This is a genomic window from Xylanibacter rarus (assembly GCF_001275135.1).
GTDB lineage: Bacteria > Bacteroidota > Bacteroidia > Bacteroidales > Bacteroidaceae > Prevotella > Prevotella rara.
Genome location: NZ_LFQU01000003.1, coordinates 1 through 115,343, shown reverse-complemented (window position 1 = coordinate 115,343; position 115,343 = coordinate 1). Strand labels below are relative to the sequence as shown.

General features: G+C 44.7%; 104 protein-coding genes and 1 pseudogene (1 of these 105 running past the window's edge). 42 read left to right on the top strand and 63 right to left on the bottom strand.

Annotation, left to right across the window (positions count from 1 at the left end; translation table 11 throughout):
• The 6 genes from ACU52_RS03175 to ACU52_RS03150 all read right to left on the bottom strand — a co-directional run.
• A protein-coding gene (locus ACU52_RS03175; protein WP_004338330.1) for an AAA family ATPase crosses the window boundary here: on the bottom strand, nucleotides 1-604 show its 5' portion. 494 nt of this gene lie to the left of the window's left edge; 604 of the gene's 1,098 nt are visible here — the first part of the coding sequence; its start codon is at nucleotides 602-604; the stop codon falls past the left edge of the window.
• A gap of 5 nt (nucleotides 605-609) precedes the next feature.
• A complete protein-coding gene (locus tag ACU52_RS03170; RefSeq protein ID WP_004338328.1) occupies nucleotides 610-984 on the bottom strand; it encodes an excisionase family DNA-binding protein in 375 nt (124 codons plus the stop codon).
• A 199-nt stretch (nucleotides 985-1,183) separates the two neighbouring features.
• Nucleotides 1,184-2,041: a transposon Tn4555 protein TnpC gene (tnpC, locus tag ACU52_RS03165; RefSeq protein WP_004339687.1), complete on the bottom strand. Its 858-nt coding sequence runs from the start codon at nucleotides 2,039-2,041 to the stop codon at nucleotides 1,184-1,186.
• Nucleotides 2,042-2,288: 247 nt separating this feature from the next.
• Nucleotides 2,289-3,407: a tyrosine-type recombinase/integrase gene (locus ACU52_RS03160; RefSeq protein ID WP_004338318.1), complete on the bottom strand. Its 1,119-nt coding sequence runs from the start codon at nucleotides 3,405-3,407 to the stop codon at nucleotides 2,289-2,291.
• A gap of 141 nt (nucleotides 3,408-3,548) precedes the next feature.
• Nucleotides 3,549-4,484: a transposon Tn4555 protein TnpA gene (gene tnpA, locus ACU52_RS03155; protein WP_004292844.1), complete on the bottom strand. Its 936-nt coding sequence runs from the start codon at nucleotides 4,482-4,484 to the stop codon at nucleotides 3,549-3,551.
• Nucleotides 4,485-4,781: 297 nt separating this feature from the next.
• Nucleotides 4,782-5,786, bottom strand: coding sequence for a leucine-rich repeat domain-containing protein (locus tag ACU52_RS03150; protein WP_053397736.1), 1,005 nt, complete (start codon nucleotides 5,784-5,786; stop codon nucleotides 4,782-4,784).
• Between the two features lie 557 nt (nucleotides 5,787-6,343).
• On the opposite strand from ACU52_RS03150, the gene ACU52_RS03145 reads away from it, so the two are divergent.
• Nucleotides 6,344-6,736, top strand: a complete 393-nt coding sequence (locus ACU52_RS03145; RefSeq protein ID WP_021855548.1) for a VOC family protein — start codon at nucleotides 6,344-6,346, stop codon at nucleotides 6,734-6,736.
• Nucleotides 6,737-6,936: 200 nt separating this feature from the next.
• Here ACU52_RS03145 and thrS read toward each other — a convergent pair whose 3' ends face one another.
• On the bottom strand, nucleotides 6,937-8,889 hold the full coding sequence (gene thrS / locus ACU52_RS03140; RefSeq protein ID WP_053397735.1) for a threonine--tRNA ligase: 1,953 nt from the start codon (nucleotides 8,887-8,889) through the stop codon (nucleotides 6,937-6,939).
• 414 nt (nucleotides 8,890-9,303) lie between these two features.
• Here thrS and ACU52_RS03135 point away from each other — a divergent pair, with 414 nt between their 5' ends.
• The 4 genes from ACU52_RS03135 to ACU52_RS03120 all read left to right on the top strand — a co-directional run bounded on the left by ACU52_RS03135 (nucleotide 9,304) and on the right by ACU52_RS03120 (nucleotide 12,300).
• A complete protein-coding gene (locus tag ACU52_RS03135) occupies nucleotides 9,304-9,870 on the top strand; it encodes a hypothetical protein (RefSeq protein WP_053397734.1) in 567 nt (188 codons plus the stop codon).
• A 332-nt stretch (nucleotides 9,871-10,202) separates the two neighbouring features.
• Nucleotides 10,203-11,330, top strand: a complete 1,128-nt coding sequence (locus tag ACU52_RS03130) for a helix-turn-helix domain-containing protein (RefSeq protein ID WP_053397733.1) — start codon at nucleotides 10,203-10,205, stop codon at nucleotides 11,328-11,330.
• 300 nt (nucleotides 11,331-11,630) lie between these two features.
• The gene (locus tag ACU52_RS03125; protein ID WP_053397732.1) at nucleotides 11,631-11,945 is read left to right on the top strand and encodes a type II toxin-antitoxin system RelE/ParE family toxin; all 315 of its coding nucleotides are present in this window, start codon (nucleotides 11,631-11,633) and stop codon (nucleotides 11,943-11,945) included.
• A gap of 10 nt (nucleotides 11,946-11,955) precedes the next feature.
• On the top strand, nucleotides 11,956-12,300 hold the full coding sequence (locus tag ACU52_RS03120; RefSeq protein ID WP_053397731.1) for a HigA family addiction module antitoxin: 345 nt from the start codon (nucleotides 11,956-11,958) through the stop codon (nucleotides 12,298-12,300).
• A 603-nt stretch (nucleotides 12,301-12,903) separates the two neighbouring features.
• On the opposite strand, the gene ACU52_RS03115 is transcribed toward ACU52_RS03120, so the two are convergent.
• The 5 genes from ACU52_RS03115 to ACU52_RS03095 all read right to left on the bottom strand — a co-directional run bounded on the left by ACU52_RS03115 (nucleotide 12,904) and on the right by ACU52_RS03095 (nucleotide 17,551).
• Nucleotides 12,904-13,839 carry an alpha/beta hydrolase gene (locus ACU52_RS03115; RefSeq protein WP_082335141.1) on the bottom strand — a complete coding sequence of 312 codons (936 nt, stop codon included), beginning with the start codon at nucleotides 13,837-13,839 and terminating at the stop codon, nucleotides 12,904-12,906.
• Nucleotides 13,840-14,037: 198 nt separating this feature from the next.
• Nucleotides 14,038-16,008, bottom strand: coding sequence for a tetratricopeptide repeat protein (locus ACU52_RS03110; protein WP_053397729.1), 1,971 nt, complete (start codon nucleotides 16,006-16,008; stop codon nucleotides 14,038-14,040).
• Between the two features lie 66 nt (nucleotides 16,009-16,074).
• Complete coding sequence (def, locus tag ACU52_RS03105; RefSeq protein WP_053397728.1) at nucleotides 16,075-16,635, bottom strand: peptide deformylase; 561 nt, start codon at nucleotides 16,633-16,635, stop codon at nucleotides 16,075-16,077.
• Complete coding sequence (gene ruvX / locus ACU52_RS03100; RefSeq protein WP_021853347.1) at nucleotides 16,635-17,054, bottom strand: Holliday junction resolvase RuvX; 420 nt, start codon at nucleotides 17,052-17,054, stop codon at nucleotides 16,635-16,637. Before ruvX ends, def begins: the two co-directional genes overlap by 1 nt.
• Before the next feature lie 2 nt (nucleotides 17,055-17,056).
• On the bottom strand, nucleotides 17,057-17,551 hold the full coding sequence (locus ACU52_RS03095; RefSeq protein ID WP_021853348.1) for an SPOR domain-containing protein: 495 nt from the start codon (nucleotides 17,549-17,551) through the stop codon (nucleotides 17,057-17,059).
• A gap of 293 nt (nucleotides 17,552-17,844) precedes the next feature.
• Between ACU52_RS03095 and ACU52_RS03090 the strand changes: the two genes are divergently transcribed.
• From ACU52_RS03090 to ACU52_RS03080, 3 genes are read left to right on the top strand one after another with little or no spacing between them, the layout of a single operon-like run.
• On the top strand, nucleotides 17,845-18,063 hold the full coding sequence (locus tag ACU52_RS03090; RefSeq protein WP_021853349.1) for a YtxH domain-containing protein: 219 nt from the start codon (nucleotides 17,845-17,847) through the stop codon (nucleotides 18,061-18,063).
• Nucleotides 18,064-18,077: 14 nt separating this feature from the next.
• Nucleotides 18,078-18,425 carry a phage holin family protein gene (locus ACU52_RS03085; protein ID WP_021853350.1) on the top strand — a complete coding sequence of 116 codons (348 nt, stop codon included), beginning with the start codon at nucleotides 18,078-18,080 and terminating at the stop codon, nucleotides 18,423-18,425.
• 4 nt (nucleotides 18,426-18,429) lie between these two features.
• The gene (locus ACU52_RS03080) at nucleotides 18,430-18,675 is read left to right on the top strand and encodes a hypothetical protein (RefSeq protein WP_053397727.1); all 246 of its coding nucleotides are present in this window, start codon (nucleotides 18,430-18,432) and stop codon (nucleotides 18,673-18,675) included.
• A 731-nt stretch (nucleotides 18,676-19,406) separates the two neighbouring features.
• Here ACU52_RS03080 and ACU52_RS03075 read toward each other — a convergent pair.
• The 3 genes from ACU52_RS03075 to ACU52_RS03065 are packed head-to-tail and all read right to left on the bottom strand — an operon-like array spanning nucleotide 19,407 to nucleotide 22,089.
• Nucleotides 19,407-20,168 carry an MBL fold metallo-hydrolase gene (locus ACU52_RS03075; protein WP_053397726.1) on the bottom strand — a complete coding sequence of 254 codons (762 nt, stop codon included), beginning with the start codon at nucleotides 20,166-20,168 and terminating at the stop codon, nucleotides 19,407-19,409.
• 2 nt (nucleotides 20,169-20,170) lie between these two features.
• Nucleotides 20,171-21,184, bottom strand: a complete 1,014-nt coding sequence (gene murB, locus ACU52_RS03070) for a UDP-N-acetylmuramate dehydrogenase (protein ID WP_053397725.1) — start codon at nucleotides 21,182-21,184, stop codon at nucleotides 20,171-20,173.
• A 56-nt stretch (nucleotides 21,185-21,240) separates the two neighbouring features.
• The gene (locus ACU52_RS03065) at nucleotides 21,241-22,089 is read right to left on the bottom strand and encodes a DUF4348 domain-containing protein (RefSeq protein ID WP_021853354.1); all 849 of its coding nucleotides are present in this window, start codon (nucleotides 22,087-22,089) and stop codon (nucleotides 21,241-21,243) included.
• Between the two features lie 141 nt (nucleotides 22,090-22,230).
• Here ACU52_RS03065 and pheS point away from each other — a divergent pair, with 141 nt between their 5' ends.
• Nucleotides 22,231-23,268: a phenylalanine--tRNA ligase subunit alpha gene (gene pheS / locus ACU52_RS03060; protein ID WP_053397724.1), complete on the top strand. Its 1,038-nt coding sequence runs from the start codon at nucleotides 22,231-22,233 to the stop codon at nucleotides 23,266-23,268.
• Between the two features lie 115 nt (nucleotides 23,269-23,383).
• Nucleotides 23,384-24,619, top strand: coding sequence for an MFS transporter (locus ACU52_RS03055; RefSeq protein ID WP_053397723.1), 1,236 nt, complete (start codon nucleotides 23,384-23,386; stop codon nucleotides 24,617-24,619).
• A 230-nt stretch (nucleotides 24,620-24,849) separates the two neighbouring features.
• On the opposite strand, the gene ACU52_RS03050 is transcribed toward ACU52_RS03055, so the two are convergent.
• Together ACU52_RS03050 and ligA are read right to left on the bottom strand one after the other, a co-directional pair.
• Entirely contained in the window at nucleotides 24,850-25,515 is a 666-nt protein-coding gene (locus ACU52_RS03050; RefSeq protein WP_053397722.1) for a B3/B4 domain-containing protein, read from the bottom strand.
• A 172-nt stretch (nucleotides 25,516-25,687) separates the two neighbouring features.
• Nucleotides 25,688-27,688, bottom strand: a complete 2,001-nt coding sequence (gene ligA / locus ACU52_RS03045; RefSeq protein WP_053397721.1) for an NAD-dependent DNA ligase LigA — start codon at nucleotides 27,686-27,688, stop codon at nucleotides 25,688-25,690.
• 550 nt (nucleotides 27,689-28,238) lie between these two features.
• Between ligA and ACU52_RS03040 the strand changes: the two genes are divergently transcribed.
• On the top strand, nucleotides 28,239-29,528 hold the full coding sequence (locus tag ACU52_RS03040) for an MATE family efflux transporter (protein ID WP_053397768.1): 1,290 nt from the start codon (nucleotides 28,239-28,241) through the stop codon (nucleotides 29,526-29,528).
• A 12-nt stretch (nucleotides 29,529-29,540) separates the two neighbouring features.
• Complete coding sequence (locus ACU52_RS03035) at nucleotides 29,541-30,191, top strand: CatB-related O-acetyltransferase (RefSeq protein ID WP_053397720.1); 651 nt, start codon at nucleotides 29,541-29,543, stop codon at nucleotides 30,189-30,191.
• 133 nt (nucleotides 30,192-30,324) lie between these two features.
• On the opposite strand, the gene ACU52_RS03030 is transcribed toward ACU52_RS03035, so the two are convergent.
• Nucleotides 30,325-30,525 carry a hypothetical protein gene (locus ACU52_RS03030; RefSeq protein ID WP_147630750.1) on the bottom strand — a complete coding sequence of 67 codons (201 nt, stop codon included), beginning with the start codon at nucleotides 30,523-30,525 and terminating at the stop codon, nucleotides 30,325-30,327.
• A gap of 211 nt (nucleotides 30,526-30,736) precedes the next feature.
• On the opposite strand from ACU52_RS03030, the gene ACU52_RS03025 reads away from it, so the two are divergent.
• A complete protein-coding gene (locus ACU52_RS03025; RefSeq protein ID WP_021853361.1) occupies nucleotides 30,737-31,162 on the top strand; it encodes an HIT family protein in 426 nt (141 codons plus the stop codon).
• A 177-nt stretch (nucleotides 31,163-31,339) separates the two neighbouring features.
• Here ACU52_RS03025 and ACU52_RS03020 read toward each other — a convergent pair whose 3' ends face one another.
• On the bottom strand, nucleotides 31,340-31,651 hold the full coding sequence (locus ACU52_RS03020; RefSeq protein WP_147630749.1) for a hypothetical protein: 312 nt from the start codon (nucleotides 31,649-31,651) through the stop codon (nucleotides 31,340-31,342).
• Nucleotides 31,652-31,950: 299 nt separating this feature from the next.
• On the opposite strand from ACU52_RS03020, the gene trmD reads away from it, so the two are divergent.
• Both trmD and ACU52_RS03010 read left to right on the top strand, forming a co-directional pair.
• Nucleotides 31,951-32,628 (top strand): tRNA (guanosine(37)-N1)-methyltransferase TrmD, encoded by a 678-nt coding sequence (trmD, locus tag ACU52_RS03015; protein WP_053397717.1) that lies wholly within the window; start codon nucleotides 31,951-31,953, stop codon nucleotides 32,626-32,628.
• Nucleotides 32,629-32,778: 150 nt separating this feature from the next.
• Nucleotides 32,779-33,312, top strand: a complete 534-nt coding sequence (locus tag ACU52_RS03010) for a DUF805 domain-containing protein (RefSeq protein ID WP_082335140.1) — start codon at nucleotides 32,779-32,781, stop codon at nucleotides 33,310-33,312.
• A 439-nt stretch (nucleotides 33,313-33,751) separates the two neighbouring features.
• On the opposite strand, the gene ACU52_RS03005 is transcribed toward ACU52_RS03010, so the two are convergent.
• Nucleotides 33,752-34,600 (bottom strand): patatin-like phospholipase family protein, encoded by an 849-nt coding sequence (locus ACU52_RS03005; protein WP_021853366.1) that lies wholly within the window; start codon nucleotides 34,598-34,600, stop codon nucleotides 33,752-33,754.
• Between the two features lie 362 nt (nucleotides 34,601-34,962).
• Here ACU52_RS03005 and ACU52_RS03000 point away from each other — a divergent pair, with 362 nt between their 5' ends.
• The 4 genes from ACU52_RS03000 to ACU52_RS02985 all read left to right on the top strand — a co-directional run bounded on the left by ACU52_RS03000 (nucleotide 34,963) and on the right by ACU52_RS02985 (nucleotide 41,611).
• On the top strand, nucleotides 34,963-36,360 hold the full coding sequence (locus ACU52_RS03000; RefSeq protein WP_053397715.1) for an aminopeptidase P family protein: 1,398 nt from the start codon (nucleotides 34,963-34,965) through the stop codon (nucleotides 36,358-36,360).
• A gap of 25 nt (nucleotides 36,361-36,385) precedes the next feature.
• A complete protein-coding gene (locus ACU52_RS02995; RefSeq protein WP_021853368.1) occupies nucleotides 36,386-37,591 on the top strand; it encodes a C1 family peptidase in 1,206 nt (401 codons plus the stop codon).
• 294 nt (nucleotides 37,592-37,885) lie between these two features.
• The gene (recJ, locus tag ACU52_RS02990) at nucleotides 37,886-39,622 is read left to right on the top strand and encodes a single-stranded-DNA-specific exonuclease RecJ (protein ID WP_021853369.1); all 1,737 of its coding nucleotides are present in this window, start codon (nucleotides 37,886-37,888) and stop codon (nucleotides 39,620-39,622) included.
• A 72-nt stretch (nucleotides 39,623-39,694) separates the two neighbouring features.
• On the top strand, nucleotides 39,695-41,611 hold the full coding sequence (locus ACU52_RS02985) for a RecQ family ATP-dependent DNA helicase (protein WP_053397767.1): 1,917 nt from the start codon (nucleotides 39,695-39,697) through the stop codon (nucleotides 41,609-41,611).
• A gap of 141 nt (nucleotides 41,612-41,752) precedes the next feature.
• On the opposite strand, the gene ilvC is transcribed toward ACU52_RS02985, so the two are convergent.
• The 6 genes from ilvC to ACU52_RS02955 form a co-directional block, all read right to left on the bottom strand.
• Nucleotides 41,753-42,796, bottom strand: a complete 1,044-nt coding sequence (gene ilvC, locus ACU52_RS02980; protein WP_053397714.1) for a ketol-acid reductoisomerase — start codon at nucleotides 42,794-42,796, stop codon at nucleotides 41,753-41,755.
• Nucleotides 42,797-42,920: 124 nt separating this feature from the next.
• Nucleotides 42,921-43,691, bottom strand: coding sequence for an acyl-[acyl-carrier-protein] thioesterase (locus ACU52_RS02975; RefSeq protein ID WP_053397713.1), 771 nt, complete (start codon nucleotides 43,689-43,691; stop codon nucleotides 42,921-42,923).
• Nucleotides 43,685-44,242 carry an acetolactate synthase small subunit gene (gene ilvN / locus ACU52_RS02970; protein ID WP_053397766.1) on the bottom strand — a complete coding sequence of 186 codons (558 nt, stop codon included), beginning with the start codon at nucleotides 44,240-44,242 and terminating at the stop codon, nucleotides 43,685-43,687. The genes ACU52_RS02975 and ilvN overlap by 7 nt, the downstream gene beginning before the upstream one ends.
• 8 nt (nucleotides 44,243-44,250) lie before the next feature.
• On the bottom strand, nucleotides 44,251-45,966 hold the full coding sequence (gene ilvB / locus ACU52_RS02965) for a biosynthetic-type acetolactate synthase large subunit (protein WP_053397712.1): 1,716 nt from the start codon (nucleotides 45,964-45,966) through the stop codon (nucleotides 44,251-44,253).
• A gap of 169 nt (nucleotides 45,967-46,135) precedes the next feature.
• Nucleotides 46,136-47,938, bottom strand: coding sequence for a dihydroxy-acid dehydratase (gene ilvD / locus ACU52_RS02960; RefSeq protein ID WP_053397711.1), 1,803 nt, complete (start codon nucleotides 47,936-47,938; stop codon nucleotides 46,136-46,138).
• A gap of 840 nt (nucleotides 47,939-48,778) precedes the next feature.
• Nucleotides 48,779-49,921, bottom strand: a complete 1,143-nt coding sequence (locus tag ACU52_RS02955) for an OmpA family protein (RefSeq protein WP_021853376.1) — start codon at nucleotides 49,919-49,921, stop codon at nucleotides 48,779-48,781.
• A 573-nt stretch (nucleotides 49,922-50,494) separates the two neighbouring features.
• Here ACU52_RS02955 and cobU point away from each other — a divergent pair.
• Genes cobU through cobC form a run of 4 tightly spaced genes read left to right on the top strand, consistent with a single transcriptional unit; the run spans nucleotide 50,495 to nucleotide 53,426 of the window.
• Complete coding sequence (gene cobU / locus ACU52_RS02950; RefSeq protein ID WP_053397710.1) at nucleotides 50,495-51,022, top strand: bifunctional adenosylcobinamide kinase/adenosylcobinamide-phosphate guanylyltransferase; 528 nt, start codon at nucleotides 50,495-50,497, stop codon at nucleotides 51,020-51,022.
• A gap of 46 nt (nucleotides 51,023-51,068) precedes the next feature.
• Nucleotides 51,069-52,121, top strand: coding sequence for a nicotinate-nucleotide--dimethylbenzimidazole phosphoribosyltransferase (gene cobT / locus ACU52_RS02945; RefSeq protein ID WP_082335147.1), 1,053 nt, complete (start codon nucleotides 51,069-51,071; stop codon nucleotides 52,119-52,121).
• A complete protein-coding gene (locus ACU52_RS02940; protein WP_053397708.1) occupies nucleotides 52,096-52,917 on the top strand; it encodes an adenosylcobinamide-GDP ribazoletransferase in 822 nt (273 codons plus the stop codon). The genes cobT and ACU52_RS02940 overlap by 26 nt, the downstream gene beginning before the upstream one ends.
• Nucleotides 52,899-53,426, top strand: coding sequence for an alpha-ribazole phosphatase (cobC, locus tag ACU52_RS02935; protein ID WP_053397707.1), 528 nt, complete (start codon nucleotides 52,899-52,901; stop codon nucleotides 53,424-53,426). The genes ACU52_RS02940 and cobC overlap by 19 nt, the downstream gene beginning before the upstream one ends.
• Nucleotides 53,427-53,822: 396 nt before the next feature.
• Here cobC and ACU52_RS02930 read toward each other — a convergent pair whose 3' ends face one another.
• The 7 genes from ACU52_RS02930 to ffh form a co-directional block, all read right to left on the bottom strand.
• Nucleotides 53,823-54,359 carry a 2-oxoacid:ferredoxin oxidoreductase subunit gamma family protein gene (locus ACU52_RS02930; protein ID WP_021853315.1) on the bottom strand — a complete coding sequence of 179 codons (537 nt, stop codon included), beginning with the start codon at nucleotides 54,357-54,359 and terminating at the stop codon, nucleotides 53,823-53,825.
• Between the two features lie 12 nt (nucleotides 54,360-54,371).
• Nucleotides 54,372-55,145, bottom strand: a complete 774-nt coding sequence (locus tag ACU52_RS02925; RefSeq protein ID WP_021853316.1) for a thiamine pyrophosphate-dependent enzyme — start codon at nucleotides 55,143-55,145, stop codon at nucleotides 54,372-54,374.
• A gap of 3 nt (nucleotides 55,146-55,148) precedes the next feature.
• Complete coding sequence (locus ACU52_RS02920; RefSeq protein WP_053397706.1) at nucleotides 55,149-56,234, bottom strand: 3-methyl-2-oxobutanoate dehydrogenase subunit VorB; 1,086 nt, start codon at nucleotides 56,232-56,234, stop codon at nucleotides 55,149-55,151.
• Nucleotides 56,235-56,237: 3 nt separating this feature from the next.
• Nucleotides 56,238-56,471 (bottom strand): 4Fe-4S binding protein, encoded by a 234-nt coding sequence (locus tag ACU52_RS14660; RefSeq protein ID WP_021853318.1) that lies wholly within the window; start codon nucleotides 56,469-56,471, stop codon nucleotides 56,238-56,240.
• 206 nt (nucleotides 56,472-56,677) lie between these two features.
• On the bottom strand, nucleotides 56,678-56,857 hold the full coding sequence (locus ACU52_RS02915) for a tetratricopeptide repeat protein (RefSeq protein ID WP_021853319.1): 180 nt from the start codon (nucleotides 56,855-56,857) through the stop codon (nucleotides 56,678-56,680).
• Complete coding sequence (folD, locus tag ACU52_RS02910) at nucleotides 56,857-57,735, bottom strand: bifunctional methylenetetrahydrofolate dehydrogenase/methenyltetrahydrofolate cyclohydrolase FolD (RefSeq protein WP_053397765.1); 879 nt, start codon at nucleotides 57,733-57,735, stop codon at nucleotides 56,857-56,859. The genes ACU52_RS02915 and folD overlap by 1 nt, the downstream gene beginning before the upstream one ends.
• A 106-nt stretch (nucleotides 57,736-57,841) precedes the next feature.
• Nucleotides 57,842-59,188, bottom strand: coding sequence for a signal recognition particle protein (gene ffh / locus ACU52_RS02905; RefSeq protein WP_053397705.1), 1,347 nt, complete (start codon nucleotides 59,186-59,188; stop codon nucleotides 57,842-57,844).
• A 484-nt stretch (nucleotides 59,189-59,672) separates the two neighbouring features.
• Here ffh and ACU52_RS02900 point away from each other — a divergent pair, with 484 nt between their 5' ends.
• Together ACU52_RS02900 and ACU52_RS02895 are read left to right on the top strand one after the other, a co-directional pair.
• Complete coding sequence (locus ACU52_RS02900) at nucleotides 59,673-60,242, top strand: AraC family transcriptional regulator (protein WP_053397704.1); 570 nt, start codon at nucleotides 59,673-59,675, stop codon at nucleotides 60,240-60,242.
• 218 nt (nucleotides 60,243-60,460) lie between these two features.
• Nucleotides 60,461-62,365, top strand: a complete 1,905-nt coding sequence (locus ACU52_RS02895) for a heavy metal translocating P-type ATPase (protein WP_053397703.1) — start codon at nucleotides 60,461-60,463, stop codon at nucleotides 62,363-62,365.
• A 302-nt stretch (nucleotides 62,366-62,667) separates the two neighbouring features.
• Here the strand turns inward: ACU52_RS02895 and ACU52_RS02890 are convergent, their stop codons facing one another.
• Together ACU52_RS02890 and ACU52_RS02885 are read right to left on the bottom strand one after the other, a co-directional pair.
• Nucleotides 62,668-63,837: a PD-(D/E)XK nuclease family protein gene (locus tag ACU52_RS02890; protein WP_053397702.1), complete on the bottom strand. Its 1,170-nt coding sequence runs from the start codon at nucleotides 63,835-63,837 to the stop codon at nucleotides 62,668-62,670.
• A 126-nt stretch (nucleotides 63,838-63,963) separates the two neighbouring features.
• On the bottom strand, nucleotides 63,964-64,650 hold the full coding sequence (locus ACU52_RS02885; protein ID WP_053397701.1) for a hypothetical protein: 687 nt from the start codon (nucleotides 64,648-64,650) through the stop codon (nucleotides 63,964-63,966).
• A gap of 346 nt (nucleotides 64,651-64,996) precedes the next feature.
• On the opposite strand from ACU52_RS02885, the gene ACU52_RS02880 reads away from it, so the two are divergent.
• From ACU52_RS02880 to ACU52_RS02845, 8 genes are all read left to right on the top strand, one after another.
• Nucleotides 64,997-65,866: a tetratricopeptide repeat protein gene (locus tag ACU52_RS02880; protein ID WP_053397700.1), complete on the top strand. Its 870-nt coding sequence runs from the start codon at nucleotides 64,997-64,999 to the stop codon at nucleotides 65,864-65,866.
• A gap of 315 nt (nucleotides 65,867-66,181) precedes the next feature.
• Nucleotides 66,182-67,030, top strand: coding sequence for a prephenate dehydratase (locus ACU52_RS02875; RefSeq protein ID WP_053397699.1), 849 nt, complete (start codon nucleotides 66,182-66,184; stop codon nucleotides 67,028-67,030).
• Nucleotides 67,005-68,195 (top strand): pyridoxal phosphate-dependent aminotransferase, encoded by a 1,191-nt coding sequence (locus ACU52_RS02870; protein WP_053397698.1) that lies wholly within the window; start codon nucleotides 67,005-67,007, stop codon nucleotides 68,193-68,195. The genes ACU52_RS02875 and ACU52_RS02870 overlap by 26 nt, the downstream gene beginning before the upstream one ends.
• Nucleotides 68,196-68,238: 43 nt before the next feature.
• The gene (locus tag ACU52_RS02865; protein ID WP_021853328.1) at nucleotides 68,239-69,303 is read left to right on the top strand and encodes a bifunctional 3-deoxy-7-phosphoheptulonate synthase/chorismate mutase type II; all 1,065 of its coding nucleotides are present in this window, start codon (nucleotides 68,239-68,241) and stop codon (nucleotides 69,301-69,303) included.
• 84 nt (nucleotides 69,304-69,387) lie between these two features.
• Complete coding sequence (locus tag ACU52_RS02860; protein WP_053397697.1) at nucleotides 69,388-70,179, top strand: prephenate dehydrogenase; 792 nt, start codon at nucleotides 69,388-69,390, stop codon at nucleotides 70,177-70,179.
• Nucleotides 70,180-70,264: 85 nt separating this feature from the next.
• Nucleotides 70,265-71,221, top strand: a complete 957-nt coding sequence (locus ACU52_RS02855) for an endonuclease/exonuclease/phosphatase family protein (protein ID WP_053397696.1) — start codon at nucleotides 70,265-70,267, stop codon at nucleotides 71,219-71,221.
• Nucleotides 71,222-71,394: 173 nt separating this feature from the next.
• On the top strand, nucleotides 71,395-71,760 hold the full coding sequence (locus ACU52_RS02850; protein ID WP_239684857.1) for a rhodanese-like domain-containing protein: 366 nt from the start codon (nucleotides 71,395-71,397) through the stop codon (nucleotides 71,758-71,760).
• Between the two features lie 40 nt (nucleotides 71,761-71,800).
• Nucleotides 71,801-73,333 carry an HNH endonuclease signature motif containing protein gene (locus ACU52_RS02845; protein ID WP_082335139.1) on the top strand — a complete coding sequence of 511 codons (1,533 nt, stop codon included), beginning with the start codon at nucleotides 71,801-71,803 and terminating at the stop codon, nucleotides 73,331-73,333.
• 258 nt (nucleotides 73,334-73,591) lie between these two features.
• Here the strand turns inward: ACU52_RS02845 and ACU52_RS02840 are convergent, their stop codons facing one another.
• The 7 genes from ACU52_RS02840 to ACU52_RS02810 form a co-directional block, all read right to left on the bottom strand.
• A complete protein-coding gene (locus tag ACU52_RS02840; protein WP_053397694.1) occupies nucleotides 73,592-74,374 on the bottom strand; it encodes an SDR family NAD(P)-dependent oxidoreductase in 783 nt (260 codons plus the stop codon).
• Nucleotides 74,375-74,378: 4 nt separating this feature from the next.
• The gene (locus tag ACU52_RS02835; RefSeq protein WP_053397764.1) at nucleotides 74,379-75,467 is read right to left on the bottom strand and encodes a UDP-N-acetyl glucosamine 2-epimerase; all 1,089 of its coding nucleotides are present in this window, start codon (nucleotides 75,465-75,467) and stop codon (nucleotides 74,379-74,381) included.
• 218 nt (nucleotides 75,468-75,685) lie between these two features.
• A complete protein-coding gene (locus ACU52_RS02830; protein ID WP_021853335.1) occupies nucleotides 75,686-76,639 on the bottom strand; it encodes an SPFH domain-containing protein in 954 nt (317 codons plus the stop codon).
• A 27-nt stretch (nucleotides 76,640-76,666) separates the two neighbouring features.
• Nucleotides 76,667-77,116: an NfeD family protein gene (locus ACU52_RS02825; RefSeq protein ID WP_021853336.1), complete on the bottom strand. Its 450-nt coding sequence runs from the start codon at nucleotides 77,114-77,116 to the stop codon at nucleotides 76,667-76,669.
• Nucleotides 77,117-77,362: 246 nt separating this feature from the next.
• Nucleotides 77,363-77,740, bottom strand: a complete 378-nt coding sequence (locus ACU52_RS02820; protein ID WP_053397693.1) for a DUF2023 family protein — start codon at nucleotides 77,738-77,740, stop codon at nucleotides 77,363-77,365.
• A gap of 22 nt (nucleotides 77,741-77,762) precedes the next feature.
• Nucleotides 77,763-78,266: a flavodoxin FldA gene (fldA, locus tag ACU52_RS02815; protein WP_053397692.1), complete on the bottom strand. Its 504-nt coding sequence runs from the start codon at nucleotides 78,264-78,266 to the stop codon at nucleotides 77,763-77,765.
• 741 nt (nucleotides 78,267-79,007) lie between these two features.
• The gene (locus ACU52_RS02810) at nucleotides 79,008-79,370 is read right to left on the bottom strand and encodes a hypothetical protein (RefSeq protein WP_021853339.1); all 363 of its coding nucleotides are present in this window, start codon (nucleotides 79,368-79,370) and stop codon (nucleotides 79,008-79,010) included.
• 454 nt (nucleotides 79,371-79,824) lie between these two features.
• On the opposite strand from ACU52_RS02810, the gene ACU52_RS02805 reads away from it, so the two are divergent.
• The 4 genes from ACU52_RS02805 (at nucleotide 79,825) to ACU52_RS15725 (ending at nucleotide 82,957) form a co-directional block, all read left to right on the top strand.
• Entirely contained in the window at nucleotides 79,825-80,490 is a 666-nt protein-coding gene (locus ACU52_RS02805; RefSeq protein ID WP_021853340.1) for an FKBP-type peptidyl-prolyl cis-trans isomerase, read from the top strand.
• Between the two features lie 150 nt (nucleotides 80,491-80,640).
• The gene (aroC, locus tag ACU52_RS02800) at nucleotides 80,641-81,717 is read left to right on the top strand and encodes a chorismate synthase (RefSeq protein ID WP_053397691.1); all 1,077 of its coding nucleotides are present in this window, start codon (nucleotides 80,641-80,643) and stop codon (nucleotides 81,715-81,717) included.
• 332 nt (nucleotides 81,718-82,049) lie between these two features.
• Nucleotides 82,050-82,682 (top strand): TraB/GumN family protein, encoded by a 633-nt coding sequence (locus ACU52_RS02795; RefSeq protein ID WP_262503036.1) that lies wholly within the window; start codon nucleotides 82,050-82,052, stop codon nucleotides 82,680-82,682.
• Nucleotides 82,679-82,957 (top strand): TraB/GumN family protein, encoded by a 279-nt coding sequence (locus tag ACU52_RS15725; protein ID WP_262503035.1) that lies wholly within the window; start codon nucleotides 82,679-82,681, stop codon nucleotides 82,955-82,957. The genes ACU52_RS02795 and ACU52_RS15725 overlap by 4 nt, the downstream gene beginning before the upstream one ends.
• A gap of 979 nt (nucleotides 82,958-83,936) precedes the next feature.
• Here the strand turns inward: ACU52_RS15725 and ACU52_RS02790 are convergent.
• The 4 genes from ACU52_RS02790 to holA form a co-directional block, all read right to left on the bottom strand.
• On the bottom strand, nucleotides 83,937-84,851 hold the full coding sequence (locus ACU52_RS02790) for a dihydroorotate dehydrogenase (RefSeq protein WP_053397690.1): 915 nt from the start codon (nucleotides 84,849-84,851) through the stop codon (nucleotides 83,937-83,939).
• The gene (locus ACU52_RS02785) at nucleotides 84,839-85,615 is read right to left on the bottom strand and encodes a dihydroorotate dehydrogenase electron transfer subunit (RefSeq protein ID WP_053397689.1); all 777 of its coding nucleotides are present in this window, start codon (nucleotides 85,613-85,615) and stop codon (nucleotides 84,839-84,841) included. The genes ACU52_RS02790 and ACU52_RS02785 overlap by 13 nt, the downstream gene beginning before the upstream one ends.
• A gap of 311 nt (nucleotides 85,616-85,926) precedes the next feature.
• Complete coding sequence (locus ACU52_RS02780; RefSeq protein WP_053397763.1) at nucleotides 85,927-86,394, bottom strand: helix-turn-helix domain-containing protein; 468 nt, start codon at nucleotides 86,392-86,394, stop codon at nucleotides 85,927-85,929.
• A gap of 775 nt (nucleotides 86,395-87,169) precedes the next feature.
• Entirely contained in the window at nucleotides 87,170-88,198 is a 1,029-nt protein-coding gene (gene holA, locus ACU52_RS02775) for a DNA polymerase III subunit delta (RefSeq protein ID WP_021853450.1), read from the bottom strand.
• A gap of 194 nt (nucleotides 88,199-88,392) precedes the next feature.
• On the opposite strand from holA, the gene ACU52_RS02770 reads away from it, so the two are divergent.
• Nucleotides 88,393-88,842 carry a type I restriction enzyme HsdR N-terminal domain-containing protein gene (locus tag ACU52_RS02770; RefSeq protein WP_053397688.1) on the top strand — a complete coding sequence of 150 codons (450 nt, stop codon included), beginning with the start codon at nucleotides 88,393-88,395 and terminating at the stop codon, nucleotides 88,840-88,842.
• 217 nt (nucleotides 88,843-89,059) lie between these two features.
• Here the strand turns inward: ACU52_RS02770 and ACU52_RS02765 are convergent, their stop codons facing one another.
• The 12 genes and pseudogenes from ACU52_RS02765 to ACU52_RS02705 form a co-directional block, all read right to left on the bottom strand.
• Nucleotides 89,060-89,884: a DnaJ domain-containing protein gene (locus tag ACU52_RS02765; RefSeq protein WP_021853452.1), complete on the bottom strand. Its 825-nt coding sequence runs from the start codon at nucleotides 89,882-89,884 to the stop codon at nucleotides 89,060-89,062.
• Nucleotides 89,885-90,200: 316 nt separating this feature from the next.
• A complete protein-coding gene (locus tag ACU52_RS02760; RefSeq protein WP_147630748.1) occupies nucleotides 90,201-91,304 on the bottom strand; it encodes a DUF3276 family protein in 1,104 nt (367 codons plus the stop codon).
• 229 nt (nucleotides 91,305-91,533) lie between these two features.
• Entirely contained in the window at nucleotides 91,534-93,870 is a 2,337-nt protein-coding gene (locus ACU52_RS02755) for an outer membrane beta-barrel family protein (RefSeq protein WP_053397686.1), read from the bottom strand.
• A 241-nt stretch (nucleotides 93,871-94,111) separates the two neighbouring features.
• Nucleotides 94,112-95,899 (bottom strand): fibronectin type III domain-containing protein, encoded by a 1,788-nt coding sequence (locus ACU52_RS02750; protein ID WP_053397685.1) that lies wholly within the window; start codon nucleotides 95,897-95,899, stop codon nucleotides 94,112-94,114.
• A 684-nt stretch (nucleotides 95,900-96,583) separates the two neighbouring features.
• Nucleotides 96,584-97,186: a thiamine phosphate synthase gene (locus tag ACU52_RS02740; RefSeq protein WP_082335138.1), complete on the bottom strand. Its 603-nt coding sequence runs from the start codon at nucleotides 97,184-97,186 to the stop codon at nucleotides 96,584-96,586.
• Between the two features lie 149 nt (nucleotides 97,187-97,335).
• Entirely contained in the window at nucleotides 97,336-98,106 is a 771-nt protein-coding gene (locus ACU52_RS02735) for a sulfide-dependent adenosine diphosphate thiazole synthase (RefSeq protein WP_021853457.1), read from the bottom strand.
• 172 nt (nucleotides 98,107-98,278) lie between these two features.
• A complete protein-coding gene (gene thiC, locus ACU52_RS02730) occupies nucleotides 98,279-99,979 on the bottom strand; it encodes a phosphomethylpyrimidine synthase ThiC (protein ID WP_021853458.1) in 1,701 nt (566 codons plus the stop codon).
• Between the two features lie 7 nt (nucleotides 99,980-99,986).
• Nucleotides 99,987-100,625, bottom strand: a complete 639-nt coding sequence (locus ACU52_RS02725; RefSeq protein WP_053397682.1) for a thiamine phosphate synthase — start codon at nucleotides 100,623-100,625, stop codon at nucleotides 99,987-99,989.
• 12 nt (nucleotides 100,626-100,637) lie between these two features.
• Nucleotides 100,638-101,474: a bifunctional hydroxymethylpyrimidine kinase/phosphomethylpyrimidine kinase gene (gene thiD / locus ACU52_RS02720; protein WP_053397681.1), complete on the bottom strand. Its 837-nt coding sequence runs from the start codon at nucleotides 101,472-101,474 to the stop codon at nucleotides 100,638-100,640.
• Between the two features lie 458 nt (nucleotides 101,475-101,932).
• Nucleotides 101,933-103,241 (bottom strand): annotated as a pseudogene (locus ACU52_RS02715) (MFS transporter).
• A gap of 27 nt (nucleotides 103,242-103,268) precedes the next feature.
• A complete protein-coding gene (locus tag ACU52_RS02710) occupies nucleotides 103,269-104,126 on the bottom strand; it encodes a zinc ribbon domain-containing protein (RefSeq protein ID WP_021853462.1) in 858 nt (285 codons plus the stop codon).
• Nucleotides 104,127-104,129: 3 nt separating this feature from the next.
• Complete coding sequence (locus ACU52_RS02705; protein WP_021853463.1) at nucleotides 104,130-104,915, bottom strand: Nif3-like dinuclear metal center hexameric protein; 786 nt, start codon at nucleotides 104,913-104,915, stop codon at nucleotides 104,130-104,132.
• A 349-nt stretch (nucleotides 104,916-105,264) separates the two neighbouring features.
• On the opposite strand from ACU52_RS02705, the gene ACU52_RS02700 reads away from it, so the two are divergent.
• Nucleotides 105,265-106,737 carry a Na+/H+ antiporter NhaC family protein gene (locus ACU52_RS02700; protein WP_053397680.1) on the top strand — a complete coding sequence of 491 codons (1,473 nt, stop codon included), beginning with the start codon at nucleotides 105,265-105,267 and terminating at the stop codon, nucleotides 106,735-106,737.
• 370 nt (nucleotides 106,738-107,107) lie between these two features.
• Here the strand turns inward: ACU52_RS02700 and ACU52_RS02695 are convergent, their stop codons facing one another.
• The 4 genes from ACU52_RS02695 to ACU52_RS02680 form a co-directional block, all read right to left on the bottom strand.
• A complete protein-coding gene (locus tag ACU52_RS02695; protein ID WP_021853465.1) occupies nucleotides 107,108-107,686 on the bottom strand; it encodes an outer membrane beta-barrel protein in 579 nt (192 codons plus the stop codon).
• Nucleotides 107,687-108,064: 378 nt separating this feature from the next.
• Nucleotides 108,065-108,748 (bottom strand): outer membrane beta-barrel protein, encoded by a 684-nt coding sequence (locus tag ACU52_RS02690; protein ID WP_053397679.1) that lies wholly within the window; start codon nucleotides 108,746-108,748, stop codon nucleotides 108,065-108,067.
• Between the two features lie 135 nt (nucleotides 108,749-108,883).
• Complete coding sequence (locus ACU52_RS02685) at nucleotides 108,884-110,575, bottom strand: hypothetical protein (RefSeq protein WP_053397678.1); 1,692 nt, start codon at nucleotides 110,573-110,575, stop codon at nucleotides 108,884-108,886.
• Nucleotides 110,576-110,612: 37 nt separating this feature from the next.
• Nucleotides 110,613-111,476, bottom strand: coding sequence for a DNA/RNA non-specific endonuclease (locus ACU52_RS02680; RefSeq protein ID WP_053397677.1), 864 nt, complete (start codon nucleotides 111,474-111,476; stop codon nucleotides 110,613-110,615).
• A 539-nt stretch (nucleotides 111,477-112,015) separates the two neighbouring features.
• Between ACU52_RS02680 and ACU52_RS02675 the strand changes: the two genes are divergently transcribed.
• From ACU52_RS02675 to ACU52_RS02665, 3 genes are all read left to right on the top strand, one after another.
• Nucleotides 112,016-113,062, top strand: coding sequence for an agmatine deiminase family protein (locus ACU52_RS02675; RefSeq protein WP_053397676.1), 1,047 nt, complete (start codon nucleotides 112,016-112,018; stop codon nucleotides 113,060-113,062).
• Nucleotides 113,063-113,155: 93 nt separating this feature from the next.
• On the top strand, nucleotides 113,156-114,031 hold the full coding sequence (locus ACU52_RS02670; RefSeq protein WP_053397675.1) for a carbon-nitrogen hydrolase: 876 nt from the start codon (nucleotides 113,156-113,158) through the stop codon (nucleotides 114,029-114,031).
• Between the two features lie 72 nt (nucleotides 114,032-114,103).
• Nucleotides 114,104-114,883, top strand: a complete 780-nt coding sequence (locus ACU52_RS02665; protein WP_021853472.1) for a ZIP family metal transporter — start codon at nucleotides 114,104-114,106, stop codon at nucleotides 114,881-114,883.
• 114 nt (nucleotides 114,884-114,997) lie between these two features.
• On the opposite strand, the gene ACU52_RS02660 is transcribed toward ACU52_RS02665, so the two are convergent.
• Nucleotides 114,998-115,343, bottom strand: a 346-nt coding sequence (locus ACU52_RS02660; RefSeq protein ID WP_316936637.1) for a transketolase C-terminal domain-containing protein, incomplete at its 5' end; no start/stop codon positions are given.

The following is a 115,343-nucleotide window of genomic DNA, read 5'->3' as shown; positions in this document are numbered from 1 at the left end:
AGCGTTTGGGCGTATGTGCCAGGACAAGGATAGAGAGCGCATATCTCTTTTTGAGATTGTTCAGCTGAATCATCAGCCGTCCTGCGGCATCGCCTTTCTCCATGGCGCAACACAGGTAGGTAAGATTGTCAATGATGAAAATCTTGCAGTCGGTCTGCACAGCCATCTGTTCAATGCCGCCTATGATAGCTTCCTCAAAGTTGGCATCCAAAAGCTGGTTGCAGTCAATAGACACCCGATAGATTTTGTCGGGAAAGGTGTAGAGCTCTCCATGCTCGTTGGTATAGCGGAGCTGGAACTGCTTTTCGGACAGTTCAAAGTCCAGATACAGCACATTGTCGGTTCGGGCGATGCGGTCGGCTATCTGCACGGCAAGGATGGACTTGCCCACGTTGGAATCGGCAAACAAGCAGGAGAGTTCCCCCTCGTACCAAAAGCTGTCCCACAGCGCACGGGGCGTAGGCAATAACGATGCTTCAAGAATGGTTTGGTTTGCCGTCTTGATATTCATCATGCCTACACTGTCGGGCATACCGTTATGCGCTTGGGATGCTTTTGTGAGGTCGCCACGTATCAGGTTGATATAGTTCTTATCCTCTTCCATATCATTCACCAGTTACGTGGGTTGGGCTTGCGACGGTGGGAAGAGGATAAGGACTTGTTCAGTTCCTCGTCTGACAACGGTATGGGATTCTTTCGGGCGGTTTCCAGCCACTTGTCCAGTTCGTCACGGTAAAGGCAATAGCGTTTGCCGGGCTTGGTGGCAGGGATTGTCCCTTCTGACAGTTTCATGTAGAGCGTACCCTTAGGGATACCTAAATACTCTGCTGCCTCGTCCACAGACATGGGCACGTGGGTGTCCACCGTTTTGGCATTGTTCACACTGCGCTGCTCGGCGAGCAGGCTTTTCAGGCTCATCACTTCGTCTCGAAGCTGAGCGACAACCTCGGGGAGGTCGTTGAAGGTAAGAATTGATTTTTCCATTCGCGTACTCGTCTCTTTTGTAAGACTTGGCGCAAAGGACTGAAATGATATATCCGTGAATATCTCCACGACACGTCATTGCAAAATAATTCCCGAATAATTAAGCCCAGCCATAAATGACGGGTAAAATTACTCGGGAAACGATGTAAAACAGGCGGTTATGAGTTACCGGATGGTTGTCGTTGGTGTCGTGATTATCCTAATTCCGCACATAATCCTCGGGATAGTGGAAATCAAGTTTGCCGTTTTCGGGTTCATCAATGGGAATTTCCGTCTTTAACGGCTCTACCTTGAAATTCTTGATGGTTGATAAGTCTGTATCAGCAAACGATTTCGGGAAAAGGGCTTTGATGAACTTGGCACGGTTATCCCCATTGTAGTATCTCTTGTACAGGAAACGCTCAGAGATATTCCATACGAAGTGACGGAGTGGAATGTTGTTGATGTCTTTGGTAAACGGTCTTTGTATGGGCTTCGGGGTATAAGTGTTAAGATTCATCCATTTGTCCACCTCAGTACAGATGTGGTTCACGGTTTCTTGGTCGGCAATGCGAGGCAGGTAATAATGGCAATACTCCATGACCATGCGGATGCGCTCTTCCTTTTCCCGTTGCTCTCTGCTTGCGTAATTGGCACGGTTCTTTTCGTGAAGATCCGGGGCGATAGTAAGCTCTATCGGTTGTGTTTGGATAAGTGTCTCTTCTTTTGTCGGGGATGATTCGGGTACAGGCTCAGGGACTGATGTAGGTCCAGGCACAGATGTGGCTTCTTCAAGTGTATTTTGTGACAGTTCTTCCTGCACCTCTATGGCTTCGGCAATCGTTTCTTTCTTGCCGAACTTGATTTTGTAGATTTCGTATGTATCAAAGATAAGTGTCTGAAAGGAGAGATAGAGCAACCATCCCAACAGGTTACAGCATACGAATACTATCCACCTGACAAAGTTGTCTTGGTTGAAGCTGTCCGCTATTACCAGCGTGGCAATGGAAGATATTAGGACGATGGCGAAGCCGACAAAGCCCAAGATGATGTATTTGTCCTTGATTGATGATTCCATATTTCGTTGAGAGATTGAATGTTCCTGTATTATTTTGTGCAAAGTTAATGCTATTTTTCCCAATTACTGCCCGTTATTTGCGGTTAGAACGGTCTTTTTCAATGTATTTCACGAAATGTCATCATATCATACTCTGTTTCATACTCTGAGGGGCTTATAAATGGTGGCATCAAGCCAAAAACATAGAGGGGCGATTATAGCCTTGTAGCCATAACCGCCCCTCTGAATACCTGTCAATGTGAGACATTTATGCCTCCTTGCGCTTCAAGGTTATCTTGTCCACCACCTGACACATCTGCTGCGCTGCTATCTTGGAATAGATTTGTGTGGTGGTAATGTTCTTATGTCCGAGATAGGCTTGGATGACAGCCATGTCCGTTCCCATTTCCACGTGCAGGCTTCCGAAGCTGTGGCGGGTACAGTGAAAGGTGATTTTCTTGGTTATCCCTGCTGCCGTGAGCCACCGTTGGAGTGGTCCTTGCAGCATCTTGTCCTTGAAATCCTCAAAGATAAGTCCCTCGCCCCGTTCTCCCAGCAGTCCATAGGCTTCATCACTGATGGGGTTATGCACTATTTCTTTGGTTTTCTGCATACGGGTGGTAACGAACATCCTGCCGTTGGTGTATGGTTGTATCTGCTGCCACGTGAGCTGTCTGATGTCGCTCTTTCTCAGTCCCGTAAGACAGGCGAAAAGAAAAGCTTTTTTCAAGACCTCCTCCTCACAGGGTGTTTCGGCAAGCCGTATCAGTTCCTCTTGGCTCAAATGCTCCCTGATGGTGGGAATGCACTCGATGCGGTCTAAGAAGCCGTTTGGGTTCTCCTTTATCTTCCTGTCACGGTAGGCGGTGTGCAGCACGGCACGGAAAGTTGACCAATAGCCTGCTGCGGAGTTGATGTGCAGCTTTTGGTTGGTGTGGATGGATTGGGGTGCATCAAGCAGGTATTCCATGAACTTGCGGCACAAATCCACATCCACCTCCTCAAAGGTGCATTTGCCGTTCACGAACCGCTGGAAATGCTTGTATACGTGCTGCCACTTGATATTCTTGCGGTCAGCCAGTCCTTTGAAATAGGCAAGGAAATCGCCCTTCATCTTGGTCTTGTCAAAAAAGCCGTTGTTTTCATTGAAAATGGCTTCGTAGCGCTGGTTGCGCAGGATGACCGCTTTCTTCATCATGCGTGCGTTGAAGTCCCGTTCCTGCTGGTTTGCAGGTTTGGCGAAGATGTAAATTCCTAAGGCTTCACGTGTAATCACTCTCATGGTGACATTGTCACGGTAGCCGGGATAGTAGTCAAGGCATAGTGAATACTGTGTCCCGTTCTTAATCTTGCGCTTACGCAAGGTAACTGTTTTGCATTTACTCATAATAATTATGTTTTAATTGGTTGTATACATTTTGGAGTTGTATCCATGTTTCCGATGGCAAAGGAACAACGTGAAATATCCGTGAATACCTCCACGATACATCATTTTGAAATAATTTTCGATAATCCCGATTTTTCACGGTTATTTGTTCCTTTCAGCCATGACACGCTCCACATCTGAGCGCAAAAGCAGGTTTTTCACACCCACCTTTATCTTTTCGATGTGCTTCACCTTGACGATATGGCAGATGTTGGCTGACGAAAGACCATAGATTTGCTGCACCTGCTCAACGGTATAGTAGCGTTCATCGTTCACAAGGTCAGTTCTGCGGAGTTCGTTCAAATGTGATTTGGAGTAATAGGTACGCCCGTACTCTCTTTTAGTGGGTATCTTATGGCGATAGGTGTAGGCACGGAGTGCGGTCGGCTTCATGCCGAACAGTTCCTCCACCTCCTCGGTCAGTAGCCAGTCGGTAATTTCGCTAATATCAACTGCCACACCGAAAAACTCGTCAATATGCTTCTTGCTGTAATAGTTCTTTCCTGCGATACGGCAGATGGGGATATGGTTACGCTTGGCGGAAGTGTAAAGCCATGACTGCTTTACCTTAAAAAGGGACATCACCTCCTCGCCCGAATAGAAGTCCAACACTTCTTCGCTTTCCTTTTCCCTTTTTTCTCTTTTGGCAGGTAAGGAAGATGAAGATGATTTCCTTGGTGTGGAGGTGTTGCCGGGCAGGATGCGGTGATAGGGATTGCCCTCCAACATCTGCTCGATGTCGGCTCTGCGGATGAATGCCATGCGGTTGCTGATGCGTGAGGCTTTCAGCTTGCCGATGGCTACAAGTTTGTAAATGTACTGTCGGGAACAGCCCATGAGGATGGCTGCTTTGGAAAAGGTGAGATACTCCTGATGCTGTATCTCCATCAAGGGTTGGGCGACTTTGAAGAGGTTGTTCTTCTGCATCACTCTGGCTCGTTTGGCTTCTGCCTGACAAGCCTCACTGCAATATCTTTGCATACCGCTTCGGGTTACAAAGGACTTGCCGCAAAAACTGCATTTTCTGGTTGCTTTCATACCGTTTTATCGTTTAATGGTTCATTTCTTCAATCCTATATCTCTGAAATGGTAAACGGATGTGAACGGAAGTCAACCATTGTCGCTTTTCTACACAGTGTGACTGTTTCCGCATATCGGGGCGGTTATTGTCGCTTGTCGTAAACGGTTGTAAACCCTTGTCAACTGTCTGCACGGTGTGACAAAAAACAAGCCCCGCAAATTCTCCACGTCAGAAATACGTCTCAAAAATATGTGGAAATTTGGGAAGCGACAAATGGCAACCGAAAAGTGTTAAATTTTAGAATATGCTGGTAATTAAAGATTTACACTCGGATATTTCTGATTAGTTTTGGTTGTTCTATGGTTATAAATACAGCCCTGGAACATCTTTACGCCTATCTCTTTATAAGAATCAGGAATAGTAACTTCTGTCAGTGAAGTACATCCCTGAAATGCACCCGAAACAAAAGAAACAACATGGTTGGGAAGCACAAGAACAGACAGTTTTGCACAATCTAAAAACGCCTGGATTTTTACTGTCTGCAAAGCATTCAGGCCAGACATATCCAAGCTGGTTAATCCGCACCCGCTAAATGCCCCTTTACCGATGGTCTCTAAAGAAGTATTGAAACGGATGTCACTAAGCTGAGAACATTCTACAAAAGCATTCGTGCCAATCTCCTTCAATGATACAGGAAACGATATTTCCGTAAGTGACGAACACAACTTAAAAGCCTCCTCGCCTATTGTCTCTACCTTGTCACCAAAGGTAACAGACGACAGACTATAGCAGCTGTTAAACGCTCCGTCAGGCACAGATGTAACCTCTGCCGGAATAATAATTTTATCTATTGCAGCACAGTTATAAAAGACAGAATTGCCCATACTCTTCAGCGAGGTTGGCAAAACCACATTCTTCAGTTCTGTGCAACTTGAAAAGCCGGCACGTCCTATAGTTTCAAGCCCATCAGGCATCACAACTTTTTCAAGAGAGGTACAATCCAGGAATGCGCCAGCGCCTATCGTCTTTACATTCTCTCCAATCACGACGCTCTTAACGTTCGTATTACCGTCAAAAGCATAATCTGCAATCTCATTAACACCTTTCAGATTTGCATCAGAATTCATGTCGATGTCTGTCTCATCACCCTTCCAGCTCTCAAGCACAGTCTTGTCATCAGACAGTTTGTAAGATGTTTCGGGGTATCCTTGTGCAAAAACTGAAGATGCAGCACAAAGAAATATTGCCGCAAATGCACATCTACGCAAATTAAATCTCCTGATTCTTTTCTGCTCTAAAAAATAAGTAAATTTTTCCATACACTTTTTTATCTTTAGTTAAACAATTGACTGCAGAGCTTTATCGTAACCATTTTTCGAATTAACCCATATACTAATACCAGACTTGTTTTAAGAGGCATCAACAAAATTCCATTTTATAACAGCCATAAAAATACGGCTACATGACACACATCCAACAAATGTATCAAAAAAGGAAATAAGTTTCCAAACATATGACATTTTCTATATGAAACAAGATAACATCACCATAAAAGAGAATAAATTAACAATTATTTTGTAATTAAGTGGAGAAACGACGCTTCCTGTCAGCAATAAATGTCTTATGGAGACGTCTATCTACAACGTTCGCAACCTTTATATAATATAAGGTATGATAAGCTATCTCCTGACCCATCATTTTACAGACCAGCCAACGATAAAGATCAAAATCCATACATTAAAATAACATGTTATCGCTATCGTTTAATATAGGATGCAGCCCGGCATTATAAATTCAAAAAATGTTTTTTTGTTTTGCATTGCTCTCTCCTTTCATTATCTTTGCATAGTCAAAAAACAAGATAAACAAAGAAATTATGAAAGTAACTGGATTTTTAGACCACTGCAACATCAACGTAACGGACATCGAACGCAGCATTAAATTCTACGAAGAGGCTGTAGGACTGCACGTCAATTCACGTATGGAAGCGAAAGACGGCTCGTTTATTATAGTAAAACTTACAGACGACAAAGGCCTGTACGAACTTGAACTCACTTGGCTTAAAGACCATCCGCAACCATACGAGCTGGGAGACAACGAGAGCCACATCTGTTTCAGAGTTGCAGAAGACTATAATGAGGTGTTTGAATTCCACAAGTCAAAAGGATGGGTTTGTTATGAAAACCATGACATGCATCTCTACTTCATCAACGACCCTGACGGATATTGGATCGAAATTCTACCGGTAAAGAATAAAAGCGACAAATAACATTTGCGACAGAATAGCACAAAAATCTGCCAATGATATTTGCATAGTCTGCCTATACAAAAAAGTATTTTGCACATACTTTCACTAAAAACGCAGCCTTACGCAATGGCGCATGATATTATCATGTCATACAAAATTAAAAGAGGTAAAAGACGGCATATTGTCTTTTACCTCTTTTATATTATAGCATTCGCCAGAAATTACATTTCAGTTGCCTTCAGCTGTTCTGCAACCTCATCATTAATTTTCTTTGCGAAATCTTCCTTAGTCATTGTACCCTGGTCGCCCTGTCCCTGCTTTCTTACAGCAACAGTGCCGTCAGCCTGCTCTTTCTCGCCTACAACAAGCATATAAGGAATACGCTTCATCTCGTTGTCGCGTATCTTACGTCCGATTTTCTCGTTGCGGTCATCAACAATTGTGCGCACTCCAACTGAATCGAAATACTTAGAAAGCTGAACTGCATAGTCGTTGAACTTCTCGCTGATAGGCAGAATTGCCACCTGATCAGGTGTCAGCCACAACGGGAAGTGACCTGATGTATGCTCAATAAGCACGGCAGTGAAACGCTCGAGTGAACCAAACGGAGCACGATGAATCATCACAGGTGTCTTCTTCGTGTTGTCATCGTCTGTATATTCAAGCTTGAAGCGCTCCGGCAGGTTATAGTCAACCTGGATTGTTCCGAGCTGCCAACGACGGCCGATGGCGTCCTTAACCATAAAGTCGAGCTTAGGACCATAGAATGCAGCCTCGCCATACTCTATCTTGGCGTTCAGGCCTTTCTCCTTACATGCATCGATAATAGCCTGCTCTGATTCAGCCCAAACCTCGTCCGAGCCTATGTATTTCTCGTGGTCGTTAGGATCGCGCAGAGAAATCTGAGCCTCAAAGTCAGTAAAGTTGAATATTGAGAACACCGTGTTAATGATATCCATTACTCGCAAGAACTCGTTCTTTACCTGGTCAGGACGGCAGAAGATGTGGGCATCATCCTGAGTGAACGAGCGTACACGTGTAAGTCCGTGGAGCTCACCGCTCTTTTCATAGCGGTAAACAGTGCCGAATTCAGCAATACGCAAAGGCAGGTCACGATATGAACGCGGCTTCCATGCAAACACCTCGCAGTGGTGAGGGCAGTTCATCGGCTTCAGCATGTATTCCTCATCGTCCTCAGGAGTATGTATCGGCTGGAATGAGTCCTTGCCGTAATGAGCATAGTGACCTGAAGTTACATAAAGATTTTTGCTTCCGATATGCGGAGTGATAACCTCCTGATAGCCGTAGCGCTTCTGTATACGGCGCAGCATATCCTGAAGGCGCAGGCGCAGCTCTGTTCCTGCAGGCAGCCAGATAGGCATACCCTTGCCCACACGCTCAGAGAACATAAACAGCTCCATCTCCTTACCTATCTTGCGGTGGTCACGTTTCTTGGCCTCCTCAAGCATAACGAGATACTCGTCGAGCATCTTTTTCTTCGGGAAAGAGATACCGTATATACGCGTCATCTGCTCGCGCTTTGCGTCACCGCGCCAGAATGCTCCTGCAACGCTTGTTATCTTTATCGCCTTAATAGCGCCAGTGCTTACGATGTGCGGACCTTTACAAAGGTCAGTGAACTTACCCTGAGTGTAAGTTGTAATCTCACCGTCGGCAAGATCCTGCTCTATATGCTCGCACTTATAGTCCTGACCGTCGGCCTTAAATTCCTTCAAGGCGTCTGCCTTAGATATTTCTTTTCTTACAACCGGCTCGTCTTTTGAGGCCAGTTCCTTCATTTTCTTTTCTATCTTCTCGAAGTCGCCTTCCTTTATGACATCGCCTTCCTTCGGCATAACGTCATAGAAGAAACCGTTTTCTATAGCAGGACCGAAGCCAAACTGTATGCCCGGATACAACTCCTGAAGAGCCTCTGCCAGCAAATGGGCTGATGTATGCCAAAATGCATGCTTGCCTTCCTCGTCCTCCCATTTGTAAAGCTCTATCTTTGCATCCTCGTTAATAGGGCGATTAAGTTCCACTGTCTCACCGTTTACGCCGCAAGCCAACACGTTGCGCGCCAAAGCCGGCGATATGCTTTCTGCAATCTGAAGCCCCGTTACACCCTGTTCATACTCACGAACAGAACCGTCGGGAAATGTGATTTTTATCATAACAGCTTTTGTTTAAATCTATTTTGGGCACAAATTTAACCATTTATTTCTTGACATGATACATTTTATAGTAAAATTTTGCAAACCAGTGTATTTTTATCACGCATTTATAAATAAAATGTAGATGCATTAATGGTCATGCAATTTTCTTACAGACAAAAGCGTAGACATTAATAATATATATATATTCACGCAGAAATGCATATACGGGCACTCTCCGTTATGCCTTGAAATAAAGCGGACGATATAATAATTTTCATAAAAAAGTATTCTTCGATTAAACCAAAAGCAGTTTTATCAGTCTTATAATTGTAAACGGATTAAGACTACTGCTCTAAACGGCGTAAGGTACCAACCGCACAGAGTCAGTTGTATTCCAATAAATCAGAATAATAAACTTAAAAGTAGAAACTTATGAAAAAAATTATTATGTCTCTGGCCATAGCATTCATGGCAATAATGCCTACAATGGCACAGAACAACAAAGTTGAGAAGAAACAGCTTACACCGGAAGAGAGATTTGAGCGCAAGGCTAATGCTCTGTCTGACAAGATGATGCTTGACGACGCCACAAAGGCAAAGTTCGTACCGATGTATACAGAATACCTAAAGGAGCTTAAAGAAGTATGCCCCAATAAAGAGGTTGCCAAGAAGCCTTGCTCAGAACTTACGGAAAAAGAAATTAGCGAACGTATAGAAAAGCGCTTTGACGCCAGACAGAAACGCCTTGACGTTGAAAAGAAATATTATAAGAAATTTAAGACTGTGCTAAACGCACGCCAGTTGCAGCAGGTGTTCTGTAAAAACGGAAAAGGCAAACGTGCCTGCGCAAAATTCTCACCCCGTATGAACTGTAAAAACAACAAAGCATTCAAGCGCGGCCCACAAAACATGCGTCAGTGCAAAGGCGTATGCCCGGGCAATCAGGCAAACTGCGCCGGCAAGGAATGTAATAACAAAGAATGTCCCAATAATAAATAACATTGTTGTATAATTCCCCTCATATTTTTATGTCTTAATAATTTATAAGGCTTAAAATATGAGGGATTTCTGTTTCCATAAGCTACATCTGCCTATGCCATAGGCATTATGCTGCATATAAGATGTCTTGCATCATCAGATGCTTCTGTATTATTCCTGCGTATCTAAGCCACAGGCACTCTTACAAATTTGCGTTTAAGCCTTATTGCCTGCACTGTCTTTTGATTTATATTCATTATTACAGAAAAAAAGACAAAAAAGAAGGAAAACCAGACTACCGACTGATAATTTTTTATACCTTTGCAGTATAACATGATCGCAGACAACACCTTATGGACTATTCTATATACAGTTTTTCATTATGCATAGCCCTGCCGTTGATGATATTCTTCGGCTTTTATTTTTTATTGGCGCACACGCCCGACAAGGCTATCTTCAGCAATTATATACGTTCACGGCGCATCATGGGCATAGCCATGCTGCTGCTCTCCGCCAACTATTCTGTACATTTCTTTTACGGCATAAGGTTTAAGAATGTCAATGCCGCCATACTGATGAACCTCTCAACCTATTTTCTGTGCTACTGGCTCTTCAGTTCGGCACTCACCACTCTGCTCGACCGCTTCTACATCACACGCCGCCGACTGCTCACCCACATCTGTCTCTGGCTGCTGTTCTCCGTGCTTTCGGCCATTGTTCTGCTTATGCTGTCCGAGGGCATAGCCCAAAAGACCGGACTGCTTATCATGGCCACATGGCTCGTAATCTACGGCTTGACTCTTGCCCGCAGGCTCGTCCTGGCATACCGCAGGGCGGTAAAGATTTTCGACGACACTCATTCCGACAACATCGGGGCCTACATACGCTGGCTCTCCGTCTTCACCTATTGGGCCGTCGTGTTTGGCGTTGGCTGCGGCCTGCTCACGTTCCTGCCCGACAAATACATCTATGTGTGGATACTTTCGTCGATACCTTTCTACATTTACCTGTTCCACTGTTACCATAACTACATGCTCTTCTATGAGAAGGTTGAGAATGTCATGGAGAGCGAGATTGCTTCTGAAGACGACATTATGTGCGATGCCGACGCCGGTGAAATCTGCAGCGACGACTTGCCTACGTGCCATACCGATATTGCAGATAATATAAAGAAATGGATTGAGAATGAAGGCTATCTCATACAGGGACTTACGATAAAGGAACTTGCCGAAACCCTGCACACCAACCGCACCTATCTCTCTGTCTATATCAACACATCGCTCAACACAACCTTCCGCGACTGGATAACACAACTGCGCATAGACTATGCAAAGCAAAGAATGGCCAACCATCCCGACCAAAAAATCACCGAGATAGCCGAAGCCTCAGGCTTCCTCTCGCAGAGCCACTTTATGAAGACTTTTAAAGACAAAGAAGGATGCTCACCAGCAAAATGGAGAAAGACCAAGAATAATTCATAATTCACAATTATTTCCAATCACCACAAGTGGCATATCCGCCAGAGCATTAGCCTTATTGCTTCTCTGAAACAATTCTCCCTACAAGCGGCATATACCAACAAGACTAATGTGCCGGCTGATTTGTAATCTGCCGGAATTAAGTATAAGGATTTTTCAATCCGATTACTTCCTATTTTTTGATTAATAGGTATGAGTTTCAGATTACAGAAACTTATGGCAGCTATACAAAATAAATCCACCTAATTAGTGGACTGTTGCAAATAATTTACTATCTTTGCCACGTGAACAGGTCAGAATAGCATGGAAATCATATTCAACGAAAAATATTTGCAAGAAATGTATGTCACAGGACATACTGACAAAAAACATCGATATCAACCACAAGTGGTGCGCAAATATATTCGCGTAATAGACGTAATGATGGAAACTCCCAACGTACAAGGGCTTATGAGATATAACTCGTTGAATTATGAAAAGTTGAAAGGCGACAAGGCCGGACTTTCGTCAGTAAGGGTCAACGACCAGTACCGCATCGAGTTTGAAGAACGGACAAAGGAAGGCGAAACCATAGCTACGATTTGCAATATAACAGATTTGTCGAACCATTATAAATAACGGACAGATTATGATTGAGATACAAGGAACAGATCCGAATATGATTGCCAACAACCTTAAGTCGGCATATCCCACTCATCCGGGTGAAGTGCTGAAAGAAGAAGTTGAATACCGCAAGCTGTCGCAGCGCAAGCTGGCAGAACATATGGGCATTTCATACAAAATGCTGAACGACATACTTAACTGTCGCCGTCCTGTCACGGCTCAGACGGCCATGCTCTTCGAGGCGTCACTCAATATACCGGCTGATTCACTGTTGCGCCTGCAGATGAAATACAACATGCGGCAGGCCGCCGAAAACCCGTCGTTCATGGAGCGGCTCAAGCAGGTGCGCAAACACGCCACCATGCTTTAGACTGCTTACATGCCTAAATCTTCCCGTCTCGCCATATTCCACAAAATGAATATGCCGGGACGGGAAATTTTATTGTGCCGGCTTATTAGCAATAGCCCGTAGGGCTACACTTTTGTAACCGGGTGTGGCGAAGCTCAGCGAAGCCACGCCCGGTTGTCTTACAAGGCGAAGCATGCACCCGAAGAGGTGCTACTTTAAAACATGTTTTCTGAAAGAGTGCCTTTTTTATAACAAGTATCACCACTTCGGGTGATTTTTCTCGTGCCTTTGCATCCGTGGGTGTGCCACCCACGGTTACGGAAGTGTAGCCCTTCGGGCATCTCTTAACAAATGTGCCAGTTGATTTGTAAACCGACAGAACATTTGTCTTACTGTTTTTTAAAACCGACGATTATCGGATTGCACAAAAAACTCTATGGTTTCCGGTCAGAAAACAGGCCGTTTATCACACAAAAGTGGCCGAGTTACGATGCAAAAACATATCACTAACAGTCTGAAACAAATACCAAGCCGGAGAGTTAACAATCATCAGCATTTCGATACAAATATATCAAATCAATAACATAAACAGCCGTAAAAGTTACGATTTTTACGGCTGCAAAACTACTCCTTCTCCAGAAGGAACATAAATGGTATAAAAAGGCGCTTTGCCCAGTCGGTCTCAGTATGAGCCATGCCTGCATAATAATTTGTTGTCCAATAAGGCACATGCCACCCTTTTCTGCGCAAGACATCGTCTATTTTCTGCTGATAAGGGGCATAATATGAGTCAAGAGTCTTGTCTCCATAATCTATGTATATCTTCGACCTGTTGGCCTCGGGCAGCTTTTCTTCAAGATATCTGCAAAATGCCGGAGCCGCAATCTCCGTATTACGGATGTTCATCAGTTTTGAGGTTACCATGAGCGTGTGCATCGAAAGACAAGCTGCACCGCCAAACACATCGGGGTATTCGCACAAGCCGTAGAGAGAAATCAGTCCGCCCATGCTTGACCCCATTAGAAAGGTGTGTTCACGGCCTTTATTTGTAGAGAAATTCTTGTCTATATATGGTTTCAGCTCATTTACGATGAACTTCAGATAGCTGTCTGCATTCATCCTCGAGGCGTCAAGTTCCTTGTCGAACTCACAAAATTCTGCTTCAGACATATAGTTAAGCGTCTTCTGCGGAAAATAATCGTGAAATCTGCTTTCAGCAATATTCCACACTCCTACAACTATGCAGTCTCGTATTTTGCCTTCAGCCATCAATGCCGAGACGTTCTCGTCAACCTTCCATTCCTGATGATTCCACGTTGTCTCCGCATCAAAAAGCATCTGCCCGTCGTGCATATACACAACATCGTATCTTTTCTGTGAAGAATAATTCTCAGGAACCCACACATAAACGTTTCTTGCCTGAATAAGTGAAGTGGGAAAATTCTTATACTCGTATAACTTTCCTCCGGAAACGCCGGCATCAGCCACAACCATGCCATCGCCTGCCGCATTGACGCACAGCATCTTTGTCAACAACAAAGCAATAAAAAGTTTTTTCATAATCTATATTTCATTCACTAAAAAACAATAGTTCCATGCAGACAATCGGATAAGGCAATAAAGCCTACGGACATGAGTCCGCCGCAACGAATTACAAAATATACGATAACGAATCATCATGTTTTTCATCTGCGGCATCAAAGCGGCAGTATTATCATATAAGACATTTTAAGGGCAAGCCTCGCGAGCAAGGCCGCATCACTTCTTATTGCTGTATTTCTTTATGATACTGTATGCATTATACAGGCCTAATTCGCCCGCCTTGCTAAGGTCGCGTATGCCCTCTTCGGTTTTCTTCAGGTTAATGTTTGCAATGCCCCGGTTATAATATGCCTCAGCAAAATTGGGATCAAGCTCAATGGCCTTTGTATAGTCAGCAACAGCCTTAACATAGTCTTTACTTACAGCATGCAGATTGCCGCGGTCGTAATAAACATAGGGATTGTGCGGGCTCAGGCTTATCGCCTTGTCGAGGTCGACCATGGCATTCAGCGTCAGCAGTCCGACATCCTTACCTTGCGATGCCTCAAACTCGTTCATGCGGGCCTGACACACCGCACGCTGCCAATAAGCCATGGCAGATGTGCTGTCGGTACTGATATAAACAGTCAGGTCGCTTATAGCATCGGCATAATTCTGCACCACGGTATTTGCCACGGCACGCTGAATAAGAAGTCCCTTCTCCTTAGCAATGTTACGTGATGCGCCGATAGCCGCCGACAACGAGTCGATTACAGCAAACACGGCCTTGTTCTCGTCTTCGGTAAGAGTCTTTACATCACAGCGCACATACAACTTGCGCAAAGGCTTCTGCCTGAGGTTGAACTGCTCCACATCGCGGTCGTATGCCTGATAAGACTTTACGCCGTTGTCATACTGGCTGAACGACAGCTGGAACATTGGCAGGAACACGGCGTCAATCTTACGGTTCTGCACACGTCCGCGGTATGACGAAGAGTATTCATGAGTGACGGCATTGTCGTCTGCCACGACAAGCTGGTTATACTTGTCGAAATCAATCTCGCTCTTCTTGCGCACCTCGTGCTTTTTCTTCTTGCTCCAGCGCGGCTGAACACCATAATGCTTGTTCATCTGCGCCTTGAATATGCGGAACTCGTCAAGTTCGGCCTTGGCCGTCATGCCAAGTTTACGGTAGCATCTTGCACGGCTGTTAAGACCAACCCAGAAATTAGGATACTGGTTGATGATAGTGGTATAGTCGCGTATGGCTCCCCGTATGTTTCCTGTGCGTTCGAGCAATATGGCGCGGTTGTAAATGGCCATCACATTGTTGGGCTCCATGCTTATAACATAGTCGAAGTCTTCAATGGCCCTGTTGTCATCACCTACCATCACACGCAGCTGGCCACGGTTGTAATGGGCAAGAAAGTTGTTGGGATCAATCTCTATGGCCTTGTCGTAGTCGGCCATGGCACCTCGCAGATTATTATAGTTATAACGGGCCAAGGCACGGTTAACATAATTGTTGGCCGTATTGGGCTTAAGATGTATGGCCTTGGACAGCTGTGCGTCGGCGTCTTTCCATTTCTGCTGCGAAAGACTTATCATGGCACGCATTGTCCATGCGTCGCCGTCGTAAGGGTCAAGTTCAAGACTCTTGTCAAGATATTTGGCACAGCCCACGGTGTCTTTCTGCTGGAGGCAGACCTCGGCCTTAAGTGAATACGTCTTCGAATAATTCTTCCACATATTCATCATCGAGTCGAGATCGGCGTTGGCCTTGTCGTAATCCTTCTCCTCTATCCTGCACAGCACACGATTGTACCACAGATTCTTGCTGTAAGGATTAAATTCGAGCGTCTTGTCATAGTCGGATATTGCCTCGCTAAACCTGTTTTGCTTGATAAAGCACAAGCCTCTGAGTTCGTAGATGTCAGACACATAAGGATTTATCCTGATGGCCTCAGTACAGTCTTTTTCCGCACCGACATAGTCATCAAGATAAAACTTTGCCACAGCCCTGAAAAACCACGGCTCATAAAGATAAGGCTTAGAAAGGATGGCCTGATTAAAGTATTGTATGGAGAGAACGTAATCCTCGTAATAAAGCGCGCTCCTGCCGACATCAATGAGCCGGTCGGTACGAAACTGTGCCGACGCTCCTACAGATGCCAATAATAGCAGCAGCGATATTACGAACTTACGCATAACAACCTTTCAGAATAAACTACAAATACCTACAAGCCAAAAAATCAGACGAAAAGCCGGAAGGGCTTATCGTCTGGCAACCTTAGTGCGATAGCTGCAGCGGAAACGTCCCTGCAGAATAGCCTTCAGCTTGCTCTTTATCAGCTGACGGCGCAAAGGCGACACACGGTCGATAAACATCTTTGCGTCGAGATGATCAAACTCGTGCTGCATAACACGGGCAAGATAACCCTCAACCCACTCGTCGTACTCATTGAAGTCGGCATCCATATACTTAACATGTATGCGTGTTGCACGCTTTACGCTCTCATGGATGCCAGGGATTGAGAGGCAGCCCTCTTCCATTGAAACGACCTCGCTGTCGTCAACCTCAACAATATGGGGGTTGATATAAGCACGGCGGAAGTCCTTGTATTCAGGATATTCTTCCGACAAGACGTCAAGGTCGATAACAGCCAGACGTATATTAAGTCCCACCTGAGGAGCAGCCAATCCGACACCGTCTGACTCGGTAAGAGTCTCAAACATATTTTCTATGAGCTCCTTCAAGCCCGGATAATCAGCATTAATATCCTGTGACTCCTTACGCAGCACAGGATGTCCGTAAATATATATAGGTAATATCATTATCTTCTTCTAACAGATTCTAAATAGCTTTGCAATATTATCGTGGCACTTATCTCGTCGACAAGCGCCTTGTTCTGCCGTGCTTTTTTATGCAGACCGCCGTCAATCATCGCCCTGTGAGCCAGCACGGAAGTAAAACGTTCATCATAAAATTCAATCGGGATTTCAGGATAAGCCTTGCGCCAGCGGTTTACAAACTGTACCACTCTTGCCATATTCTCACTTGGCCTTCCGTCCGGTTGCTTAGGCTCACCTATTACAATCCGCTCAACGGGTTCTTTTTTAATATAATCCGTCAAAAAGCTGAACAATTCAGACGTGGCAACTGTTACCAGTCCGCCTGCTATAATCTGAGCCGGATCGGTAACAGCCAGTCCTGTCCGTTTCTTGCCGTAATCAATCGACAGTATACGGGCCACAATTATTTCTGATTAAACAGTAACCATGCGTCAGGATACTCAGAACGCAATTCGTTACGGCTACGCACAGCGTCGGTCTTGATGTCGAACGTACCGGCAACGACACGATACATCTGATTAGAAGAATTGTATGCGATCTGTGCATCATAGCCACGGCTCTTCAGCGTGCTCTGCAATCCTTCAGCGTTAGCCTGTACAGAGAAAGAACCTACAACGACGCTGAAGTTTTTAAGTCCTGCACCGCTGACAACAGACAGGCTCTCCTGACGTACAGGCACATTGTCTACATTGTCAACAACAACCGTTTCTGTTGCAGGCTTCTCAACAACCGGAGTAACAACAGCTATCTCCTCGCTGCCTTGATTCTGAACTGCAGTCTGCTCTTCCTGAGCCTTAGCTTTCTCATAAGCTTTTCTGTAAGCGCTCTCTGATGATTTACAACCAGTGAATGCCAACGCCACACAAAGGCCGGCGCACAATACAGTGTACTTTTTCATAATTTCCCTTATCTTATTATTTAGAAATTAAACATATTTTCTACGTAATATTGTGCGAAATTACACAAAAACAGCCAAAAACTCTGACAAACCGCACATAAAGTTTGTTAAATAAAAGAAATACGCCCTTTCAGACAAAAAAACCGGTAAAAACGTTGGTATTTAAGAAATAATCATTAAATTTGCTTACGAACAAAATCAAAGCACCAACGGCAGAAAAGCCTAAACAAAGACGACTGCCCACATGCCGAGAGAAATAAAATTATTATTCACATAATTAAAAATCAAAATTTATGAAAACACTAGGTTACATCGGCGCATTCTTAGGAGGCGCAATCGCCGGAGCTGCAGTAGGTCTGCTTCTGGCACCCGAAAGAGGAAAAGACACTCGCGAGAAAATAACTGACGCAATTGACGATTTCTGCCAAAAGCACAATATCAAGCTGAGCCGCAAAGAAATGAGCGACCTCGCATCAGATATTAAAGACGCAGCTGAGGCTGAAGAAGTTTAACAAACAGCTGACAAATGTTCTCAAGCGATAAAAACATTGAAACAATAGGCCAACTGGTAGAGTTGGTGAAACATCGCATCGGGCTTCAGGGTGAATACCTGAAGCTCGAAATTACAGAAAAGACAGTGAGGCTGATTACTGCCATACTGCTCTTTACGCTGTTTTCGCTGATACTCATCGCAATACTCATATATGTGTCGTTTGCCATCGTATTTGCAATGGCGCCGTCTATGGGTTTCCCTGCCGCATTCGGAATAATGGCATCGTTCTACATATTAATCTTTGTATTGCTGACAATTTTCAGAAAAAGCCTAATAGAGAAACCGCTCGTAAGATTCATAACTAGTCTGTTAACAGAATAAGCACATGGACAACGCCACAAAACCACAGACATATAACAGCATAAGCGAAATAAGAGAACGCAAAGAGACCATTCTTGCTGAAATGAGAAAAGACAATGCCGACATTGGCAAAAAATGGAAAAGCTTGTTTCAGAAATCACCAGAAAGAAAGAAGGGCATCACCGTGGCGTCTGTAATAAGCACAGGGACGGGTCTTATCGACGGTTTCTTGTTCGTATGGAAGATATACCGTAAATTCAAGAAACGGTAACATATCTGACAGTATCATTTTCACACAACGGTCATCCTGCATATCTGTTTCGTACAGAATATGCAGCAATGTGTGCAAACCGTTTTTATGCAAGCACCGGCACAAAAACCAAGGATTTAAGTATGTATTTACATACGACACCAGATATTAAGCCCCAACCGGCCATTATGCCATATACGGCTTAATCACACAAGCAAGCCAACATCTTCTGCCGTCTTTTTGTTTTCTATTGTGTCTTTCTCCGTTTTTTCCTGATGCCACCCACTACTCCTGCAAAAAATCTAATGAAAATCAGCTCAATATAAAACAAAATTAAGACCGAATCCTAAACCGATTTGGGTCCAAAAAGGAAAGACACAATACGCAAACAATAAATCCATGCAGAAATTATGCCTTTGACAACGCCATGACAACGTCCGACCAGCCATCAAAATATTTAAGTTTCGTCTGACTGCATACACAACGAAAAGAACATTGAACATAAAAAATTTAAGCCAGCACCGGCCTGCTTATAACACGCAAAAAGCACGCCTCTACTGACTTAAACCCGTGTCCCTAAAACTTACGGACACAAAAAAGGAGTACCGCTGTACTCCAACCTTGTTAACCTTAAATCTAATACTATGAAAAACACGATGCAAAGGTATGCATTAAATCCCATACTTCCAAATATCAGTGTAAAAAATACATCCTATTTATACACTTTTAACACTTTAAGCCCATTTGAGGGGCTAAATCTCAATAATCTGACCATCGTAAGCCAAATTTATATCTTCAGGCAATATGCCGTTAGTCTCACTATGCAGGCCGATATCATGCCCCATATGCGTAAAATATGTATGTTCAGCACCTACCCTTCTTGCAAAGGCAATTGCGTCTGCTACAGTCTGATGGGAATGATGTTCGGGGGCAAAGCGCAGCGCATTGACAACAAGCGTCTTTACCCCGCTGAAATAAGAAAATTCGCTCTCGCTGATTGTCTTCATGTCTGTTATGTAAAGCAGGCGGCCTATTCTGTATCCAAGAATTGGCATCTTGTCGTGCATCACCTTTACAGGCATAATATCAAAATCTCCAATACGCAATGACTCATGGGGCTCTATTGTGTTGAGATTAATCTTCGGCACACCAGGATATTTGTTTTCATCAAAACAATAAGGCATTGTATGCATCAGTCCGTCGGCGGTATGCTTATCGGAATAGACATTAACCTCTCCGAACTGGCAGAACGGGCGGAGATCATCTAATCCGCCAACATGGTCATAATGAATATGGGTCAGCAATACGGCATCAATCTTTCTGAACTCAAGTCCAAGCATCTGTTCCCTGAAGTCAGGGCCACAGTCGATAACAACTCTTGTATTGTCCGTTTCAATCATGGCAGACGCCCTCAGGCGCTTGTCATGCGGATCATTGCTCGTACAGACCTTGCACTTGCAGCCTATAGTCGGCACTCCAACCGAAGTACCCGTTCCAAGAAAAGTGAGTTTCATTGTCAGATTATATTCACTTCTGGAACAATATCAATACCAAACTTGTCCTTCACGTCACGCTTTATGGCATCACAGAGTGCAACAATATCCTTACCCTCGGCACCGCCTCTGTTGACAAGCACCAGTGCCTGACGCGAATGAACGCCCGCCTTACCGAGAGACTTGCCCTTCCAGCCGCATTGGTCAATCATCCATCCGGCAGGAATTTTCTCATTATTATCATCAACGCTATAATGAGGCACATTGCCAAACCAGGCCACGAGTTCCTCATATTTTGCTTTCGGTACAACAGGATTCATAAAGAAACTTCCGGCATTGCCTTCAACCTTAGGATCAGGAAGTTTCTCGTTACGTATGTCTATTATCACGTTGCGGAGCTGCTCTGCCGTAGGAACCTTTATGTTGCGCTTCTCGAGTTCAGCCCTTATATTGCCATAATCAAGGCATGGACAGAACACTTCTGAAAGTTTGTAGGTTACATATGTTATCACGAAGCGGTTGCGCCACTCGCCCTTAAACTTGCTCTTGCGGTAAGCATATTCACATTCTTCGTTTGTAAACTCACACATCTTTCCGGTCTGCAGGTCCACGGCCTCAACCTTCAAAATTATGTCCTTAGCCTCAGCTCCATAAGCGCCTATGTTCTGCACGGCAGACGCGCCTACATCACCGGGAATAAGCGAAAGATTCTCTGCTCCGTACATACGGTTAGACACGCAAAGGCTCACTATGTCGTCCCACACCTCTCCGCTGCCGCAACGCAACATTATGCCTTCGTCCGTCTGGACGGCGACATGGCCCTTTATAGCCGAATGCAGCACTGTGCCTTCATAATCGGCCGTAAATAACATATTGCTGCCGCCACCAAGCACCAGCAATGGCTTGTCAGCGTCTGTAAGCGAATTTACGATCTGCAACAATTCGTCTACACTCTCAAACTCTATAAAACGGCGACACTTTACATCTATACCGAATGTATTGTGCTCCTTGAGATTAAAATCGTAAAAATCTTTCACTTAAATCTTAATTTTAAAATTCTACAACAAAAATATCCGGCATGACAAAACTTGTCTTATTCAGACAGCTTTGTCAGTTTCCAGTTTCCTCCGATGCGCTTGAACGTCAGCTGCATTTCCATACCGTTGGCTATTCCGCGCATAACAAAAATCTTCTGGCGTCCCTCGGTATATTTCTGTCCATACATTATATTGTAAATGAAGTCGGCAGGGAGTTCCGGCGCAAAGGCCGGCCATGTGCCCGGATCAATCTCGCCTGTCATTGTGCTGAAATCATCGTCAGGGTCAGGTCCGGTAAAAACAACAGGATTGTTCAGACTCTCAACCTGGAAAGCAGAGTCGGTGACAAAACGCTGATAAAATGCGAGGAATGAGGCATTTGTGTTCTGATACATGGCGTTGGTCTGAATAGACTCAAGCATCCATTGGCCGTTTTGTCTTTCAAACATGTACTTTTTCACTTTTTTCCTTTTCAAGTACACTTTTTCTACCACGACATTGTTTATCGACGTATCTTTAACAACGTTCATCTGCCGCGTATTGTCGAAGATAAGCGTATAATAACCCTGATTCATGAAGAAGTGCTCCATTTTCCATTTTGACTTCTGAATATAGGACACTTTCTTTCCGTCTACAACCTTCAATGGGAAAACAATACGCTTCATCTGCAACTTGCGGTTTGCCGCAAAGTTAAAAATAAAGTCGTCAAACAATTCGTCGGCGGCCTTAGGCATCTGCTGCTCAGAAATCAGCTGATCCATGGTGTCTACTGCCGTAGTGTCGGGAACAGAATCAACAACAAGTGTGTCTGCCGCAGGCTTCTTGTCCGTACATCCCGTTGTCCACATCATTGTAGAAACACAGAATGCACAAATTACAAAGACTGATACAACCCCTTTTTTCATAATTTTACTACTCCTTTCGTAAGTAACAATCTCTCAAAATTTGCGCAAAAGTACAACTTTATTTTGATTTATGACATTATTCAATGTAAAAATGTTACCTTTGCAGCAATATTTTAATACGCATATAAATTTATCGTTAACATGATACTCGACAAAATTGAGAAACTTCTTGAAGAAGTAAAAGGTCTTACGGCCTCTAATGCCGAAGAGATTGAGGCAATGAGACTGAAATACCTTAGCAAGAAAGGCGAAATTAACGCCCTTATGGCCGACTTCCGCAATGTGCCGGCAGAACAGAAAAAAGAGGTCGGAATAAAAATCAACGAACTTAAGCAAACTGCACTTGAGCGCATCAACTCGCTTAGAGAACAGTTTGAGACTGCCGAAGCTCAGGATGACGACCTCGACCTTACACGCACAGCTTATCCGATAGAGCTGGGCACACGCCACCCGCTCACCATCGTAAAGAATGAGATTATCAACATCTTCTCACGCATGGGCTTCACCCTTGCCGACGGTCCTGAGGTTGAAGACGACCTGCACGTGTTCACAAAGATGAACTTTGCCGCCGACCATCCGGCACGCGACATGCAGGACACATTCTTCGTAGAATCTAATCCGGATGACGTAACAAAGAACATTCTACTCAGAAGCCATACCAGCTCTGTACAGGCACGCGTGATGGAGACAACACAGCCGCCTATCAGAATTATCTGTCCGGGACGCGTTTACCGCAATGAGGCAATCACTGCGCGCGCCCACTGCTTCTTCCATCAGATTGAAGGTCTTTACATAGACAAAAACGTGTCGTTCACCGACCTTAAGCAGGTGCTGCTGACATTTGCACGCGAGCTGTTCGGTCCAGACACAAAAATACGCCTGCGCCCAAGCTACTTCCCGTTCACAGAGCCTAGTGCCGAGATGGACATATCATGCCACATCTGCGGCGGCAAGGGATGCGGATTCTGCAAACACACAGGATGGGTGGAAATCCTTGGATGCGGAATGGTAGACCCCAACGTGCTTGAGCTGTGCGGCATAGACAGCAAAGTGTACAGCGGTTATGCCTTCGGACTCGGTGTGGAGCGCATAACCAACCTGAAGTATCAGGTGTCAGACCTCCGCATGTTCTCTGAAAACGATGTAAGATTCTTAAGAGAATTTGAATCGGCCAACTGATAGAATATAAAGACATTTCAAGGAGGTGAAAAGTAAAAACGACTTTCACCTCCTTCGTTTTTATCCCTTTATGCCTGTCTGGCAGATGCCATAAACCCTTAAATCAGTTATCAACATGAAAGAGCGCCTTTTCACACGCAGTTATATGTTCATCCTGGCAGCCAACTTCCTTCTGTTCTTCGGCTTCTGGCTGCTAATACCTATTCTTCCGTTTTATCTCAAAGAAACATACAACTGCCCTGAAGCCATGCTTGGTGCCATACTATGCTGCTACACGGTTAGCGGCCTGTGCGTCCGCCCGTTCTCGGGCTTTCTGATGGACAAGTTTCCGCGCAAGCCTATCTACATTCTCTGCTATTTTGTCTGCGCCTCAATATTCCTCGGCTACATGACGGCAGGAGTGCTTACATGGTTCATCGTGCTGCGCGCTCTCCACGGCATAGCCTTCAGTAGCGTAACCGTAGGAGGCAATACGCTCTGCGTTGACATAACGCCCAGCAGCAGGCGCGGCGAAGCCCTGGGGTATTACGGACTGACCAATAACACGGCAATGGCTCTTGGCCCTATGACCGGTCTGTTCATGCACGACCACGTTAGCTATGAGGGCATCTTCATCACAGGCATGCTGTTCAGCTTGGTCGGACTGCTATGCGCAATATGCGTAAAGGCACGCACCCCGGAATCGATAAAAAACAGGCAACAGGAAAAACAACAGGCAGAAACAGCTACCACAAACAGCAAGCTCTCGCTCGACCGCTTTATCCTTATAAAAGGCATACCCGTAAGCATAGCCTTGCTGATGCTGTCGATACCTTATGGTGCCACAACCAACTTCGTTGCAATGTATGCCCGCGAAATTCATCTCGATGTGCCTTCGGGTTTCTTCTTTACACTCATGGCCGTAGGCATGGGAGCATCGCGCCTTGTTGCAGGCAAGAAAGTTGACCAAGGCTATATCACACAGTGCATACACGTGGGGCTATACCCTGTCATCCTTGCCTTCTTCATGCTAAGCATGTGCCGTTTCATTGCTCCAGAGAGCATGAACGCAGCCGAATGGATTTTCTTTGCCGTGCCGCTGCTTCTCGGCATAGGATTCGGTATAATCTTCCCGGCAATGAACACGCTCTACATCAACCTTGCACCCAACAACCAGCGCGCCACGGCCACAAGCACTTATCTTACGGCATGGGACGTAGGCATTGGTATCGGTATATTAAGCAGTGGAGTAATAGCCCAGCACTTCACATTTTATATGGTATATCTTATAGGTTCTGTCCTCTGCACTGTCTCACTGATATTCTTTGTATGCAAAGTTACGCCGCATTACAACAAAAATAAGCTGAGATAACACTAATTTTACGCTTTCATCAGAAAGCTGTATAAATGAAGGAAAAAACGTAAAAAAGCGCATTTAAAGTAGATTCCTTTTTATATTGCAAAGAGATAGTTTCTACAATGTAAAAGACAATAATAATGCAGTATATAAAAAGACAAAGGGATTAAAGTCATCACAAAAGGGATGGCTTTAACCCCTACTATTATCAAAAGCTCTTTTAACAGCGAAAAATGCCGAAAGGGCTATCTATATACAAAATAGCTGCAGTTTTTTCCTTGCGCATATTTCTCGAACAGTCTTACAAGAAATTCGGCGTTGGCCCTTACATTATCTTCATTACCGTCGTATCCGTTGATAAGCACCAGCACATTTTTAGTAGACATCTCCATCTTTGTGCGCTCGTTGTCGCTTGTAGGAGTGCCCACACCTCCTTCGGCATCACGATACACGGGCAATCCGGCTATGTTGAGCATTCCACGGCCTATACCCTCATAAGGTTCGCCTTCACGCCCGACACCGAGCGTGAGCGTGTCGCCGACAAACTTGTCTGCGTCAAAGCCACCGATGCTGTAGCCATAGGCAATGCTTGCAAGATTTACAAGGTCTACCAACGTGTCAATCTGATATAGAGCCTTACCCTGAAGCATTCGCCTTATCAGAGCCTCCGAAGCCGGACGATAGCGGCTGGGATCCTTGCCGCAGGCACGATAAACGCAGCGTGTGGCCTCAATTCCGGATATATGCTTTATTGTCTCCGTGGTGTATCCGGCACGATACTTTGCCCCCCACTCTTCTATTTCTTTCCAAAGGTCCTCGTTATATTTCGTGTTTACGACCTCTGCGCTAACTGCCGCGCCTACAAAGCCCGGGCAGACGCTCTCTATCTCTTCTGAAACCAATACTTTCATCTTCAGTTATTTTTATACTTCAGTCAATTGTCAAACTTAATTATCGCTATACTTTAATCCTGTCAGGAATGCCCCAGTCAAGACGTTATGACAACATTTTAACCGCGCACAACCTTTCATCATCGCTAAACGTGGCATATTCTTACAGACAAAGAACAAGTAACTAAGTCCATTATTCTATCATCTTAAGGAACGTCTCTTCGTCCACAATCTGTATGCCTAGCTTTTCGGCTTTCTGCAGTTTTGCCGGTCCCATATTCTCGCCTGCCAATATAAACGATGTCTTGCCGCTTATGCTGCCTACATTCTTACCACCGTTCTGCTCTATCATCTGTTTATATTCGTCGCGGCTATGATGTGCAAACACGCCACTTATGACAATGCTTTTTCCGGCCAATTTGTCGGTAGCCGACGACATCTGCTCTTCGCTCAGCGCCATCTGCAGCCCGTATCCGCGCAAGCGCTCTACTATCTGCATCGTTACAGGGTTTCTGAAATAGGTCATAACGCTCTTGGCTATAACCTCGCCTACACCTTCCACCTCTAAAAGGTCTTGCAGGCTTGCCGCGGCAAGGGCATCTATAGTCTTGAAATGGCGGGCAAGCAGGCGTGCCGTTGTCTCGCCTACAAATCTTATTCCGAGCGCAAAGACCACACGTTCAAACGGCACTTGTTTAGATGCCTCAATGCCGTTTACAATCTTTTCGGCCGACTTCTGACGGCTGCCGTCGCCGTTTATCTGCTGCACTCCTATGTCATACAGGTCGGCAACATTACGAACAAGTCCATGTCTATAGAAATCGTCAACTGTCTCAGGTCCAATACTGTCTATGTTCATTGCCTTGCGCGAAATGAAATGCTCAATGCGCCCCTTTATCTGAGGAGGACATCCGGCATCATTAGGACAATAATATGCGGCTTCGCCCTCATACCTTACCAACTTGGCTCCACACTCAGGACAGTTGGCTATAAACCTCACTGGCTGGGCTATAATCGGGCGCTGCTCAATGTCAACGCCGACAATCTTAGGAATAATCTCGCCACCTTTTTCAACATACACATAATCACCTATATGCAGGTCAAGGCTGCGTATAAAGTCTTCGTTGTTGAGCGTAGCACGCCTTACGGTTGTTCCGGCCAGTTGAACCGGCTCCATATTGGCTACAGGAGTAACAGCTCCGGTGCGCCCCACCTGAAATGTCACTTCATTAAGACGTGTGCAGGCTCTTTCTGCCTTAAATTTATAGGCTATGGCCCAGCGCGGATTCTTAGCAGTATAGCCAAGAGCCCTCTGTTGTCTGAGTGAGTTCACCTTCAGCACAATGCCGTCTGTTGCCACAGGCAGGTTTTTACGCTCTGTATCCCAATAGTCAATAAAGTCATAAATCTCCTGCAGCGTCTTCACCTTACGCATTCCTTCACTTATCTTAAAGCCCCACTCACGTGCCTTTTCAAGATTCTCATAATGGCCGTCGCCGGGCAGTCCGTCGCCAAGCAGATAATAGAGGTATGCATCGAGGTTGCGACTCGCCACCAAAGCAGAGTTCTGACTCTTAAGCGTTCCGCTTGCCGCATTACGCGGATTGGCAAACAGCGGTTCTTCGGCAGCCTCACGTTCCTGATTAAGTCTTTCAAACACATTCCACGGCATAAGAATTTCGCCCCTTATCTCAAACTCCTTAGGCCAGTCGCCATCTTTCAGCACCAGCGGTATCGACCTTATCGTCTTTACGTTGGCCGTCACATCGTCGCCATGAACGCCGTCGCCACGCGTCACTCCTCTAACCAATTTGCCGTCTTCATAGGTAAGAGATATAGACAAACCGTCATATTTCAGTTCACAGCATATTTCAAAGTCTTCACCGTTAAGCCCTTTCTTAACGCTGTTATAGAAGTCGGCCACTTCCTCCTGGCTGTATGTGTTAGCCAGCGACAGCATTGGATATTTATGCGTAACCTGCGTAAACTCCTGATTAATGTCGCTACCCACCCGTTGTGTAGGCGAATTGGGGTCGAACATGTCCTCATGACGTGCCTCCAGTTCCTGCAGTTCCTTCATCATGAAGTCAAACTCCTGGTCGCTTATTTCAGGTTGGTTAAGCACATAATACTTATAATTATGTTCATGCAGTTCCTTTCTGAGCTGCAATATTCTCTGTCTTTCGTCTGTCATAAACTTAAATATATTCTAAAAACAATGCAACGCAAACCGACAACAGCCATTATCGTGCTTGCTTATATATAGCCGCATATATCTTATGCAAAGATGATGCAAGTGAGAGCAAAGGCATAAAGTTTGCCTGAATGGCTATGCCGAGCTCAGCTATATCTTATGCAAAGATAATGCAAATTTTCGCAAAACAGCAATGTAGTTTCTATCTAAAATAAATTAAATAATAAATCACCGCACAGCAATAACACAACAAATTTATATATAGAAGAAATAAATGTCATTAACAAAACGCCCATAAAAGTTATCAAATACAAATAAATTTAATATCTTTGCAACAGCAAAGCATAGAATTGTTCAACAATATGAAATGGCAAGTATGCATATAGCAATGTCCAACGAATAGCAACCCGACAAACGCTATATCGTTTCTTTGACAGACTTATATTATAAGTTTGTCCATTATTTTTTATCATTATCCATAATTATAAATCTACAAGATGTTACGCTGCAGAAAACGGCATAACTTATTGTGTCATATTTGTTTGAACAAATGAATTATACATACAAGAAAATATGGCTCATCGCTTTCCCTGTGATGATGAGCATCCTTATCGAACAACTGATAAACATAACAGACGCTTTGTTCTTGGGACATGTAGGCGACGTGGAATTAGGTGCATCTGCACTTGCGGGAATATGGTTTCTGGCAATATATATGCTCGGTTTTGGATTCAGTTTAGGTCTACAAGTAGTTATCGCCCGCCGTAATGGAGAACAACGGTATGCAGAAACAGGAAAGACATTATCGCAAGGGCTCTTTTTTCTGTCCGTTCTGGCAATCATCATTTATCTATCGTCAAAGATATTCTCTCCCATTATATTGAAGAATCTGATTAGTTCGGATGACGTCTATAATGCAGTTATGAGTTATCTTGACTGGCGTATTTTGGGATTGTTTTTCTCTTTTCCTTTTTTAGCCCTGCGCTCATTTCTAGTAGGAATTACACGGACAAAGGCTCTGAATATTGCAGCTTTAACTGCCGTATTTATGAACATTCCTATGAACTGGCTCCTTATATTCAAATTTGACATGGGGATATCAGGAGCAGCTGCGGCATCGTCATTTTCAGAAATGTGCTCACTCATCGTATTGACTGCATATATATTACGGCATATTGACAAAAACATGTATGGCTTATGTTTTGCCTTTGATCTGAAAATACAGAAAGAAGTCTTTTTTGTTTCGATATGGAGTATGTTACAATATTTTACAAGCGTAGCCATTTGGTTTCTGCTCTTTCTGGCTATTGAACGTTTAGGAGAAACGGAGCTGGCCGTATCAAATATAATAAGAAGCATATCCGCACTATTTTCCGTTATTGTCAACGCATTAGCCGGCGTGACAAGTTCGCTTGTAAGTAACTTAATCGGTACCGGTAAAAAGAAGAATGTATTTCCTCTTTGTAACAGAATTATCCGTATTGGATATACAGCAGGCATTCCACTGGTTATTCTTGCATTGCTCTTTCATCATTATATAATAATGGCTTACACGGGCAATCAGATAATCATGCAAGCTGCATTACAGCCATTCATTGTCATGCTGCTGAACTATTTCTTTGCATTACCCGGCTATGTATATCTGAACGCTGTTACAGGAACAGGAGCTACGCGTGCGGTATTCGTATTTCAGATGACTACTACCGTCGTCTACCTGTTTTCATTATGGACATTGTGTCATTACCATGTACCTTTAGCGGCTTATTGGGCCGTGGAATATTTATTTGTAATATTACTCGGCACACAATCTGTCATTTATTTGAAATATAAACAATACTAAAAATTTAAAGTGATGATGAATAAGATATATCCTCACAAAGGTGACAAGCAAACCGTTTATCTGAACGCTGTTATTAAAGACCCGTCCATTATTGTCGGCGATTATACCATCTATAATGACTTTGTTTCCGACCCGATACATTTCGAGAAAAATAATGTACTATACCATTATCCGATTAATCGAGAGCGGCTTATAATCGGCAAATTCTGCTCCATTGCCTGTGGTACAAAACTCCTGTTCAACTGTGCCAACCATACGCTAAAATCTTTATCTACATATACATTCCCGTTGTTTTATGATGAATGGAACTTAGAAAAATCAGATGTGGCAAAAGCATGGGACAACAAAGGTGATATCATTATAGGAAATGACGTATGGATTGGCTATGAAGCCGTCATCATGGCAGGCGTCAACATTGGCGACGGTGCAATTATCGCGGCTCATGCTGTCGTTACAAAAGATGTGGCTCCATATACAATAGTGGGCGGAGTTCCAGCCCGACCTATACGCAAACGGTTTGACGATGGAGTAATACAAAAACTTGAAACATTAAAATGGTGGGAATGGCCAATAAACAAGATTCGCCAATGTCTGCCACATATTATTAATGGAGATATTGACGAATTACTTAAATATCAAAAAAATGAATATTTTAAGAGATAAATAGTCACAATAACGCGATACCAGAAATTAATCACTGAAACATGGCTGAAAACTCATTGATTTTCATATAAAAACTCAATGAGTTTAAGGTCATATTTCAGTGGATTTTAAAATTTAATTTATCAGACCGATATTAAAATATAAAGCCCATTGAAAATAAAATAATTTCAATAATTTTGAATTCATCATGAATTGGTGTATCTTTGCATAAAATATCGCTGCGTTCAGCATAACATCCAAGCAAGCTTGACATTTCTGCACTCACTTGCTGCATCTTTACATAAGATATTGCTGCCCTCGGCATAACATCCAAGCAAGCTTGACGTTTCTGCACTCACTTGCTGCATCTTTGCATAAAATATTGCTGCGCAGGCTAAATAACAACATAAAGTTATTATTAGTTATGCTTTGGACTTGAAACATGCCGTAACTTTATATGACGAGAGAGAAATATATGTCTATGCAGAACTTTAAATAAAGACAAACACTACGCGAAAAAAACGCGAAACGAAATAATAAAAACAATCTAAAACAAAAGCAAAAACATGAAAAGTGATCCTAAAGAGTGCCTTTATTGCCAAAACAATGAGACACAGCACGAACTGATGATTGAAGTAGCCAAACTTAGTGTGTCGCGCCTCTTTATCTTTAAGGAGCAGACATATCACGGACGTTGTCTCGTGGCTTACAAAGACCATGTGGACGACCTCAACCTTCTGAGTGATGAGGACAGAAACGCTTTTATGGCAGACGTGGCGAAAGTGACAAGAGCCATGCAGAAGGTGTTCAATCCTGACAAAATAAACTATGGTGCATATTCAGACACGCTGTCACACTTACATTTTCACCTGATTCCTAAATATGTAGGCGGACCTGACTTTGGCGGAGTGTTTCAGATGAATCCAAAGAAGGTTTATCTGACAGACGAGGAATATGCCGACATGGCTGAAAAGCTGAAAAAAGAGTTGTAATAAACATAACACAAATGCCGCCTGTAAGACAATAGAAAATAAAACCTACAGGCGGCATTTACAATATACAATTATACTGCAAGACACGTATTTGCACTACAGTATCAATTAAGCATCAAATGCTTTTGGCTCCAACGATAAAGTACCGACATTTAAAATTTCATTCATCTAAACATATCAGCGTTTATCGGCAACACCAAAATCGATCCATCTTTCCTGCGAATAGTTCTGCTTGATTATTTTCTTATAGTTAAAGAATGAATCTTTCACTACATTTAGAATACTATTCATATTCTTAACCTTAACAGAAAGTTCTTCCCGCAGCTTGTCGCACTCTGCATTTATTTCAACAAGCTTACGAAGTTCTACGTCCATTGCATTCAGTTCTGCTTCCGTTACGCCTCTATCAGACAATACATTGATGTTTCTACGAAAGCCGGTTATGAGCATTCGGCTCTTTTCTATTTGCTGCTCTATCGTTTTTGACATAATGATAAACAATTAGTTACATGATTAATAAATAATTAGATTTCTTGCAAATTTTCACCACAAAATTAATAAAAAAAGGCTTTCAGACGACATAATAGGCATATGTCTTTTTAGAAATTTTAATCTTAAAGCCATTATAAGTTTACGGTTTTTCACTATACACAATATTATTTTTAACACAAAAAAATAACGTTACGAACTAAACCGACATCATTTTTCGCTTGCAGTTTTATATAAAAAATATAAAAATAAAGGCTAAAAATTGTGATATTGGCAGAAAATTAGATAATTTTGCAAATATGCGAATTGATATAATTACAGTTTTACCTGAGATGCTCGAGGGATTTGTAAGAGAATCCATATTGGCACGCGCGCAGAAGAAAGGACTGGCAGAGATATATCTGCACAACCTGCGCGACTACTCTACAGACAAATGGAAACGCGTGGACGACTATCCATACGGCGGATTTGCCGGAATGGTGATGCAGTGTGAGCCAATAGACCGGGCCATATCGGCTCTGAAGGCCGAAAGAGAATATGACGAGGTAATATTTACTTCGCCTGACGGTGAGCAGTTTGACCAGCATGTGGCCAACAACCTGTCGCTGAAGAAAAACCTGATAATTCTGTGCGGACACTATAAAGGCATTGACCAGAGAATACGCGACCACCTCATCACGCGCGAAATAAGCATAGGCGACTATGTGCTTACGGGCGGAGAGCTGGCGGCAGCGGTGATGGCTGATGCAATAGTAAGGCTTGTACCGGGAGTTATAAGCGACGACCAGAGCGCTCTGTCTGACTGCTTTCAGGACGACCTGCTGTCGGCACCTATATATACAAGACCGGCCGACTATAAAGGTTGGAAAGTGCCTGACATTCTGTTAAGCGGAAACGAGGCCAAGATAAAAGACTGGGAAATAGAGCAGAGCTACGAGCGAACCAGACGGCTGCGCCCTGACCTGCTGAAAGAATAAGACAGAGAGTATATTGGATACATTCGAGACATTGAATTAATGTCAAACACTCTGACGTGCAGAAGACAGGGCCTGAATAAACGAAAATACGGCCCGTGTCTGAAGCCGTAGACATAACAAATATAATTAACAAACAATTTTATTGAAACTATGGAAGACATCGTAAGATTACCACAGATGAGCTTCAGCGAGTCTGTAAAAACAGTGTTAAGCAAACTGACCGACTTTAAGGGCCGTGCACGCCGTTCTGAATTATGGTGGTTTTGGCTCCTTTATGCCGTTGTAAGCGTTGTACTCAATCTGTCACTTGCAGGAATGCAAGTCGTAAGTTCTGTTGTGTCAATGCTCCTTCTGCTCTCTATCTGCTCCGTTACGGTGCGCCGCCTGCACGACCGCGGACACGGAGGCTGGTGGGTTGCAGCAAGCATCATAATAAATATATTGTACAATATATATATGTCGTCAACAGGATATCTCGAGGCCATGACTACGGTAAATCCTGACCCAAGCATTGCCGTAAAGATCATGAGCGACCCTATCGTCATGACTTCAATGCTGCTGCTCTTCTTCCTGAACATCAGCATCCTGGTGTTCTGCGTCATGGACGGCAAGCCTGAAGAGAATAAATATGGCCCGTCGCCTAAATATATTGTAAACAACGGCGACTTTCAGGAAATCAAATAAAAAGCAAACAGACAAAGAGTTGCAATAAAAGGATTTACAGCACGATGGCAGCTAAAAAACTTTAGCGGACAAGCTTGCCTAATTGTTGCATCACTCTTAACAGACAAGCATGACGACATTTTACGAAAAAATATTGTAAAAACTCATGCTGGAGTTTACAGACATACAATCATCCGTTTTTCAATATGCTTCCTTTCGCAACGCAAAAGGAGGCATATTAGGTTATAAAAGGCCATGTTTCGCGATGCAAAACATGGCCTTTTACAATACATTGACAATCAACGAGTTAGAGCAAACGCAAATTCCCTGTCCTCGCCGATATTGACGCCGGCATAAATTCAAGGAATAAAACAGTATGCGGAAACAGACTACGCATTAATAAGTCCACGACATTTAGCCCCCGCCCCTATCAACATGCTGCCACATGACACCGGCTGGCTCAGCAATATCCCTGCTCACGGCAGAACTTCTCACCTAAGGCATAGCCTTCCTCATAAAGCCGTTCAAGTTTATCTACATCCTTCTCTATACGTCCGACCTCCATAGGGCGCTCTGGACGTATGCATAATATCTGTCCGGCACGCTCCATTTCCTCTATCATTTCAAGTTGGCGGTTGTAAGCCTCACAGCGATGGCTCAACACCACGCGCAGCCGTGGATAGTTCTTATATACAAAACGCGGTATCTTATGGTCTTTCTCCTTGCTGCGAAAACCATAGTTGCGCGTAAGGACAACAACATTCTTGTGATGCCCCTGCTCCATGGCCCTCATTACAGGTATGCTGTCTACTATTCCTCCGTCGAGCATAGGTATGCCGTCAACATTTACAATCTTGCTGACATAAGGCAGGCTGCTGCTTGCACGAACAATGTCAAGCAGGCGCTGGCGGTCGTGCTTCTCTGTAAGGTAGCATGCACGTCCGGTCAGGCAGTTGGTGGTAACCATCTCGAAGACGTCAGGATTATTGAAGAATGCTTCAAAATCATAAGGCAGCAACGTATTTGGGAAATCGTCATAAAGCAGTTTACGGTCGAAGATGCAACCCTGCGTAACCAGATGTCGCAGACCTATGTACTTATATTTTGAAAGATAGTCGATGTTGGAAATACGGGCGCGGCGTATCTGGCGGCTCATATACGACATGCCGTTACATGCTCCGGCCGAAACTGCAACAACGTAATGAAAATACATGTCATGCTTCATAAAGCCGTCCAGCACGCCGCTGGTGAACACACCGCGCATGCCGCCGCCCTCAAGAACCAATCCTGTATTTCTGTCAATACGCATAACTCACTAAAAAACTTTGCAAAGTTAATGATTTTAGTTTTAACGGCATATATTTTAAAGTAATTTACAATATAAAAAATCAAAAAAACAAACATCTGTAACTTTTTTGCATGCATATTCAGCCCTGAGGATATCATTATAACATGTTTTACAGACCAACAAATTAAAATAAGTGACATTTTGTTATAAAAATAAATTGATTTTATTTTGTTCTGCACATGATTTGCATTATCTTTGCAATATTGAAGTTATATATCTGTGAAAAACGAGTTGAAAAAGCCTGACACACCATAAAAGTTACTGGAAAAACAACCACGCCACAGAGTGACGAAATTTAGTTTAACAAGCATTTATATACGAATATGTTCAGCAAGGAAACCTACGTAAGCCGCCGCGCCGAGTTGAGAAAGCTCGTAAAGAGTGGCATCGTGATTTTGTTCGGTAATAACGACTCACCTGTCAATTACCCTTCAAACAGCTACTATCCGTTCCGTCAGGACTCTTCGTTCCTTTATTATTTCGGACTTAACCGCGACGGGCTTGTAGGCGTGATTGACATCGACGAAGGCACCGAAACGCTCGTGGGCAACGACATCGACATTGAAGACATCGTATGGTTCGGCTCTGTAAACAGCGTGAAGGACATGGCTGAAAGCGTTGGCGTAGCCAATACTGCCCCGATGAAGTCGCTGCAGATTATATGCAACAATGCGCTGAAACAGAAAAGGCCAATACATTTCCTGCCGCCATACAGATATGACACCAAGCTGCAGATATTCGACCTGCTTGGCATTCATCCAAACCAGCAGAAAGAGGCTGCATCACTCGAACTGATAAAAGCTGTGGTGAAGATGCGCTCTACGAAAGAGCCGCAGGAGATAGCCGAGATTGAAGACGCATGCTCTATTGGCTACAAGATGCATACAACAGCCATGAGGCTGACTAAACCCGGATTCACCGAGAAGTTTATCGGCGGACAGGTTGACGGAACAGCACACTCTTATGGAGCAATGGTAAGCTTCGCAACAATATTCACACAGCATGGAGAGATAATGCACGGCACACCGTCATGGGACGTTCTTGAGAGCGGCAGGCTGGCTTTGTGCGACTCTGGTGCAGAAAACCGCAACAACTACTGCTCAGACAACACCCGCACATATCCCGTAAACGGCAAGTTCACTCAGCGCCAGCGTGAAATATACAGCATCGTTGAGGCCTGCCACGACTATGTGCTCGATGTAGCCAAACCAGGTGTAAAATGGTATGACGTACACATGGCTGTATGCCGTCTGATGACCGACAAACTGAAAGAAATCGGCCTGATGAAGGGCGACACAGAAGAGGCTGTAAGAGCCGGAGCACATGCAATGTTCCTGCCTCACGGACTTGGCCACATGATGGGTATGGACGTACACGACATGGAAGGACTCGGACAGAACTATGTAGGCTTCGACGACGAGATACAGCCTTCAACACAATTTGGCACAAACTGCCTGCGCATGGGACGCCGCCTCGAAAAAGGCTTTGTTGTCACAGACGAACCGGGCATTTATTTCATACCTGCACTCATAGACGACTGGAAGTCGCAAGGACTGCACAAAGACTTCATCAACTATGAGATGCTCGAAACCTACAAGGATTTCGGCGGCATACGTATTGAAGACGACCTGCTGATAACTGACGACGGATGCAGATTCCTCGGCACGGAGCGCATACCTTATCATCCGGACGATGTTGAAGAATTCATGAGAAACAACTAAAACCCAAAACAATACTTATAGAAAAATGAAAAAGTTAATTGCAATGGCTCTGTTGGCTTGTATAGCAACAGGCATGAACGCGCAGGACAAGAAAGGAACTGCGGAAAAGAACAAACCTGTGTTCACAACCATTAAGGAGAACAAGATCACAAGTATCAAAGACCAGAACCGCAGCGGTACCTGCTGGGCTTACTCTACACTGAGTTTCTTTGAGAACGAAATTCTGAAAAAGACAGGCAAGACTTACGACCTCTGCGAAATGTTCGTAGCCAACAAGGACTACATGGAGCGTGCCATCCTTACTGTAAGAATGCACGGCGACAGCCAGTTCTCACAGGGCGGAAGCTCTGAGGACGTGCTCTATATTCTTAAGAACCACGGTATCTGCCCTGAAACAGCCATGCCGGCACCCGGCACTCTGACAGGCGACTCTTTGGCTAACTTCGAAGAGTTCTTCGGTGTTATGGAGCCGTATGTTGCAGCTGTATCAAAGAGCAAGGCAAAGAAGATTTCTAAGCAGTGGCAGAAAGGTCTGCAGGGTATCATCGACTCATACTTAGGAGAATGCCCGAAGGAGTTTGTTTATGAAGGCAAGAAGTATACTCCGCAGACATTCGCAGCAAGCCTCGGCCTCAACTTTGACGACTATGTTTCAATAACAAGCTACACACATCACCCGTTCTACACACAGTTCCCTGTAGAAGTTCAGGACAACTGGCGCTGGGCAACATCATACAATGTTCCTATGGACGAGATGATGAAGATTATTGACAATGCCATCAACGAAGGCTACACCGTAGCATGGGGCGGCGACGTTACAGAAGACGGATTCACACGCATGGGTCTCGGTATCGCATACGACGTAAAGAAAGTACGCAGCATGGCCGGAACAGACGCAGACAGATGGTTCAAGCTTTCTTCTACAGAAAAGAAGAGCAAGCTCGATTCTCTCGGAGTTGACGCTCCTGAAATCGTTCCTACACAGGAAATGCGCCAGGAAGCTTTCGACAACTGGGAGACAACTGACGACCACGGAATGGTAATCTTCGGTATCGCTAAAGACAAGAACGGACGCGAATACTATATGGTTAAGAACTCTTGGGGCGAGTATGGCGACTACAAAGGAATTTGGTACATGTCAAAGAACTATGTTGCATACAAGACTATGAGCTTCATGGTTAACAAGAACGCCATACCTAAGGATATCCGTAAAAAGCTCGGCTTAAACTAACATACAGACAACTGCAGGACTGACCGGAAACATAACATTGCAGACAGACAACCCAAGGTTGCTGTATAAAAGACATAAAGGCCTTCGAACGTCAGCAAAAAGCTGCATGAGACGGGCGCCAAAAACCGGCAGGACAAACAAAAGCAGTTACAATGTAGCTTAAGAACAAAAGCGGTGATTTCTGAACTTTTCTGTCAGAAATCACCGTTTTCTTGTTTTTTATTTGTAACTTTACACGCCATTTTATACAAATTGACAATGGCAACCGGGAAAGAGAAATAAAAAACAATATAAATGCACTTCAAATGGAACTACGAATCACCAACATCAGAACAGAAAAAGGCAGCTGAAGAGCTGGGAGCAAAACTGGGCATAAGCCCCGTTATGGCCGGAATACTAATACGGCGAAACATTACCACCGAATCTGCTGCTAAACGTTTCTTCCGTCCTCAGCTCAACGACCTGATAAATCCGTTCCTTATGAAGGATATGGACGTGGCCGTTGACAGACTGAACGATGCCATGGGACGAAAAGAGCGCATTATGGTGTATGGTGACTACGATGTTGACGGATGCACTGCCGTCGCACTCGTGTATAAATTCTTACAGCAATTCTACTCTAACATAGATTACTACATACCCGACCGCTACGATGAAGGATATGGAGTGAGCTATAAGGGTATTGACTATGCCCATGAAACTGGTGTAAAACTGATAATAATCCTCGATTGCGGCATAAAGGCCATAAGCGAAATAGAATATGCCAAGAGCCTTGGCATCGACTTCATTATATGTGACCATCACGTGCCCGACGAGATTATGCCTCCGGCTGTAGCAATACTTAACCCCAAACGCCCTGACGACTCTTACCCGTTCAAGCACTTGTGCGGATGCGGTGTAGGCTTCAAGTTTATGCAGGCTTTCGCCAAGAACAACGGCATACCATTCTCACGTTTAGTGCCCCTGCTCGACTTCTGCGCAGTAAGTATAGCTGCAGACATTGTGCCCGTAGTGGAAGAAAACAGAATATTGGCATACCACGGTCTTAAACAGCTCAACCAGAATCCGAACATCGGACTAAAAGCCATCATTGATATCTGCGGACTAAACGGACGCACGATAACAATGAGCGACATAGTGTTCAAAATCGGACCACGCATCAACGCATCAGGACGCATGGAGAACGGACGCGAGAGCGTTGACCTGCTTGTTGAAAAAGACCTTGGCAGCGCACTTAAAGAGGCAAAGCATATAAACGAATACAACGAGCAGCGCAAGGACATTGACAAGCAAATGACAGAAGAGGCCAACCAGATTGTGGCAAAAATAGAGAGTCAGAACAGGCGCTCAAGCATTGTGCTGTATGACGAAAACTGGAAGAAAGGCATAATTGGCATAGTGGCTTCAAGGCTGACAGAAATCTATTTTCGTCCAACAATAGTAATGACGCGTGAAGACGATCTGGCCACAGGTTCTGCAAGGAGCGTTACGGGCTTCGACGTTTATTCCGCCATAAAAAGCTGCCGCGACCTGCTGATAAACTTTGGCGGGCACACTTACGCTGCCGGTCTGACACTGAAATGGAAGGATGTGCCCGAATTCATGAAACGTTTTCAGAAATATGTTGACGAGCACATACAACCCGAACAGACAGAAGCTATACTCAACATTGACGCCGTAATCGACTTCAAAGATATAACGCGTAAGCTGCATTCTGAAATCAAGAAGCTAAGTCCGTTTGGTCCACAAAATCCCAAACCCCTGTTCTGCACTACAGACGTTTACGACTTTGGCACAAGCAAGGTGGTAGGAAGAGAACAGGAACACATAAAACTAGAACTTGTAGACTCAAAATCAAACAACGTGATGAACGGCATTGCTTTCGGGCAAAGCGGATCGGCACGATATATAAAATCAAAACGCAGCTTTGACATTGCATACACCATTGAAGACAATGTTTTTAAACACAATGGTATCCAGCTGCAAATAGAGGACATACGTCCTGCAGAAGACGAAGAAGAAACAAACTAACAATATTTTTGTCTGTCCACGGAAACGCTTGCATATTTCGTGGACGGACAAAATATATCATATACACAAACGATGGTGACGACTGACGACAAATACAGAAAGATACTTCGCGACAACTGGGGGTATGACGACTTTAGGGGCATTCAGCGAGAGATTATCGACAGTATCTGCGCCGGACGTGACACACTTGGTCTGATGCCGACAGGCGGAGGCAAATCAATTACTTTTCAAGTGCCGGCTCTCTCAATGAAAGGGGTATGCATCGTCATCACGCCCTTGATTGCACTGATGAAGGACCAGGTAGTAAACCTTAGGCACAAAGGCATCAAGGCGGCAGCTGTTTATTCGGGTATGATGCATGCAGATATTATAACTACACTAGAAAATGCCATATTCGGCGGAGTAAAAATCCTGTATGTATCACCTGAACGCCTGTCTTCTGAACTATTCCAGAAGAAGATGAGCCATATGAACGTAAGCTTCATAACAGTTGACGAAGCCCACTGCATAAGTCAGTGGGGCTATGACTTCAGGCCGTCTTACCTCAAGATATCAGACATAAGAAAACTAAAGCCAGACGCACCAATACTGGCCCTGACAGCAACAGCAACACCAAAGGTTGTAGACGACATTCAAGACAAACTCGGCTTCAAAGAAAAAAATGTGTTCAAGATGAGTTTTGAACGCAAAAACCTTGCATATATCGTAAGAAAGGCCGATGACAAGTTTGAAGAGATGCTCCACATTCTCAATAGTGTAAGCGGCTCTGCCATTGTTTACGTAAGAAGCCGTAAACGTTCAAAAGAAATTGCAGCCGAGCTATGCAAACGCAAGATAAGCGCAACCTACTATAATGCCGGACTGGAAAGTGCCGCAAGAGACGAACGCCAGAAGGAATGGCATGAGGGCAAGGCACGCGTTATGGTTGCCACAAATGCATTCGGAATGGGCATCGACAAACCTAACGTAAGACTCGTTATACATCACGACTGCCCAGATTCTCCTGAAGCATATTTTCAGGAAGCAGGAAGAGCCGGACGCGACGGAAAGAAAGCCTATGCCGTACTGCTTTATAACGGCAGCGACAAAGGCAAACTGAGAAGAAGAATAGAAGAGACTTTCCCAGACAAAGACTATATACGCCTTGTGTATGAACATCTTGCCTACTTTTATCAAATAGGCATGGGGAGCGGACAAGGATGCAGATTCGAGTTCAACATCGACCGCTTCTGTGTTGCCTTTAAGCATTTTCCCATACAAGCAGGATCGGCACTAAAGATTCTTTCCAGAGCCGGATATATCGACTATGACGAAGAATCAGACAATAAAGCTCAGATAAGAATGCTTTTAGGCCGCAACGAACTGAATATGCTCGACAGCCTCAACGAAAGGGAGAATGCTGTGATAACGGCACTGCTAAGGTGCTACGGAGGATTATTTTCCGACTTCTGCTACATTGACGAAAGTCTTGTGGCACAGCAAGCCGGACTAACCGTGCCTGAAACATACATGATTCTGAAAGACATGACTGCACGCCGTATTCTTCATTTCATACCAAGGAAAAAAATTCCACACATAACATACACTCAGCGACGCGAAGAAATGGAGCGTCTGGTGCTGAGCAAGGAAATATACGACAACCGTAAGAAAGAATACATGGAGCGCATCGAGGCCATGATAAATTATGCTACAAATGACGACATATGCCGCAGCCGGCAGCTGCTAAGGTATTTCGGCGAAGAGCGCTCTACTGACTGTAACCAATGCGATGTCTGTATTGCACATAAAAAGCACCGCGAAAACAAAAACGAACAGAAAAGAGCCGAGGAACTTATTACAGAACTCCTAAGCGACAAAAAGCCACACTGCATCACAGAGATAAAAAACATTAACTTCAACAGAGATGCAATAGAATATGCTGTTGAATACATGCTAAACGAAGAAAAAATATATCTCTCAGACGGAATGGTAGTGCTCAGAAAAGGATAACAGACCGTATGCTACAACCTGAATACCAGACACATCCGAGCATCTATCCTGATACAACAATACAAACTCTTACATAATAAAAACAGACGCGGAACATCACTGCCCCACGCCTGTATAATTATCAGCATGTCAAATATATAATCAATTATTTTCAGGACGCAGCTTGCGGACAGTCATACCAGCCTGCCACATCTCGCTCTCACGCATCTGCCGCAGTTCCTCATTAAGCTTTTCACGATAATCAGGCTTAGAGTTGCTGTCGATGGAAATCTGTGCCTCGTTACCCGACTTTACAGAAAGATAAAGCCACTCCATCACCGGCTTAATAGCATCACGGAAACGTGGAGCCCAGTCAAGAGCACCGCGCTGGGCCGTTGTAGAACAGTTGGCATACATCCAGTCCATGCCTTTCTCGCCGAAAAGCGGAGCAAGACTCTGGGTAAGCTCCTCAACAGTCTCATTAAACGCCTCTGAGGGAGAATGTCCATGCTCACGTAGCACCTGATACTGAGCCTCAAAAAGTCCTTCAATAGCACCCATCAGCGAGCCACGCTCACCGGTGAGGTCGCTTGTAGCCTCACGCTCAAAGGTAGTCTTAAAGAGATATCCAGCCCCGATACCTATACCGAATGCTATTGTACGCTCTTCTGCCTTACCGGTAGCATCCTGATAAACGGCATAAGAACAGTTTAGCCCACGCCCTTCACGAAACATTGTACGGAGCGATGTGCCCGAACCCTTTGGGGCAACCATAATAACGTCAACATCACCTGGAGGAACTACACCAGTGCGGTCGCTCCAGTTTATGGCAAATCCATGAGAATAGTAAAGTGCCTTTCCTTTTGTCAGATAAGGTTTAACCTTAGGCCACACCGATATCTGACCGGCGTCAGACAGCAGCATACATATAATCGTACCCTTTGCGGCAGCCTCTTCAATTGAAAACAATGTCTTTCCGGGCACCCATCCGTCGGCAACAGCCTTATCATAAGTTTTGCCTTCACGCTGACCTATAATAACATTAAAGCCATTATCACGCAAATTGCATGCCTGCCCAGGTCCCTGAATTCCATAACCTAATACAGCTATCGTTTCGTTCTGAAGAACTTCACGTGCCTTCTCTAAAGAAAATTCTTTACTGGTGACCACTGTTTCTATCACGCCACCAAAATTCATTTCTGCCATAATAAAAATGTTTGTTTAAGCAGCCCCGTATCCGAGGCTGCAGATTAGACGTTACATATTTCTTACTTTCACATAAAGACAGCAGTAAGCACCTGCCGTTAAAGCAAAAATAGTGCTTGAACTGTTAATCTTTAACAAATTCGATCTTACATCTACAGACTTCAGTTTCTTCTGAAGACTCAGGCGGCACTCTTGTTATGCGTACGCAGAACACATCATCAGAAACATCTTCCCTGTAATAGTTCAACGTATCCCCATAATAGCTTTCGGCCACATAAGCAATGTCGAAACGCTTTATCCTATATTCACGATACGTATCAAGCGCAAATAAATCGAGAACATGCTCAATATACTTTACGCTGTTAATATGACCGTTTACGTCAACGTCGCTGTAATGAGTTGGCACAGAGGCAACAAGCCCGGCGTCTTTACTCATCCTGACACGCGACAATGCACCAATAGGACAAGCCTTGTCCGTTTCTATATAGTTGAGTATCTCACCGTCACGTATATCCATGATGTTCTGCGGCTGACGAGAGTCGGTGTCTATCAGGGCCCAAATACTGCGGCCATAGCCATAAACCAGATTTTCGTCTTCTGCATCAACTACACGAAAATTACGATTGGTAAAAAATTTCATCACTCCTTCTACCCATGTTTCAACATAAAACTTGGCATATTGCGGCGGCATCTTTTCCATCTCGATAGCCAGACGCGACAACACCCATGTCTTATGCAAAGGGTTAAGGTATGTCATGCCAAAACCACGATGGGCTGCATGAAAATCTGCGGCATTAAGCATGTGATTGCCAAGATGTCCCATAAAGAGACGTTTTGAGAAATCACAATGAAACGGTTCTGCCAAAAACTCGTATTTTCCTACTTTGTCTAACATTTTTTATTCCTATTTTTTTCCTGTAATTCTAAAAATTCACTGACCTGCTCCACCTTACTGCGGGTTATGGCAATACGCCCGCTGCGGGTATACTGCAACAAGCATTTAAACTTGTCGAGAGCGTAATAGAGTCCTGTAATATCTTCCGTCATTCCGCTCAGCATTACGCAGCAGAACGTAGGGTTTACATCAATAATGCGGGCGTCAGCCTTTCTGATTACACGCGATATTTCGGGATTAGCAAGAACTTCGCCCGTTGAAAGTTTATAAAGCCCCACCTCACGTATAAAAAGGTCATCGTCCGTGTAATAATCAGCCTTTATCACATCTATTTTCTTCTCGATATGCTTGGTTATTGTTTTTATCAGGTCTTCGTCGCTCCATGCCGTTATGGTGTACTTGTGAACACCCTCGATGCTTGAGGCTGACACATTCAGACTTTCGATATTAACCTGACGCCGCGTAAACACGGCTGTTATCTGGTTAAGTATACCGGCAATGTTTTCTGAATAGACCAACATTGTATATAATTTTCTGTCTTTTGTTTCCATACCCGCCATTATCTGTTTACTTCAAGCAACATCTCGTTGACCGAACATCCCGGAGGAACCATCGGCATTACATTATCTTCCTCCTTAACAGCACACTCCAACACAAATGGTCCTTCTGTTGACAACATTTTATGAACTGCATTCTTCAACAATTCTCTTTCAGACACAAAAATATATGGTATGTGATACCCGTCACATATTCCGCCGTAACATGGATTTGTCATCCTTGTAAACGCCTGACGGCTGTCGAAAAACAAATCCTGCCACTGACGCACATTGCCCAAATAGTTATTGTTCATCAGAATCACCTTAACCGGAATACGATGTTCCATTATCGTACCGAGTTCGTGTATGCTCATCTGAAAACTTCCGTCGCCGGTAAACATACAAATCTGACGATCAGGCACGGCATAGGCAGCTCCTATAGCAGCCGGAAGTCCGTAGCCCATGGTTCCCAAGCCGCCGCTGCTCACTACGGAGCGTTTCTTGTTATATCTAAAGTAACGGCACGAAAACATCTGATTCTGTCCTACATCATTAACGAGAACGGCATCGCCTCCTGTTGCATCAGCCACAGCCTTAACCACTTCACCCATAAGAAGCGGACCTGACGACGGGCAAGTTGCAGGCCTGATAACCTTCTCGTATTCCTCTTCATACAACGGTCTGAAACTCTCACACCATTCTTTGTGTGAATTAGGCCTTAACAGCTTTGTAATTGCCGGCAACGACTCCTTACAGTCTGCTACAACGGCAACGTCGGTCTTAACGTTTTTGTCTATCTCAGCCCCGTCAATATCGAGCTGTATTATTTTTGCCTGTTTGGCATAAGTGGCAGGATTACAGATAACACGATCGCTGAAACGCATGCCTATGGCTATCAGCACGTCACACTCCTGCTCTTTCATGTTTGGTGCATAGTTGCCGTGCATGCCTAGCATCCCCATATTAAGCGGATGGCCGGTTGGAAGAGCCGAAAGTCCAAGCATGGTGCGGGCGGCCGGTATGCCGGCCTTCTCGATAAAGTCGACAAGCTCTTGCTGTGCATTGCCAAGCTCCACACCGTGCCCTACAAGTGCCAACGGCTTTTTTGCGTTATTAATAAGCTCTGCAGCACGGCTTACGGCCTCTGCGTCTACAGTGGGATAAGGCACATAGCCACGTACAAAGTCTACACGACACGGCTCATACTCTGTGAGAGACACCTGGGCATTCTTTGGAAAATCTAACACTACAGGACCAGGACGGCCTGAGCGTGCTATATAAAAGGCACGGCTTACGGCCCATGCCACATCCTCTGCACGGCGTATCTGATAACTCCACTTGCTTATAGGCTGCGACACGCCAACAAGGTCGACTTCCTGAAAAGAGTCAGTGCCAAGCACATCTACGCCCACCTGTCCGGCAATAACGACTATCGGTGTTGAGTCCATCATTGCATCTGCAATGCCTGTAAGCGTATTTGTTGCTCCCGGACCACTTGTTACGATACATACTCCTACGTCGCCGCTGGCACGTGAGTATCCTTCTGCCGCATGGGCAGCCGACTGTTCATGCCTGACGAGAATATGCTCAAAAGCCTTTTTGTCACCGCGTGTATAATCATAAAGGGCATCGAAAACCGGCAGAATAGATCCGCCAGGATAACCGAAAATGGTTTTCACGTTTTCTTCTTTCAGAGCCCTCATCAGAGCCTCTGCTCCTGTTATCATTTCCTTTGCCATACTCTCTCAATATTTTTTGTTGTGTCAAGTAACAAGTAACATAACCGACGCCATACGCACAAAGCCGTGCGCACAAAGCAATATACGTCAACAGTGCCATGCAGGGCATTACACCAACGCACGACAGGCGCAGGCACCGATTATGAAACACACTTCACAAAAACTTATACTAACCTATAATCCTCACTCCGCCTTTATCTGCCGAACTTACGCTCTGAGCATAAGCTCTCAGGGCCTTGCTTACGACACGCTTTCGGGTCAGCTTGCGCTGTGGCCTCAAGTCAAGCTCTTCAGCCGTCAGCCTGACATTTATTGAGCGGTTGGGGATGTCTATGTCTATGATGTCACCATCAATTATCTTTCCGATGTTGCCTCCGGCAGCGGCTTCCGGCGAAATATGCCCTATGCTTAGTCCTGAAGTTCCGCCGCTGAAGCGTCCGTCTGTAATCAAGGCACACTCCGTTCCGAGATGCATACTCTTAATATAAGACGTTGGATAAAGCATCTCCTGCATGCCGGGACCTCCCTTAGGGCCTTCGTGCGTGATAACCACACAGTCGCCACTCTTGACCTTACCGCCGAGAATAGCCTCACAGGCATCTTCCTGTGAATCAAAGACCTTTGCCGGTCCGCTAAACTTCCATATTGAAGGGTCTACGCCTGCCGTCTTGACAACACAGCCGTCTTGCGCGATGTTGCCAAACAAGACAGCCAATCCTCCGTCTTTTGTATAGGCATGCTCTATGTCGCGTATGCAACCTGCCGAGCGGTCTGTGTCGAGCGTATCCCACTGTTCGTCCTGCGAGCCCATAACGGTAGAAAACTTTCTGCCAGGCGCACTGCGGTATATGCGTTCCGCATCACCATCAATGCCATTGCCCGTTATGTCATATTTTCTAAGTTGTTCACCCAGCGTTTTTCCGTCAACACGCATCACGCCTTCGTTGATCAGTCCGCCCTTGGCCAGTTCATTTATTATTCCGAATATTCCGCCAGCCCGGTTACATTCTTGCAGGCTATACTTCTGCGTATTTGGAGCCAGCTTACACAGACAAGGCACCCTGCGGCTAAGCTCATCTATGTCAGACATGGTAAAATCAGCCCCAGCCTCTTGAGCAACAGCCAAAAGATGCAGCACCGTATTGGTGCTTCCTCCCATGGCTATGTCGAGTGTCATGGCATTCAGAAAGGCTTCACGCGTAGCAATATTGCGCGGCAGGACACTCTCGTCTCCTTCTTCATAATACCTCATGGCATTTGCCACAATCTGGCGCGCGGCATCCTTAAACAGCTGTATGCGGTTCTTGTGCGTGGCCAGAATTGTACCATTGCCAGGAAGCGAAAGGCCTATGGCCTCTGTGAGCGAATTCATAGAGTTTGCCGTGAACATACCCGAGCAGCATCCACAGCCAGGACAGGCACAACTCTCTATCTGGCGCATTTCGTCATCGCTGACACTCGGGTCGGCTCCTTTAACCATGGCCGTTATCAGATCGGCATTCTCGCCGTTCCATCGTCCAGCCTCCATAGGTCCGCCGCTGCAGAATACGGCCGGTATGTTTAATCGCATGGCTGCCATAAGCATGCCAGGCGTAACTTTATCACAATTTGAGATACATATCATTGCGTCTGCCTTATGGGCATTAACCATATATTCAACAGAATCGGCAATGATATCGCGCGACGGCAGCGAATATAGCATTCCGTCGTGTCCCATTGCTATACCGTCATCAATCGCTATCGTGTTGAATTCTGCGGCATAACATCCCATACTTTCAATCTCAGCCTTTACGATCTGGCCGATTTCATGTAAATGTGTATGTCCCGGGACAAACTGCGTAAATGAGTTGACGATGGCAATGATGGGCTTTCCAAACTGCTTATGCTTCATGCCTGCAGCAACCCACAGGGCTCGCGCCCCTGCCATACGTCGTCCTTCTGTACAAACCGCACTTCTCAACTTGTGTTTCATATTCTCTCAAATTTTTCACTTGTACGTATGTGCAAAGTTATACTTTTTTCCCACAAACAACAACAAATATAATAAATAATTAAGCCATCAAACAAATTTTATCGGAAAACAAGTATAAAATGTGATAAATTGAAAGATTTTATTGCACATATATATCTTAAATGTGCAATTTCAAGATGTTACAATTATTCCATTTATACAAAACACTTGTCATGATTATCGATAATATAATAAAATAATGTCACGCAACAAAGTATAAAAATATTCGACATAAAAGCGAAAAAATCGAATAGGAATACATCAACGGCATCAATTATTTATTGCCACACAATTATACATGTGGGCAATCATAACGGACTATAATATTTCTCTCTCTGATCCGGCATAACAAAACCAGATAAAGCTAAATAACATCAATAATGCCACAAAACACGACAAGCGGCAAAGACATGGAAAACTGGACAAACTTTATGGCAAATATTGAACAGATTTGGCATGACAACTAAAAGATAAAAATCTGCATCAACAACAAGACACAAAATCGCAAACAGATTCAACGCCAAAAATCTGTAATATTTCCTCGTAAATAAATTACAAATTAACATATTATACGGAAAATACAATCAACACAGAAAGAATCTGCACTATGTTTTGTTTCGAAATGAAAGTGGGTTGTTTTTGATGTGAAAACCACCCACTTTTGCATCAAAAGTGACTGAGTTACGACTGCAAAACCATTCATTAATTTCAGGGAAACAAGCTTTATACATGCAATATAATTATACAAAAAATCTCCGCCCTATTTGGGACGGAGATTTTTTTATGATTTACTATGTAAAATTACTTAGTATTGTCGTTGAATGTAGCTACGCGGTTGAATTCTACCTGCTCGAACAGCTTGTCTGTAGCGCCACAACCTACTGTTGTAAGACGGTCAGCAGAAATCTTGTACTTGTTAACCAAGATCTTCTTAACGGCTGCTGCACGCTCTTCTGACAGCTGCTGGTTACGCTCTGCAGAGCCTTCAGGAGAAGCATATCCCTTAATTTCAACCTTTGCATCAGGATGATTCTTCATGTACTGTGCAATAAGCTCAATCGGAGCATACTGAGCAGGATCTACGACAGACTTGCCCTGACGGAACAATACTGTAGGCTGCAGGTTGGTTGCTGTTGCAGGCTTCTCATACTTAGGTCTTCTGTTGCACTCATCAAGAGCCTTCTGCAGATCTGCAATCTGACGGTCTTTAGCAGCAAGCTGTGCATCCTTACCGTTCAAATCGCTGCGCAGGTCGTTGATTTTAGCATTCAGGCCGTCAATCTCTGACTGGTCACGCAGTTCGGCAATTGTGAAGTTGTGTGTGCCGTTAGAATTCTTAAACTTGTAGTTAAAACCAACATTAAGCTGGAAGCCAGAGTTGTTTACATTATACTTAATAGCGTGTGTTCCGCCATTATAGCCTCCAAGTGTCCAGATCATAGCAGGCTCAATGTAGAACTGCCATGCCTTAGCCTTGCCAAGATTAAATGTAAAGTCAATGGCTGCCTTAGATGTAAGAGCGTCGTCGTTATACACTTCAGACGGATGACCAAACACGTGTCCCCATCCTAAACCGCCGAGAACAGAAACTTCAAACAAACGCGGCTCACCAGGATATCCGCCAAACCAGTTGCTAAGGTTAACAGTTCCGAGCAAAGATGTATTCATCGAACGCACAAATGTTCCGATTGACTCGCCCGGCTTGTTAGACAAATAAACATTGCTTTCTGCAGCAAGACCAAATACCGGAGTGAAATTACGGCCGATACGCAATCCGAGATTAGGATTCAGATCCTTAAGCCATGCATGACCGGTAGTTTTGGTTGCAAAACCGCCATTGACTCCAATATAAAAATTATCGAAAGTCTTGCTTTCAGTTACTGTCTGAGCTGAAACAGATGCAGTTGCCAATGCAGCAACAAACATAAATAACAACTTCTTCATTTTCTTAAAATTTAAATTATAAACAATTTATTAATAATTGCAGTACACAAAGATACAAATTAATATTTACAAAACAAATTATTAGAGACAAATAATTAGATTAAGAAAAATAATTGTATGTATTAACGTAGAAAAGGACAAAATATTGGTACTTTATAATAAGCAGCAGCAAATTAAAAGTGATTTAACTGTGAGATTTACAATATGACGTTTTTTAGTTTTATAAAATAAAAATATAAAATATATACAAAAAGTCAGGAAAACGGCAATAAAATATGCCGCAACGTCCTATTTGTAAATATATTTGAATACCCGATTAAGCTAAACGCCACGTTTATTATTCACATTGCTTATTGTCCCTCCCGCTGTCAGGCATTATGCTGCATATTAGTTTTATATGTTTTCATTAAAGTTTAGCCAACCATGGCATGGTCTGCATAAAAGTAAAAACACGGCTGACGGCCAAAACTACCCGAAAGGCAAATACCAATCATAAATAAAAGAATACTACGGAAATAAAAAACGAATAAACTTTTTATCATATTAATGTAAATTGCATTACCTTTGCATTATATGAAAAAGATTATTCTTATTACCGGCGGACAGCGCTCGGGTAAAAGCGTATATGCAGAGAAACTTGCTTTGAGCCTCTCGGACAATCCTGTATATCTTGCCACGGCTCACGTATGGGACGACGAATTCAAGGAAAGAGTAAGAAAACATCAGGAACGAAGAGGTGAACAATGGACAAACATTGAAGAGGAAAAATATCTCAGCAAGCACGACATATATAATAAGGTAATAGTGATTGACTGCGTCACCCTTTGGTGTACCAATTTCTTCTTTGACCGTGAAGCTGACGCCGACACCCAACCTACTGTGAGCGAGGCTCTCGAAGAAATAAAGAAAGAGTTTGACAAGTTTACGGATAAAGACAACACTTTCATATTCGTCACCAACGAAATTGGCAGCGGAGAAGTGAGCGGCAACGCCGTTCAACGCAGATTTACCGACATGCAGGGATGGATGAACCAGTATGTGGCATCAAAGGCTGATGAGGTGATAATGATGGTCTGCGGCATTCCGGTAAAAATAAAGTAAGCCACAAGACTCTATCCGGCAGTAAAGATCCTTAAACTATATGATTATGAAAAATTTTGAAATAAAAGCACCAGACAACAGTATAAAAGAGGATATAATAAAAAAAATCGACAATCTGAACAAGCCCAAGGGCTCGCTTGGAAGACTCGAAAGTCTGGCAGTTCAGATTTGCCTTATACAGCAGACATTGTCGCCAAAGCTCACGGGCCAGTGCCATATTCTTTTCGGCAGTGATCATGGCGTTGAACGCGAGAATGTAAGCGTGTCGCCACGCGATGTTACATGGCAGCAGATGATAAACTTTACCCGTGGCGGCGGCGGTGTCAACATGTTTTGCCGCCAGCATGGCTTCAGACTTTATCTTGTTGACACGGGCGTAGACCATGACCTGACGGAATATAAGGAGATAATCAACCGCAAGATTGCCAACGGAACAGCCAATTTCAGATACGAGGACGCCATGACTGAAGAACAGTTTGAGCAGGCCATAAACATAGGCTGCGAAATGGTTGACAAGTGCGTGGCAGACAACGGCTGCAATATTATATGCCTTGGCGAAATGGGCATAGCAAACACATCACCTTCAAGCGTATGGATGAGTCTGTTTGGCAACATTGAGCTTGAAGAGTGCGTTGGTGCCGGCGCAGGACTCGACTCGCCGGGAATAAGACATAAATATGAGGTTTTGGCAGACGCAGTGAGAAACTTCAGAAACCGGCACGGCAACACACCCGACCCGACTACTATAATACGCTGCTTTGGCGGTTTCGAGATGGTGAGCACAATAGGTGCCATGCTGCGTGCGGCAGAACGTCACATTATCATAATGGTTGACGGATTTATCATGACAGCATGCGCTCTGGCAGCCAGCATGCTTTACCCTGAGGTAAAGAATTATATGATTTTCGGACATAAGGGCGACGAAACAGGACACCGAAAGATGCTTGAACTTCTTGGCGCAAAGCCGCTGTTGAGCCTGGGACTAAGGCTTGGCGAAGGTACAGGCGCGCTGTGTGCCTTCCCTATTATAGACAGCTCTGTCAGAATGATTAACGAAATGAACAACTTTGACAATGCGAATATTACTAAATACTTCTAAATGGTACGACAACATATGGGCGTCGTTTATCTTCTTTACAAGACTGCCTTTTTGGCGACTGCACGAACCTCCTAAGGAAAGCTACCGCACTGTGGTTGAGCACTGGCCGCTGACAGGATGGCTTACAGGCGGAATCATGGCTGCCGTAATTTATTTTGGCGGAATGATTCTGCCGCATACAATAGCCGTACTTATGGCTATCGTGGCAAGACTTCTGATAACGGGAGCCTTACATGAAGATGGTCTTACCGACTTTTTCGACGGTTTTGGCGGTGGCGGAAACAACAGACAACGCATTCTAGACATAATGAAAGACTCGCGCACGGGTACCTTCGGCGTAGTTGGAATTGTGATGTATCTGCTGATTCTCTTCTTCGCACTTACGGCCATGCCGGCGAAACTGGCTGCACTGACAGTATTAGCAGCCGACCCTTACAGCAAGATGCTTGCAGGGCAGATTATAATGATGATGCCGTATGCCCGGACGGAAGAAGAGTCGAAAGCACACGTTGTTTACCGCAAAATGAACATTAAGGCTGGCATAAGCCTGTTTATTCAAGGCATGGCGCCGCTAGCTCCACTCGTGCTTACATGCTGGGGACTTGTTCGCTGGGACTTGATAATATTCATTCCCGGCCTTGTTATGTATTTTCTTTATCTCTTAATTTGGCGTAGGCTGAGAGGATATACGGGCGACTGCTGCGGAGCGATGTTTCTGCTTATTGAGCTGTCGTTCTACCTTACAGTTTCATCCCAATTTTTCAACAACAGACAATTATGGACGTTATTCTCATAAGACACACAAGTGTAAATGTGCCTAAAGGCACATGTTATGGATGGAGCGACGTGCCCGTGGCCGATACATTTGAGCAGGAAGCAGCCATAACAAAGAAAAACATTGAGCATCTCGAGTTCGACATGGTGTTCTCATCACCGCTTACAAGAGCAAGAAAGCTTGCCGAGTATTGCGGATGGGCAAATCCTGTTGTTGACGACAGACTGAAGGAAATGAACATGGGCAGCTGGGAGATGAAACTCTTTGACGAGATAGAAGATGAGAACCTGCAAAGATGGTATGACGACTATATGCACCAACCAACAACCAACGGCGAAAGTTTTCCGATGATGTATGCGCGCGTAGCGGAATTTTTAGACGAGCTAAAGCAAAAACCTTACAGACGCGTTGCCATTTTTGCCCACGGCGGAGTGCTTATGTGCGCAGGAATTTATGGCAAGCTATTCAGTGAAAAAGACTGTTTTAAACATCTTGCGCCATACGGAGGAATTGAAAAAATTACCATCTGAGATATTCTGCATCAATAATCGTCTGCGCCACTTATAGTAATTTTGGCAAACATTTCTTTTACTGTGATGAGTTATAACACAGACTCATCACAGCAAAAGATTCTCACATTCAATATGTTATGCAAGAATGTGATAAGTGATAAGTTTTCCAAGAAAATATATACATGCCACACAGGCTACGCAAAAACATACCTTTTGCATAACAAAATAACGCATTTCATCATGCAAAATAGTACTGTTCAATAGTCTGTTTACAGCATTCTTAATATTTTGATAAAAAATCAGACCGTTTTCAACGCTAGTACAAACAAATATACTAACCTTTGAAAACGGTCTGCCGGTTATCTTGCATCCTGCCAGCCATGAAGGCCAGGCAAGAGCAGTGATAACTTATGTTTAGCCGATGATTTCCTTACCAGCTGTTATAGCCTCCATGTTCAGAGGAATAAGTCCGTGGTGACGCTCAGGCAGAGTCTTATACAGAGCCTTCTCGACACCCTTGTCGCTTACAACAGGACAAACCTTGAGCAGTCCGCCCAAAACAATCATATTGAAAACCTTTGAGTTCTTCATCTCAACGGCCTTGTCCATTGCTGCGATAGGACATACTGTAATATCTGTACGCTTAGGAGGATTGATTATACCTGATGTGTCATAGATAAGGAAGCCGCCCTTCTTTACTTTCGGCTCGAATTTATCCAGTGAAGGCTGGTTGAGCACGATAGCGACATCATATTCACTCACGATCGGAGAAGACACGCGCTCGTCACTGACGATAACAGTAACATTACACGTTCCACCACGCTGTTCAGGACCATATGCCGGCATCCATGTGACTTCCTTGTCCTCCATAAGTCCAGAATAAGCAAGAATCTTGCCCATAGACAGCACACCCTGTCCGCCGAATCCTGATATAATAATTTCCTTTTTCATAGGTCTGCTTTTTTATTTGTCCTCTGTTGTATCCTTGAGGTCGCCCTTAGGATAGAACTTGAATAAGTTTTCTTTCATCCACTCGTTAGCCTTTACAGGTGAAAGTTTCCATCCGCTGTTACATGTACTTACCACCTCAACAAGGCTTGAGCCCTTGCCGGCCATTGATGCCTCGAAAGCCTTACGTATAGCCTTCTTTGTTGAGCGGATAGCAGCCACAGTTTCAACGCTCTGGCGTGTAACATAGCATGTACCTTCCATTAAGGCTGCCATTTCAGTTATCTTCAGCGGATATCCGTGCAGCTCAGGTGTACGTCCGTAAGGACATGTAGATGTCTTCTGGCCGATAAGTGTGGTAGGAGCCATCTGACCACCTGTCATACCGTAAATGGCGTTGTTGATGAATATTATAGTTATGTTCTCACCGCGGTTAAGAGCATGTATTGACTCTGCTGTACCAATACAAGCAAGGTCACCGTCGCCCTGATAAGTGAACACCAGACGATCAGGCCATACACGCTTAATAGCAGTAGCAACAGCAGGAGCACGTCCGTGAGCAGCCTCACTCCAGTCGATATCAATATAACGATATGCGAAAACAGAACATCCTACAGGACATACACCCACAGTCTTGTTCTCCATGCCCATTTCCTCAATAACTTCTGCAACCAACTTGTGAACAACTCCATGAGAGCAGCCCGGGCAGTAATGCATCGGGGTTTCGTTCAACAATGCAGGTTTTTTATATGCTAAGTTCTCCGGAGAGATTATTTCATTCTTATCCATGGCTTATTTCATTAATTTGTTTTTTAAGGCTTCTACAATCTCGTCCGGTCCTGGCACGATTCCGCCAAGACGTCCGAAATGCTCAACAGGAACTTTACCATTAACAGCAAGGCGAATGTCTTCAATCATCTGTCCTGCGTTAATCTCAGCAGAAAGAATACCCTTCTTTCCTTCAGCAAGGGCTGCAATCTCTTTCTCCGGGAAAGGCCACAAAGTAATAGGACGGAACAAGCCGACCTTGATGCCTTCTTCGCGTGCCAGCTCGACAGCTTTCTCTGCAATACGTGCTGCACTACCGAAAGATACAATTATATATTCTGCATCGTCGCAGAGAGTCTTCTCATATCTAACCTCATTGTCCTTAATCTGCTGATATTTACGCAGCAATGCGAGGTTTCTCTGTTCCATCACTTCCGGCTGCATCTCAAGAGATGTCATGATATTGGGCTTACGGCCGTTTGTACGTCCCATTGTAGCCCAAGGACATTCTTTTGCAATCTGCTCTTCTGTACGGCGTGGCTTATATGGAGGCAGAACCACCTTTTCCATCATCTGACCGATAACACCATCAGAAAGAATCATTGCCGGGTTACGATATTTAAATGCAAGTTCAAAGGCCAGGTCAACGAAGTCTGCCATTTCCTGCACACTGTTAGGAGCAAGTGTTATAACATAGTAGTCACCATTACCGCCACCACGTGTTGCCTGGAAATAATCTGCCTGAGACGGCTGGATAGTACCAAGGCCAGGGCCTCCGCGCTGTACGTTTACAAACACACCGGGAATTTCAGCACCTGCCATATAAGCGATGCCTTCCTGCATGAGGGCAACACCAGGGCTTGAAGAAGATGTAAGCACACGCTTACCAGCACCGGCAGCACCATACACCATATTAATAGATGCAACCTCACTCTCTGCCTGAAGCACAACCATACCAGTTTCTTCCCATGGTTTCAGTGCAGCAAGAGTTTCGATAACTTCACTCTGCGGAGTAATTGGGTATCCGAAATAAGCGTCAGCACCACAGCGTATAGCTGCATGGGCAATGGCCTCGTTACCCTTCATCAAAATAGTTTCTTTCTCTGCCATTTGCTAATCCTCCATCTTTTTCTTATAAACAGTGATACACCCGTCTGGGCATACAATTCCGCACGAGGCACAACCTATACAATCGTCTGGCCTTACAGCCTCGGCATAGGCATACCCTTGTACGTTTACACAAGTGGTTGTGAGCGCTATGACATCTTTAGGGCATGCCACAACACATAGCGAACACCCCTTGCAGCGGTCGGTATTGACCACAATAGCTCCTCTGATTTTACTCATAAATACTATTTTAAGGTTATTATTATGAGCGGCGGAATAAACCACCGCCCGTGTTAATTAAATTTTTTGTTCTATTAAACTAAGATACTCAAACAAGCAAATCACGCGTATAAGCATGAAGGATGAACTGAGCATTGGCATCAGACAGTCGAAATGAAGCATCTTATGACACTTAGCAGTCACATTCAGCCTCACAACTGACCGACTTATGGATTAAACATATCCTTGCAGTAATAATTAAGGATGCTGTCAATCATTCGTTTGGCTTCAACCGCAGGACTCTCCGGATCAAGCTTTATTGCCTCAAGATAATTATTGAGCGCAGCCTGCCAGTTGCCTTCCTTGCGGTACTTATTGCCTTCTAAATAATACTCTTCTGCTGTCATTACTTATAATATTCCTTTTTTCCAGCTGCCAAAGTGTTTTTCATAAGAGAGCATATAGTCATTGGCCCCACCCCACCAGGCACAGGAGTGATAAACGAACATTTAGGTGCAACCTCATCGAACTTCACGTCTCCGTTAAGACGGAATCCGCTCTTTCTTGTAGCATCAGTAACACGTGTCGTGCCGACATCAATAACAACAGCCCCTTCCTTAACCATATCAGCTGTAACGAAGTCTGGGCGACCTATTGCCGCAATGATTATGTCGGCCTCGCGACACTCCTCCTTCAATGTCTTCGAGTGGCTGTGGCATACAGTAACGGTTGAATCGCCATACTGCTTCTGCATCATCAGCTGAGCCATGGGCTTACCGACAATGTTGCTTCTGCCAAGAATGACACACTTGCGTCCTGAAGTTTCTATGCCATAACGGCGAAGAAGAGTCAGTATGCCTAACGGAGTAGCAGAGATGAAACACGGCAGACCAATTGCCATACGTCCTACATTAACCGGATGGAATCCGTCAACGTCCTTACGGTAATCTATTGCCATGATGATTTTCTGCTCATCGATATGCTTCGGTAAAGGAAGCTGAACGATATATCCGTCAACATCGTCGTCATCATTAAGTTCCTTAACCTTTGCCAGCAGCTCATCCTCAGTTACATCTTCCTCAAAGCGTATAAGAGAACTCTTGAAGCCACACGCCTCGCAGGCAATAACCTTATTCTTTACATAAGTCTCACTGCCGCCGTCGTGTCCAACGAGTATTGCTGCCAGATGAGGACGCTTGCCGCCTCCGGCCACTATCTGTCTTACTTCTTCAGCTATTTCGGCCTTTATCTGTGCCGCCGTAGCCTTGCCGTCAATTAATTGCATATATTTTGGTTTTCTTATAATCAAATTTCACACTCCACCTGCCTTCCATGTGCACTTCACGCATAAGCTAAAAGCTGCACAGAAAGCGGTGCGCTAACAAACAACATCAAAACTTCGGCATACCGCCCTTCATACCTTTCATAGCCCCCATCATCTGGCTCATCTTTGAACCTGTAACCATCTTCATCATCTTACGGGTCTGGTCAAACTGCTTTATCAGGCGGTTAACGTCCTGAATGTTTGTACCCGATCCTTTGGCTATGCGCTGGCGGCGGCTTGTGTTAAGTATTTCAGGATTAGTACGCTCCTTTGGTGTCATGCTGAGGATTATCGCCTCAATGCCTTTAAAGGCGTTATCGTCGATATCAATATCCTTGATGGCCTTGCCCACACCGGGAATCATAGAAGCCAGGTCCTTAATGTTACCCATCTTCTTTATCTGCTGTATCTGACCTAGGAAGTCGTTGAAGTCGAACTTGTTTTTCTGTATTTTCTTCTGCAGGCGCTTAGCCTCTTCCTCATCAAACTGCTCCTGAGCACGCTCGACAAGACTGACGATATCGCCCATTCCCAAGATACGGTCGGCCATACGTGAAGGATGGAACACGTCTATGGCTTCCATCTTTTCGCCTGTTCCTACGAACTTGATTGGCTTTGTAACAACAGTACGGATACTTATCGCAGCACCGCCGCGTGTATCACCGTCAAGTTTTGTAAGCACCACGCCGTCGAAATCGAGACGGTCGTTAAACTCTTTGGCTGTATTTACAGCATCCTGACCGGTCATTGAGTCTACGACAAACAGAGTCTCATCGGGATTAACTGAGTTCTTCAGAGTCTCTATCTCGTTCATCATCTCCTCATCAACAGCCAGACGGCCGGCGGTATCTATGATGACCACATCGTTACCTTTGGTCTTAGCCTCCTTTATAGCGTTGTTGGCAATCTCTACAACATCCTTATTATTGTCTTCCGAATATACGGGAACTCCAATCTGTGCTGCCACGACCTTGAGCTGCTCTATAGCGGCAGGACGATAAACGTCGCAAGCCACCAGCAAAGGATTCTTGTGCTGCTTTGTCTTAAGCATATTGGCAAGTTTTCCACTGAATGTGGTCTTACCAGAACCCTGCAGACCGGACATCAATATTATTGCGGGACGTCCTTCAAGTTTCAGGCCGACGCTCTCGCCGCCCATAAGATCTGCAAGCTCATCGTGAACAATCTTCACCATCATCTGCCCCGGCTTCACAGCCGTAAGCACGTTCATACCTAACGCCTTTTTCTTTACAGTATCCGTGAATGTCTTTGCCACTTTATAGTTAACGTCGGCATCGAGCAATGCACGTCTTACATCCTTAAGGGTTTCGGCCACGTTAATCTCGGTTATTTTGCCTTCACCTTTAAGTATTTTAAAAGAGCGTTCCAGTCTGTCGCTTAAATTCTCAAACATAATTATGTATATATATTATCTTATTCGTTTTATTCACTAAGTAAAATCCGCTTCTAATCATTTCTGCTGCCTGCCTCATCCTAATTTCACCACACCGAAAACCCATCGTAAATCGGGTATGGAAAACGACATCGGCCGGCATAAAATATAATCGGCTTTCTCTTATGCAAAAATAATCATTTAATAATGAAATACACAATAACTGGCATTGTATTTAAAATATTTTAAAACACTGACGCAAAAAAAATGCTCATACGCTTTTTAATTGTGCAATATTTTCCACTTTATGTCATATCTGGCATGGTCTTAACTGCAAATACGAGCCACAAAAAGCCACCAAACAAGCATTTTAGGTCAAAAATTATAGCAAAATGTCATTTCGAAACATTATAACCGCATGCATTCACAATATGAAAGAATATGCATCAAATTTGATTATATTTTATGTTTCTGTTTGAAAATTATGCATTATCTTTGCCGGCAGATGAAAGATACAGTGCTTTATATCAAGAACATGGTTTGCGACAGATGCAAGATGGCCGTAGAACATGAGTTGCGCAATCTTGGACTTACACCCATAAAGGTTGAGCTGGGAGTTGTATGCGTAAAAGAAGAGGTTGATTCTGAATGCCGCGCCAAAATACGTGCCGGACTAGAGGCACTCGGTTTCGAGCTGCTTGAAGACCGACAGCAGCAGACTGTTGACCGCATAAAGAGCCTCATCATTGAACTTGTGCATTACAGAAACAACAAATCGGGAACAAATCTCTCCGCATATCTTTCAGAGCAGCTTGGTTCAGACTACAGCGCACTCAGCAAGCTGTTTTCAGAAAACACAGGCATGACCATTGAAAAATTTTTCATCTTACAAAAGACAGAACGCATAAAGGAACTGCTGTTTTACGGAGAAATGTCGCTGAGCGAAATAGCGGACATGATGAACTATTCGAGCGTGGCCTATCTCAGCACACAGTTCAAGAATATTACAGGAATGACTCCATCGCAGTTTAAGGCCCTGAAGGAAAAGAACCTGACACAACTCGACAAACTATAGCGGCAGTTGCGACATCAAAGTATAGCCCGACCAACACAATATAGCAACAAAATGTTATAAATGTTTTCCATTATTTCGTAACGCCTCCACCACACATTATAACTACCTTTGCGCAGAAAAGGCAGAAGCAATGGCGTGACCTGGGATTACGCAACGGCAAAGCACTCAGACCGGACTTGCAGCCATGCTATGCCATTACTTAAAAAACATACTAAACAATGGAAAAAAAGACGATAGCCGTCATAGGCATGGCATGCGCCGGATGCGCAGCCAACGTGGAAAGAAGGCTGAACGAACTGAACGGAATAAGTTCTGCTGCAGTGAACTTTGCGGCACGCACAGCCCTTGTAGAATACGACCCGAAAGTGATAACGCCGCAGATGATGAAAGATGAGATTATCAAGGCCGGATATGATCTGGTGATTGATGAGGACGAATCGGTTGCAGCCATTGAACGGCATGCATATAGTCAGCTGTTCAGACGCATGGCAGCGTCGTGGGTGTTTGCCGCCCTGACCATGGGCATATCCATGAGATGGCTGAATGTCGGCAGCACATCAGCCGCAGACCAGACAATGCTGATAATCGCACTGGTAAACATTGCTTACTGCGGACGCGTGTTTTACGTCAACGCTTGGCGGCAACTCATGCATAAAACCGCCAACATGGACACGCTTGTGGCTATGAGTACGCTCATTTCTTTTCTGTTCAGCGTGTTCAACACATTCTGGGGCGACTCTTTCTGGGGCTCGCGCGGCATAGAAAATCATACATATTATGACGCATCGGTAATGATTATCACTTTCGTGCTTACAGGACGCGTGCTTGAAGAACGTGCAAAAAGCAGCACGGCATCTGCCATCAGGGCCCTTATGGGCATGGCACCTAAAACAGCGCACCTTATTAACGGGGACAGCATAGACGAAGTGCCGATTGCTGCTCTTGGCTCAGGCGACATTATTGAGGTTAGAGCCGGAGAAAAGGTTCCCGTAGACGGTTCGATAACAACAGGCGAGACTTATATAGACGAAAGTATGATTACGGGCGAACCTACTCCTGCACGGCGAAGCGAAGGCGACAAGGTGTTTGCAGGAACAATCCTGAAACAGGGCACCATCCGTTTCCGTGCTGAGGCGACAGGCGACAAGACTATGCTGGCACAGATAATAAGAATGGTGCAGGAGGCCCAGGGCAGCAAGGCACCGGTGCAGCGCGTGGCAGACAAGATTGCCCGTGTGTTCGTACCGGCTGTGCTGTGCCTGTCGCTAATAACGTTTATTTTATGGTATGCAGTCGGTGGCGACAGTCAGCTCCCACGCGCAGTTCTTTCTGCCGTATCAGTATTGGTGATAGCATGTCCATGTGCTCTCGGACTGGCCACGCCCACAGCTCTGATGGTTGGCATAGGCAGGGCGGCACACAACAACATACTGATAAAGGACGCAACAGCCCTTGAAAACATGCGAAACATTGATGCCATTGTGATTGACAAGACTGGTACACTGACAATACCTAATAAAGATGTTGACTTCACCAAAGCCGACTCGCTGACGCTTGACCAGCGAGAAACGCTAAAGCCCGGAGCTCGCGAGGCCATGCAGATGCTTCATGACGAGGGCGTAGAGGTGTATATGATGAGCGGCGACAAGGAGGAAGCGGCCAAATATTGGGCCGACAAAGCCGGAATAATCCATTGGAAGAGTCGCGTTATGCCGCAGGATAAAGAAGACATGGTAAGAAAGTTGCAGTCAGAAGGACATCACGTGGCAATGGTAGGCGACGGAATTAACGACACTCAGGCATTGGCTGCTGCCGACGTAAGCATTGCCATGGGCAAAGGAACCGACATTGCAATAGACGTAGCCCAAGTAACACTGATGGGAACCGACCTGCGCAGAATTGCCTACGCGATAAAACTGTCCAAACAGACCGTAGGTATGATACATCAAAATCTGTTTTGGGCATTTATATATAATGTGGTGTGCATTCCTCTTGCAGCCGGACTGCCATACTTATTCGGCGCCCATTGGCAGATAACTCCGATGTGGGCAAGCGCGCTCATGGCATTTTCAAGCATCAGCGTGGTGATGAACAGTCTGCGACTGAAATTTATGAAGCAATAAATAGCAATAAAAAAGACCACGATATAATGCAAAAAGTTACGATAAAAAGACAGAGTATCTAACAATGTCTCGAAAATCGTAACTTTTTGCATTTATTTTAATTACAAATAATAAAATTTACTGGCTTTTTAAAGAAATTATTTAAGCAAAAACAGCATTTATACTTTCAGATCATTAACCATAGGTTTACGCATCGTAACTCGGTCACTTTTTAACCGAAAACGGCCGAGTTTTTATGCAAAACTCAGCCGTTTATTTTTAGTATTTCAGTACGTTTTTATTTAAAATAAAATCATCAATCATTATTCCGTAATATTCAATTTTGATTTTATCTTATCAATTACCTTTTCTATCTCTATATTAGCTTCGTCTTTGTTTATCATATCAAAAGTTTCTCGACATTTAAAATTACAGAAGTTGATTCCGCTTAAATAATCAATCTCTTTTGATTTTTCATCATCAATACTCAGCTCTATGCCCTTACTACTAAAGCATATATTGTAAGATTCACCTTTATAATTAAACGGAACATCTGCATTACCTGTATGATTGTGAGCCATTCGAGTGATTTTTTGATGCAAATCTGTCTTATTGATTTGAAATTCTCCATTAGATACGGGAATATTAAAGGTGATGCCTTCTATACGTGCCATTTTCTTAATCAAATCAGTAATAAAATCATCTATTGTATGCCACATCACATGTTTCATTGCATCTTTAAATTTTGCATCTTTAAATTTAAAATCAACATCTTTATTTTCTTCAGAAGTATACATAGAAAATGCGTCGTCAAGAATTTCTGCAACCAGTCTTTTTAAATCAAGAATGTCTTTTACATCAGGTAGAGCAAAATCAATCATATCAAGATATTGTTGCATCAAACTCTTCTTAAAGCCATCTGTTTCTAACCCGCTACATTTTTTAATCCAGTTTCTTATGTTTTTATCATAGCTTATTGTTATCAAATTCTTATCCTTAAACTCTTCTTTTTCAGAAGGGAACACACCTCTAAGACTCAGATACACGTAATAAATGTTTTTCTCATCCCTAATATTTTTGAATTCTGCTGATTTTATAATCTTCTTCCCATAACCTAAAAGTTGTGGGTTACCATCTACTATTCTGTCTTTTGCAAATGTTTTATTCTCGATGATAATTACCTTGTTTGTTGTCTTTGAAGTAATCAAAATATCTATATTGAGTTTTTCTGCGTGATTATTTATATTGGGGAAGACAACGCATTTATAAAAATCCTCAACACAAAAATTACCTTTATCATCATTCTTTTTTATTTCCTCAATGAACAGCTTGAGATATCTTTCATCAAGTGATAACATCATACTTATAAAACTTGAATGCAAATATTTCTCATTATACCAATTGAACATTGACATAAAGAGATTAAAACCTTTCTTCTTTCCTTCTATCTTTTCAACAATATTATTCAGTTCTTTTTCATTCTTAGGTTCCATATCGATTTTAATATCAACTATTCAAGTTATAAATTTACAGGATTTCCTTAAATAAACGTACGCCACAACAAAATAATGACAACTCAAACATAGAATTGCCATTCATAATAAAAAAGTCTGTATCATTTACTTCATCGTCCGGCCTTCAACAGCCACTTGAATGCTGAAGCTCGGACTGAAGTTATATTTTACGGCTGCGCCTATACGGTCGCCAATATTGCCTATATCATAAAGAGGATAAGGCATACGCTTGTTAGAGAGCGACTTTTGTCCGTAGATATAGCCCTCCCAATGCTCGTCAAATTTATACCCGATTACTGCATTTAATCCGGCATCCATGTATGAGTCGCTTGTCCAATAAAGATGATTGAGATATCCGCCAACGGCTATCGACAATTTGTTGTTCACCGGTATGGCATACATTGCGGCTATGTTCTGCCCAAACCCCGAACCACGCCATGCGCCTTTGCCGAACGAGGCAAACACTGATGCACCAAGATTAACATTAAGTCCTTTGTGTAAATCCCAGTTATATGCGCCGCACCAGTCGAGCGGATACATGTTGACATACATACGCCCAAGCGAATCGAAAGCAGGAAGGTGGAGCGAGTCGGTCTGCGGCATGCCTAAGCCGAAGTCTCCGTCCTGAAGATAAACATGAGTAGGACCGTCGGCAGAACCTATTATTTCGTTCTGCGGCATCATATCAGAGCCGCCAATCGTATCGGTAACAGCTATGTGCCGTCTGTCTTCCTGAGCATATACAGAAACTGCCGACACACATAAAAACAATATAATCAACAACTTTTTCATCACAGGCAAAATTAATCCGTAAGCATGAAAACTCAAAATAATACTGCCTTTTTTCATCATAATTAACTCTAATTCATTCTTAGTCAGACATATTGCAGCTATATGAAGTAAAAGCCTATACGCATACAGGGCAATGCATGGACAGAAAAACACGACTCTAGACAAGCCGCCGTCGGCAAGGACAAACATTGACGTTTTATTTGCAGATATCATCACAAATTAGTATATTTGCACAATTAACGCCGCATGATGCCGCGCCTGACATGCAACGACTAAAAAAAACGGGCGCATGGCATCCGGCACACTAAATTAATATCATAAAAAACAACAAACACCATACTAAAATATGAAATTCTTCAAAGCTCTGTTCGGCAGTAAAGAAGAAAAGCCGGAAGAAAAGAAAAAGGCCGAAGAGGCTAAAAACTTCGACGTGTTGAAATACGACGGCGTGCGTGCACTGCGTGCCGGTCAGGCCGAATTTGCAATAAGATGCTTCACCCATGCCCTGCAGATGCAAGACGATCTCGAGATACACGACTATCTGTCGCAGGCATACATACGCACCGGCGAACTTACGCTGGCCTACGAACAGCTGCAGAAACTGGCCGAGGCACAACCTGACAATCAGCAGATATTTATCCGCATGGCCAACGTGGCATATATGATGGAAGACTACGGAGCCATGGCCGGGGCATGCGAAAAGGCAATGCTCATTGACGACAAGACAGCCGAAGTGATGTATCTTTATGCAAGGGCATGCATCGGACAGGAGGACGTAACCAACGCCGTGGCAATGCTGACCAAGGCAATATCTCTTAAAGAAGATTATGGCGACGCCTACCTGCTGCGCGGAGAGACATTACTGAAAAACGGCGACACTGACGAGGCTGACGAAGACGCCACATGGCTTATAGAACACACCGAGGACAACGAAGACGTTATGATGCTGAAAGCCAGAATTGAACGGGCTAAAGGCAACACCGACGCTGCAATAGATTACTATACAAAAGTGACCGATGCCAATCCGTTCAACATCGATGCATACCGCGAACGCGGAGAACTGCGGCTTGCAACAGGCGACGAGAAAGGCGGAAACGAAGACATTGAACACGCCAAAGAACTGACGGCACAGCTGCCCGAGAACAACGACGAAGAAGGAATAGAAAACAAAGTGAAGGAGAAATACAAGTCTATGGATCCATACGGAGTGTTCTGATATACAATAAGACATTATTATAATAATAAAAAAGCAAAAATGAAACCTTATAACAAAATTTTAATATAAAATGTTTGTAGGTGTCATTTAAATATTATACTTTTGCAAGCAAATAAGAAAATATATCAAAAAATGAGAAATAATTTATACGCATCTTTCTTTTACTTTTATTTTTACTTTGCAAGGAATTGTGAAGCGGGAAGTTGCGTGTAGATTTCAACTTATGACAAGACAATCTTTTAAGAAAGATACAAACAAGTCCCGCTTCATAACAATGAGGCGGGATTTTTCATTATAAAGAAAATAATAATAAACATGAAGAGAATAGCAATACAGGGTTCAATCGGGTCGTTTCACGACATTGCAGCACATCAGTATTTCAAGGACGAACAAATACAGCTGATATGCTGCTCAACGTTTGAACAAGTGTTTGAGAACATAAAGCACGACCCTACGGTGATAGGCATGCTTGCAATAGAGAACACCATAGCAGGTTCGCTGCTCCACAACTATGAACTGCTGCGCGACTCGGGAACAACCATCGTCGGCGAACACAAACTTCACATTGAGCACAGCATATGCTGTCTGCCGGAAGACTCATGGGAAACGATAACCGAGGTACACTCCCACCCCGTCGCACTTATGCAGTGCCGCGGATTTCTTGCCGGACATCCAGAAATGAAAGCTGTAGAAGCTCAAGATACGGCCGGAGCAGCAAAGTTTATCTCTGAGAACAAATGCAAGGGATGGGCTGCAATATGCAACGCTAACGCCGCACGCCTTTATGGAATGAAAATCCTGCAGGAATCTATTGAGGACAACAAGCACAACTTCACAAGATTCCTGGTTGTAAGCAATCCTAACAAAGCCGACTTTCTGCGTCCGCTAGAGCAGACAAACAAGGCAAGTATTGTTTTCTCTCTGCCTCACGAGGAAGGCAGCCTTTCACAGGTGCTCAGCATCTTCTCGTTCTACAAAATCAACCTGACAAAAATACAGTCGCTGCCAATCATCGGCCACGAATGGGAATATATGTTCTATGTTGACCTCGCATTTAACCGGCTGACCCGCTATCGCCAAAGCATAGACGCAATAATGCCGCTGACAAAGGAACTTAAAATTTTAGGAGAATACCAAGATGACGGAAAACAACCCAAACCATAATATAAAGCCGGCAGAAAGAGTTTCGGCTGTAAGCGAATATTACTTCAGCCGCAAGCTGAAAGAGGTGGCAAGGCTTAACGCCGAAGGCAAGGACATAATAAGCCTGGCAATAGGCAGTCCGGACATGCCGCCGTCTGAAGCCGCGATAAACAAACTGTGCGAAGTGGCACGACAAGACGGTTCACACGGCTACCAGCCCACAATGGGAACGCCGGAACTGCGTGAAGCCATGGCCGGATTTTACAAACGCTGGTACAATGTTGACCTTGACCCTCAGAAAGAAATACAGCCGCTCATAGGCTCAAAGGAAGGCATACTGCACGTAACGCTTGCCTTTGTCAATCCCGGCGACGAGGTGCTGGTGCCTAATCCCGGATACCCTACCTACACTTCGCTCAGCAAAATACTTGGCGCAAAGGTGGTCAACTATAATCTGCGTGAAGACAACGGATGGCAGCCTGACTTTGATGAGCTTGAGAAAACGGACCTGAGCAAGGTGAAACTGATGTGGACCAACTATCCCAACATGCCTACAGGAGCAAATGCGCAGGAGGATACATACCGCAAACTTGTAGACTTTGCAAAAAGACATTCAATAGTTGTGGTGAATGACAACCCATACTCGTTCATTCTCAACGAGAAACCGTTGTCGCTGCTGCAAATTCCTGAGGCAAAGGACTGTTGCATAGAGTTCAACTCCATGAGCAAGAGTCATAACATGCCGGGATGGCGCGTCGGCATGTGTGCATCCAACAGCCGTTTTATCGAATGGATTCTCAAAATAAAGAGCAACATTGACTCGGGAACATTCCGCGGAATACAGCTTGCCGCCGCCGAGGCCTATAGTAACAGCGACGAATGGCACCGCCAGGCAAACATAACGACATACAGAAGAAGGCGCGACACTGCTGAACAAATAATGAAAGAACTCGGCTGCACATTCGACCCCAAACAGGTCGGAATGTTCCTGTGGGGCAAAATTCCTGAGAAATATAACGATGCAGAGGAACTCACAGAACGTGTATTGCATGAGGCAAGAGTGTTCATCACGCCGGGATTTATATTCGGGAGCAACGGCGAAAGATATATACGCATATCGCTGTGTGCAAAAGACGACAAGATTGAGGAGGCTCTCAGCCGCATAAAGGGCATGAAGCAGAAATGATACTTACTAACATTCGAAACAACAAATAAAAGAAAATACAATTATGGAACTTGATTTACTACCGCTGAACCTTCCCAGCGACAACGAAAAACTTACCGTAATAGCAGGCCCATGTTCAGCAGAAACAGAAGAACAGGTTATAGAGACAGCACGCCAGCTGGCTTACAAAGGCTGCCATATATTCCGTGCTGGTGTGTGGAAGCCACGCACAAAGCCCGGAGGCTTCGAGGGCAACGGTGAGGCCGCTCTGCCGTGGCTGAAAAGGGTTAAAGAAGAAACAGGCATGCTAACTTCTACAGAAGTGGCAACACCCGAACATGTTGAACTGGCCCTTAAATATGACATTGACATCCTGTGGGTAGGTGCGCGCACATCAGCCAATCCTTTTGCCATGCAGGCCATTGCAGACAGTCTGCAAGGTGTTGACATACCCGTACTTGTAAAAAATCCTGTAAATCCTGACCTTGAGCTATGGATTGGAGCCATGGAACGCATCAATCAGGCCGGCGTAAAGCGCATCGCAGCCATACACCGCGGATTCTCAAGCTATGACAAAAAGATTTACCGCAATCTGCCCATGTGGCAGATTCCTATCGAACTGCGCCGACGCATACCCGAACTGCCTATATTCTGCGACCCAAGCCATATCGGCGGACGTCGTGAACTTATAGCCCCACTGTGCCAGCAGGCCATGGATCTGGGTTTTGACGGTCTGATTATCGAATGCCACTGTGACCCTGACAAGGCTTGGAGCGATGCAAAGCAGCAGATAACTCCCGACATTCTTGACTATATACTGGGACTTCTCGTCATTCGTGACCAAAGCGTAACAACTGAAGGAATCAGCGCGCTGCGCAAACAGATTGACGACCTCGACAATCAGCTTATGGAACTTCTGTCAAAAAGGATGAGAGTGTGCCGTGAAATAGGACATTACAAGAAGGAACATAACATGACCGTTCTGCAGACGTCTCGCTACAACGAAATTCTGAATAAACGAGGTGCACAAGGCTCACTATGCGGAATGGACCCAAATTTCATCAAGACGATATTTGAAGCCGTTCACGAAGAGTCGGTAAGACAACAAATAGAGATTATAAACCAATAATATAAGTATACGGAACGCACGCGCCATTCATAAAACTGATGATGGCGCGTGCAGACCGCCTGCTTATACCAAAATACGAAAAACATGAGAATACTTGTACTAGGCGCAGGCAAAATGGGAAGCTTCTTTCTCGATTTGCTCAGTTTTGAGCACGAAACCGCAGTATATGAAAAGAATCCCGAACGGTTGAGATTTACTTACAACACATTGCGCTTTACTGCACTTGATGAGATTGACGAATTTCGTCCGGAACTTGTGATCAATGCCGTTACAGTAAAATACACCATATCGGCATTCAAAGAAGTTATGCCGCATCTGCCGGCCGACTGCATAATAAGCGACATCTCGTCTGTAAAGACCGGCCTGAAAGACTTCTATGAACACTGCGGACATCGCTACGTGTCCACTCATCCTATGTTCGGACCAACATTTGCCAATCTGAACCAGTTGAGCCATGAAAACGCCATAATAATAAGCGAAGGCGACTACATGGGACGAATCTTCTTTAAAGATCTGTACAGCCGGCTCGGCCTCAACATATATGAGTATTCTTTTGAAGAGCACGACAAGACTGTCGCCTACTCACTGAGCATTCCTTTCGTCAGCACATTTGTTTTTGCGGCAGTCATGAAGCATCAAGACGCTCCCGGAACAACGTTCAAGCGCCATATGAACATTGCCAAAGGCGTACTCAACGAAGACGATTTTCTGTTACAGGAAATACTGTTCAATCCGTACACATCAAAACAGGTGGAACAGATAAGGACTGAACTGAAACTGCTGCTCGAGATAATTGACAACAAAGACGCCGAAGGCATGAAAGAATATCTAACAAAGATACGCGACAACGTAAGACGTGACATTGCCATAGACTGATAATAAGACATAGGGCAACAACTCACGGCAGATATGCCTTCCTGCAAAAACGACCAAAGCTAATAACCTGACAACGACTAATATCATGAACACATTTCTTTTTCTAACGGCTTTTCTCACATTTGTGGAATTTAACTGTGAGAATCTTTTTGACTTCAGACACGACAGTCTGAAAAACGACATCGAATTCACTCCTGAAGGAGACCGCAAGTGGACAGAACGAAAATATTGGAATAAGCTGAACAATATCTCAAAGGCAATCATATCATGTGGAATGGACGGCAAAGACTGGCATCTGCCAGACCTCGTTGCATTATGTGAGGTTGAGAATGACAGCATTATGCGAGATCTTACCAAACGCTCACTGCTACGCAACGCAAATTACGAATATTTAGTGACCAACTCGCCTGACGAAAGAGGAATAGACGTTGCCTTAATATACGACCCCATGCATTTTCAGCCAATACGGCACTATCCGCTACGCATAAAACCGATGGAGGGAATGAGGCCGACACGCGACATACTGTATGTGGCAGGAAGAATTATAACCGATGACACGCTGCATATATTCGTAGTTCATGCGCCAAGCCGCTATGGAGGCGAAAAGCCTACACGCCCACACAGGATGCTTATCGCCAAGACATTATGCGGAGCTATCGACTCAATACGTCTTGCCAGCAGTGACCCAAACATTATAATTGCCGGCGACTTTAATGACTATGCTGACAGCAAGGCACTTATGCAACTGCAGCTTCATGGAATGAAAAACGCCTCACATGACGCTAAAGGCAGCAACGGAGCTAAAGCTACATACAAATATAAAGGCGAGTGGAACAGCATAGACCATATTATGGTGAGCCAAAGGCTTTATGGCATGAAGGTCTTCGGAAGAATAAACGACCAGACTTTCATGCTTGAGCCTGATGAAAAATACGGCGGATTGCAGCCATACCGCACATACAGAGCATGGAGATACCGCAACGGCTACAGTGACCATCTGCCTTTGATGGTAAGATTTGCATTGAAACAGCCAGACAGATAACAACCTTTTTCATTCTGTCAGTATAAATATTTATTACCAAAGGAACAATAACAGCCAACCTGCCAATATGATAAAATTATATGAAAATCCTTGGCAGGCATTTTCTGTTTGAGTCAAAATAAGTATATTTGCGGAATATTTCTTATTTTATGAACAGATTAATTTTATCAATCATGACGTTAGTTTCAGGCAGCTTGTTCAGCTGCGGACAACAAAACTTCAAGACTGTTGACGCCAATGAATTTGAAACTGTCATTTCTTCAGACAGCGTACAATTGCTTGACGTAAGGACAGCAGAAGAGTTTAACGAGGCACACATCGATGCCGACAGTGTTATTAACATCGACAAACTGCAACCAGACTTTATGACAAAGGCACGCAAGATACTGAAAAAGGACAAACCTGTTGCAGTTTACTGCCGAAGCGGAAGAAGAAGCGCTGATGCAGCCCAACTTCTGACAGAAGAAGGATATAAGGTGATAGACCTTGACGGAGGTATTATAGAATGGGAAAAGAGAGGCAAGAAAACCTGCAAATAACCTCTTTTGGCTTTTATAAAATAAACATAAAACTTAAAATATGATCAACCTTAAAAGAACGGTCGTGCTGAACAGCCTGATCTTGATGCTGACTCAACTGTTTGCGCAAGGCCCCAACAACAGCGGAACTTACTACAAGAACGCTGACGGCAAAAAAGGAAGTGAACTGAAAACAGCGCTTTCTGAAATTATCAGGAATCACAAGGAATTGTCATACGACGCCCTATGGGACTGCTTCAGAACAACAGACGTACGCGACGACGGAAAAGTATGGGATATGTATTCAAGTATCACAAACTTTACTTTCGGCTCCGACCAGGCTGGAAACTATAAAAACGAAGGCGATGTATATAACCGCGAGCACTCTATGCCCAAAAGTTGGTTCGACGATGCCAGGCCGATGTATACCGACCTCGTTCATCTCGTACCGACCGACGGATACGTCAACGGAAGACGAAGCAACTATCCTTTTGGCGAAACAGACAGCCCCTCATACACATCAGCAGGAGGCTTCAGCAAACTAGGCCCTTCGTCTGTCAGCGGATACAGCGGCATTGTATTTGAACCAAACGACGAATACAAAGGCGACTTCGCACGCATATACTTCTATATGGTTACTTGCTATGAAGAGAATGTATCAACCTGGAACAGCGACATGCTGGCCCACAACAAGTATCCGGCATTGACCGAATGGGCATTGAAGATGCTGCTGAAATGGGCTGCGGAAGATCCTGTGAGCCAAAAGGAGATAGACAGAAACAATGCCGTGTACGGATTCCAACAGAACAGAAATCCTTATGTCGACTATCCGGGACTTGAACAATATGTATGGGGCAACAACACCGCAGACAGTTTCAGTTACGACAACTACGTTGAACCTGAAACAGGAATAACTCCCGACCCGGATCCCGACCCAGACCCAGATCCTGATCCAGACCCGATAGAAGGCGAGCAAACTTACAAAAAGGTTATGTCTGCCGATGACCTGACTGTGGGATACGGCTATATCATCGTGTGTGAAGAGGCAGGAACTGCATTGGCTGAAAGCGGAAATAACATAAGAAACAGCGCAACAGTGAGCATATCAGACAATCAGATAACTACAGAAATCAACAAGGACGGCAAGCCTTACCAGCTTATCCTCGGAACATCCAACGGATACTATACGTTCTATGATGCTACCGAAAACGTCTATCTGTCTCTGAACAGCAGTGATAATAAACTGGGAAACAAGACCGACGCTGACACGGACAACGCATTGTGGGAAATAAGCATAAGCAACGGCAACACGGAAATAGGCAACAAAGCCTACCCTGACAGATTTATCAACTACAATAAGACGAGTCCGCGCTTCGCCTGCTACAAGGCCAGCAGCCAACAGACAGCTGTATGTCTATACAAAAACACAGTGTCAACCGGTATCGAAAGCATAACCAACGGCGTTAACGATAATGTTGATGTATATAATATTGCCGGACAAAAAATCCGCTCTAACGTAAAGGCCGACAATGCACTTGACGGTCTGACAAGAGGTGTTTACATCATCAACAAAAAGAAATATGCAGTAAAATAACTATGCGGAAACAAATGTCTGAAGGCGACAAAAACAAGGATGCCAAATAAAAAGACATGATGTTATATTTTAAAATATAGACAATAAACGAAAGAGGGACAAACCGTTTAGGCTTGCCCCTCTTTCGTTTATGTAATACAGTAACTCTGTCATGGATTGTATTGCCAACAAACTAACAGACCAGATGAAACATCTATTCAAGTACATTGCAAACAGCATACAGGCGTGATGGGCCAGCTCTGTACACCAACCGATTCATTATGAAAGATGCTCTACCCTGTCAGGATTACGGTCGATGACCGTACCATTGGCCTGATGCGTAGCAAGAACAAGCACTTCAGCAATCTGCACATGCTCAGGAGCACTTGCTGCATAGAATGCAACATCAGCTATATCATCGCCGGTAAGGGGCTGAACTCCTTTATATACATTGTCGGCTTTCTCCTGATTGCCATGGAATCGGACAACACTGAAATTGGTTTCAACCAGCCCGGGCTTAACGTTTGTAACACGCACAGCTGTGTGTGCGACATCAATACGCAGTCCGTCAGAAAGAGCTTTCACTGCAGCTTTAGTAGCACAATAAACATTTCCTCCGGCATAAGCAGCATCACCTGCCACAGAACCGATATTGATGATATGGCCCTTGTTGCGCTCTACCATGGCAGGAACAACGAGTCGAGTCATTATGAGCAGTCCCTTTATATTGGTATCAATCATTGTTGTCCAATCTTCCCAATCGCCCTCATACTCCTTATCGAGTCCAAGAGCAAGACCAGCATTGTTTATCAGCACGTCGACAGTCTTCCATTTTCCCTGCAACGACTCAACAGCCGCAGTGGCAGCTTCGCGGTCTCTTACATCAAATGTCAGCGGCAGCACGTCAGCTCCAAACGCCTTTACCTTTTCACATATTGCCTTAAGTTTATCCTCATTACGTCCTGTAAGGATTAAATCGTAACCTCCCTCGGCAAACTTACGCGCACAAGCTTCCCCAATACCGCTTGTGGCACCGGTAATCAATACAACCTTCCTTTCCATTTTGTTATTTCATTTCTAAAAGAATCTGCACAATACGCTCTGCCGTGCGACCATCCCAGCGGTCGGGCAACGAGCATTTCTTCCAATTTCCGCCAACCATGTCGGCAACGGCTTCTGCCAGTTTTTCTGCATTCTCGCCAACAAGCACGTTTGAACCGCACTTAACCGTCTCTATATGCTCTGTATAGCTGTTAAGCGTTATGCATGGAACACTATTGAAAGTAGCTTCTTCTGCCACATTGCCCGAGTCGGTAACAATACCCATGGCGTTAGCAGTTAGATAACCAAACTCAAGATATGACAGAGGATTGACAATGACAAGATTGCCGCATTCTGCCGCAAACTGCTCGACAACAGCCTTAGCCGCAGAACGGAGCGGTGCCACAATCTTAATGTCACCTGCAGCACGACACATGGCAACAACCATCTTCTTCAGGTTGTCGGCATCTGCAATAAGAGCCTTACGGTTAAGAGTGAACACCAGATAGCGGTTGTCGCTGATGCCAAGTTCATCGAGGACGGCAGGACGCACAAAGCGGGCGCGGTTGTAGCGCAGCGTATCCATAAGGATGTTGCCCACCATGTAGACCTGCGACAGCTCGGCACCTTCGCGCGTAACGATGCTGTTGCTGCCCATACCGGCCGTGAAAAGAAGGTCTGAAAGGCCGTCGATGACAAGACGGTTGATTTCTTTCGGCATCTTGATGTCAAACGAACGTGTTCCTGCCACGAGGTGTGCAAGCGTAACGCCGTGTTTCTTTGTAACAATGGCAACAGCCATTGTTGAAGCCAAGTCGTCGACAACAATAACCACGTCGGCAGGATTGGCTTCAAGATATTTGTCAAACTCGGCCATGACACGGCCTGTAAGTTCATTAAGACTGACACAGTCGACGCCCAGATAAACATCAGGCTCACTGATTTCGAGGTCACTGAAAAGAGACGACTCTAGCGTGGCATCTTCTTTTGTTCCTGCATAAACCAGACGGTAGTCGATTTCGCGGCCTTCTTCCTTGGCCTTGATAACGGCTCTCACAAGCGGAGCCACTTTGATAAAGTTTGGCCGTGCGCCGGCAACTATACAAATATTCAACATAACAAATAAAATAAACGGAGAAACGCAAACTGTTATCCGGCCGGAACTCTATATAGACTTAATGAGGCAATGACTAACGGCCGCACTATTTGCGCAGCGGCCTGACAGTGACACATCACCGTAACGGCACGCTGCCACCAACGGCAGCAACCTTCGGCACCAACCGGCATTATAACTTATTCACGTCTCCTTATACCATAAAAATTTTAAAGTTATTATTCTGACTTAAACAAATCTTTTATTCCTCCTATGCTGCCCATAAGGTTTGTGGCCTCATAAGGCAGATAAACGGTTTTGGTCTTGTCGCCGCTGGCAACGTCTTCGAGCATCTTGATATACTTCTGTGCCAACAGATAATTGGCAGGATTGGTGCTCTTGCCCACAGCTTCAGTAATCTTCTGTATGGCTATTGCCTCGGCCTCAGCCTTGCGTATCTTGGCCTGAGCCTCGCCCTCGGCGTTGAGTATGGCCATCTGCTTGTCGGCCTCAGCTTTGTTTATTATGGCTGTCTTCTCGCCTTCCGACTTAAGTATGGCAGCAGCCTTCTCGCCCTCGCTCGTAAGAATGGTGGCACGCTTGTTGCGTTCTGCCTGCATCTGCTTCTCCATTGCCTGAAGCACGCTCTCAGGAGGTGTGATGTCCTGGAGCTCAACGCGGTTAACCTTAATACCCCATTTGTTGGTGGCATCGTCGAGCACGGCGCGCAGCTTGGTGTTTATCGTGTCGCGCGATGTGAGCGTCTGGTCGAGTTCAAGCTCTCCGATGATGTTACGCAGAGTGGTCTGCGTAAGTTTCTCGATGGCATTGGGCAGATTGCTTATCTCATAAACAGCCTTGAACGGATCTACAATCTGAAAATAAAGCAGGGCGTTGATCTGCGTCTGCACATTGTCTTTTGTAATCACGTTCTGCTTGTCGAAGTCATAGACCTGCTCACGAAGGTCGATAGAGTTGCTGTAGATGTAGCGGCCGCGGCGCATGGTTACAATCTCCTTGGCGCGGTCAATAAACGGTATGATGATGTTTATTCCGGGTTTCAGCGTGGCATAATACTTGCCGAGACGCTCTATAATCTTTGTTTCCGACTGAGGTATGATGACAAGACTCTTCTTCACTACGATGAGCGCACATATAATTAGCGCAATAAAGATATAAGCAACGATGTCCATAATTTAAAAGATTATTAGGTTATTAAATCAAATTTTCTCTACTGTGATGATAATACTCTCGCGCCCTATCACCCTTACGCTCTGCCCTACAGCCACACTTTCGCCATTGGCCGTGACGGCTTTCCAGTCGTCGCCGTCGATGGCCACGCGTCCGTATCCGCCTTCAACGATGGTCTCGCTGACGCGGCCTGTACGGCCTATAATGGCATCGGCATTGCTAAGGCGCTCCTTACGGCTGCCATGCAGATACTTTATGGCAAACGGACGCACAAAGAATATGCACAACACCGAAAACAGCAAAAACAGGAAAAGCTGCAGATAAAAACCCGGCACAAACAGCGAGACAAGAACCGTAAGCAGCGCACCAATGGAAAAACACATCACATAGAAGTCTCCGTTGGTAAGCTCTACTATAAGACAGACAATGGCTATGAGAGTCCACATCTGCCACAAATTATCGGCAAAATATTCTATCATACACACTAATCTTATTTATTTGCGAAGATAATGAAAATTATTTGTTCCTACAAATAATAAGAAACAAATTAAACATATAAAACGTAATACCACAGAATGGCGGCATACGGAAAGACACGGCAGCCAACATAACTTTACAAACAAGACGTGGCCGACTTCACAGCCGGCCACGATCAGTGTATACAAAAACATTATGAATTTTACTTAGCGAACAAGATTTCTAAAAAGTTTATCATCTACTTTACGTCATTGTGCCTTCATGCAGCTGCGGCATTTACGCTCACAATAGCGCTCACACTGCGCGCAGATATCATAGCCGAGCATAGCTCCGAGGATGAAGTCCTCCTCAGGCGTGAGCTGGCTCAGCGGCCGTGTAACCATGAGACGGATAGCCTCGAGACACTGCTTGCGGCCGAAAAACAGGTTTATGCGGTCGTTGCCCACCGGCTGAAGTATATAGCTGATGTTCTGCCGCTTAAGACGTGCCGTGGCATAGTCCTCATATCGCTTGTTGAAAGTGAAGAGCACCATCTGGCGCACACCTTTCTTATACTCGTAAATATGGTTCATCAGCACCTTCATGTCAGGCGGCAGTATCTCTGTAACAATGGCATCCGTTCTCATAATTCATGTTGTTTTAAATTAACTAAAGACTGTTCTTTATACTTTCAAGCCATGCGTCGATGCGGCAGTCTGTCTTGTCCGGCTCATTTACATCGTCGAGCGCAAGTCCCACAAAGCAGCCGTCTACCACGGCAGCTGAATCGTCATAGGTGTAGCCGTCTGTCGAAACGGCACCGACAAACTTTGCTCCGCTGTCTTTAAGCGCATTGTATATCTCGCCGATAGCCGAGCAGAACGTGTCGCCATACGACTCGCTGTCGCCGCAGCCAAACAGAGCAATGGTCTTTCCGGCAAGGTTGGCCTGCTTAAGTGTCTCAAGTCCGTCGTACCAGTCGTCCTGAAGTTCACCTGCTCCCCATGTAGAGGTGCCCAAAATCAGATTTGTGTAAGCATCCGGAGTTGAAGCGTCTATACTTGAAACGTCAAGCACGTCGGCAGCTCCCACACCCAGCTTGCCGGCTATATTCTCGGCAATGGCCTGACAGGTTCCCGTTGACGAACCGTAAATTATACATGTCTTTTCCATATCAATTTTATCATTTATGAGTTATTTGTCTTTACGGCTGCAAAGATAACGTACAAGAAAATATACTGCAATACCTAAAAATAGGGTTTCTGACAATACCTAAAAATAATTAGGCCATGGCCGTAACGACTGAGTTTTGCACTAAATTAAAGTCAACAGACTCACGAAAACATTTTCAAGAAAAAGTCAAAAATCATGTCATGAGTTTTCTGTGAAATAGAAATCATACTGCTAACATAAGTTAATTTAACGCAATCAACAGCAGCAATAAATTAACCTATATTCACAAGCGGCATCTCTTAGAACCTAAAAAGCACTTGTTTTAATAAAAAAGCATTGATTTCGGCTGGTAAAACTTGCCGTTTTGCATGCAGAAACCTATGCTTTTGCAACACAAAAGGGCACATATTGAGCAACATCCGAGTTACGTCTATATGGCAGAATATTCTAAACCGCTGATATAATGCAATTTAGCAGAGATTGCAATATCCGGCTATTTTTCAGAGAAAAACATACTTTTATAGAGAGCAACGCCATTCTGAGAGCGTCAAAATAAAAAAGTTTTCTGTTTCAGCGGTAATATTTCATTACATTTCAGAATGTCATACCGCGATAATGAGACACAATAACAAGATGCAGCAAAATGCCAAACGACACATACAAATATGGCAATAAGGACACAAAACAAAAAAAGTCCGTCTGAGCTTACGCACAGGCGGACTTCCTGATATACGATAATGATTATCTTTCTATGCCACGGTTGTTGAATGTTACGTTCAGAAGCATCAGATACTTGCGGAACTGATCACCGGTAAGAACGTTACGCATGTACTTCAGGTCTTTCTCTACTGCACCGTTAACCATAGATGCACGCTCGTCTGAATTAGCGTTGGCAGCATTCAACATGTCTGCGCAGAATGAAGTGTGAATGTCCTGAACAGCCTCAAGCTGGTCTGAAGAAAGACCGAGGAAGTCAGCGAGCTTGCCGTAGTTAACTTCCATGTTGTAAGCTTTTGCGCTCTCAACGTTGTTCAACTTCTCATCTTCTGCAAATGTCATAGTCATGCTGAGCACAGCTACGACGGTTAAAAACAATCTTTTCATAATCCTTAAATTTTCATTTTACCTTGAGCCCCGGCTCTTTTCTCACGAATCGCCTCAGCTCGTTATCCTAAATTTATTTATCTCTTTTTGTCTTTCGACGGTGCAAAGATACATCAAAATCCGACAAAGCGAAACAAAAATATCATGCTGTTTGCGTTAACAGCTTACTTTTTTGACCTAAATCAAATATTTAAAATACTTTTAGCAATCTGTTTACAACATATTACAACAATATGAAATAACAATAAAATATTTGTGACATAAAGTAAGACAATACCCCTTCATCCGTTCAAAACGGCAACAAAAGATGCACCAGAAACAGGTAAAGACAGGGCACGAGAACAAGAAACGGGCATGAGAATAAACAGAAAAACAGAAAATTTAAACACGATTTATTTTATTCTGAGCACAAATTGCATTATCTTTGCACTCAAAAGAAAATTTTAGTCAAGAAATGGAAAGTAACAAGAACAAATACATAGCAGTAGCATACAGACTGTATGTTGTAGACAACAACTCTAACGAACTCGTTGAAGAGGCTACCGATAATGAGCCGTTCCAGTTTATCAGCGGATACGGCATAACGCTCGATGCATTCGAGAATGCCACTGCCGGACTGAACAAGGGTGAAGAATTTGACATCACCCTGTCGAAAGACGAGGCGTACGGCGACTATGAGGAAGAGCATGTGCTCGACCTTGACAAGAACATCTTCTGCATAAACGGACACTTCGACCATGACAACATATATAAAGACGCCATTATTCCGCTGCAGAACGAAGACGGGAACAGATTTTTGGCAAAAGTTGTATCAGTAGGCGAAGACAAGGTTAGAGTGGACCTCAACCACCCGCTGGCTGGCAAGACACTCAATTTCAAAGGACATATCGTTGAGTCTAGAGAGGCTACTAACGAAGAAATTCAGGGCCTTATCAACCGCATGAGCGGCGAAGGATGCTGCTGCGGACACCATGGCGAAGACGGAGGCGACTGTTGCTGCGGACATCACCACGGAGATGGCGAAGGATGTCATCACGGACATGGTGAGGGATGCCACCATGAGCACGGCGAAGGATGCCACCACGGACACGAAGGCGGCAACGGCTGCTGCTGCAACTAAAGAAAAGAACAGCACAGACAAAGGTCTGAAAAGCATATAGGCAAATACGGCAACAGACCTGAACCTATAACGGCAAAAGGCTATGACACGACAAGCGCTGTAGCCGTTTTGCCGATTTTTTATGTTAAAGTAAAAACGGTTCTGCAAAACATGAGTAACTCTTTCGGAAAATTGTTCAGACTGACCACCTTCGGCGAAAGCCACGGCGAGGCTGTCGGCGGAGTTGTAGACGGATACCCGGCAGGAATAGACATCGACCTTGATTTCATACAAGGCGAGCTTGACAGAAGAAAACCGGGACAAAGCGCCATAACAACAGCGAGGAAGGAGGCCGACAAGGTTGAAATATTGAGCGGAGTGTTTGAAGGCAAGTCTACGGGCTGCCCCATCGGATTCATCGTGAGAAACTCCAATCAAAGATCGTCCGACTATGACAACATGAAGGACGTTTTCCGTCCGTCGCATGCAGACTTTACATATAATTACAAATATGGCATACGCGACCACAGGGGCGGAGGCCGCTCTTCGGCACGAATAACCATAAGCAGATGCGTAGGCGGAGCGCTGGCTAAGCTGGCTCTAAAGCGTTTAGGTATATCGGTTAATGCCTACACATCACAGGTTGGCACCATCGCTCTCGACAGCGACTACAGGAAATACGACCTTGAGTCGGCCGAGGAAAACATTGTAAGATGCCCCGACAAGGCTAAAGCCGAAGAGATGATAAAGCTTATTTCGGAGGTTAAGGCTGAGGGCGACACCATAGGCGGAACAATTACGTGCGTGATAAAAGGCTGCCCGGCAGGACTCGGAGAGCCCGAGTTTGACAAGCTGCATGCAGCCCTCGGAAGCGCCATGCTGGGCATAAACGCCGTGAAAGGCATTGAGTTTGGAGCAGGATTTGGCATGAGCGCCAGACGCGGAAGCGAAGTGAACGACCTATTCTTCAATGACAACGGGCGCATAGCCACAAGAACGAACAACAGCGGAGGCATACAAGGAGGCATAAGCAACGGCGAGGACATCTACTTCAGAATAGCGTTCAAGCCCATAGCAACACTGCTGAAAGACCAGACGACCGTAAACAAGGACGGCGAAGAAGTGAACCTTAAAGCCAAAGGGCGACATGACCCATGTGTGCTGCCACGCGCCGTACCGATAGTAGAAGCCATGGCTGCCATGACAATACTTGACCAATATTTGTTATCAAAAACAATAAAACTTTAAAATTTTGCAGAAAAGTGTAAAAAGGCGCATAATTATTTGGTTGTATAAAAAATATATCGTATATTTGCATCGACAATTCAGGGTTTGTGAAAATCTTGATTTCGTCTAATTAAGTCTAGTTTAGTTTTTGTGTTGGTTGAGAGCGGTCAATTGGCCGCTCTCTTTTTTTGTTGCACCGTGACATACTAAAAACAAGCACTTTAGACAAAAATAAAGAGGCAGGACACAAAAAACTTTCTTATCATTTCGTTTTTGCATGACAATTGGCTATCTTTGTACGGAATAATTTTTTAGTGTCATGACAAATGTGTAATCCCTAAATAATTCTATCTATGAAAAGAATTTTATTTTCTGCATTTTTGCTGTTTGTTGCGTTAATAGGCATTCAGGCGCAACTTTTATGGAAGATATCCGGCAACGGACTGAGCAAACCGTCGTACATAATAGGCACATACCATCTTGCACCGGCATCTTTTGCTGACAGCATACCGGGACTGAAAAATGCCCTAGACGCATCTGAACAGGTTTACGGAGAAATAATAATGTCGGAAATGACTGCTCCTGAAAACATGGCAAAATTACATAGCGCCATGATGCTCCCGGACGGACAGACGATAGACAAGATGTTCACAGCCGAGGAAATGGCACGTATCAACGCCATGATGAAGGACATTATAGGCATAGACATGACCAACCCGATAGTGGCACAACAGTTCGGGAAAATGTCGCCACAGGCCCTTACAACACAGTTGACCGTACTGATGTATCTTAAAAAGAACCCGAAATTTAACCCGAACCAGACTTTCGACGAGTATTTTCAGAATAAGGCCAAGGAACAGGGTAAGACTGTTGGTGCGCTCGAGACAATAGACTTCCAGATGGAACTGTTGTACAAGGGACAGACGGAAGAGCGCCAAAAAGAACTGCTGTGTGCCTTGCGGACAATAAGGATATGTATGAGATGATGACAGAAAACATCACCAAAGCCTTCTTTACACAAGACCTGAAGGCCATAAACGACGCTATGGAAGAAAAACTGAACAACAGCTGCGACTACACTCCACAGGAAAAGGACGCGCTGATATATAACCGCAACACCGACTGGATAAAGAAGATGCCGGAGATAATGAAGAAGAGAGCTACATTCTTTGCCGTAGGAGCCGGACACCTGACGGGAGAAAAAGGCGTGCTGGAACTGCTGAAGAAAGCCGGATATAAGGTTGAAAGCGTAAGACAGTAGCTCCACAACATCTGACAAATCATAACGCTACACGGCATAACAGAGACAAAAACGGGCAATGCCCTGCCCCTTTAAAGGCAAGAAAGCCTTATGACAATAGCGTTTTGCTACAAAATAATGCTCCGAATATGGGATAGCCTTTATTCGGAGCATTTTAATTCTTACAGAAATAAGCTTTACGACTAATCTAAGCAGGGAAACAGATAAAAATGACAATATTCTGCAATATTAGCCGTCAACAAGCATTTTGAGCAAGATAATGCTACAATCGGCCATAAGACCGCATATTGTTATATCTATTTGGCGTATTCCTGCTTTCAGCCCTATTATATTTTCTATAGACGCCTTTTCGCCCGTTTTTCTTGACATAGTTCGTTACATCTGCCCAAAAAGCAAACGGCAAGGCGACGGATATTAAGCAGCTATCCAGCAAAATAATAATGCCCGGTTGGAGTTAAACGGCCTAAATTTATCACTAAAGACTCTGTTGAGAAGGCAGAATGGAGCTAAATTAGCCCCAATTATTAGGCAAAACACCATAAAAGTAGGCAAATTGACACATAAAAGACCACCTTTCGGGCTCTAAAAGACGGCAAAACGCAACATGAAAGGTATGCTTCTGCAAAATCGTCAATATGCAAAGACATCCGGATTAAGCTTTGTCAACCTGAAACAGGAATAACACAGCCTCAGGTAAACCGAAATCAGGATTAAATCAAAGAATATAAAGAAAAAGTTTTCTGAATAAACTCGTCACTCATCACAAGCAGACATAACTTACTGATTTTCAACGACATTGAATGTGATGAGTTGAAAAACAGACTCATCACGCCTAGCATAAAGCCTATACTGTGATGAGTCTGCCTTCAAAGTCGTCACATCATAAGTGATTAAATTACAGCACTTTACATAGCGTTGTGACGAGTGACGAGTTTATTCAGAAAACTTTTTTATAAAAATCTCGTAAAAAGCAGAAATATCAGCAGTCTTCCAACGTGCCGATAATCTCCTTAACCGACTTGCAGCCGTGGCTGTCGAGCCATTCATTAATGCCGTCGCGTACTTTTATCGTAACCTGAGGATCGATAAAGTTAGCTGTACCAATCTCTATTGCCGTAGCACCGGCCATAAGGAATTCGATGGCATCATGGGCATTACAGATACCTCCAAGACCGACAACAGGGATTTTCACAGCCTTGGCCACCTGCCATACCATACGCAGGGCAACAGGCTTCACGGCAGGACCGCTAAGTCCGCCCGTATTGATGCTAAGCAATGGCTTGCGCTTCTCTATATCAATAGCCATGCCCATAAGAGTGTTGATAAGCGATACGCTGTCGGCGCCCTCAGCCTCAACGGCACGCGCTATCTCGGCTATGTCGGTAACATTGGGAGAGAGCTTTACTATCATGGTCTTGTCGTATCTGGCACGCACAGCCTTTACTACGCTTGCCGCACCGGCACACGTAACGCCGAAGGCCATGCCTCCCTGCCTTACGTTTGGACATGAAATATTCAGCTCTATGGCCGGAATATTGTCCAGCCCGTTGATACGGGCGGCACATTCAGCATAATCTTCAGGAGACGAGCCGCTGACGTTTACAATCATATTTGTATCAATGTCCTTTATCTCAGGATATATATGCTCACAGAAATAGTCTACGCCCTTATTCTGCAGTCCCACGCAGTTGAGCATACCCGAAGCCGTCTCTACCATACGGGGATAATCGTTGCCCTCACGCGGTTTTAGAGTGGTTCCTTTCACAATAATACCGCCAAGACCTTCCAACGGTATGAAATCAGCAAATTCGGGACCATAGCCAAATGTTCCCGAAGCCGTCATTACAGGGTTCTTCAACTGCAATTTGTTGATATTTACGCTTAAATCTGCCATAACAATTTCTTTATGTTTACAACCGGTCCCTCCTTACATACACACACGTTGCCTTCTGTGGTCTTTTCAACGCAGCAGAGACATGCTCCCAGTCCGCAGGCCATCTTATTTTCCAAAGACACCTCACATTCTATGCCTTTTGCCTTGGCATATTTTGCCACAGCTGCCATCATTGGCTTCGGACCGCAAGTGGCTATACGGCCGAAAGCCACCTCATTGAGCACAGAATGGTTTGTAACAAAGCCTTTCTCGCCCATTGAGCCGTCTTCTGTCGTTACGCATACGCGCCCGTACTTTTTAAACTCATCCAGCAGAAGCAAATCTTTTCCGGAACGTGCCCCGAGAAGAAATACAGGGGTTATACCGGCATCGCAGAGTTTCTTGCCGAAATACAGCAGCGGAGCCACACCTACGCCGCCTCCAACAAGCAAAATCTTCTCTGAGGCGCCTTCAGGCATTGTAAAGCAGTTACCCAAAGGGAACATGCAGTTAAGCACGTCTCCGGCCTTTAATTGAGCCATACGGCGTGTTCCGTCGCCTATAGCAGCAACGAGAAGCCACAGCTGATTTGTGTCATAATCAACGAAATTAATTGAAATGGGACGCCTAAGGAATGTAGAAGGCGATCCGTCTACTCTTATCTCAACAAACTGTCCCGGGAGCATTTCCGGAAGTCGTTCGTCCTGAGTAAGCTTTATCAGAACATATTTGTCGTTTATATGTTCTACAGAAACGACCTTGAGGTCTGAAACATATTTTTTCATAAGAAACGAATTTATCTTATTAAACCAGGCGCAAGAAAGACTTTATCGCCTTACTTACAGAATACAAAGGTACAAAATAAGCCTGCGCTTTCCAAAAAAACGAAAGTCACAGGCTGTTAAATATATGTTAAACGGCATATATGATGCCATAAAAGGCTATTTAACGTCAAGAAAAACGCTCAACAATGAAAAACTGACACATGACAGAGCCAATAAATGCCTCAAAAAACGTATGTACATGCCATAAGCCTACAAAAAAGGGCATACCAGCAAAGCTAAATCAACATATTGTCGGTTTTTACACGGCAATTCTATTTCTTTGGGACGAAAGTCTCATAGGTAAGGTCGTCAAAATAAACCCTTATCTCTGTAATCTGTCTTTGCGGACGCTCAACATATTTCACTTCAGGCCGAATAACGCTCTCAACATGTCTGTGCACAGACTGTTGAACAGATGCTCCGGTCTGGTTGCCTCCGAAAAGATCCGGCACGCCGCCTCCAAAGTCAGCAACATGCTCACTGCCCATATCTGTATCCTCAGCAGGAGATGGGTCGGTAGTCGGAGTGTCGTCGATAAACATCGAGCCTCTTCCGAACATGAGCCAGTCAGTACTCAGGCGAGGCATTTTGCTCTTAATCGCTTCAACGGTGTTGAGCGTCGGTTTTGTACGGTTGTTAAAAATGCTGCTTAATGATGCAGCAGACATTCCGATGAAGTTAGCGAAGGTCTGTTGACTCATATGTTGAGACTCCATTATCTGCCTGATTCGGTCTTTCATTTCTTCCATTTTCTTACCTTGATGTTGTTTTTTGCTATTTTTCTTAGACTTTACAAAGGTAAATCATTTTTTTGACATACACAACAAACCTAAATATTATTTTAAAATTTAAATATTGAATTTATAAATTTATATTTGTAAATGTAAATATCTAAATCTTGTGATTTGGTATTTAAAAATACAAATGTAAATTTAGACTATTAAAACGCCCGATAAGCCTTTATTTAAAGGATTTTGCTAACTAATTCATTAGGCGAGCGTTATTTGCGCTGATAAAAAGCGTAAATCTGGCTTTATGCAGTATTTTAAGGCGAAAATAAGTAAAATTGCATAAATTTACTTCATAAAATATCGTATTTAGGCTGATAATCAGGCATTTAAACAATAAATCCGAAAATGCATAAATATAACTTGTAATTTGCAAATTTAAAGATTTAAATATTAAAATATAAATTCAACTGTCAATATATTTATATTTAAATATAAATTTACGCTTTACATTTATGTTTTATATAAACAAATATAAACATTCAGATGGCTAAATTTCGGTATTGTAAATCATAATAAATGCAAACGCTAAATTTTAACGCCTGTTTTTCGGTCGAAAAACAGAAAAATTAAGTATTTCGAAACGAGGTAAAGAAAGCTCAAAAATACACGATTCTGAGAGCGTCAAAAATCATAAAAGGCTCTGATTTTTACGACTTTAACCCTATTTTTTTTGTTCGGAAAAAAATGCGAAAGAGAAAAAAATAGCCCCAAAATGGGGCTATTTTTAGTGTAAAATGAAGAAAATTAGCTCTCTTAACAGCTCCCCGACAGGGGTATTTGGGTTGTCTAAACCCTTACTTTTGGCATCTGTCTCTCTAATTTTAGAAATTATCTGCATCACTTTCACGCCAGTATAATTTCTCATACCCGTGATGTAGTCCTTTGCAGCCCACCCTGCCCTGAGGTCCAACCAGCGTGCAACACTCTCGTCAGTTTTAGGTTGAGGAGCATAAAATGCTATAAGTAAATTTTGAAAATAAGAGAACAACATCGGTATAAGCATGTATGCATTTCCGGTCTTCGGGTTGTCATTAAAATAATACAAAATCCGTGTCGCCTTCAACACATCACGGTTAACTATCGCGCTGCGTAATTCGTAAGCATTAAAATCCTTGCTCACTCCTATCCTCTCCTCTACAACCTCAGGAGTAACACGTCGGTCATTCTCTGGCAAAGAAAGAATCAGCTTATCGAGTTCACTCGTCAACCTGCTAAGATCTGCACCGATATGGTCGGCTATCATCTGGGATGACTTATGGTCTATTGCAGCGCGTCCATAATTTTTAAGATAACTCTCTATGAAAGCCGGCAATTCATAATCACGCTTCTTCTTGCTCTCAAACACCACACCCGTGGCTGCTGCCTTGGCCAATATTTTCTTTCGCCCGTCAATACTGCCGTTTTTATGACACAAAACCAAAACTGTTGATTTCACAGGTTTTTCAACATACTTTTCCAGTTGTTCCCAGTTTTTTATGTTCTGAGCCTCTTTCACTATCACAACCTGCCGCTCGGCCATCATCGGAAAACGTCTTGCCATGTCAACAATCTGACTTGAAGAAACGTCAGAGCCAAAGACAACAGACTGATTGAAGTCGCGTTCTTCAGGAGTAAGAGCATTCGTCGAGATAAAATCTGTTATCTTATCAATATAATAAGACTCCTCGCCCATAAGAATATATACGGGCGCATAATTACCTGCACGCAAGTCGCGCATTATGCTCTCAAAAGTAACGATCTTTTTCTCTGCCATATCTTTATGCTTTATCTGAAAGCCATTGCTGCCAAAAAAGGACGCTGACGTTCACCGTTTAAAATAATAATGGCTAACTTTGCAAAAATTACTGAGTCAGCGGCCTGAAGACATAAACTATCTGTCTGCGGCTATAAACTCATACGCCCTAATACATGGCAACTTAAAGCCATTCAGAATGCAAATTTAATAAAATGTATCGATTAAACCTACCTCAATACGAAATAAAAATAAAACAGCAGAACGGCAAGACGCTGATTCTTGACACGCTGAGACGCAAGTTTGTAAGTCTTACACCGGAAGAATGGGTGCGCCAGCATTTTGTTCATTTCCTGACAGAGCACAAAGGTTATCCGGCATCACTCATTGCCAACGAGACAGAACTGACATGCGGTCAGAAAAAACTGCGCTGCGACAGCGTTCTATACGACTCACAGGCGCGTCCGCGCATGATTATGGAATATAAAGCTCCAACAATAGCCATCACACAGAAGGTGTTCAACCAGATTTCGGTTTATAACATGCTGCTGAAAGTGGATTATCTCGTAGTAAGCAACGGCCTGCAACACTATTGCTGCCGAATGGACTACGCAAATAACAGCTATTGTTTTCTGAAAGAAATACCTGATTTCAGCGAACTTTAACGCCAAACTGCATTAGTTTTTTGGGTAAAGATTCATCAAGAATAAAACATTACCCCCAAAAGTCTGATTTTTAATCATAAAAAGAGAGCGGACAAACACCTGATTCATTTTTTAATGGTATTTGTCCGCTCTTTATTATATATCTAAACTGCACAAATAAAAGTTGGCAGATTAGCCGTTCTGTGTAAGCATGAGAATATTTAACGGGCCAAAACTTCTACATACCCCTTGCCTTAAATATCTTTTCTTTAGCCTCATTGATTTCCTGGAATTTCTTCTCTGCCGCACGCCTGATATCCTCGCCAAGCGCAGCCACACGGTCAGGGTGATGTTTCAAGGCAAGATTACGATATGCCTTGCGCACTTCATCGTCTGTCGCATCAGGCGATACGCCCAACACAGCATAAGCATCTTCCAGTGTGTCTTTTTGCAGATTCAACATTGAGTCAAGATCTTCCATATCCATGCGCATATAGCGAACGCACTCTCTCAAAGCCGAAATTTCCTCATTTGGCATAGAACCGTCTGCCCTTGCTATCATTACGAGGAAGTTTAGCAGCTGCAGACGCTGACCATAGTCGAGATTCATAGCTATCTGCTCGCAGCTCTGACGTATAACATCCCTGAAAGCATAAGGATTTGTGGCATTCAGCCTCTTCTGCTCGTCAAATAGGCGCAGAAGTATGCTGTTGCCCTGCTCCACGGCCACTTCACCGAAGTTTGCACGCAAAAACTTCCGCACAAATTCCATCTCGCTGTGCATCACCTTGCCGTCTGCCTTAATAATATACGACGCCAGAACAAGCAGAGAGAACAAAAAACTGTTGCGCTGCCCCTCATAATATTGCTGTTCGCGCGTCGCGCTGCCGAAGCCTTGACGGCCAGAAGAAGTACTTCCGTATCCGTTTTTGGGCTCTCCGTCTTTGTTTACCGCATTAATTCCATAATCAAACAAGGCTCCCAGTGCCACTCCGGCCAAAGCTCCGAGCGCACCGCCGGACATAAAGCCCAATATGCCGCCTATCCATTTTCCTGCTGCCATAAATTTCTGTTTTTTACGTTTAAAGCGCCATGCGAGTCTAATATACAAGACAAGATGTCTGACATATAGTCACAAAAGCGCCATTACAATTTCATTTTTAGTATATTTTCCCTTATGCAAATATAATGCAAACGGCGGGCTGAACAAAATAAATTTATTTAATTAAACCCAAATCAGGCTGTATATCGCGGATGTATCGCCATAAACGCTCATGTTTACAAACTTTTTGGATGCTACATGCCTGAACCTTAGAAAATTCTGACAAGTATTACCAACACCCGGCTATCGCCTACATCAGGCATTTTTTGCCTCTTTATCAGCTTATTATGCGCCAATGGCGGGCTGCATCAATCACTACATCGTAAAAAGCCGACAACTCCGTGACGCAAAATCCTATTGTCTGACGCCTGTGTCCCATTGTCAACAGCTCTTTTTCCTGAGTCATCATACACATTTTCATTCCTTCTGACATGACCATATTCAGACTTATGTCGCCGCTTGCCGATCTTACCACTATGTTTTTGTCTAATTTTTCATCACGCTCCACAGCCCTTGTCACATAGCCTATTGTATCATAAAACGCCCTGAACTCGCTGCGGTCCATGAATATTTTGTTGCGCTCATACTTTCCGTCTGCCGATTTTGTACTTTGAGTAAGTTTGATATAAACATCCTTTCCGGCCTCGTTAAAATCAAAATATATCGTGCTATAGCCAAAATCAAGCCTGCGGCTCCACTGTCCTATGCCATTATCAGCCCGTCCGGCTACGGCCCTGCCACCTTGACTGAATCCATTGGAAACATTCTGATTTACAGAAAAACTACGTCCGTTATACGAACGTCCGCCCTGCAAACTGCTTTCTTCGCGCTGAGAATCATCGGGAAAACGGCGTCCGGCATACGAACGACCACCCTGTCGCGGTAACGGTTCCTTAGTTTTTGCCCTATTGTCTTGATTGCCTACAAGGTATCTCACATTGCTGTATCCGGCCAAACCGCGCTCCAGATTGCCGCCTTTTGAGCAATATCCGACTATAATTTCGTCAGCAAGAGCCATCATCAGTGCGTTGCGGTCGAATGCCGAGCGGGCGCATACCGTATGCACCTCAGGCCCACAATGGGTTATTATCAGTAGCCTGCCACTGCCCAAAGCCTCGCTCACCGGCTCGCTCCACTGCTCATGCATCGCCTCTGCCAGCACCAATATTGCCGGAATTTTTCTTTCAAGCAATGATGAAAACACGTGTTTTTCCATTGGCGACTGGTCGCCGCACATTACGCAAACCTTATCCGGTTGCAGGGTTGCTATCCATCTGTCCACAGCAGCCTGAAGTCCAGACGGCTCCTTTCTCGAGCAGAAAAATGCCATTTTTCGCAGCTGCATAATATTTTCGTTGCCCAGTTTACTTCTTATTTCCATGTTTTTCGTTTTGTTATCAAATTCAAGGTTATAATATAAATCCAAGCAGTAAGCCTAAAATTAGTCAAGGTTTTATGCCGAAATGCAGATTATCTTATACTAAGATTTATGCAAATATACAAAAAAACGGCATGCCACGTATAAAAACTGATGCCGATTAATGCCTTCAGGCAATAAAAACATCATAATCTTCATACGCAGCATGCCGTAAAGTCAACACACTTGCCGTCTACATACGGCTTTTCTGGCTCTGTCCTGCTCCCGTGCCCTTATATTTGCTCTTGTCAACATTAAACTTATAGCGCACCGTAAGGCTAACTCTGCGCTGAGCCGGAGCGCCCCAAAGCGTCTCGCGCATGGAGCCATAAAACATGGTCAAGCGCTGGCGTGAGGTTTTGAACAAGTCCTTTACTTGCAGCTGCACCGTAAGCCGGTCTTGCATAAATGCCTTATATAAAGACATATCTGCCCTGAAAGAAGGCTTCCGCATGTACACATTCTCGTCGCCTCCACGTGTCGTATAGCGCATATTTAGCGAAATACGGCATATTTTAGTGTCTAATGTATTGTCAAAACGGAATGTTCCAACGGGATTGTCGAGCGGATTATGCCCGTGAACCTGCATGGCGAACCACTGCTTCTGCACGCCGAGCATAAGCGACGGATGCCACACTCCAAAAGTCGGACTTATATTAAGCGAGGCGTACATCTTGTCGTACGACTCACCGTTTACCTGCCTGAAAAGCACCACCGACGGGTCGTCTCCGTAGGGTTCGCTGTGCTGTATTATCGGATCAATTACATGCGACCATCCTGCATTCAACATTATCCACTTATATGTAAGCGCCAAGTTGACGTTGTTTGACCTTGACGGCAGCAAAAACGGATTACCGCCCTCATAAGTGTAGCGATTGTCGTAGGTTATGTTGCTGCGAAGCTGGTTATAAGACGGCCGGGATATGTCTGACGCATAGCCCAACTGAACGCCAAAGTCGCCAAACATGCCCGAAAGCGACAACGAAGGAAAGATATTGTTAAACACACGGCTCTGCTCACCTACATACACTCCGTCGTCATAATAGTCGAAATCTACATTCTCATACCTCACTCCGGCCTGCATGCTCAACGGCCCATAATGGCGGACATATTCAACAAAGGCCGAAGCCATACCCTCTTCTATACGGCTCTTGTCGTCTTCGAGGACATCTGCCGGAAGCACACCATAAAGAGTCTTGCGCACCGAATAAGAATACTCTCCGCCAAAAGACAAGGTGCCGCCAAACAGCGGAGACGTCAGCACCAGCTTTGACGCCACAAGATTGTTACGGCCGTCTGACGAAGTGCTGACCTGCTGGTTTACAGGTTCCTGTCCTGTTTCCTGATAGTCCTCAACTGTCGTCATGTGTCTTCCCGTCTTGCTCCAATACCAGTCAGCATTAAAGTCAACACCCAACTGACCTATCTTTCCGACATAATATAAATTTCCCTGCAGCGTTGTGCCTTGTCCTGACGCGATATAAGAGCTTAAAAGCTTTTCTGTGAGCAGATCGTCCTTAACGACACTCGATTTCATATATCCCGAGGCGTTGTCCCACGGCATGCGATACCAGCTAAGGCTTGCCCCCAGCGAATGATTCTCGTTGAACATATAGCTCAGCGCCAGTCGTCCATATATATTCCTTTTTTTATATACCTGGTCAAGCGAACTTGGCTGCCGCCATGTCATGTCAAGATATGTTATCTGCTCCAGCTGCTTCGGGTCAAGTGTGTTAGTTCTTGATATGTTGAACGTTCCACCTATATCGAGGCCTCCGCTGCGCCAGTTCATGTTTATGCGCTCCTGCCCCGAGGCATAGCCTCGCTCTTTAAGCTCACCCGACAGTCTGTTGTCAAAGCCAAAGCCCTCGCCAACGGCCTTCTTGGTGGTTATGCGTATAACCGACTTGACACTTGCGCCATATCTTGCACCGGGATTTGTTACAACCTCAACAGACTTTATATTGTCCGAACTAAGGCGTTCAAGCTCCACTTTGTCGAGCATCTTGCGCCCGTTTATATAAATTTCGGGCTCTCCGCGCCCAAAAACCTCTATTTTATCGCTGTTTGCCGACACGTTTGGTATGCGGTCGAGCAGATCTTCCATGTTTCCTGCCGTCTCCAGCACCGTCCCCACCACGTTTGTCACCATGGCATCGCCCTTCAGCCGTGTCTTCGGCATACGGCTTCTGACCACAACTTCGCCAAGCATCCGTGTATCTTCTTGCAGACAAATGCGGCTCTCATTGCCTGTCCTGTCGGCATAAACGGTCTTATATCCCACACCCGAAACGCGCAACAGGCGGCCTTCTGGCGGAACATCGAAACCGAAACGGCCAATGCTGTCGGTCATAACGCCCGTAACATAAGCCGAATCAGGCAGCGACAAGGCCACCACATTTATATATGGTATGCCTTTACCATGTGCATCCACCACCTGTCCGCTGACGTTCTGTCCTGCTGCCGTCAGTGTCATCAACGTTGCCGGAAGCAGCATCATCCGCTTTATATCAACACATATCTTTATCATCTGTTATGCTTTTTTACTGAAAAATTTTAACATCAAACAGCACTTCTGACCTTTTTAATGTAGCCGCGCTTTTGATTTATTCACTTTTAAGACGGACAAACCATAATAAATGTTGCACGGGTAAACTTGTATTTACTTTTTTTAATGAATATAGTTAAAAACTATATAAAACGACAAAACGTCTGCCGATGAATTACGGCAGACGTTCAGAAAGACTATTATGTATAACAATGGCGGTAACTTATTCAACTATCACCTTTCCGTAGTAGCTTTTGTTGCCTTTTATGGCCTTAACAATATACAGGCCGCTGCCCATTGCATTAGTGGCAATTGTTGTTCCTGTATAGCGTCCGGCCAATGCACCGTTAGAAGAATATACCTCAACGCTCTCAGGCTCAACACCTTTAATAACAATCTGCTTGTTGTCAGAGTCGTTATAAATCCTTACGGGAGATGTCTCTGCCTTAGAAACGCCCGTAGAGCTGCCTTCTTCCTTGATAATCTTGAACGAATCAAACAGTGTTGCGCTGCCTGCGTCGTTAACGGTGTATGTGCTTACAAATATCGTGTCGGCCGTTACTGTAACGTCGCTGAATGTAGGTTCGCCTGTCTGACCGAATTTTCCAGAGAAGAGTCCCCAGTAATTGTCAACTCCATGAGCCGAATATGCGTCAATCATGGCCTGCTCGTCGCGCGGCTCATACTTCTTCTTGCCGGCTGAATTGTTCAGGAAGTACAGAGTGCCTTCATTTACGTTGAACACACCTCCCTGCTTTCCTGTCATATTCTCACGCACTCCGCCGGGAACAACGGTCTCAACCTCTTCTACGGCACCGTCTACAAGAGTCTTTGTCAGGTTGTTAACCGGGCCGATAACTTCGTAGATATGGTCGTGGCCCTGCAAGGCAACATCTATATGAAGCTCATTGAACACGGGGAGCATGTTTTCACGTACAAGACGTCCGTCGCTGTCGCTCTGGTGCGACTGGCTGCCTGTAAACATGTTCTTATGGAATGTGGCAATGCGCCATTTAACGTCTTTATGCTCCTCTACCTGCTTTCTCATCCAGTCGGCAAGGGCGTCAAAGTAGCCTTCTTTCTTGTAGTCCTCGTAGTTTATCACCATAAACAAGGCGTCGCCCTGAACAAACGAATAGACTGTTCCTTCCATTGTAGTGGGCACGGCCGAAGTTGTGTTGAACGTGTTGTCTGTGTTGAAGTGCCATGCAAAGTTGCTGTTTGAACTTGTATCGTGGTTACCCTGCGCAACAACCAGCGGATAGTTCATCCAGATATCCTGCATTGTGCTGAACCACTGCTCATATTCCCATTCAGAGTTGTTGGCTCCTGAGGTTTCAACCAAGTCGCCGTTCACCAGCACAAACTTGGCATCGGGCACCATCTTCTGTGCTGCATGGGCTGTTTTCTGAGAAACATCAAACATGCCGTCATTCTGTGCCTGGGTGTCTGTTATATAGATGAACGAGAATCCTTCTTTCTTGTCGTATGACTCGGCGGCTGTGGTGAAGTGGCCAATCTCGCTCCAGCCCTCCTCGTTACCAACACGGAACGAATAGGTTGTGCCCGGTTTCAGGTCTTTTGCCAAAGCCTTATGGCTTGTGTATGAGCGCTTTGTGTTGGCCTCAACACCTTCCACTCCGTTTTTGCTCGTCACGTAGTTAAGGTCTTTTACATCAGCAGAAACAGCATCAATTGTGATGTCGGGCTTGCTGAAATCTTCTACACTTGCGTCTGCCTTCAAGACAATCTGCACCTTGCCTGTCTTCACAGAACTGTTGGTAAACCAGGCAAAAGCCATACGCGTAGTAGGATCTCCGTTAAGTGTCATGTTGATGCTGTAAGGCTGACTAGCCGACTGCATTTCTGCCATGAGGCGTGTCAGACGTGTCCATGACGGAACGGTGTAGTTGTCCTGATTCAAACTGATTTCCTGTGCTGATGCTGACAGCATACCGGCTGAAAGGAATGCCACAACTACGCCAGACTTGATTGTGTTAGAAATTTTCATAAATAATTTTGTTTTAATGAAACATAATTAAATTTTCGTATGCAAAATTATCAGTATGGTGTTTCATCTTTCTTACAGCATAACTACGAGTTTGCAGCAAAATAATTACGAAAATAATACACCTAAAAAGCCCATATTTTAATGTACACGTAAGAGATTTTTATTAAAATGAAATAAAATCAAGGTTAAGTTACGGTTAATATAACAGGACGGACAACAGCACCAGCAAACAACCTTCGGAATATGTCTTTCCGCAGAATTTTTATGACTATATTTTTACTCAAAGCGAAAAGACGCTCAAAAATCGAAAGTTTTTACCATAGAAACACTTTCGATTAAATATCTACTCAATATAATTTACATGGTTTGTTAAGCAAACAACAGCTATTTACTTTCAAACTGTTAGTGATAGAGTTACGGGTCATAACTCTATCACTTTTGATGCAAAAGTGGCCGCTTTTCAGGTCGTAAGTCATAGGATTTTTTCTGATAAAACGGCTTGGTTTAAACCTAAATCTGTGATTAGCGCCTGGAAAGATACAAACAAGCTAAAGAAAACGGCTATATATACAACAAAGAAAATGACGCAAAAAACTTTTGCCAACAGCAAAGAAACGACAAAAAAGCAAAAGCCATAACTACACGCAACAGCCTGTAGTCATGGCTTTTATCGGCAAAACAACATCAATGCTGTCTAAAACATTCTCTTATGCTGTGTAAACGTGCGCAAAGTTGCGTTTCGCTCAGTCCGGCCATACTGTTGATACAGCCCAGCATTGCCGCGCCGCCGAAATTTAGAGACTTCAGATAGTGTATCTTATCCGGCGTAACACCGCCAAGAGCCACAACCTTATTGTCCAGAATGCCCTGTTCTGACGCCTGACGGAGCGTTGCATCAGTGAAGGCAGAGGCATATCCCTGCTTTGACACGCTGTCGAATATCGGGCTGAGAAATACATAATTGCAGTTATCTTTGTGCTGTTTTACCTCTTCAAGAGAATGACACGAACGGCTGACATGACCGCTGTAACCTTCGGGCACAATGTTTCGGCGCGCGTTAAGGTGCATTCCGCGCAAACCATAAGGCTCCGCCAGTTCAAAGAAGTCGTGAACTACAATATGCGAACGGTCTTCTGCCGACAGCTCTTCAAGCAGGCGCGCACAGTCAGCAGCCGATGCTCCGGGTTTACGCAGATGTATTATGTCAACGCCGTTGGCCAACAGGCGATGAAGAAACGTGGCTTCATCTGATAAAAAAACGGGAGAAGTAACTACAATCCAAAGCATTGTTTAAGCAAAAATGAAAAGCGAAAAGTAAAAAAACGAATTTCGGCGTCTGTCTGCACAGACAAAATGCCTTACGAATACACCTTATTATATATAAGGGGCTATGAAGTCCGGACAAAAAGCCGCTACTTCATAGCCCCACACCAAAACTATTTAAGTTTCTTGATAATCAGTTCGGCAACCTTCTTGCCCGACATGAGCATACCGCCGAAGATAGGTCCCATACGGGGAGTTCCGCTTACGGCAGAAGCAGCCATACCGCAGACATAAAGTCCGGGATAAATCTCCTTTGTGCCGTTAACCACCTCATTCTCGCCTGAAACCACGTCGAGCGAGCGCTCGCCGATAACATCGCCCGTATCAGTTGCAAGGCGGATGCCGTTCTTGCGCGCTACAGTCTTGCACATCTCGCTGTCATGGCCCGTTCCGTCGATAACACACTTTGCCATAATGTTAATCGGGTCTACATGCATACCTTCACGCAAAACCGGAGTCCAGTTGACAACAACACCGCTGACAACATTGTCCTTAAACACAACATCCTCAACAGAATAGCAGTTGAATATTGTTGCTCCGGCATGAACGGCCTTATATAGCAGTGCAGAGGTACTCTCAACAGAATCCATCACAAACAGGTCTTCGTCGTAGCTCTCAAAGTTGATGTCAAAGTCTTTCACGATTTCTATGGCTTCTTTCTGCACGACAATCTGATTGAACATCATTGCGCCGCCCCACATACCGCCGCCGGGAGACAACTTGCGGTCGAACTGGGCAACTTTAAGTCCGGCCTTTGCCAGATAATATGCGGCAACAATGCCTGACGGACCTCCGCCTACAATGGCAACATCGAGGTCAAGATTACGTTCCAACTTGCTGAAATAGGTACTGATAATACCCTGTGATACTTTCTTTTCTATCATTTTGTTTTATTTTTATATAGTAAATTTCTTATTTTCAATGAGTTAAGTGTTTCCTTTCTTCATGCTTCATTGCGCTCACGCAAGCTTGGCATAACGGCATGACAGGCACATATACAGCCTGTCATACTGCTGCGCTGACAGCTTAACGCCGAGGCATTAAAGCCCACATGCATTAAACGTCGCACTCGCCTTCTTTTATCGTCTGGCTTATACGCATGGCGCAGAAGTTAGGACCGCACATAGTGCAGTATTTTCCGCCCACATGGTTGGCCGTCTTGTAGTATTCAAGCGCACGTTCAGGGTCAAGACTCAGGTTAAACTGGTCTTTCCAGCGGAACTCATAGCGTGCCTTGCTCAGCGCATTGTCGCGCACAATGGCACCGGGATGATGCTTTGCCAGATCGGCTGCATGTGCAGCAAGCTTGTATGTCACCACGCCCACGCGCACATCGTCACGGTCGGGCAAGGCAAGATGCTCTTTCGGAGTTACATAGCACAGCATGGCAGTGCCGAGCCATCCTATCTGAGCCGCACCGATGGCACTTGTTATATGGTCGTAGCCGGGCGCAATGTCGGTTACCAACGGGCCGAGCGTATAGAACGGCGCGTTGTGGCACTTCTCTATCTGACGCTGCATATTCTCAGGAATCTTATCCATTGGCACATGGCCAGGACCTTCGATAAATGCCTGAACATTCTTTGCCCAAGCACGCTCCACAAGCTCTCCCATCGTGTCGAGCTCAGCAAACTGGGCGCGGTCGTTGGCATCATAGACACTGCCAGGACGCAATCCGTCGCCAAGCGAAACGGCTACATCATATTTAGCCAGAATGTCGCAGATATCATCAAAATGCTCATAGAGGAAACTCTCTTTCTGATGCATCTGGCACCACTTTGATATAATGCTTCCTCCACGGCTAACCATACCTGTCATACGATTGTCGGCAAGATGTATGTTCTGCAGACGTATGCCGCAATGGATGGTGAAATAGTCAACTCCCTGCTCACACTGCTCGATAAGTGTGTCGCGGAACAGCTCCCAAGTAAGGTTTTCAGCATGGCCGTTAACCTTCTCCATGGCCTGATACATAGGCACGGTGCCCACGGGCACAGGACAGTTGCGCACAATCCACTCTCTTGTCTCGTGAATATTTGCTCCTGTAGACAGGTCCATCAGCGTGTCGCCACCCCACTTGCAGCTCCACACAGCCTTCTCAACCTCCTCGTCTATGCTCGAAGTTGTGGCAGAATTGCCTATGTTTGTGTTGATTTTCACAAGGAAATTGCGGCCTATAATCATAGGTTCTGCCTCGGGATGGTTGATGTTTGCCGGAATTACGGCGCGTCCGGCGGCAATCTCGCTGCGTACAAACTCAGGAGTGATGTGCGTTTCGATACCAAGTTCCTTGCAGTTCATGTTCTCACGTATGGCGACATACTCCATTTCAGGGGTTATTATGCCCTGCTTTGCATAGTAAAGCTGGCTCACCTGGCAGCCCTCCTTAGCCCTGAGAGGCAGGGCTATATGCTCAAAGCGGAGAGAATCGAGCGAGTGGTCATCACGCCTCATGCGTCCGTATTCAGACGAAATCTCCTTCAGGCGTTCCACTCCTCCACGCTTCAGTATCCACGGTTCGCGCAATCGCGGCAGACCTTTGCGCACATCAGTGGCAACGTCAGGGTCGCTGTAAGGACCGGAAGTATCATAAATATACACAGGAGGATTAGGACGCTCCGTGCGTTTGTCACCATCAACGGTAACCGTGGGAGTCTGCTTTACGACACGCATGCCCACACGAATGTCGGGAAAGAGTTCACCCTTGAGGTAAACTTTCTCTGAACCCGGATAAGTTATTCTTACATTATTTTCCATAAATATATTATAAGGTTTGTTCTTTTTGATTTATCAGATCTGCTATACGGCGCATCTCGCTGACTGGATCAGCGGCACGCAGAATGCTTCCGCTAAGGGCTATGCCCGTAACACCTGCACAGAAAAGGTCAGGAATGTCGTCGTAACCAATGCCGCCAATAGCTATCAGCGGCAGGTTTATTCCTCTGTCGTGCATCTGTTTAAGCAGACGTTTGTATCCGTCGAGCCCGAGAATGGCAGCAAGATTCTTCTTTGTAGTAGTGAAACGGAACGGGCCGCAGCCGATATAGTCGGCACCCTGGGCGGCAAGACGGCAAATATCGTCGAATGTGTTGGCCGTTCCACCTATTATATAATCAGAACCTAAAATCTTTCGCGCCTCGTCCACCGGCATGTCATTTTTGCCAAGATGAACGCCATCGGCACCAACACGCTGCGCCATCATCACATTATCGTCAATGACGAACGTGGCACCGTAGCCGGCGCATAGACTCTTCACCTGCAATGCTGCCGCTTCGAGCTCTGCCTCTGTGGCATCCTTCATGCGCAGCTGAATCCATCGGCATCCGCCTTCAAGAGCCATTCTGGCTGAGTCGACGTAAGTATATTTGTCAGTAAAATGTGTAATAAACTGAAGTCTGTTCATATCTTTTTGTCTTTATTCTTTATCAATTACGATTGCCGGCACAGGACTGAAAAAATGGTTCAAGGGGCCTGTTCCATCACCTATTGTTATATCTGCTCCTGCAGCAAGCGCAGAAGTAAGATAACGTTTAGCCTCGCCTACAGCCTCAACAAGACTATCACCGCGGGCAACAAAAGCGGCAATGGCAGACGAAAGTGTACAGCCCGTGCCGTGAGTGTTGCGGCTCGCTACAGAAGGAGCCGAATATTCATTTAAGGAGATGTTGCCGTCAAGGATGCTGAAAAGCATATCTGTCTTTACACAGCCCGATGCATGACCGCCCTTTATCAGTACGGAACGAGTGCCATAACCAAGGATGGCGCGTGCCGCAGCCTCAACATCATTAGCAGATACAGACGGCATGCCGGTCAGCACTGAAGTTTCAGGAATATTAGGAGTGAGCAGGTCTGTCATGGGCAATAGTTTTTTTTCAAGCAAAGTGAGTGCGCCTGAACTCATGAGCATCTTTCCGCTGCTCGAAACCATGACAGGATCAACAACAAGAAAATGCGGACGGCAGTCTGTCAAGGCTTTTATTATGGCATCCAATGTTGCTGCATCGTTAACCATACCTATTTTAACTGCATCGGGATGCAGGTCTTCCATGACTGCCACAATCTGGTCGTAGACAACCTGTGCGGGCACTGAATGAACATACTTAACGCCCTTGGTGTTCTGCACGGTTATGGCTGTAACGGCAGCCGCGCCGTAAACTCCAAGCGCAGAAAAGGTCTTCAAGTCAGCCTGAATGCCTGCACCGCCGGATGGATCTGAGCCAGCCACAGAAAAAGCAACGGGATAACGCTTCATAAAGCAGCCCTCCGCAGCATACAGCAGTCAGCACCCGACTTTACGGGCATAACGCACAAAAAAGAATAAAAGTCATACTTAAATCTCCTCTTTTAAGATCAGTCAACACTCTCAAAAGCAGGTGACGCGGAATAACCGCCATAAAAGAATTGCATCAAAATCCCAGCGTCGGCATTATCCGTACTGGTTCAATGTGTATAATCTCAGACACGGCAGCCATAAGGCATGCCGGACACCACCTTTTGAGTACATTGCAAAGATAAGACAAAATAACGGCACAGCCAAACTTTTGCTGTCTTTTTTGTGTGCATTGATATCGTTCACGACACAGAAAACAAAATTATCACTACTGAATCCCGGGACAAGCCGCAAAACAAAAGCCGCAAGACTGATAACAATCTTGCGGCCTACAAACTTAAAAAGTCTCAATTTATTACTATGAAAAACGATTTTCACATTTAATCTACAGGGATGTCCTTGTTGACATTCTTACATCCGAGCAGAGCATAATAAAGAAGGTATGCCAAAGCTACAAGCGGCACGATATAAGAAATCATGTAGCCGGCCTTGTCGGCAATGAAGTTCTGCAACAGCGGCAGCACACCTCCACCGACAACCATCATCATGAATATGCCTGAAGCGGCAGCAGTGTATTTGCCAAGTCCTTCCGTAGCAAGATTGAAAATACTTGCCCACATGACAGACGTACACAATCCGCAGAGCACAAGCAGCAGAGCGCTGACAGGCACTGTTACCATTGTGAACGAAGAACCCGTAAACACAGGCATAGACGTTGTTGAAGTCTTAGACGAGAACATTGCCACCAACATGAGCACGATAGCCACGAGCGATACGGTGATCATCATGGCGCGGCTTGACACCTTGTCAGCAATGAAACCGGCAACGAAACGTCCTACAAGCATCAGCAGCCAGTAAGTTCCGGCAACAAAACCGCCTATGGCAGCAGCATCGCCTACAACTCCTGCACCCTTCGACGTCGTGTCAGAGATATAGAAGTTGAGAGTGCCGGGGATACCAATCTCTATTCCAACATAAACAAAGATACCGATTACGCCCAATACGCAATGGCGGAAAGCCCACGGACTGTGTTCAAATACGGTGTCTTGTGTAGCCTTACCCATCTCCGGATCAGCTATCGGTATGAACGAAAGCACGATAAACGCACCGGCAAACACAGTCATGGCAATGTAGAGCACGAGGTTTACATCGCTTATGGCAGTGTCTTTAGTAACTGTACCTACCAAGGCGCCCACCAGCATAGGTGTCAGCGTTCCGGCAAGCGAGTTGAGCGTTCCTCCGATAAGGTTGAGCTGGTTGCCACGGTTGCCGCCTCCGCCAAGGAGGTTGAGCATGGGGGTTAACCACTGTGTTGAGCATACATACAGAGAAACCGCATACGAATGCACCCAAAAGATACACCCAGAATCCGGTAAGACCTGTAGGGAAGCCCGACAGATACTGCACGAGCACACCCACAAAACCAACTGCAATGGCCACCATTGCAGTCTTTTTATAACCTATCTTGATAAGCAGCTTGCCGGCAGGTATACCCATAAACAGGTATGCAAGGAAGTTCATCATGTTTCCCATCATGCCTAATGTGTTGCTGCCCATCAGTTCGGGCTGATTCTTCCATATTACGCCAATCGGTGCCGCCAGGTTAGTGACGAACGAAATCATGGCGTAGATAAACATCATAGCTATGATGGCTATGATACGTCCACTTTGTTTATTTGTCTGTTCCATGGTTCTTATTTAATAAGGTATTGCTTTTTATGACAATCTTTCCTCTGGAACAAAATCGTCATCATCCTCTTTCTTCGTAGTACGCTTACGAATTACGCGCTTACGCTTCGGCTTCTCCTCTACAGGCTTTTCGCTCTTAACACCTGCCAGTTCAGGATCAATCATGATGCGGCCGCAATACTCACACACAATAATCTTCTTGTGCATTCTGATGTCGAGCTGACGCTGAGGCGGTATCTTGTTGAAGCATCCGCCACATGCATCACGCTGCACGTAAACGATACCCAGACCATTGCGCGCATTCTTGCGTATACGCTTGAAGCTTGTAAGCAGACGCGGCTCAATCTTCAGTTCGAGTTCCTTTGCCTTCTCCTTAAGCTTCTCTTCCTCAGCTCTTGTCTCGTCCATAATCTCGTCGAGCTCGTTTTTCTTTTCTTCAAGAGCTACACGGCGGTCCTTAATAAGCTCCTCGTTGTTCTGGAGGTCTTTGTTTTTCTCCTCAATCTTAACGTTAGCCTCTCTTATCTTCTTGTTGCAAAGCTCTATTTCGAGCGACTGGAACTCAATTTCCTTGCTCAGTGTGTCATACTCGCGGTTGTTCTTAACGTCGTTGAGCTGCTCTTTATAGCGCTCCACGCTGGCCTGAGCCTCGTTAATTTCAGCCTTCTTCTGTACAACGGCATTCTGAAATTCCTTGATGTCGTTCTTTATTTTCTCAATACGTATTGTAAGACCGGCAATCTCGTCTTCGAGGTCCTGAACTTCAAGAGGCAACTCACCTCTCAGGGCTCTCTTTTCATCGATAGCCGACAATGTGGTTTGCAACTGGTAGAGAGTTTTCAGTTTCTCTTCTACAGACAAATCTGTTGGATCTTTTTTAGCCATATTTTATAAGTAGATTATAGGATTAGTGTTGGTCTTTGTGAGATAAGTCACAACTCCCGGACACGCTTCCTCGATTATTGATTTAAATATTTCGTTAGTATACTGTTCGCTCTGATAGTGGCCAATGACGGCAATCTGTATTTCCTGCTCATGTCCGAAATACTCATGATAGTGCATCTCGCCTGTGATAAAGGCGTCTGCTCCCTGTGCAATTGCCTCAGGCAGGAGGAACGAGCCTGCGCCTCCGCAGATGGCAACGGTCTTGATGGGACGGCGCAAAAGCTGATTGCACTGCACACACTCGACATCAAACGTGCGCTTCAGCATCAGCACAAAGTCGTCGGCGGCAAGCGCCTCGGGCAACTCTCCTATAACTCCGCTGCCGCACTCGATGCCCATAACCGTCTTTTCTGCAAAGAAACGGCAGTCATGAAGCTCCATTTTTTCAGCTATCTTGAAGTTAACACCGCCACGGGCATTGTCCATGTTAGTGTGCATGGAAACCACCGTGATATCATTCTTTAAAGCCTTGGCCACGGCACGCTGCACGTCGTCGGCATAGGTGATGCGCTTCAGTGCATGAAAAATCAACGGATGATGACTCACGATGAGATTACAGCCTAAAGCCACAGCCTCGTCGACCACTTTTTCGGTAACGTCAAGGCACAATAAAGCCCCTGATACTTCCGCCTCTGTCAGTCCTGCCTGCAGGCCGGCATTATCAAAGCTCTCCTGCAGGGGCAGAGGCGCGAAACGTTCAAGGGCGTCAACCACTTCTCTTATTTTCACGCTTTTCAGCCTTTTAAATAATAATAATGTGCAAAGATAGCTATTTTCAGCGGCTTGTCAAAGAGCGGCGCAATTTATTTACATTCTTTAACCACTATTATTCATGATGCGCTTCTGCCAAAATCGTCAACAATGCAGCCGGACCATCTGTTGCTTGTCATACAACAGTAAAAATTCATGACACACGACATGCGTAACATGCCGATTTTTCACACATTTATGTAATTATTTTGCATGTTTATTCTTAAATGAGACAAAATGCATCTTTTTGTTGAAAAACAGAAGTTTTTTGCAGACTTATAGCAGCAGAATTATTACTTTTGCAGCCAAAATTTTCAATAGGTTAGTTATGAACAAAAAGACAAGGATACCAAATCCAATCGTAGCCCTGACTCCTTTAGCCGTTCTCGTGGCCCTGCTGGCCATGGTCATCCCTACCTTCGGGGGCGACGCCCTGCTTGGCGGCAGTCAGGTGTCGCTGCTCATAGCCTCGGCTGTTTGTGTGGGCATAGCAATGATAAAATACAACTACAAGTGGAGCGTGCTTGAGGAAGGAATGGCCAAAAACATAAAGAAGGTTACTCCGGCCATAGTGATACTTCTGCTCATCGGAGCCATCTCGGGCACATGGATGCTCAGCGGAGTGGTTCCCACGCTGATATACTATGGTCTGCAGATTCTCACGCCGCAGTTTTTCCTTGCGTCGTGCTGCATAATATGCGCCATAGTGTCTATCATAACCGGCAGCTCATGGACCACCATAGCCACAATAGGCATGGCACTGCTCGGCATAGGCAAGGCGCAGGGATTCGACGAGGGATGGATTGCAGGAGCAATAATATCGGGAGCCTATTTCGGCGACAAGATTTCGCCGCTGTCAGACACGACAGTGCTGGCATCGTCAACAACGGGCACAAAGCTGTTTACCCACATACGCTATATGCTCATAACCACCGTGCCGTCGATAATAATCACTCTCGGCATATTTACCGTTGCAGGACTTGTCATGAGCCACAGCGGCAACGAGCAGAGCGAGCTTTTTGCAGGCACGCTGGCACAGACATTCAACCTGTCGCCGTGGCTTCTGCTGGTGCCGGTCATCACGGCTTGTCTCATTCTGGCCAAACTGCCAACCATCATTACGCTCTTTATATCGTCTGTTATAGCCGGAATATGCATTCTGCTGTTCCAGCCTCACATCCTTCTGCAGATAGTAGACGGCAGCGTTCTCGACTTCGCAACAGGATTCAAGGCCCTGATGACGTCAATATTCGGAAGCACATCCATATCAACGGGCCACGCCGAAATAGACGCTCTTGTTGCCACAAGGGGCATGCGCGGCATGATGGACACCATCTGGCTGATAATCTGTGCCATGTGCTTCGGCGGCGTGATGTCGGCAAGCAACATGATAAGCAGCATAACCAATCTTTTCGTGCGTTTTGTACGCAAACCCGTTAGTGCCGTGTGCTCTACTGTGGGCGCAGGACTCTTTTTCAATACCTGCACTGCCGACCAATATCTGTCTATCATACTTACAGGCAACCTGTTTAAAGACCTTTACCAAAGCCGCAGACTGGAGAGCAGACTGCTTAGCCGTACTGTAGAAGACTCGGTTACAGTAACATCCGTGCTCATACCATGGAACTCATGCGGAATGACTCAGGCAACAGTGCTTGGAGTAGGCACTCTGACCTACCTGCCCTATTGCTTCTTTAACATACTCAGTCCGCTGATGTCCATCCTTGTTGCCTTCACAGGCTTTAAGATAAAACAAATTATCACGCAGCCAAAAGAAGAGAACATAACAAAAGTGGCATAACATACCTGAATATTCATTTATACAGACATAAAACAAATGCGACAAAAACTTACCGCTATAGGTCTTTTCGCTTTGAGTATGACCAATGAGCGATAAGTTTTTGCCGCATCAGTAACTTAATTATCTGGATAATTCTAATCACATAAATTATTTTACATATCTTTATATTCTGTCTGTCTTGAATATATCGTTATGCTTTCTGTCATGTCAGAATATATATCCAAGAGTAAAGCAAAGGCTGTTATTGTTGATTTTATATCGGTGAAGTTGTGTATATGGCTACCTTGCTGTTGATATATCCGTCATATGGCTTTCAACTTTCTGCGGTAGTTCCGGCCTTAGATGTGCCGGCTATATCTGACTCAACATATTAGAATGTCAGGCCTATTCCAAAAGAAATAGAGTGCCGTGTGCTATTACTCTTGAAAAATTCAGTTTTATCCATTGCCTCATTATAATAAGCTGTTGTAATATCACAAAAGTTTTTTAAGTCATACGCAATCTGAAAATTCAGTCCGAAATGTCGCATTATCATCCAAGTATAACCAATACCTAATCTTCCCGAAAAGCCGGAGTTGCTATCATCACCCAACTTCAGACCATAACCTAAATCTGTAAACAGATATGCCTGTGGCTGTTTCCTTACTGGTTTATAGCGCAATGTCGCAAACACTGGGTATGTATTAAAGTCAGGTTCGGTGTAACGAGCCAATCCCATGCCTATCCCGACCGACCATTGTGTTGCCACATCGTAGCGCGCAGCGACTTGCAACAAGTTGCCACCCATCTTATACGAGCCTCTATTATACGTATATTCTGCGAAATTTTCAGACAAGCCAAGGCTGTATTGGTAGTCTAAGTCAAAATGTAATTTTGATTGCGCTAAAGCAGTTACAGAAATGAAGCTCGCCACTATTATTGATACAAATATTCTTCTTGTCCGTACCATAGATATAAAATTTAATTAGTTTAATCTTTCTTGATATATATTCCGTTCAAATGATTTCCCGGTTTCCCTGTCAAAATGGTTTCACCGCCAATATTTTTTTCACTTTTTCCCTATATTTATCGGGGTAGCCGTATTTTCACACCATCAACAATGACAACTTTAAGTTGCATTGAACAACTATCATTGATTAACACATACCGCCACAACAACTCACGACAAGAACTATCCGACACATACCCGGCCGTTACCATACAGCCCCATGCCGATAAGTTCCTGTCGTTTCAGAAAATTGCCATAAGGCATTGCCTATCACTGCAATTGTCTTAAATATCCATAATCATGTCAGATATGAATGTGTTTTTTGCACTTTTTGTTGTGTCAGAACACATATCCAAGAGTTAGACGCAGACTATTGTTGTTGATTTTATAATAGTCGTCCTGATTAATCAACCCACGCATATATCCGGCTGAAATCACATAATGGTCTTTCACGGTCAGCTTAAGTTCCGCGCTGCAGCCAAAATCCCATCTCTTTATCGGTGATATCGTATATGTGTCAATCCGGCTGCTGGTATATCCGTTGTATGGCTTCCAGCTCTCTGTTATGGTATTAGCCCCAGACGTTCCGCCAATGCATGATACGACATCGCCTTTAAATGAGTCGACACCATAACGCCCATAAAACCCAACCATAGGAGTAAGCGATATGCTGCTGCCCAACCTGAAGGTATAGCCCACTTTCAGAGGTATCTCGAGCGACATTGTCTTCACGTTAACCTCGCTGAACTTCATCTCTACCGGATAGTATTCCGTCAATGCACTGAACTGTCCGTTAGATACAAGCAGGCTTATCCCCGATGCCAAAGCAACATTATTGTTGAATGTATAGGCAACATCACCGCCCACAACAAATCCTGATTTCATCTTTGACTCATCAAACGGAGGATTGTTCTTAGCCGAATACCACAGCAAATCTGTGCCGGCATGCACGCCGAACTTTAATCCTTGAGCGTTAACATGCAGAGATGCAACACATAAAATAAACAATAAAATCTTTTTCATTTTTATTTATTATATTAATATTAGAAACTGTCGCAAAGGTATACAAACGCATACAAACCTGCAAACAGCGCGGACAAAACCAATTTTCGGTAATCACTGAAAATCAATAAGTTACATAAACAAAAGCGGACAAAATCACTTAATTTTGTCCGCTATATCAATAGTTTCTTTATCATTTCGCAGCTTGTTAAGTGCCCTGCTCCGCGTTTTACGATATGCTTCGTCCGAAAGACCAAGCATATACTTTATTATGTTTTCATCCTTACCCATATTGCGCAACACGCAAAACAGTTTCTCCTGAATGGTAAGTTTGCTGCCTTCAAGTTTCTCTATACGATGAACAAAAGTCATGTCTATAACCCTATAGCACTCTATAAGCGATTCGCGTTCGCTCTTGTTAAGTTGAGAAATATTCTCATTGCGCATCACGCTGTAAAGATAATGCAATCCATGCTCTATTTCTTCGAAACGCGACAAATAGTCTTTCAGTTCGTCCTTGCTTACCGAAAGTTTGCCGCTTAGCTCTGTTATAGCAGCCTGCTTTTCACCAATAATGGTCTTTAAAGCCTCTGTCTTTTCTTTTACAGTCTTATCACCGTCTTCCTTTATCTTATTTATTCTTATCTGCATCTGCAGCAAATCGTTTTTCAATGCGCTTATCTGTGCGGCACGCTTACGCAGCCTTCGCCCGGAAACAACAAATGCTGAAAGCACCGACGTAATTACGACAAAACAAATAAAAACTATCATTGTCATTTTGCGCCTTGCAAAACGCCTGACAACCTCTTGGTCATATTTTTGCCATAAATCTGTTGCAAAGTTAGCATTAACAAGTCTGTTAACTACCGTAAATGCCGAATCGCGACGGCATTTCATAATATAAGCTTCCTTAAACTGTCCCTTTGCAGCATAATATTCGCTCAATGAATTGTAAAGCCATACATTAGATTTTGCGTTATCTGAAGACATCAGTACATTTACCAGCGAGAAGGCATCCTTCTCACGACCAGTCTTCAAATATAAATCAGCCAGCAGATTAAGTGAACGCCAGTCGCTACCGCCATAAAGCGACACATTGAGCATTTTCTTTGCAAACCTCATGTCGCCATGCCCAATATGCATCTGCATGAAAGCAATCTTGTTGTAAACATTATTCATACCAGGCACAAAACTGTCAGGTATACATTGTTCAGCCTTTGCCACATACGTCAGCATGCTGTCGCGCCGTCCGGCAAGTCCCATGGCAAGCGCCATGGCGTTATTTCCACGCATTCGCCACTCATTGCTGACAATGCCGGCTGATATTGTGTTAAGCATACGTGCATAGCGCAAAGCGTTTATTGTGTCATGTTGCTTCATGTTGAGCATGGCCAAATGCTCATATATGCGCATTGCCATGACAGAGTCTCTCACATCGTCAATCAGGCGTGCCGCCCTTATCAAATCACATTCCACATCATCAGGCGAAGCACCTTGCCTAAGCCTGATCATGCCCATATAAAGCCAACAGCGCTGCAACATGGGCTTGTTGTCGGTATCTGCATAATAAGTGATGCTGCGTTTCAATGCAACCGAATCTGTGTTAACCACAAGCCGACTAAGGACATACGACATAAGCATGTCGTAATAAGCAACATCTTCTTCAGAAGACAGGTCGAAAGTCGTCATCGAATACAATATATTATAGGCTGAATCCGGATTGTCTTCAGCCAGACTGTCAACAAGTCTGAGTGTTGACGACGAACGACCGCTATCGCAAGATGCGGCTATCGAAATTGCGGCTATTACAAAAAACGAACATTTTATCAAGCCTGATATTGTTTTCATGTCTTATATTTATTCTGTGTTGATTATAGCTGCGGAGTTACCAATTTGCAATGTCTGCCGTAGCTTCCACATTTTTCTCGACATCATCAGGAAGCGAAGGGAAGAAGTCAATGCCCGTGATGCGCTCCACCTCGTCTACGGTGTTAACGTATGAATCTTTTGGCTGGTTGCCTGAAGTATTCTTGTAGATAAAGCCTATTGCCTGCGGATTATCGCCCGTGCGCAGCACTACTTTGAAAAATGCCTCGGGCACAACCACCTTGTTCTTGCCTATTGTCTTGTGCTTACCTTTATATAATATAGGGCCGCAGACTATGTACAAGTCGCCGTATTTCTTAGCCCATTTGCGGCATGCCATCTCCATCTCGTTCCAGTCGCCGCGGTTAAGATTGCCGTTCTGCGGACACATGTTGGTAAAGAGGAACGACTCTTCCATGGCTTTCTTGCTCCATTTGTTGTCGGCAGCCGGACACATGTGGCCACGGTCGTAGCCCGAATTATAGTAGTCCCAGTCTGTTGCGCGCGGCTCCGGCACTTCCGTGTCCTCTGCAAAGTCTACGCCCGAGCGCTTTGCGCTTCCCTCGGTGCGTTCAGCCGTAAGATGCCATGCCACCCAGTTCGGCAGCAGAGTGGCCTTGTTATACGATGCCACATACCCCGTGCGCTTCAGTATCTGCTCAGGTGTCCCCTTTGGTGATGTCTGCATAACCAGCTTGTCATCGGCTTCTGCAGCTCCGGCAGACGCATCGCATGCCCCGGCCTCGCCGTCTTTCTGGTCAAGTTCCTCTACCAGCGCCTTGCCAGCCTCGCTGATAAGCGCCTTGTTATTCTTTGCCAAGTCGCACGAACACAGCGCAACGACCGCAATAAGCAATAAAAAATAAGTTCTAAAGTTCTTCATATCATCTGCGAAGATAGCTATTTATACGGTTATAAACAAGAAAATCGGGCTGATTTTACAGCTTATGCTATAAGACCAGCCCGACTCTTTTTATTCTACGTCAGCTTAAACAGGCATGTTTACGCGTCCGTAGTTGTACATTTTCAAAACGTTCACACAATACTTGTTGAACTTCTTGTTGTCTAAAATCCTGTTAACAATCTTTTTCATAATCTTTTTACCTTTCCTATTTTTAATTTCTACCTGTAGGATGCATCTTCACATCCTTGTTATCCTTTTTCCTTTATTTCTAACGCAAAGGTAATACCATTTTCAGCATGTCAGAACGTTTTTGTCTATGAATTTGGCTTATAGTGCCTCTATTTTGACATGCGTCAAACAGGTTGATTTACATCAACGAAAATCTGACATAATGACACCTTATATAATAAAATGCAGCTTTTATTTGCTCATTATCCACACTTATATTATTTTTGTAAAGCAATCAGAAAAGACATACACACATTTTGCATAACATAAACAAAACCGAAGCAAGAAGTATGAACAACAATGCCATATTGCTGCCCGAATGGGCAAATCAAAGCGCCATACAGCTGACATGGCCGCACGAAGGCACCGACTGGCGTGAGTATCTTGACGATATATGCGCAACATACGCCGAAATGGCTGACGCCATAACACGATATGAGAAGCTGCTCGTGGTTGCCCCTGAGCCGGAATTGGTAAAAAAGGAACTCAGCAAGAGACTGACAAGCTGTCAGTTGGACAATATAATATTCCATAAATGCCCCACAAACGACACATGGGCACGCGACCACGGATTCATAACACTTGGCGGCGACGGCACCTACACGCTGCTCGACTTCCGCTTTAACGGATGGGGCGACAAGTTTGAGGCCGCTCTTGACAACGCCATAAACCGCAGTCTGTACGACAACGGTGTCGTAGAAGGCACTTACACCGACCTTAACAGCTTTGTGCTGGAAGGCGGATCTATTGAGAGCGACGGACGCGGCACCGTGCTGACCACAAGTCAGTGTCTTCTGGCACCTCACCGCAACCAGCCGTTAACACGCAGCGAGATAGAGCTGAAACTGAAAAGCATGCTGCATGCCGAACGCATCTTATGGATAGACTACGGACATCTTGAAGGCGACGACACCGACGGCCACATAGACACACTGGTAAGAATAGCTCCCGACGACACCTTATTATATATAGGATGTGACGACAAGAGCGACAGCCACTATGACGACCTGAAACGCATGGAAGAACAGCTGAAGACGTTCCGTACAGCCGACGGCAAGCCATACAGACTGATGCGCCTGCCCATGCCTGCGGCAATATATGACGACGGCGACAGGCTTCCGGCCACTTACGCCAACTATGTGATAGTGAACGGCGCCGTGATTTATCCTACATACAATCAGCCAGACAACGATGCTGAAGCCGAAAGAGTAATCAAAGCGGCCTTCCCCGACAGAGATGTCATAGGCATAGACAGCCGCACCGTTATACGTCAGCATGGCTCGCTGCACTGCTGTACGATGCAGCTCTACAGCAAAATAACAGAACAGAAACAATAAATCATCAAAGCATATACGGCTCATAAAGTCCTGAATGTCAACGCATAAGGCAGCAGCCGTAAATTAAATCAAACAAAACAACAGCAAAACAGAATGAAAACAGGAATAATTCAGCAACATAACACAGCTGACAAGAAATACAACATGCAGCGCCTTGCAGAAAGCATAAAGGCACTTGCATCTGAAGGAGCAGAACTGATAATATTGCAGGAGTTGCACAACTCGCTGTACTTCTGCCAAGTTGAGAACGTCAACAACTTCGACCTGGCAGAGCCGATACCCGGTCCGTCGACCGAGTTTTTCGGCAGTCTGGCCAAAGAACTTGGCGTGGTAATCGTTACTTCGCTTTTTGAAAAACGTGCAGCAGGACTTTACCACAACACTGCCGTGGTGATAGAACGCGACGGAACTATAGCAGGCAAATACCGTAAGATGCACATTCCTGACGATCCTGCATATTACGAGAAATTTTATTTCACACCAGGCGACCTTGGTTTCCACCCCATCGACACATCTGTAGGACGTCTCGGCGTGCTCGTATGCTGGGATCAGTGGTATCCGGAAGCAGCCCGTCTGATGGCTCTTCAGGGCGCCGAAATGCTAATCTACCCCACAGCCATAGGCTTTGAAAGCTCTGACGAACCTGCCGAACAGCAGCGCCAGCGCGAGGCATGGACAACAGTGCAGCGCGGACATGCCGTAGCCAACGGCCTGCCAGTGGTTGCCGTAAACCGCGTGGGACACGAGACCGACCCGTCGGGAATGACGGGCGGTATAGAGTTCTGGGGCAGCTCATTCGTTGCCGGACCGCAGGGCGAACTGCTATACAGGGCATCAGACCATGAGGAAGAGCGCAAAGTAATAGACATCGACCTGGCCCACAGCGAGCAGGTGCGCCGTTGGTGGCCGTTCCTTCGCGACCGCCGCATAGATAAATACACTGATATTGTGAAGCGCTTTATCGACTGAGACATCACAGCATGGCGTTAAATTCATAATGTCACATATGTCTCATTTGTCTCATAAATAATTAAAACAGCAATGGAAGGAATAATCTTAGGACTCCTCATCCCCCTGATGGGCACAATGTTAGGTTCAGGTTTCGTGTTTTTCATGAAGAAAGACATGCCCCCGCTGCTGCAGAAAGCCCTGCTGGGCTTTGCCTCAGGCGTTATGGTGGCAGCCTCGGTGTGGTCGCTTCTAATACCCAGCATGAATATGTGCAGCCATATGGACAAATGGTCTGTCATGCCTGCAGCTGTCGGTTTTCTGGCAGGCATAGGTTTCCTGCTGGCCATCGACTATATCACGCCACACCTTCATCTTGGCAAGTCGAAGCCCGAAGGACCGCGCAGTCATCTGTCACGCACGGCAATGCTGTCGCTAGCCGTCACCATACACAATCTTCCTGAAGGCATGGCTGTAGGCGTAGTACTTGCAGGAGCCATGCAGAGCGGAGCCGGTATAACGGCAGCCGCAGCCCTTGCCATGTCACTTGGTATTGCAATACAGAACATTCCCGAAGGTGCAATCATATCTATGCCCATGCGCGCAGAGGGCAACAGCCGAATGAAATCTTTTCTTTTAGGCAGTCTCAGCGGAATAGTAGAACCGTTAGGCGGACTTATAGTCATTCTGCTTGCCTCGATGATGACGCCCGTGTTGCCTTATCTTCTGGCCTTTGCGGCAGGAGCTATGATCTACGTTGTTGTCGAGGAGCTTATCCCCGAAGCCTCTGAAGGCGAACACTCCAACATAGGCGTAATTGGCTTTTCCGCCGGTTTTGTCCTCATGATGATTCTTGACGTCGTGCTGGGATAAGAGATGATAATTTAGAATTGAGAATGGAGGATGGAGAATTATGATTACTCTTGATGGATAGGAGTAATAAAACAAATCATAATTCTCCATCCTCCATTCTCAATTCTCAATTTTCTAAATAAGATTTAGAACATCAGCAACAATTTGTTCCTCGGTCAGATGGTTGTCGCGCAGCAGCTGCTCAACATCATATCTGTCGTAAAGAGCCTTACGCACGCCGAAACATATTGTCTTCATTTCCGATGGTCCGTAATAGCGGCTTATACGCTCTCCGAAGCCACCGTCTATGCATCCGTCTTCTATCGTAACAACCAATTTGTGGTCTTTCTTCAGACTTTCAAGCATTTCTTCGTCAATGCCTGACACAAAACGGGGATTGATAAGCGTAGCATTTATACCTTTACCGGCAAGCATCTCTACCACCTTCTGACCCTTCTGATAGAAGTCGCCAAGAGCAATC

Bases quoted from the DNA above. Each gene is read 5' to 3' on its own strand.
- ACU52_RS02690 (WP_053397679.1), bottom strand. From the start codon at position 108,748: ATGAAAAAGATTTTATTGTTTATTTTATGTGTTGCATCTCTGCATGTT.
- holA (WP_021853450.1), bottom strand. From the start codon at position 88,198: ATGGCAGAGAAAAAGATCGTTACTTTTGAGAGCATAATGCGCGACTTG.
- ACU52_RS03075 (WP_053397726.1), bottom strand. From the start codon at position 20,168: ATGAAACTCACTTTTCTTGGAACGGGTACTTCGGTTGGAGTGCCGACT.
- ACU52_RS03130 (WP_053397733.1), top strand. From the start codon at position 10,203: ATGGACTATTCTATATACAGTTTTTCATTATGCATAGCCCTGCCGTTG.
- def (WP_053397728.1), bottom strand. From the start codon at position 16,635: ATGATATTACCTATATATATTTACGGACATCCTGTGCTGCGTAAGGAG.
- ACU52_RS02740 (WP_082335138.1), bottom strand. From the start codon at position 97,186: ATGCTTTGGATTGTAGTTACTTCTCCCGTTTTTTTATCAGATGAAGCC.
- recJ (WP_021853369.1), top strand. From the start codon at position 37,886: ATGCACTTCAAATGGAACTACGAATCACCAACATCAGAACAGAAAAAG.
- ACU52_RS03065 (WP_021853354.1), bottom strand. From the start codon at position 22,089: ATGAAAAAAGGGGTTGTATCAGTCTTTGTAATTTGTGCATTCTGTGTT.
- ACU52_RS02985 (WP_053397767.1), top strand. From the start codon at position 39,695: ATGGTGACGACTGACGACAAATACAGAAAGATACTTCGCGACAACTGG.
- ACU52_RS03125 (WP_053397732.1), top strand. From the start codon at position 11,631: ATGGAAATCATATTCAACGAAAAATATTTGCAAGAAATGTATGTCACA.
- ACU52_RS02670 (WP_053397675.1), top strand. From the start codon at position 113,156: ATGAAAACAGGAATAATTCAGCAACATAACACAGCTGACAAGAAATAC.
- ACU52_RS03160 (WP_004338318.1), bottom strand. From the start codon at position 3,407: ATGAGTAAATGCAAAACAGTTACCTTGCGTAAGCGCAAGATTAAGAAC.
- ACU52_RS02810 (WP_021853339.1), bottom strand. From the start codon at position 79,370: ATGAAAAGATTGTTTTTAACCGTCGTAGCTGTGCTCAGCATGACTATG.
- ACU52_RS03150 (WP_053397736.1), bottom strand. From the start codon at position 5,786: ATGGAAAAATTTACTTATTTTTTAGAGCAGAAAAGAATCAGGAGATTT.
- ACU52_RS03010 (WP_082335140.1), top strand. From the start codon at position 32,779: ATGGAAGACATCGTAAGATTACCACAGATGAGCTTCAGCGAGTCTGTA.
- trmD (WP_053397717.1), top strand. From the start codon at position 31,951: ATGCGAATTGATATAATTACAGTTTTACCTGAGATGCTCGAGGGATTT.
- ACU52_RS02850 (WP_239684857.1), top strand. From the start codon at position 71,395: ATGACGTTAGTTTCAGGCAGCTTGTTCAGCTGCGGACAACAAAACTTC.
- thrS (WP_053397735.1), bottom strand. From the start codon at position 8,889: ATGATAAAAATCACATTTCCCGACGGTTCTGTTCGTGAGTATGAACAG.
- ACU52_RS02975 (WP_053397713.1), bottom strand. From the start codon at position 43,691: ATGTTAGACAAAGTAGGAAAATACGAGTTTTTGGCAGAACCGTTTCAT.
- ACU52_RS02770 (WP_053397688.1), top strand. From the start codon at position 88,393: ATGTATCGATTAAACCTACCTCAATACGAAATAAAAATAAAACAGCAG.
- ACU52_RS03120 (WP_053397731.1), top strand. From the start codon at position 11,956: ATGATTGAGATACAAGGAACAGATCCGAATATGATTGCCAACAACCTT.
- ACU52_RS03090 (WP_021853349.1), top strand. From the start codon at position 17,845: ATGAAAACACTAGGTTACATCGGCGCATTCTTAGGAGGCGCAATCGCC.
- ACU52_RS02930 (WP_021853315.1), bottom strand. From the start codon at position 54,359: ATGAAAAAGGAAATTATTATATCAGGATTCGGCGGACAGGGTGTGCTG.
- ilvN (WP_053397766.1), bottom strand. From the start codon at position 44,242: ATGGAAACAAAAGACAGAAAATTATATACAATGTTGGTCTATTCAGAA.
- ACU52_RS15725 (WP_262503035.1), top strand. From the start codon at position 82,679: ATGATGACAGAAAACATCACCAAAGCCTTCTTTACACAAGACCTGAAG.
- ACU52_RS03170 (WP_004338328.1), bottom strand. From the start codon at position 984: ATGGAAAAATCAATTCTTACCTTCAACGACCTCCCCGAGGTTGTCGCT.
- ACU52_RS03020 (WP_147630749.1), bottom strand. From the start codon at position 31,651: ATGTCAAAAACGATAGAGCAGCAAATAGAAAAGAGCCGAATGCTCATA.
- ACU52_RS02840 (WP_053397694.1), bottom strand. From the start codon at position 74,374: ATGGAAAGGAAGGTTGTATTGATTACCGGTGCCACAAGCGGTATTGGG.
- ACU52_RS02710 (WP_021853462.1), bottom strand. From the start codon at position 104,126: ATGGCTAAAAAAGATCCAACAGATTTGTCTGTAGAAGAGAAACTGAAA.
- ACU52_RS02665 (WP_021853472.1), top strand. From the start codon at position 114,104: ATGGAAGGAATAATCTTAGGACTCCTCATCCCCCTGATGGGCACAATG.
- ACU52_RS02785 (WP_053397689.1), bottom strand. From the start codon at position 85,615: ATGAAAAAATATGTTTCAGACCTCAAGGTCGTTTCTGTAGAACATATA.
- ilvB (WP_053397712.1), bottom strand. From the start codon at position 45,966: ATGGCAAAGGAAATGATAACAGGAGCAGAGGCTCTGATGAGGGCTCTG.
- ACU52_RS02880 (WP_053397700.1), top strand. From the start codon at position 64,997: ATGAAATTCTTCAAAGCTCTGTTCGGCAGTAAAGAAGAAAAGCCGGAA.
- ACU52_RS02845 (WP_082335139.1), top strand. From the start codon at position 71,801: ATGATCAACCTTAAAAGAACGGTCGTGCTGAACAGCCTGATCTTGATG.
- ACU52_RS02825 (WP_021853336.1), bottom strand. From the start codon at position 77,116: ATGATAGAATATTTTGCCGATAATTTGTGGCAGATGTGGACTCTCATA.
- ACU52_RS03135 (WP_053397734.1), top strand. From the start codon at position 9,304: ATGAAAAAAATTATTATGTCTCTGGCCATAGCATTCATGGCAATAATG.
- thiC (WP_021853458.1), bottom strand. From the start codon at position 99,979: ATGGAAAATAATGTAAGAATAACTTATCCGGGTTCAGAGAAAGTTTAC.
- ACU52_RS03000 (WP_053397715.1), top strand. From the start codon at position 34,963: ATGTTCAGCAAGGAAACCTACGTAAGCCGCCGCGCCGAGTTGAGAAAG.
- ligA (WP_053397721.1), bottom strand. From the start codon at position 27,688: ATGACAGACGAAAGACAGAGAATATTGCAGCTCAGAAAGGAACTGCAT.
- ACU52_RS02925 (WP_021853316.1), bottom strand. From the start codon at position 55,145: ATGGATAAGAATGAAATAATCTCTCCGGAGAACTTAGCATATAAAAAA.
- ACU52_RS02915 (WP_021853319.1), bottom strand. From the start codon at position 56,857: ATGACAGCAGAAGAGTATTATTTAGAAGGCAATAAGTACCGCAAGGAA.
- ACU52_RS03080 (WP_053397727.1), top strand. From the start codon at position 18,430: ATGGACAACGCCACAAAACCACAGACATATAACAGCATAAGCGAAATA.
- ilvC (WP_053397714.1), bottom strand. From the start codon at position 42,796: ATGGCAGAAATGAATTTTGGTGGCGTGATAGAAACAGTGGTCACCAGT.
- ACU52_RS02885 (WP_053397701.1), bottom strand. From the start codon at position 64,650: ATGAAAAAGTTGTTGATTATATTGTTTTTATGTGTGTCGGCAGTTTCT.
- ACU52_RS02805 (WP_021853340.1), top strand. From the start codon at position 79,825: ATGGAAAGTAACAAGAACAAATACATAGCAGTAGCATACAGACTGTAT.
- folD (WP_053397765.1), bottom strand. From the start codon at position 57,735: ATGCAATTAATTGACGGCAAGGCTACGGCGGCACAGATAAAGGCCGAA.
- ACU52_RS02695 (WP_021853465.1), bottom strand. From the start codon at position 107,686: ATGGTACGGACAAGAAGAATATTTGTATCAATAATAGTGGCGAGCTTC.
- ACU52_RS02725 (WP_053397682.1), bottom strand. From the start codon at position 100,625: ATGAACAGACTTCAGTTTATTACACATTTTACTGACAAATATACTTAC.
- fldA (WP_053397692.1), bottom strand. From the start codon at position 78,266: ATGGAAAAGACATGTATAATTTACGGTTCGTCAACGGGAACCTGTCAG.
- ilvD (WP_053397711.1), bottom strand. From the start codon at position 47,938: ATGAAACACAAGTTGAGAAGTGCGGTTTGTACAGAAGGACGACGTATG.
- ACU52_RS02755 (WP_053397686.1), bottom strand. From the start codon at position 93,870: ATGATAAAGATATGTGTTGATATAAAGCGGATGATGCTGCTTCCGGCA.
- ACU52_RS02955 (WP_021853376.1), bottom strand. From the start codon at position 49,921: ATGAAGAAGTTGTTATTTATGTTTGTTGCTGCATTGGCAACTGCATCT.
- aroC (WP_053397691.1), top strand. From the start codon at position 80,641: ATGAGTAACTCTTTCGGAAAATTGTTCAGACTGACCACCTTCGGCGAA.
- ACU52_RS02830 (WP_021853335.1), bottom strand. From the start codon at position 76,639: ATGGACATCGTTGCTTATATCTTTATTGCGCTAATTATATGTGCGCTC.
- ACU52_RS02750 (WP_053397685.1), bottom strand. From the start codon at position 95,899: ATGAAAATTTCTAACACAATCAAGTCTGGCGTAGTTGTGGCATTCCTT.
- cobC (WP_053397707.1), top strand. From the start codon at position 52,899: ATGGACGTTATTCTCATAAGACACACAAGTGTAAATGTGCCTAAAGGC.
- ffh (WP_053397705.1), bottom strand. From the start codon at position 59,188: ATGTTTGAGAATTTAAGCGACAGACTGGAACGCTCTTTTAAAATACTT.
- ACU52_RS02780 (WP_053397763.1), bottom strand. From the start codon at position 86,394: ATGAAAGACCGAATCAGGCAGATAATGGAGTCTCAACATATGAGTCAA.
- ACU52_RS02765 (WP_021853452.1), bottom strand. From the start codon at position 89,884: ATGGCAGCAGGAAAATGGATAGGCGGCATATTGGGCTTTATGTCCGGC.
- ACU52_RS02940 (WP_053397708.1), top strand. From the start codon at position 52,096: ATGCGAATATTACTAAATACTTCTAAATGGTACGACAACATATGGGCG.
- ACU52_RS03025 (WP_021853361.1), top strand. From the start codon at position 30,737: ATGAAAAGTGATCCTAAAGAGTGCCTTTATTGCCAAAACAATGAGACA.
- pheS (WP_053397724.1), top strand. From the start codon at position 22,231: ATGATACTCGACAAAATTGAGAAACTTCTTGAAGAAGTAAAAGGTCTT.
- ACU52_RS02795 (WP_262503036.1), top strand. From the start codon at position 82,050: ATGAAAAGAATTTTATTTTCTGCATTTTTGCTGTTTGTTGCGTTAATA.
- tnpA (WP_004292844.1), bottom strand. From the start codon at position 4,484: ATGAAAGCAACCAGAAAATGCAGTTTTTGCGGCAAGTCCTTTGTAACC.
- ACU52_RS02875 (WP_053397699.1), top strand. From the start codon at position 66,182: ATGAAGAGAATAGCAATACAGGGTTCAATCGGGTCGTTTCACGACATT.
- ACU52_RS03095 (WP_021853348.1), bottom strand. From the start codon at position 17,551: ATGAAAAAGTACACTGTATTGTGCGCCGGCCTTTGTGTGGCGTTGGCA.
- ACU52_RS03110 (WP_053397729.1), bottom strand. From the start codon at position 16,008: ATGCGTAAGTTCGTAATATCGCTGCTGCTATTATTGGCATCTGTAGGA.
- ACU52_RS02895 (WP_053397703.1), top strand. From the start codon at position 60,461: ATGGAAAAAAAGACGATAGCCGTCATAGGCATGGCATGCGCCGGATGC.
- ACU52_RS02855 (WP_053397696.1), top strand. From the start codon at position 70,265: ATGAACACATTTCTTTTTCTAACGGCTTTTCTCACATTTGTGGAATTT.
- ACU52_RS02995 (WP_021853368.1), top strand. From the start codon at position 36,386: ATGAAAAAGTTAATTGCAATGGCTCTGTTGGCTTGTATAGCAACAGGC.
- ACU52_RS02790 (WP_053397690.1), bottom strand. From the start codon at position 84,851: ATGGCAGATTTAAGCGTAAATATCAACAAATTGCAGTTGAAGAACCCT.
- ACU52_RS02890 (WP_053397702.1), bottom strand. From the start codon at position 63,837: ATGGAACCTAAGAATGAAAAAGAACTGAATAATATTGTTGAAAAGATA.
- cobU (WP_053397710.1), top strand. From the start codon at position 50,495: ATGAAAAAGATTATTCTTATTACCGGCGGACAGCGCTCGGGTAAAAGC.
- ACU52_RS03085 (WP_021853350.1), top strand. From the start codon at position 18,078: ATGTTCTCAAGCGATAAAAACATTGAAACAATAGGCCAACTGGTAGAG.
- ACU52_RS03005 (WP_021853366.1), bottom strand. From the start codon at position 34,600: ATGCGTATTGACAGAAATACAGGATTGGTTCTTGAGGGCGGCGGCATG.
- ACU52_RS03040 (WP_053397768.1), top strand. From the start codon at position 28,239: ATGAATTATACATACAAGAAAATATGGCTCATCGCTTTCCCTGTGATG.
- ACU52_RS02920 (WP_053397706.1), bottom strand. From the start codon at position 56,234: ATGGCAGAGAAAGAAACTATTTTGATGAAGGGTAACGAGGCCATTGCC.
- tnpC (WP_004339687.1), bottom strand. From the start codon at position 2,041: ATGGAATCATCAATCAAGGACAAATACATCATCTTGGGCTTTGTCGGC.
- ACU52_RS02735 (WP_021853457.1), bottom strand. From the start codon at position 98,106: ATGATAGAAAAGAAAGTATCACAGGGTATTATCAGTACCTATTTCAGC.
- ACU52_RS02860 (WP_053397697.1), top strand. From the start codon at position 69,388: ATGAGAATACTTGTACTAGGCGCAGGCAAAATGGGAAGCTTCTTTCTC.
- ACU52_RS02680 (WP_053397677.1), bottom strand. From the start codon at position 111,476: ATGAAGAACTTTAGAACTTATTTTTTATTGCTTATTGCGGTCGTTGCG.
- thiD (WP_053397681.1), bottom strand. From the start codon at position 101,474: ATGAAGCGTTATCCCGTTGCTTTTTCTGTGGCTGGCTCAGATCCATCC.
- ACU52_RS03035 (WP_053397720.1), top strand. From the start codon at position 29,541: ATGATGAATAAGATATATCCTCACAAAGGTGACAAGCAAACCGTTTAT.
- ACU52_RS02685 (WP_053397678.1), bottom strand. From the start codon at position 110,575: ATGAAAACAATATCAGGCTTGATAAAATGTTCGTTTTTTGTAATAGCC.
- ACU52_RS02870 (WP_053397698.1), top strand. From the start codon at position 67,005: ATGACGGAAAACAACCCAAACCATAATATAAAGCCGGCAGAAAGAGTT.
- ACU52_RS02760 (WP_147630748.1), bottom strand. From the start codon at position 91,304: ATGGAAATAAGAAGTAAACTGGGCAACGAAAATATTATGCAGCTGCGA.
- ACU52_RS03145 (WP_021855548.1), top strand. From the start codon at position 6,344: ATGAAAGTAACTGGATTTTTAGACCACTGCAACATCAACGTAACGGAC.
- ACU52_RS02820 (WP_053397693.1), bottom strand. From the start codon at position 77,740: ATGAGAACGGATGCCATTGTTACAGAGATACTGCCGCCTGACATGAAG.
- ACU52_RS03115 (WP_082335141.1), bottom strand. From the start codon at position 13,839: ATGAAAAAACTTTTTATTGCTTTGTTGTTGACAAAGATGCTGTGCGTC.
- ACU52_RS02865 (WP_021853328.1), top strand. From the start codon at position 68,239: ATGGAACTTGATTTACTACCGCTGAACCTTCCCAGCGACAACGAAAAA.
- ACU52_RS03055 (WP_053397723.1), top strand. From the start codon at position 23,384: ATGAAAGAGCGCCTTTTCACACGCAGTTATATGTTCATCCTGGCAGCC.
- ACU52_RS14660 (WP_021853318.1), bottom strand. From the start codon at position 56,471: ATGAGTAAAATCAGAGGAGCTATTGTGGTCAATACCGACCGCTGCAAG.
- ACU52_RS02700 (WP_053397680.1), top strand. From the start codon at position 105,265: ATGAACAAAAAGACAAGGATACCAAATCCAATCGTAGCCCTGACTCCT.
- ACU52_RS03050 (WP_053397722.1), bottom strand. From the start codon at position 25,515: ATGAAAGTATTGGTTTCAGAAGAGATAGAGAGCGTCTGCCCGGGCTTT.
- ACU52_RS02675 (WP_053397676.1), top strand. From the start codon at position 112,016: ATGAACAACAATGCCATATTGCTGCCCGAATGGGCAAATCAAAGCGCC.
- cobT (WP_082335147.1), top strand. From the start codon at position 51,069: ATGAAAAATTTTGAAATAAAAGCACCAGACAACAGTATAAAAGAGGAT.
- ACU52_RS02900 (WP_053397704.1), top strand. From the start codon at position 59,673: ATGAAAGATACAGTGCTTTATATCAAGAACATGGTTTGCGACAGATGC.